Source organism: Roseitranquillus sediminis (genome assembly GCF_016918935.1).
GTDB classification, from domain to species: domain Bacteria; phylum Pseudomonadota; class Alphaproteobacteria; order Rhodobacterales; family Rhodobacteraceae; genus Roseitranquillus; species Roseitranquillus sediminis.
In genome coordinates, this window is sequence record NZ_JAFFOB010000025.1 from 82,330 (window position 1) to 195,070 (window position 112,741).

The window sequence follows — 112,741 nt, forward strand, 5'->3', positions numbered from 1 at the left end:
CTCTTCCCCAACCGCGCCCCTCAGCGCCGCCGGTGAAGGGGTGTTTACGGATGCCGGTCGGGGGCCGCAAGGCCTTTTTTGCGCCCTCGCCGCATTTTCCCGGCGGCGCCATGAAAGCCTTGAAAACAGCAGGTTGGCGGCAACTAAAGCCACGCCGAGGGCACGGGTCGAGCAAGAAACTTCGCCTTGCCGCACGTGTCAGGCGGCGCGGCTGCCGGGCTGCCTCAGGGTCATCCGGATGCAGACGCTCGACTCGTCGAGTCATCCGATTCCATCGCCCTCGCGTAAACCTGTTCGATGCATCCCGCATCTATCGACAAGGGAGAAGTTCATGATCCGCAAGACCGTGCTGACCATCACCGCTGCCACCTTCCTCACGGCGCCTGCCTTCGCGCAGGACCAGATGGACATCGTCGACACCGCGGCAGAGGCCGGCAGCTTCTCGACGCTCCTCGCCGCGGCAGAGGCCGCAGGTCTGGTCGAGACCCTGAAGGGCGAGGGGCCGTTCACCGTCTTCGCGCCGACGGACGAGGCATTCGCGGCCTTGCCAGAGGGCACGGTCGACAATCTCCTGATGGAGGAGAACCGCGACCAGCTCACCTCGATCCTCACCTACCACGTGGTACCGGGCGAGGTGATGTCGTCGGATCTGGAGGACGGGATGGAGGCCGAAACGGTCGAGGGCTCCACGGTCACCATCTCCACCTCGGGTGGCGTGATGGTCAACGACGCGACCGTGACGCAGGCAGACATCGATGCGTCGAACGGCGTGATCCATGTCATCGATTCGGTGCTGATGCCCGAGTGACATTATCCGAAACGAGGAAGGGCCCCCGCGGGGGCCCTTCCTTTCAGTGCAGAACCGCGTCCATCGGCGGCTGTCTGCTGGATGACGACACCCGGTTGCCCACGAGCAGGCCGTCGCTGCCCACACTTACGTTCACCTCGTCTCCCTCGGACACCTCGCCCGCCAGAAGCATCTCGGCCAACTGGTCCTGCAGTGCCCGCTGGATCACCCGCTTGAGCGGCCGCGCCCCGAACACCGGGTCGTAGCCCTCGTCGGCCAGCCACTTCCGCGCACCCTCGTCGAGGTTCAGGACGATGTTGCGCTGCGCCAGCCGCCGCTGCAGACGACCGATCTGGATCTCGACGATGCCGTCCATGTCGTCCCGGCTCAACCGGTCGAAGATGATCGTCTCGTCGAGCCGGTTCAGGAACTCCGGCCGGAAGTGCGCCCGCACCGCGTCCATCACGTCGCGCTTGGCCTGCGCCGCATCCGCGCCGTCCGGCAGCTGGCTCAGCGCCTGGCTCCCGAGGTTCGAGGTCAGGACGATCAGCGTCTGCTTGAAGTCGACGTGGTGACCTTGACCATCGGTCAGCATCCCGTCGTCGAGCACCTGCAGCAGCACGTTGAAGACGTCCGGGTGCGCCTTCTCGACCTCGTCGAAGAGCACGACCTGATAGGGCCGGCGCCGCACCGCCTCGGTCAGCACCCCGCCCTCGTCGTAGCCGACATAGCCCGGCGGGGCGCCGATCAGCCGGGCGACCGCGTGCTTCTCCATGAACTCGCTCATGTCGATCCGCACCATCGCGCTGTCGTCGTCGAAAAGGTACTCGGCCAGCGCCTTTGTCAGCTCCGTCTTGCCGACGCCCGTAGGCCCGAGGAACAGGAACGAGCCCAAAGGCCGGTTCTCGTCGTTGAGCCCCGCGCGCGCCCGCCGAACCGCGTTCGACACCGCCCGCACCGCCGTCCGCTGGCCGACGACGCGCTGCCCAAGCTCCTCCTCCATGCGGAGCAGCTTGTCGCGCTCGCCCTCCAGCATCTTCGCGGTCGGAATCCCGGTCCAGCGCTCGACCACCTCGGCGATCTGCTCGGGCCGCACCGCCTCCTCTACCAAAAGCGTATCTTCGCGCTGCTCCGCCGCCGCCAGCTCGCGCTCGAGCTGCGGAATGATGCCGTAGCTCAACTCACCCGCGCGGGCGAGGTTGCCCTCCCGCTTGGCCCGGTCGAGCTCGCCGCGCGCGGTGTCGAGTTCCTTGCGGAGCTGCTCCGCCGCGTTCAGCTTGTCGCGCTCCGCCTGCCACTTGGCGGTCATCTCGGCCGACCGCTCCTGCAGGTCGCCCAGCTCGCGCTCCAGCTTCTGCAGCCGGTCCTTCGAGGCGTCGTCATCCTCCTTCTTCAGCGCCTCCGCCTCGATCTGCTTCTGCAGGATCTCGCGGTCGAGTGCGTCCAACTCCTCGGGCTTGGAGTCGACCTCCATCCTGAGCCGCGACGCCGCCTCGTCCATCAGGTCGATCGCCTTGTCCGGCAGGAACCGGTCGGTGATGTAGCGGTGCGAGAGCTGCGCCGCCGCCACCAGCGCCGAGTCGCTGATCCGCACCCCGTGGTGCAGCTCGTACTTCTCCTTGATGCCGCGCAGGATGGAGATCGTGTCGACGACGGTCGGTTCCTCCACCATCACCGGCTGGAATCGCCGCGCCAGCGCTGCGTCCTTCTCGACATGCTTGCGGTACTCGTCGAGCGTCGTCGCGCCAATGCAATGCAACTCGCCCCGCGCCAGCGCAGGCTTCAGCAGGTTCGAGGCGTCCATCGCTCCGTCGGCCTTCCCGGCGCCGACCAGCGTGTGCATCTCGTCGATGAAGAGCACCACCTCGCCCGCGGCCGCGGTGATCTCGCTCAGCACCGCCTTCAGCCGCTCCTCGAACTCGCCGCGATACTTCGCGCCCGCGATCAGGCTGCCCATGTCGAGCGCCAGCAGCCGCTTGCCGCGCAGGCTCTCCGGCACGTCGCCATCGACGATCCTGAGCGCCAGCCCCTCGGCGATGGCCGTCTTGCCGACGCCCGGTTCGCCGATCAGCACCGGGTTGTTCTTGGTGCGCCGGCTCAGCACCTGCATGGTGCGGCGGATCTCGTCGTCGCGGCCGATGATAGGGTCGATCTTGCCCTGCTCCGCCGCCTCGGTCAGGTCGCGCGCGTACTTCTTCAGCGCGTCATAGCCTTCCTCCGCGCTCGCGGTGTCGGCCGTGCGCCCCTTGCGGACATCGTTGATCGCGCCGTTCAGCTTCTGCGCCGTGACCGCGCCCGCCTCCAGCGCCTCGCGTGCCTTGGAGCGCACGACCGCCAGCGCCGTCAGCACCCGCTCCACCGGGACGAAGCTGTCGCCGGCCTTGATCGCAAGTTTCTGCGCCTCGTCCAGCACCTTGGCCGTCTGCGTATCGAGGTAGAGCTGCCCCGCCCCGCCCGAGACCTTGGGCACCTTCGCGAGCGCCGCATCGACCGCCTCGAGCACGCGCTCGGGCGCGCCGCCGGCGCGGCGGATCAGGTTCGACGCCAGCCCCTGCTCGTCGTCCATCAGCGCCTTCAAAAGGTGCTCTGGCGAGACGCGCTGGTGATCCTCGCGCGTCGCGATCGTCTGGGCCGCCTGCAGGAATCCGCGCGACCGCTCCGTGAACTTCTCAAGGTCCATCATCCACTCCTCGTTTCGGCACCCCCGCTCACCGCCCGTTCGGCACGGTCTCAGGGGCCACGACTTTCATGTGGCGATAGTGCAACAGGCGTTCAAGCCGAAGCGCAATGAAAACGGGCGCAGCCGTCGCCGCGCCCGCTTCAACGCCATCTCGAAATTCAGTTCTCGATGATGACTTCCTCGTCGCGCCCCTCGGGACCCGACGGAGTCGGTTCGAACGGTTCCTGCACGCCGTCCGGGTCGACGACCACATCGTCCGGCTGGTCTTCCGCAGCCTCGGGGATCAGCTCTTCGACCGGCCCTTCCGTCTCCAGGACCTCGCCTTCCGCCGGGGCCACCGGCGGATCGACCGGGTCGCCAGGCAGCTCGCCTTCCTCAACGGGTGCCTCGTCGGCCGTCTGGCCTTCAGAGAATGACGTCGTGCCGGGCACCGGCTCGTCCTCGGCAACCACGGCGGCGGGCTCCTCTGTGACCGCCTCGACGTCCTCTTCCGTCAGCGGATTGCCCAGCCCGGTCATCAGGATGATCGTCAGGATGAGCAGCACGGCCACAGCCAGTACGAGGATCATCCAGAACACGCTCACGCCCCGGTCCGCGCGCCGCAGGCGAAGATCCATTCCGGCCATGGTCGTTCTCCTTCGTATTGTCTCTGGTTCAGGCAACCGACCTCAACCTATCACGGTTCCCCTCGCCGCTTGACCTCCGAAGCCGCGGCCGCCACTCCACATCACGAAAAATCGTGAGGAGAGGCCATGAGAAACGCCGATGACAGACTGATCGTGGCGCTCGACGTGCCGGATGCCGTCTCAGGCCTCGCCCTTGCGCAGAGCCTCGCGGAGACGGTCTCTTTCTACAAGATCGGTCTCGGGATGCTGACGGGGGGCGGACTCTCCCTCGCACGCGAGCTCAAGGACGAGCACGGCAAGCGCATCTTCCTCGACATGAAGCTCTTCGACATCGGCGCCACGGTCGAGGCGGCGGTGCGTGGCCTCGCCCGCTTCGAGCTCGACTTCCTCACCGTCCACGGGGACCCGCACGTGGTCCGCGCCGCGCGCGAGGGCGCCGGCGGCAGCGACCTCCAGATCCTGGCGGTCACGATGCTGACCTCGCTCGACCGCAGCGACCTCGACGCAGCGATGATCGTTCCGGGAGACGTCGCGGGCATCGTTGTCGAGCGCGCGGCACGTGCCTTCGAAGCCGGCGCGCATGGCGTCATCGCCTCGCCGCAGGAGGCCGCCGCCATCCGTGCCCTGCCCGAGGCGCGGGGCCGGCTCATCGTGACCCCCGGCGTGCGCCCGTCCGCCGCGCCGAGCCACGACCAGAAGCGCGTGGCCACGCCCGGCGCGGCGATCGAAGCCGGTGCCGACCACATCGTCGTCGGCCGCCCGATCCACGCCGCGCCCGACCCCGCCGCCGCGGCGCGCGCCATCCTTGCGGACCTCCCGCTCCGGGCCGGCTGATCCCGCATACTGCAGCTGGCGTATGTACGGGAGCCATACGCTTGTCATACGCCAAGCATACGCTCAGAATTGGCCATGCCCGCCCTCTGCCGCGACTGTCACACGAGCCTCGACGCCGGCACCCGCTGCCCGGCCTGCCGCTCCCCGCGTGTCCTGTCGCACCCCGAGCTCTTCGACCTGACGATCGCCCACATCGACTGCGACGCCTTCTACGCCAGCGTCGAAAAGCGCGACGATCCCGCCCTCCGTGACGTCCCGTTGATCGTCGGCGGCGGCCGCCGCGGTGTCGTCACCACCGCATGCTACATCGCCCGCATCCGCGGCGTCCGCTCCGCCATGCCCATGTTCAAGGCGCTCCGCCTCTGCCCCGACGCGGTGGTGGTCAAGCCGCGCTTCCCCGCCTACGTCACCGCCTCCCGCGCGATCCGCGCGATGATGGAAGAGCTTACGCCCGCGGTCGAGCCGCTCTCGCTCGACGAGGCGTTCCTCGACCTCGGCGGCACCGCGCGGCTGCATCGCGCTCCGCCCGCCGTCCTGCTCGCCCGGCTCGCGCTGCGGATCCAGCGCGAGCTCGGCCTGACCGCCTCCATCGGGCTCTCCCACAACAAGTTCCTCGCCAAGATCGCGTCCGACCTCGACAAGCCGCGCGGCTTCTCCGTCATCGGACGCGCCGAAACGCAGGCGTTCCTGCGCGACCGGCCCGTGGGCCTGATCTGGGGCGTCGGCCATGCCACGCAGGAGGCGCTCGCCCGCTCCGGCATCCGCACCATCGCGGATCTGCTGCGCTGGGATCGGCGCGATCTCGTTGCGCGCTTCGGCAGCTCGGGCGACCGCCTTTGGCGCCTCGCGCGGGGCGAGGACGCGCGGCGCGTCCATCCGAACGCGCCGGTGAAAAGCATCTCGAACGAGACGACCTTCGACGAGGACACCTCCGACCCCGATCTTCTCGACGGCCACCTCTGGCGCATGGCCGAGAAGGTTGCCGACCGGGCCAAGGCCAAGGCGCTCTCCGGCCGCGTCGTCACGCTGAAGCTCAAGAAGGCGAGCCATGCCGTGCTGACCCGGCGCCACGCTCTGCGCGAACCGACGCAGCTTGCGGACAGGATCTACCGCGAGGCGCGGGTGCTCCTCGACCAGAGCGGCGCAGCAGCGCCCTTCCGACTGCTGGGCGTGGGCCTCTCCGACCTTATGCATGAGGGTCGCGCCGACCTCTCCGCCGACTTCCTCGACCCGCGCGCCGCCGCCCGAGCCGAAGCCGAACGCGCGGCGGACGCAGTCCGCGCGCGCTTCGGACACGACGCGATCCTCAAGGGTCGCGCCCTCCGCTGAAGTTACTCCGCCGCGAGCGGCATCTCGCACCGGCCGATCCGCACCACGTCCTCTGCGATGCCCATCAGCAGACTACGGAAATCATCGTATCCCGCGTGTGGCTTGATCGTCGCCTCATCCATGTAGAGGCGGCGGTCGATCTCGATCTGCACCGCATGCTGGCCGCGCGACGGCCTGCCGTACTGCTGGGTCGTGTAGGCGCCCGCGAAAGGCGCATTCCGCGCCACGACCAGCCCGGCGCGGCGGAATGCTTCCTCGACAGCATCTACCACCTCGGGCGCCGCCGCCGCGCCGAAGCGATCGCCCAGGACGACGTCGGTGCGGCGATGGCGCCCGGCGCACACATTTTCGATCGCCTCGTGCGGCATCGAATGGCAGTCGACCAGTACCGCCTCGCCGAACTGCCGCAGGTTGGCCGTAACCAGATCCGCCAGTGCCGCGTGATACGGCCGCCAGTAGCGCTGGACACGGTCGCGCGCCTCGGCCAGCGGAATCTTCGCCTCGTAGATCTGCCGCCCGTTCGCCACCACTCGCGGGATCACGCCAAGGCCCGAACTGACCCGCGGATTGTGCGCAATGCGCCCGACACCCTCCACCACCGCCGGGTCGAGCTCGTCCGCCGCCCGGTTGAGGTCTACGTAGGCGCGCGGCGCCACGGCAGCGATGAGCGGAGCTCCGAGCTGCGTCACACCCTCGAAGAGATCGTCCATAAAGGCATCTTCCGACGAACGAATCGCGTGCCGGTCAAGCACGGAGCGCGCGAGGAACTCGTCGGGATAGTACGACCCCGAATGGGGAGAGGCGAAGATGACGCTTGTCGTGCGGACAACTGGCTCCTTCAGCGTAAATGCCGTCGACGTCATACTCATCCTCCCTGCCAAGACCGGATATAGCCGGATTTGCGGAAGGCGCCAAAGGCTCTTGCATGGCCATCCGACTCCTTTTATAGCCACGCAAATCGACGCGGGGCTTCCTCGCGTCGTGTTCGTTTTCGGCCGGTGACGGTCGGGCGGGCGCGTAGCTCAGCGGTAGAGCACTACGTTGACATCGTAGGGGTCACAGGTTCGATCCCTGTCGCGCCCACCATATTCTTCGCCGCTTGGTTCGGCACAAGGGCAAGGCGCATGCGCGCCGCGACAAGAGGAGAGGGCCGGTGAAAGTCAGGAACTCGCTCCGCTCGCTGAAGACGCGCCATCGCGATTGCCGCGTGGTGCGCCGCAAGGGTCGGATCTACGTCATCAACAAGACGCAGCGTCGGTTCAAGGCCCGCCAGGGCTGAACTCGAACGCAACGACGCAAGAGGGGCCGCGGATTGCTTCCGCGGCTCCTCTGCTTTTCGTCTACCTCTCGATCAGCTGCCGCACGCTGTCGGCCAGCAGCTGCACCACCGTCGGCTGCGTGAGGAACCCCGTCCCCGGCAGCTCGCGCGCATCCTGGTAGCGCCGGATCGCGCGCCGCGTCGATTCGTCGAACGCGCCGTCGACGGTGCCCGGGTTCAGGCCCAGCGCGTCGAGCCGCTGCTCGACCAGCCGCGCGGTCAGCGGGTTGAGGCCCAGCGCCCGCTCCGCCGCCAGCGCCGCCTCCCGCTCGGCCGAGCGTTCCCGCTCCACGTCCAGATCGCCGAGCGCGTCCCGCGCCGCGCGCACGAAGGCACCCTCGGGAAAGCGGTCGATGTAGCGCTCGAAGGCGTCCGCCGTGCCCGTGTTCGACGCCAGCCGCCACGCCGCCAGGTCCGCCGGTGTGGCCCTTCGGCGCTCCGTGCTCGCCAGCCGGTCGCGGGCGATGTCGGAGAAGGCGCCGTCCGGATACCGATCAAGATAGCGGCGATAGCCGTCCTCGGTCCCGCGGTCCCCCGTCTCGCGCCAGAACGCCCGATCGTCGCGCTCCTGCCGCACCCGGCGCTCCTCCGCCTGACGGTCCAGCTCGCGCGAGCGCGCCACTGCGTCGCGCCCCAGCTCGTTCACCTGCGCCGCATCCAGGTAGCCCGTCGCCTCCAAGCCGCCTGCCGACTGCCAGGCGCGGATCGCACCGCGCGTACCGGGGCCGAAGATCCCGTCGATACCGCGGGTGTCGAAGCCGAGCAGCACGAGGTCCCGCTGCACCTGCTGGCGCTCTTCCCGCGTCAGGCCCAGCGCCCGCTCTTCCAGTTCGGCCAGACGCCCCGGACTCGCCAAGAGCTCGTTGATCCTCAGCCGCGCCTCGACGGCGTTCATGCCGCGCGGATAGCGGTCGAGGAATCGCTCGTACCCCCGCACCGTATCCGTGCGTCGCGCCTCATCCCACGCCTCGGCCTCCAGCGCGATCGGGCTCGCAGCGCGCCCCGCCTCGACGAAGGCATAGCGGTCGGAGAGAAAGCCCGAGATCCGTGCGCCGTCGATCGCCTCCACACCGCGCTGCAGCGAGCGGCCGGGCTCCGCCAGCACGTCGCGCACCACACGCTCGGCCGCGCGCGGCGTCGCACGGATCAGCGTCACGCCCTGCGGCAGCGCCGGGTCGTCTACCCCAGCCTGCAGATATCGCCCGAAGTCACGCTGCATCGGTTCCGTCGCAAGGACGAGCACGCTCCGCCCCGGAGCCTCTCCCAATACAGCGAGCACGGTCGAAACGGGCAGCGCGCGCGATGGCAGGCGCGTCAGCGACGGCAGGTCCGTCTCGACCGGCAGCAGGTAGGTGTCCGTCGCCGACGACAGGAAGTGCCCCGAGAGGACGACGAGCAGCTTGTCGGCCTCCGACGCCTGCTGCACGAACTGCGCCAGCGCGGCCAGCGTCTCCTCATGCCCCGCGTCCCGCCGTGAGATCACTTCCACACCCTGCCGGCCGAGCCCCCGCGCCGCGTCGACGACATCGTCGCCCCGCCGCAGATCGTCTATCCGGTCGTAATTCTCGTTCCCCACCACGAAGGCCAGATCGGCCGCGCAGAGTGGTGTTGCACAGGCGGCGGCCAGCATGGCCAGCCGGAGTCGTCGGAACATCATGTCACCCTCGAAGCAGCGTCTCAGTCGTAGGTCCTGAGATCCTCTATGATCTTCCCATCCCGGGGCAGCGCCCCAAGCGGCACAACCTCGACGTAGGCCCGGAGCTTGGTGATATCCAATATCGTCTCGGCGTAACGCGCCGACTCGCCTGCACCCGCCTCGACGCGCACGGTCATCCGGTCGGCCTCGCCCTCGCGGTCGACGACGACGCGGGCGCGCTTCACCTCCTCATGGCGGCGCACGAACTCCGCGACCTGCTCGGGCCGTACGAACATGCCCTTGACCTTGGTGGTCTGGTCGGCGCGACCCATCCAGCCCTTGATGCGCATGTTCGTCCGGCCGCAGGGACTGGCGCCCGGCATGACCGCGCTGAGGTCGCCGGTGGCGAAGCGGATCAGCGGGTAATCGGGGTTCAGGGTCGTCACCACGACCTCGCCCACCTCGCCCTCCGGCACGAGGTCTTCGGTGCCGGGCGTCACGATCTCGACGATCACGCCCTCGTCCACGATCATGCCCTCCATCGCGTCGCTTTCGTAGGCGATGAGGCCGAGGTCCGCCGTCGCATAGCACTGGCGGCAGGCGACGCCACGCGCGGCGTAAGCTTCGCGCAGCGAGGGGAAGAGCGCGCCGCCGGAGACGGTCGCCCTGGTCACTGAAAGCTCCAGCCCCAGCTCGTCCGCCTTGTCGAGGATCACCTTCAGGTAATCGGGCGTGCCGGCATAGACCGTCGTGCCCACGTCATGCGCCGCCCGCGCCTGCAGCTCCGTCTGCCCCGTGCCCGCGGGCAGCACCGCCGCGCCGACGGCGCGGGCGCCGCTCTCGAACATCATGCCCGCCGGCGTCAGGTGATAGCCGAAGCAGTTCTGCACGATGTCGCCCCGCCCGACGCCGCTCGCATGGAGGAAGCGGCCGAGGCGCCACCAGTCCCGCGCGACCCCGCCCGGCTCGTAGATCGGGCCCGGCGACTGGAAGATGTGGGCGAAGTCCGCCGGCGCGCGCGCGGCATAGCCGCCAAGCGGCCGACGCTCCGACTGCGCCTGCGACAGATCCGACTTCCGCAGCACAGGCAACCCGGCCATTGCGTCGCAGTCCCTGACCTGCGCCACATCGACGTCGCGGAGGGATTCTGCGTACCCTTCCAGCGCCTTGGCGTTCGCTATCTGCTTCGGCAGGCTGATGGCCAACGCCGCGTCCCGCTCGTCCGCGGAGCGCGTCTCGAGCTCGTCGTAATGCTTCAAGACTTCTTCCTCTCGTCTGCCTCGGGTCAACTGAGCCAGCGCTTTCGGCGGCGGTAGGAGCGCACATCGCGGAACGACTTACGGCCGGTGTCGGACATGCCCAGGTAGAACTCCTTCACATCGGGGTTCTCGCGCAGCGCCGCCGCCTCGCCGTCCATCACGACGCGGCCCGACTCGAGGATATAGCCGTAGTGGGCGAAGCGGAGGGCGACGTTGGTGTTCTGCTCGGCCAGCAGGAAGCTGACGCCCTGCTCCTCGTTCAACGTTCTGACAATGCCGAATATTTCCTCGACGAGCTGCGGCGCGAGGCCCATCGAGGGTTCGTCGAGCAGGATCGTCTCGGGCCGGGACATCAGCGCGCGGCCGATCGCGCACATTTGCTGCTCGCCGCCGGAGGTGTAGCCTGCCTGGCTGTTCCGGCGCTCCTTAAGTCTCGGAAAATACACGTAAACCATCTCAAGGTCGGCGGCGACGGCGGCGCGGCCGTCGCGGCGGGTGTAGGCGCCGGTGAGGAGGTTCTCCTCGACCGTAAGGTGCTCGAAACAATGGCGTCCTTCCATTACCTGGATCACGCCGCGCGCCACGAGGTCCGAGGGCGCGAGGTCCTGCACCCGCTCGCCGCGATAGAGGATCGATCCCTTGGTGACCTCCCCCCGCTCGGACCGCAGGAGGTTGGAAATTGCCTTTAGAGTCGTGGTCTTGCCCGCTCCGTTGCCGCCGAGGAGCGCGGTGATGCCGGCCTTGGGGACGCTGAGCGAGACGCCCTTCAGGACGAGGATCACGTGGTTGTAGATCACCTCGATGTTGTTGACCTCGAGCAGCGTTTCGCGGGTCTGGGCGGCGTCGAGCATGGGGCGCTCCTCGGAGGCGTTCTTTCAACTTTGTACAAGTTTCTAGGGGCGGTCTTGCAAGTTCTTGCAAGATTTCCGGGTTTTCCGGGCCCGGATCGGCCCGCCGGACGGCCTTGAAGGGCCTCCGGCGAGGTCCGCGTCGCGTCAGCTTCCGGGGCAGCCCGGGGTGATGTTGTTCTCCTGCGCGTAGGACATGCTGTCCCCCTCGACGAGCGGGTCGATCACCTCGGCGTCGGCCTGAATAAAGTCGGTCAGCGGCTCCCATGTGCCCGCCTCGGCGTTCCACTGCTGGACGAGGCCGTAGCCCGACCCGCCGTGGTCCTGGCAGGAGACGGAGAATTCGGGGCCGATGCCCGGCGCGCCCCATTCCTCCATCGTGGCTTCCGTGACCTCGAGCGCTTCCATCCCGTCGCGCATCTGCGCGGCGGTGATGGCCGAGGTGCCGTGGATCTCCTGCGCCTTCTCGATGGCCTCGGCGGCGAGCATCGCGGCATACATCCCGCGGGTGTAGAGCACCGAACCGATGGAGGAGCCGCCGTCCCCGGCGCCGAGCCCGGCGTCGATGACGTGCTGCCGGATCTCGTCAAAGACCGGATACTCCTGCACCCGGTTCATGTTGAGCGACTTGTAGCCGTCGGCCGCGGCGCCGGCGGGCGTCACGTCGTGCTCGGCCCCCGCCCACCAGTTGCCGATGAAATTCTCCATCGGGAAACGGATGTTCGCGGCTTCCTGAATGGCGACCTGGTTCATCACCCCCCAGCCCCACATGATGACGTAGTCGGGCCGGTCGCGGCGGATCTGGAGCCACTGGCTCTTCTGCTCCTGGCCCGGATGGTCGACCGGGATCGTCGTCAGCTCGTAGCCGTGCTTCTCCGACAGTTCCTCCAACGTGCGGATCGGCTCCTTGCCGTAGGCGGAGTTGTGGTAGATCAGCGCGATCTTCTTGCCGGAGAGGTCGCCGGCGTTCTCCTCGAGGAGGTGGTTGATCGCGACCGAGGCCGCGTCCCAGTAGTTCGCGGGGTAATTGAAGACCCAGTTGAAGACCTCGCCGTTCGCGGCGGAGGTGCGGCCATAGCCCATCGTGTGGAGCGGGATCTGGTCGGCCTCAACCTTGGGGATCAACTGGTAGGTGATGCCGGTCGAGAGCGGCTGGTAGATCAGCGCGCCCTCGCCCTTGGTCGCCTCGTAGCACTCGACGCCGCGCTCGGTGTCGTAGGCGGTTTCGCACTCGATCAGCCGGATCGGCTCGCCGCCAATCCCGCCGTCACGTTCGTTAAGGAGCGTGAAGTAGTCCTGGTAGCCGTCCGAGAACGGAATGCCGCCCGCCGCGTAGGGGCCGGTGCGGTAGCTGAGGTCCGGAATGACGAGGTCCGCCATCGCGGTGCTGGCCGCGAGTGTCGCGGCGAGCGTTGTGAGGGTCAGCTTCATGTTGGTTCTCCCTAAGTTCTTTTTGTTGTTCAGGTACGGCGCGCCTCGGCGCGTCTTCGCATCAGTACGGAAAGGGCCATGACCGCAGCTTTTCCTTGGTGGTGCGCCAGAGCGCGGCGAGGCCGTGCGGTTCGGCGATGAGGAAGCCGATGATGAGCGCGCCGACGATGACGAGCTCGAGATGCGCAACCAGCGTCGTGGGCCAGCCCAGGCCATCGCGCAGCACGTTGGTCAGGAACACCGGCAGGAGCACCATGAAGCCGGCGCCGAGGAAGCTGCCGAGGATCGAGCCGAGGCCGCCGATGATGACCATGAAGAGCACGAGGAACGACTTGTCGATGCCGAACGCCGAGCCGACCTCGACCGCGCCGAGATAGACCGCGAAGAAGAGCGCCCCGGCGATGCCGATGAAGAAGGACGAGACCGCAAAGGCCGAAAGCTTGGCGCGCAGCGGGCTGACGCCGATGATCTCGGCCGCGATGTCCATGTCTCGGATCGCCATCCAGGTGCGCCCGACGCTGCCCCGCGTCAGGTTGCGCGCGATCCAGGCGCTGGCCACGACGAAGACAAGGCAGAAGAGGTAGGTCGCCCAGGCGTCGGTGGCGGCGCCGGTGATCGGCACGCCGAGGACGGTGCGCTCCGGCGCGCTGATCTGTCCGGACGCGGAGTAGTTGTAGAACCACGGCACGCGGTTGAAGAGCCAGACCAGGAAGAACTGCGCGGCGAGCGTGGCGACGGCGAGGTAGAAGCCCTTGATGCGGAGGCTCGGCAGGCCGAAGAGCACGCCGACGCCGGCGGTGATGGCCCCCGCGGCGATGACGTGGAGCGTGATGTTGATGTCCGGGAATGCCGTCATCAGCTTGTAGCAGGCATAGGCGCCGACCGCCATGAAGCCGCCGGTGCCGAGGCTGACCTGCCCGCAGTAGCCCGTCAGGATGTTCAGCCCCAGCGCGGCGATGGCGTAGATCAGGAAAGGCAGGAAGACCGCGTTGAGCCAGTAGTCGTTGATGACGAACGGGATCACGAGGAACGCGACCGCCAGCGCCGCCCAGTAGGCGCGGCGGTCCATGCGGATGGGAAAGGTCTGGCTGTCGGCGACGTAGCTCGTCTTGAAGTCGCCGGCCTCGCGGTAGATCACGTGCAGCCCTCCCTGCGGGCGACGCGGGAGAGCCGTGCTTCCTCCTCAAGCGGCGCGCTCGCCCCGGCGCCGGAGCGGCGCGAGGTCTCACGGATCATCGTCAGCGCACCCTCCCGCCATCTTTGCTCCTGAAACATCCCCGCCGGAGGCATCCGCCCTCTCCATCCCTCAAACACGCTCGATGATCCGCTCGCCGAAGAGGCCCTGGGGCCGGAACACCAGGACGATCAGGGCGAGGACGTAGGCAAACCAGTTCTCTGTCGCGCCGCCGACCAGCGGGCCGACGAAGAACTCGAAGAGCTTCTCGCCCATGCCGATGATGAGGCCGCCGACGATGGCGCCCGGGATCGAGGTGAAGCCGCCCAGCATCAGCACCGGCAGCGCCTTGAGCGCGATCAGGCTGAGCGAGAACTGCACGCCGGACTTCGCCCCCCACATGATCCCGGCGACCAGCGCGACGAAGCCCGCAATCGACCAGACCAGGATCCAGATGTAGTTCAGCGAGATCCCGACCGACAGCGCCGCCTGGTGGTCGTCGGCCACCGCCCGCAGCGCCCGGCCCTGCTTGGTGTACTGGCTGAAGACGACGAGCGCGGTGACGAGGAGCGCGGCCACCACGGTGGCGGCGATGTCGAGGTTGTCGATGAAGAAGCCGTAGCCGAAGGCGTCGAACGTGACGCGGTCGATGGTCTCGTTGATGCCCTGCGGGAGGCCGACGTCGAGCGTGCGGATCTCCGAGCCCCACATCAGGTCGCCCACGCCCTCGAGGAAGTAGGCGAGGCCGATCGTGGCCATGAAGAGGATGATCGGCTCCTGGTTGACCAGGTGGCGGAAGATGAAGCGCTGCACGAGGATCGCGAAGAGCACCATCACCAGCGCCGTCAGCACGATCGCGGCGAGCGCGGGCACCTGCCAGCCGAAGCCGTGGATGTCGGTCCCGAAGACGGTGTTCATCAGGTGCGCGAAGGGCACCTGCCCGTCCATGATGCCCACGAGCGTCAGCGCCGCGAAGAGCGCCATCACCCCCTGCGCGAAGTTGAAGATGCCAGACGCCTTGAAGATCAACACGAAGCCCAGCGCGACGAGGGCGTAGAGCACCCCCGCCATCAGGCCGTTCAGCGAGACTTCGATGGCGTAGAGAAGCTGGTCGGGCATCAGGCGGCCTCCCACGGCGCGACACGGTCGGGGGGCGCGGCGGCGCGGCACGCGCCGATCCGCGCCGAGGTGCCCCGGAGGGGCGGCGAGAAGCGGATCCCACCGTCAGTCATGAGCGACCCCCAGATAGGCATCGATCACCTCCGGGTTCGCGCGCACCTCGTCGGGGGTGCCGTCGCCGATCTTGCGGCCGTAATCCATCACCACCACCCGGTCGGAGAGGTCCATGACCACGCCCATGTCGTGCTCGATGAGCGCTATGGTGGTGCCGAACTCGTCGTTCACGTCGAGGATGAAGCGGCTCATGTCCTCCTTCTCCTCCACGTTCATGCCGGCCATCGGCTCGTCGAGGAGCAGCAGGTTCGGCTCGGCGGCGAGCGCGCGGGCGAGCTCCACCCGCTTCTTGAGGCCGTAGGGCAGCCGGCCGACCGGGGTCTTGCGGATGCGCTGGATCTCAAGGAAGTCGATGATCTTTTCGACTACTTCGCGGTTCGCCATCTCCTCGCGCTGGGCGCCGCCCCGCCAGACCGCCTGCCGGAAGAGGCCGGTCCTCATGTGCGTGAGCCGGCCGGTCATGATGTTGTCGAGGACGCTCATCCCGTCGAAGAGCGCGATGTTCTGGAACGTCCGGGCGATGCCCTGCCGGGCGACCTGGTAGGGCTTCATCGGCGGGCGCCGCTCGCCGCGGAACCAGACCTCGCCCTCCTGCGGGTTGTAGAAGCCCGAGATGACGTTCAGCATCGACGACTTGCCCGCGCCGTTCGGGCCGATGATCGCCCGGATCTCGCCCTCGCGGATGTCGAAGGAGATGTCCTTGATCGCCTCCACCCCGCCGAAGCGCAGGGTGATGTGACGCATGTCCATCAGCACGCCGCCGATCTGGCGTCCATCGGCGGTGCTCACCGGCTCCGTTGCCTCGGCGACACTCACTGCACGCCTCCGATCCGTGCGCCGAGCGTCGTCATGAGCCCGACCGCCGCGCCGTAGGCGGCGATGTGCGGCAGCCAGCGCACCACGCAGACGGTGCCGCCCTCCGACAGCGCCACGATGATCCACACGCCGAAGCCGCCGGAGATCCCCCCGACGATCGGCGGCCTGAGCCACGGCCACACGAAGGCGCCGGCGATCACAGCCAGCACGAGGCCGGCGAACGCGAGGAGGAGCGCAGCATTGCGGCCGGTCATGAGGCCTCGCCTCTGCGCGCGCTTGACGCAGCAGCGATAATGCTCTTGGATGATAGGTCCGGGGACGACGGAGCAATACTATGAACGTACACCAACCTCTGGTGGCGTTGGCGTCCTCTATGATCCAACGGGAAGTTGAGTTGGGAACATCGCCCAACGAGTGTTTCAACAGGCTTCAGCCGATCCTTGTCCCGGAAACTTCTAATTCCGCAGATATCAACCGTCTTAAGGTGCTGATTGCCAGACTGTACGTAGGTGCCGACCAAAGCTTTCATTCCGCCGCCATCCTCTCGGCGGAGCCGACCACCTCGGCATCTTGGATCTTCAGCGTGGCGCGGATGCGGCCCTTGCGGCCGTCCTCGTAGGTGACCTCGGTCTCGGTGTAGATCTCGGACTTGCCCGAGTAGAGCGCGTCGATCAGGTCGGCGTACTTCTCGGCGATGATGTTGCGGCGGACCTTGCGGGTGCGGGTGAGTTCGCCGTCGTCGGCGTCGAGCTCCTTGTGCAGGACGAGGAAGCGGTGGACCTGGCAGGCCGAGAGCATCGGGTCGTGCGCGAGGGAGGCGTTCACCTCGCCCACATGGTCGCGCATCATCGCGAGGACCTGCGGGTGCTGGCTCAGCTCCTGGTAGGAGCCGTAGGCGATGTTGTTGCGCTCCGCCCAGTTGCCGACGGCGGTGAGGTCGATGTTGAGCATGGCGATGCAATGGGTGCGGCCCGCGCCGATCACGACGGCCTCGAGGATGTTGGGGTAGAACTTGAGCTTGTTCTCCACGTACTTCGGCGCGAAGAGCGCGCCGGAGGCGAGCTTGCCCACGTCCTTGGCGCGGTCGATGATTCGGAGCTGCCCGGTCTCCTCGTCGAAGAAGCCGGCGTCGCCGGTCGCGACCCAGCCCTCGGGATCCTTGGTCGAGGCGGTGCTCTCGGCGTTCTTGTAGTACTCCACGAAGGTGCCGGGGGAGCGGTAGAAGACCTCGCCCGAGTCCGCGATGCGGATCTCGACGCCGGGGCTCGGGACGCCGACGGTGTCGGAGCGCACCTCGTCGTCGGGCTGCTGGGTGATGAAGACCGACGCCTCGGTCTGGCCGTAGAGCTGCTTCAGGTTGATGCCGAGGCCGCGGTAGAAGTCGAAGATCTCAGGCCCGATCGCCTCGCCCGCGGTATAGCCGACCCGGACGCGGGAGAAGCCGAGCGTGTTCTTGAGCGGGCCGTAGACCAGCGCCTCGCCCAGCCGGTAGAGCAGGCGGTCGCGCGCGGGCACCGGGCGGCGGTCGAGAAGTGCGGGGCCGGCGCGGCGGGCGACCGCCATGAAGCGGTGGAAGAGCCACCGCTTGAGGCGGCCGGCGTCCTCCATCCGGATCATCACGTTAGTGAGCTGGGTTTCGAAGACCCGCGGCGGGGCGAAGTAATAGGTCGGCCCGATCTCGCGCAGGTCGGTCATCATCGTGTCCGCGCTCTCGGGGCAGTTGACGCAGAAGCCGCACCAGTAGGCCTGCCCGACGGAAAAGATGAAGTCGCCGACCCAGGCCATGGGGAGATAGGCGAGGATCTCCTCGCGCTCCGTCAGGCGGTCGAACTCGGCGGAATTCCTCGAGGTCTCGATGATGTTGCGGTTCGAGAGCACCACGCCCTTGGGGCGGCCGGTGGTGCCCGAGGTGTAGAGCATGACGCAGGTGTCGTCGTAGCCGAGCGCGTTCGTGCGGGCGCGGAGTTCGGGCAGGAGAGCGCCCTGCGCCTCGCGCCCCCGCGCCTGCACGTCGGCATAGGAGGACATGCGGGAATGGTCGTATTTCCTCAGGCCGCGCGGGTCGAGGTAGACGATGTGCTCGAGCGTGTGCAGCCCCTCCTGCACCTCGAGCACCTTGTCGACCTGCTCCTGGTCGCCGGCGACGATGAAGCGCGCGGCGCAGTGCTCGAGGACGTAGGCGACCTCGTCGCCGACCGCGTCCTGGTAGAGCGGGACGGGGACGGCGCCGCAGCGCTGCGCGGCGACCATGGCCCAGTAGAGAGCGGGTCGGTTGCGGCCGATGATCGCGACGTGATCGCCCGGCGCGAGGCCGAGTGACAGGAGACCCAGGGCCAGCGCCTCGACCTCGGCCGCGGTGTCGGCCCAAGTCCAGCTCTGCCAGATCCCGTATTCCTTTTCGCGGTAAGCGGTGCGCCTCGCGAACGCCCTGGCGTTCCGCGCAAGCAATTCAGGGATCGACGTCGGCGCCGCAGGCGCCGGCTGGTCAGCGGTCACCCGATCCTCCCCCTGCGCCCGCTGCTTGTGCGCAAGACTCTCCGGTCTGCGGGCGTCCCGGGCACCATACCGCGCCGAGCACGTATGGCAACGTTGCCGCTACGGGAGGCGCCGCCCCAGTCCGAGAGGGGCGGCGGGAGGCGTCAGTCGTCCCACTCGGGCAGGGCCTCGACCTCTTCGCGGGTGATGTTGACCATGTAGTTGCCGTTGTCCCAGGTCAGCCGGTCAAGCGGGATTACCCTGTCGCTGTCGCCGATGCCGAGGAAACCGCCGGCCTCGACCACGATGGCGACCGGCGTGCCGCCAGCGTCGATGAGGACATTCTCGACCTCGCCAAGGTTCTCGCCGTCCTGCGTCACGACGTCGGCCTCGTCGAGCGCCGAGAGGCTCGAGACGTCGAAGATGTCCTGCGCCGAGGCGACGGCGGGAATGGCGAGGAGGACGGCGACCGTGTGGATGATGCGCATGGAGAAGCTCCTGTCGTTGGGACTACCTCTGCAACGTTGCGCGACGCGCGGCGTTCCGAGGCGCCGCAATCGGCGCGAGCGGACGTGTGGTCGTGATGCAACTGTTCCGTGCAAAATGCTCCAGCGAGGAACCCGAGATGCAGCGGAGGCAGGAATCCGCCTATCACTGGTGAGCTGCCAGACGGAGTAGACATTGATGAGCGCCATGTTCGCCCCCGACCTCGCCATGCCCGCCGAAGTGGCGGACGACATGTCGAGCTTGAGAAGCTTCCTCGCCGGACTGCCGCGGGCGACCCGGCAGGCTTGCGCCGTCGCCCTGGCGGCGCAGCTGGTCGAGGACGCCGCCTACTTCAACGCGGAGGACGACGCGCTGCCGCTGACATCGCGGCTGATGATGCTGTCGCACGACCTCAGCCGGATCGCCGGGCAGTTCCGCGAGGCGGCCTGACGGGCTACTGCGCAGCCAGCGTCGCGGCGGGTTCGACGCGGACGGCGCAGAACTTGAACTCCGGGATCTTTCCGTAGGGGTCGATCGCGGGGTTCGTCAGCAGGTTGCCCGCGGCCTCGACATAGGCGAAGGGCACGAAGACCATGCCTGGCGAGACGGCACGGTCGGCCCGCGCCATCAGCTCGATGCTGCCCCGGCGCGAGGTGAGGCGCACCTGACCTCCCGCCTCCACACCCATCTGCCGCAGGACCGAGGGGTGCAGCGCGCATGACGCCTGCGGCTCGAGCGCGTCGAGCGCGGCGGAGCGGCGGGTCATCGAGCCGGTGTGCCAGTGTTCGAGCTGCCGGCCGGTGGTCAGGACGAAGGGGTAGTCGGCGTCCGGCACCTCGTCGGGCGGGACCAGCGAGGCCGGCGCGAAGCGGGCCCGCCCGCCCTCGCGCGGGAAGCCGTCGCCGAAGACGATGGACTGGCCAGGGTCGTCCGGCGAGAGCGACGGATAGGTGACGGCGCCCTTCTCCAGCCGCTCCCACGTGATGTTCGCGAGCGAGGGCATCAGCGAGGCCATCTCGGCGAAGATCTCGCGCGGCTGGGTGTAGCGCCAGCCGAGGCCGAGGCGGTTGGCGAGGTCGGTGGTGATGCGCCAGTCCTCGCGCGCCTCGCCGGGGGGCGGCAGCGCCGGGCGGCCCATCTGCACCTGCCGGTTGGTGTTGGTGACGGTGCCGGTCTTCTCGAAGAAGGCCGACGCCGGCAGGATCACATCAGCGAACATCGCCGTCTCGGTCAGGAAGATGTCCTGGACGACGAGGTGGTCGAGCTTCGCCAGCGCCTCCCTCGCGTGGGAGACATCGGGGTCGGACATCGCCGGATTCTCGCCCTGGATGTACATCGCGGTGATGTCGCCTGCGTGGATTGCGTCGACGATCTCGGTGACGGTCAGCCCCTTCTGCGCCGACAACGCGGTGCCCCAGAGACGTTCCAGGTTGCCGCGGAAGGTGGCGTCCTCGACCGACTTGTAGTCCGGCAGGAACATCGGGATGAGCCCCGCGTCGGAGGCACCCTGGACGTTGTTCTGGCCGCGGAGCGGGTGCAGGCCGGTGCCGGGGCGGCCGACATGGCCGCACATGAGCGCGAGGCTGATCAGGCAGCGGGAGTTGTCGGTCCCGTGGACGTGCTGGCTGATGCCCATGCCCCAGAAGATCATGCCGGCGCGGGCGCGGGCGAAGGTGCGGGCGACGGTGCGGATCGTCTCGGCGTCGATACCGCAATGCTCGGCCATCTTCTCGGGCGGGAAGCCCTGCAGGTGGCGGACGATGTCGTCCCAGCCCTCGGTGAAGCCGGCGACGTATTGCTGGTCGGCGAGGCCTTCGGAGACGATCACGTGCATGATCGCGTTGAGCAGCGAAACGTCGGTGCCCGGCTTGAACTGCAGCATGTGGGTCGCATGGCGGCGCAGCGCCTGGCCGCGCGGGTCCATGACGATGAGCTCGCCGCCGCGCTTCGCGAACTGCTTGAAGAAGGTGGCGGCGACGGGGTGGTTCTCGACCGGATTGGCGCCGATGACGATGGCGCAGTCGGCGTTCTCGATCTCGTTGAACGTCGCGGTGACAGCGCCCGAGCCCACGTTCTCCATCAGCGCAGCGACCGACGAGGCGTGGCAGAGGCGAGTGCAGTGGTCGACGTTGTTGTGGCCGAAGCCCTGCCGGATGAGGCGCTGGAACAGGTAGGCCTCCTCGTTGGTGCACTTGGCGGAGCCGAAGCCGGCAACCTTGGTGCCCCCTGCCCGCCTCAGCCCCGCGGCGGCGGCGTCGAGCGCCTCGTCCCACGTCGCTTCGCGGAAGTGGGTGAGCGGGTTGCCGGGATCGACGACCATGGCCTTGGGCACGCCCGCGCGGCGGATCAGGGGCCGAGTCAGGCGGTGCGGGTGGTGGACGTAGTCGGTGCCGAACCGGCCCTTGACGCAGAGCCGCCCCTCGTTGGCCGGACCCTGCGCGCCGTCGACCTTGAGAATGCGGTCGCCCTTCAGCTTGACCGACACCTGGCAGCCGACGCCGCAGAACGGGCAGACGCTGAGCACCTCGCGGTCCCAGTCGGCGCCGTCGCCGCGCTGGTGCTCGTCGAGGACGCTCGCCTCCATCAGCGCGCCGGTGGGGCAGGCCTGCACGCACTCGCCGCAGGCGACGCAGGTCGAGTCGCCCATCGGGTCGGCCTGGTCGAAGACGGGCAGCATGCCCCATGAGCGGCCGGCCATGCCGATCACGTCGTTGACCTGCACCTCGCGACAGGCGCGGACGCAGAGGTTGCACTGGATGCAGGCGTCGAAGTTGACGCGCATCGCCGGGTGGCTGGCGTCGGGCTGCGGCGCGGCCTCGCGGGCGGGGAAGCGGCTCTCGCCGACGCCGGCCGCCACGGCGGTGCGGCGCATGTGGCTGGAGCGGTCGTGGGCGTGCGCAAGGTCCGGCTGGTCGGCCATCAGGAGCTCGAGCACCATCCGACGGGCGCGCTCGGCGCGGTCGGAGGCGACCCGGACCTCCATCCCCTCGGCCGGCTGGCGGATGCACGAGGCGGCGAGGCGTGGCTCACCCTCGATCTCCACCATGCAGGCGCGGCAGTTCCCGTCGGCGCGGTAACCGGGCCAGTCCTTGTGGCAGAGGTGCGGGATCACGGTGCCGTGGCGCTTCGCGACCTGCCAGATCGTCTCGCCCGGCACAGCCTCGACCTCGGTGCCATCGATTCGGAAGCGGGTCGCCATGCCTGCCGAGACTAGGGGCCCGTACGCCGCTTGGCGAGCATTTGTGCAAAGGGTGCCGTCAGGTGCGGACCCGATCGACTTGGTGTACATTGTGTTAACGGTTTGCGCCGCCGCCCGAGTCGACGAGGGTGTGGGCGCCGGATTTTGACGAGTTCCCGCGTGCGCGAAGGCAACCGATCCGCCGAGCGTGCGCCGCGAAGGGGAGGGTTGTGTTGAAGGGCAAGAGCGAGGCGGCACGCGCCGCGGAACCGGCCGAGGACCCGACGCTGCGACCGCTCGATGCGGACGAGCTTGCGCAGCGCCTGGCCGAAGCACGCGAGAAGCGGGCCGCAGTCCTGGCGGACAAGGAACAGAAGGCGCGGCCGAAGCCGCCGGGCAATCCGTCGCAGCCGATGCAGACCGCGTCCGACCTCGCGCGGCCCAGCCAGAACGCGAGGCGCGGCGCGGCAGCCGCTGGATCGACGCTCGGCAGGTTCCACGAGAGGATCGCGTCGAAGGGCAACCGGGCCGCTGCGCCGGCCGCGGCGCCGGAACCTGTGCAGGACGCGAAGCCCGAAGTCATCCCGTTCGAGGCGCGGCCGGTGCGGATGCCGCGCGCCGCCATTTCGGCTCCTGCTGCGGCGCCGGCGGCGCAGGCGCCCGTGCGCCGGTCGGCGCGGGTGACGCTGGCCTTCGTCGGCGGACTGGCGCTCGGGGCGGCGCTGGCCCTTCCGGGGCCGCTGCGGAGCCAGGTCGCGCAGCTGCTCGATGCAGCATGGGTCGAGGAGACGGCGTCGGAGTGGCTCGGGCTCGGCGCCGGGACTGCATCGGCCCCCGCGGCCGGGGAGGCGGCGGGCGATGGCGCCGGCGCTGGATCTCAGGAAGCGGCGGAAGGGCGGCGGCTCGCCGCGCTGCCGCCGGCCACGCCGAGCGACCAGCCCCCGCAGGCGGCCACGGGGATCCTGCCGCCGACGGCCGGTGCGTTCTCGGACGCGGCCCCGGCCCCGACAGGCACGGACGATGCCCCGGCGGCCGCGCGGCTTGCGCGGCCCACGCGCGACGGGGCTCTCCCGGACGGTGCCTTGGCGACGGTGACCCCGCTGGTGCGGCCGGGGACCGCGGACGCGCCGCGTTTCCCGGCCCCGCCTGCCGCAGAACTGGCGAACCTTTCCGTGCCGTCAGCCCATTCCGGCGGCACCACGGCGCGCGCGGCAGGTTCTGCGCCCGGTGCGCTGGCGCCGGACAGGGTTGCTGCGACGACCGCTGCGCCACTGCGTCCAGAAGGCGCGGACACGCCGCGCCCTCTGGCGCCGGCCGACGCGGGACAGCGACTGACTGCCCTGCCGACCCTCGTCGAGGAGCGGCCTGCAGTTTCGGCCGCGGCGGCCTTGGCCAACCCCGGCGCAGACTTCGCACCGGGCGTCGACCAGATGGCCCGTGCGGAGGCGCTGGCGCTGGCGCCGGCGGCGCCGCGGGCGACGGACTTCGGCGACGTGCGGCGGCCCGGCGCTGTGACGGAGGTCGAATTGGCGATGCGAGCGCAGGTGCCGCTGGCGGCGCTCCGGCCCGGCGCGCTGCCGGCCGCGCTGGCCGAGGGGCCGCGCCGGCCGCCTGGCGCGTCTCCTGTTCGGCTCGGTGTGGCGCCGGTGCAGGGCGCGGCGCTTGCGCCGCTGCCAGCCGCGCTTGCGCCGGCCCCAGCGCGTGCCGGCGACGCACCCAGCACGCCTCTGGCAGGCCGCGCGGACGTCCGCCCATGGGTAGGCGGCACGGACGTGGAGCCAGAGCCGCGACCGGATGATCTCGCCCCCGGTCGGCGACTCTACGTGCACGCGCCCAGCGGCGTTGCGGCAGCCATGGTCGCGGACGCGGCCGGCGGCCTGCTCGATGCCGGCTACCAGGTCGAGGATCCGATCGCCGTCGACTTTGCGATCAGCGAGAGCAATGTCCGCTACTTCCACGCCGGAGACGAAAGGGCCGCGGCCGACGTGGCGGAGCGGCTGGGGGCGCGGCTGCGCGACTTCACCGAGTATCGCCCGCAGCCCGACACCGGCACGATCGAGGTCTGGCTCCAGGGGCGGCCCGAGCCGAGCGCGCAGGTCGTCCGGCAACAGCCCTCGCAGGGCGTCCGGAACGCCCCGACGCGCACGGTCGTGAGGGATCAGGCCGGCGGGACGCAGCGCATCGTGGTGGAGGAGCGGCCGGACCGGAGAGGCCTGCTCGCGCTGCTCTTCGGTCGCGGCTCGGAGGCCGCGCCGCGCGCGGCGGGGAACACCCGATCCGGCTCGGACCGCGCCGTCTCGTCCTTCAGCAACAGATCGGACCGCCAGTCAGGCACCACGAGCAACTCGTCCGGCAGCCGTACAGACCAAGGCTCCACCGGGTCGATCGGGTCCGGCGGATCGTCGGGCAACGGCGGGACGTCCGGCAACGGCGGCTCGTCTGGCGGCGGCGGCTCGTCTGGCGGCGGCGGGTCGTCTGGCGGCGGCGGCTCGTCTGGCGGCGGCGGGTCTACCGCTGTTGGATCGTCCGGTGGCGGCGGGTCGTCCGGCTCGCTGGGCGAAACCGCACGCGACACTGTTTCATCCGCACGCGACGCCGTCGCCGACGCGGTGAGTGACCGCGGCGGGAGCAATCGAGGCAACGGGCGCGGCGCATCACAGCGCGACAGCCGGGGCAACTCCGGCAAGGCCAAGGACGACAAGGGGAAAGGCAAGGACAAGGACAAGGACGACGACGATAATGACGATGACGATGACGATGACGATGACGATGACGATTGAGTTTGACGAACGTCCCGCATTTTAAAGGTTAAGCCCGCTTTCATCCGGTCCGGCTAGGCAGTCGGCTCAGGTGAGTATCGAGGGTTGACGATGGCGGGCCAGAACGAAGCCGTTCCGGTCATCATCAAGCGGAAGAAGAAGGTTGCAGGCGGCGGACACCACGGCGGGGCGTGGAAGGTCGCCTATGCCGACTTCGTCACTGCGATGATGGCGTTCTTCATGCTGCTGTGGCTGCTCAACGCGACCACCGAAAAGCAGCGCAAGGGCATCGCGGACTATTTCAACCCGACGATCCCCATCTCGCGCATGTCGGGCGGCGGCGAGAGCGCCTTCGCCGGCGACAGTTTGCTGGCGGAGAAGGAGTTGGCCGCAAACGGCGCGACGCTGAAGGTCCCGCTCCCGAAGGGAAGCGGCGACGGCGGCGAGGCGAGCGCGGCCGATGCCTCCGACGAGACGCTTGGCGGCGACAAGGGCTTCCTGCCCGAGCTGCAGCAGCTCCTCTCCGGGGCGGGCGGCGAGAGCATGATCTCCGAGCAGCTCCTGCGCCACGTAGTGACGCGGGTGACGGACGAGGGTCTGATCGTTGAGCTGCACGACCTGCCGGGCGCGCCGCTCTTCGACGGCGACGCGCCGCGGCCGGTGCTGGAGCAACTCGTGACCGAGCTTGCGGCGGCCTTCAACCTCGTGCGGAACGAGATCGCGGTGGGTGGCCATGTCGCCGCGCGGCCGGTGGTCTCGCTGGGCGCGGACGCCTGGGCGCTGAGCGGCGACCGCGCCGACCGTGCGATGCGCCTGCTGACCGGCGCCGGGGTCGAGCCACGGCGCGTCCAGCGCGTCACCGGCTTTGCCGACCGCAAGCCCGCCCTGCAGAATCGCATGGCGCCGCGGAACAATCGGCTGGAGATCATCCTGCTTCGCGGGCGCACCTGAAAAGCGCGGACAATCTGACGCGTTAGGCGCCCGTTAAGCCGCCGCACTGTAGCGAGGCTCCCGACAAAGGGACCGATGCAGCAGAAAGGCGCACCCTAAATGACCATCTCGTCCTCGCTGAACGCCGGCGTCGCCGGGCTGGCCGCGAACGCAAGCCGGCTCGCGACCATCTCGGACAACATCGCCAACTCGGGCACGCACGGCTACAAGCGGGCCGAGGCGGACTTCCACTCGATGGTGATCTCGTCGGGGAACGGCACCTATTCCGCAGGCGGCGTGCGCGTCACGACGCAGCGGGTGATCGACCAGCCAGGCGCGCTGCTGTCCACCAACAACCCCACCGACCTCGCCGTGCGGGGCCGCGGTTTCCTGCCTGTGACGCCGGCGAGTGCGCTCAAGGTGCAAGGGGAGCAGCCGCCAATGCTGCTGACCACCACCGGCTCGTTCCGCACGGACAAGGACGGCATCCTGCAGACAGAGACCGGGATGGTCCTGCTGGGCTGGCCGGCCGAGCCCGACGGGACGATCAAGAGCTATCCGCGCGATACCGCGGACGGATTGCAGCCGGTCAAGATCAACACCAACCAGTTCGCGGGCGAGCCGACGACGAAGCTGTCGCTGGGCGTCAACCTGCCGGCCACATCGACCGAATACGGTTCCCTGGCCGACACCGAGGTGCTGTCGATCGAGTACTTCGACAATATGGGCACCTCGCAAAACCTTGCGGTGACCTACGTTCCCGAGCCGGCAACGAATCCCGGCGACCCTGCCTCGAACACCTGGCGCATGATCATCCGTGACTCGGCTTCGGGCAACAATATCGTCGGCGCTTACGAGCTGAGGTTCAACAATGACCGCGAGGCCGGTGGCACGCTGCAGTCGGTGAGCACGATTGCGGTCGATTCCAACGGCGAGCGGGACCCGCTGGGAATGACCTACGGCGGCGGCTGGGATTTGACCACCGGCGAGTTCCGCGTAAACGTCGCCAACGGCGCGCCGCCGAACGAGAACCCGATCGACATCACCATCGGCGGCGAGAAGTCGACGACCGGCATCACGCAGCTCTCCGACAGCTTCGCGCCGACCTCGATCCTCAAGGACGGCTCGCCGGTCGGCAACATGGTTTCGGTCGATGTCGACGCCAACGGCTTCGTCTACGCCAACTTCGACACCGGCATCACCCGCAAGATCTACCAGATCCCGCTCGTCGACCTGCCGAACCCGAACGGCCTGATCGCGCTCGACAACCAGACCTACACCACCTCGAACGTCAGCGGCTCGTTCTTCCTCTGGGACGCGGCCGACGGGCCCACGGGCGACATCGTGAGCTATGCGCTCGAGGAGTCGGCGACCGACGTGGCGGGTGAGCTCACGAACCTGATCCAGACGCAGCGCGCCTATTCGTCGAACGCCAAGGTCATCCAGACCGTCGACGAGATGCTGCAGGAGACCACCAACATCAAGCGGTGAGCCCTGAGGGGCCGGAGAAGACGAAGCCATGAGCATCTCACATTCGCTGTCGAATGCCCTCTCCGGCCTCACCGTCGCGTCGCGCGCGGCGGAAGTCGTGGCGAACAACGTCGCCAACGCGACGAACGAGAACTACGGCCGGCGCGAGGTCGAGCTGGCGTCCCAGGTGCTGGGCGGGCGCGGCGCGGGCGTCAAGTTCGTGGGCGTCAACCGGATCGTCGACCAGGCGCTCCTGAGCGACCGCCGCACGGCCGACGCCTCGCTCGGCGGCGCGTCCGTGCGCTCGGATTTTCATGCGGCGCTGGAGCGGCTGACGGGGACGCCGGATCAAGGCGACTCGCTCAGCGCGCGGATGGCGGCGCTGGAGTCGAGCCTGCTGGAGGCGGCGAGCCGGCCGGACAGCATGCCGCGGCTGCAGAGCTTGGCGGATGCCGCGACCGGCGTCGCGGGGCAGGTCAACCGGATCTCGGACGGCATCCAGGACATGCGGATGGACGCCGAGCGGCAGATCGCCTCGCAGGTCGAGACGCTCAACCGCTCGGTGGCGCAGGTCAAGGAGCTCAATGAGCGCATCCTGGCCGGCAAGCAGGGCAACCGCGACATCAGCGGCCTCATGGACCAGCAGCAGCAGGCGATCGACCAGATCGCCTCGATCGTGCCGCTGCGCCTGATGCCGCGCGACAACGGGACCGTCGCGCTCTACACCACGCAGGGCGCCAGGCTGCTGGACGGGCAGGCCGCGAAGATCGGCTTCGAGCCGAAGAGCGTCATCATGCCAGAGCATACGCTGGAGAACGGCCTGCTCAACGGGCTGACGATCGACGGGCGCGCGGTGCGGACCGGCGAGAACGGTGCACTGTCAGGTGGCAGCCTCGGCGCGCTCTTCGAGCTGCGCGACGGCCTCGCGGTCGACGCGCAGGAGCGGATCGACGCGCTGGCGCAGGATCTTGTGGGGCGCTTCACCACCGCCGACGACCCGCTGCCACCGGGCGAGATCCAGCTCTTCGGCGACACGCTGGTGCCAAGCGAGGAGCGGGGGATCGCCGGGCGGCTCACCGTCAACCCAAACGTATTGCCGTCCGAGGGCGGCCAGCTCTGGCGCCTGCGCGATGGCATGGAGGCTACGGCGCAGGGCGACGTGGGCGATGCGAGCCGCCTGCAGGAGATGCTGGACCGGCTGGCGCTGCGCACCTCGCCCGCCAACGGCGGCTTCATGCAGAACCAGACCGCGAGCGGACTGACCGGCGACTTCCTCTCCGGCATCGGCGTGGCGCGGCAGAGCGCGGAGAGCTCCACCGCCTTCGCCACCAGCCAGAACCAGACGCTGCGCTCGATGCAGATGGCCGATGGCGTCGACACAGATCAGGAGATGCAGAAGCTGATGCAGATCGAACAGGCCTACGCCGCCAACGCGCGCGTCATCAGCGTCGTCGACGAGATGATGCGCATGCTGATGGATCTCTGACATGGCGAACCTGAGTATCGGCGACCTCGCCCAGACGTTCCAGCTCAGGCGCGACAATGCGCGGCTGAAGAACGACCTGATGCGGGTCACGCAGGAACTGTCCACGGGTCGCAAGTCGGACCTCGGCAAGGCGACCGGCGGCGACTTCGGGCCGCTGGTCAGCATCGACCGGCAGATCGCGAGCCTCAAGGCCTACGACACCACGGCGAAGGAGGCGGGCCTCTTCGCGGATGCCGCGCAGCTCTCGCTCGAGCGGATCCAGACGATGGGTGCCGAGCTCGCGCCGCGGCTGATATCGGCAGAGCTCAGCGGTTACAGTGCGCTGCGCCAGACCATCGCGTCGGATGCCGTCGCGGCCTTCGAGACGACGGTCGAGGCGCTGAACGCACAGTCGGGCGGGCGCGGCCTCTTCGGCGGCACGGCCACCAACCAAGCGGCGCTGGCCGACCCGCAGGAGATGCTGGCCGAGATACGGGCCGCGGTAGACCTCGCCGCGCCGACCGACGCACAGGGCGTGGCGGACGCGGTAAAGGCGTGGTTCGCGCCCGGTGGCGGCTTCGACCTCTCCGGCAAGGGCTATACCGGCGGGACCGACCGCCTGTCCGGCTTTCGCGTGGCCGAGGGCACGGAGGTGCCAATGTCGATCAAGGCTGACGACCCCGAGATCCGCGAGCAGCTCGCTGGGCTCGCCATCGGCGCGATGCTCAAGAACGGACCGCTCGCCGGCGACTTCGAGAAGGAAGCGGAGCTGGCCAGGATTGCCGGGGCGGAGATCATGCGCGGCCAGACCGGCCTCTCCGCGACCCGCGCCGAGCTGGGCGCCGCGCAGGCGCGTATCGAAAGCGCCACCGCCCGCAATGGCGCCGAGCGCACGTCGCTGCAGATCGCGCGCAGCGGCATCACCGACGCCGATCCCTACGATTCGGCCACCGAGATGCAGAACCTCGAGGTGCAGCTCGAGACCCTCTACACAATAACCGCGCGGCTCTCGCGTCTCAACCTGACGGATTTCCTGCGATGAAGCGCTTCGTCCTCGCCCTCCTCGGGCTCATCATGACCGTCACCTCGGCGCAGGGCAGCGCGATCCGGATCAAGGACCTCGTGGAGTTCGACGGGGTGCGCGGCAACGACCTCGTGGGCTACGGCCTAGTGGTCGGCCTCAACGGTACCGGCGACGGGCTGCGCAACTCGCCCTTCACCGAGGAGATCATGGCCAACATCCTCGAGCGGCTGGGCGTCAACGTGACGGGCGAGCAGTTTCGGCCCAAGAACGTGGCGGCGGTCTTCGTCACAGCGACGCTGCCGCCGTTCAGTCGCGCGGGCAGCCGCATCGACGTGACCGTCTCGGCCATCGGCGACGCAAAGAGCCTCTTGGGCGGGACGCTCGTCATGACGCCGCTCAACGCCGCCGACGGCGAGATCTACGCGGTGGCGCAGGGCACGATCATCGCCGGCGGCGTGGTCGCCGAGGGCGAGGCGGCGAGCGTGACGCAGGGCGTGCCGACCGCGGGCGTGATTCCGGCGGGCGCCAACGTCGAGCGTGAGATCGACTTCGACTTCACCAGCCTCTCGACCATGCGCCTCGCACTGAGGAATGCAGACTTCACGACAGCCGAGCGGATCGAGCAGGCGATCAACGCCAGCTACGGCCGCAGCGTGGCGCAGATGGTGGACGCCGGTACCGTCGTCTTCGACATCAATGCCACCGGCGAGGTCTCTCCGGCACATGCGATCGGCACGATCGAAAACCTGCCCGTCGAACCCGAGCGCAAGGCGCGCGTGGTGGTGGACCAGCGCTCCGGCACCATCGTCATGGGCGAGGACGTGCGGATCGACCGGGTTGCGGTCAGCCAGGGCAACCTGACGCTCCGCATCGAGGAGGAGCCGATGGTAGTCCAGCCGAACCCCTTTGCCGAGGGCCAGACGGTCGTGGTGCCCCGCACCCGCGCCGCGATCGACGAGGAGCCGGGTCCGAGCCTGGCCGAGGTACCGGACGGCACGTCGCTTTCCGAGGTGGTGGCGGGGCTCAACGCCCTCGGCGTCAGTCCGCGCGACATGATCGACATCCTCAAGAGCATCAAGGCCGCCGGCGCTCTCCACGCGGAGTTCCTCGTCCGCTAGCGCCGTCAATCGCCTCCCCGCCCTCTGGCTGGGAGGCGATTCCCATTCCTCGTCGGTGGAACGGCCGCATCTCCTGCGGCTGCCGCGGCGAGCCTAGCGATCGCGGAACTGCGCCTCGCGCTTTTCGAGGAAGGCGCTCATGCCCTCGGTCTGGTCTTCCGTCGCGAAGAGGGCGTGGAACAGCCGCCGCTCAAACAGGAGCCCCTCGCGCAGGGGCACCTCGTAGGAACGGTTAACCGCCTCCTTGACGGCCATCACCGTCAGCGCCGACTTCTCCGCGATCTTGGCGGCGGCGGCGCGTGCCTCCTCCATCAGCTTCTTGGCGGGCACCACGCGGCTCACGAGACCCGCGCGCTCGGCCTCCTCGGCGTCCATGAATCGGCCGGTGAGATGCATCTCCATCGACTTGGACTTGCCAACGAAGCGCGTCAGGCGCTGGGTCCCGCCGATCCCGGCGACGATGCCGAGATTGATCTCGGGCTGGCCGAAGCGGGCGGTGTCGGCGGCGATGATGAAGTCGCACATCATCGCGAGCTCGCACCCGCCGCCCAGCGCATAGCCCGCGACGGCGGCGATGATCGGCTTTCGCACGCGCAGGATGGCCTCTGTCTCGGCACCGAAGAAGTCGCTCCCGAAGACGTCGACGAAGGTCTTCTCGGACATCTCGCGGATGTCGGCGCCGGCGGCGAACGCCTTCTCCGAGCCGGTCAGGATGATGCAGCGGACCTTGTCGTTGGCCTCGGCCTCGCCCAGCGCCTGGCCGAGCTCGGTCAGCAGGGCCTTGTTCAGTGCGTTGAGGGCGTCCGGCCGGTTCAGCCGGATCAACGCCACGTGGTCGTCGATCTCGACGACGATCGTCTTGTAGGCCATCGCACACTCCCCCGTCGGCGTCGCCAAGGCTTAGCAGTCCGGGAAGGTCGATCAAGTCATCTCTGGCATGTCGGACAGTGGAAGGTCGAGCGGCCGGACTGAACAATCCGCCGCACGGTGCCGCCGCAGCCGGGGCGCGGGCAGGACATCCCCTCGCGGTCGTAGACCCGGAACGCGTGCTGGAAATAGCCGAGCTCGCCGTCCGCGCGGCGGTAGTCGCGGAGCGACGAGCCGCCGGCCTCGATCGCCTCCTCGAGCGTCGCGCGGATCACCGGGACCAACGTCGCGATACGGGCGGCCGCGATGCGGCCCGCCTTGCGGCGGGGGGAGATGCCTACGCGCCAGAGCGCCTCGCAGACGTAGATGTTGCCGAGGCCCGCCACCACCCGCTGATCGAGGAGCGCGGCCTTGATGGGCGTGTTGCGCCCCCTGAGGCGGCCGACCAGGTAGTCCTCGTGGAACGCGTTCCCTAGCGGCTCCGGGCCGAGTTCGGCGAGGAGCCAGTGCGCGGCAAGGTCCTCCGTCTTCGCGAGGTCCATCGCCCCGAACCGGCGCGCGTCGTTGAAGGTGACCGTCGCGCCGTCCTCCATGCGGAAGACGACGTGGTCGTGCCGGTCGGGCGTCGGCCGCTCGTCGTGGAACGCAGCGGTGGGTGCGCCCGAGATGAGGAGCCGGCCCGACATGCCGAGGTGCATGATGAGCGTCTCGCCCGACGAGAGGTCCGCCAGCAGGTACTTCGACCGCCGCCCCAGCCGCAGCACCCGCTGGCCGGTGACGCGCGCGGCCATGTCCCGCGGCAGGGGCCAGCGCAGGTCCGGCCGGCGCGTCTCGGCCTCCACGATCAGCCGCCCCTCCATCACCGGAACGAGACCGCGACGGACTGTTTCGACCTCGGGCAATTCGGGCAAGACGCGCACCTCGTCAGCGAAAGGGGTCGGATTGTCACTCCGGAAGGGCGACCTATAAGGAGGGGGAGTTTCGCGAAGGGCAAGTCCATGGCCGATGACGACCGCACCACGACGCACTTCGGCTATGCCGAGGTGCCGGAGGAGGCGAAGGCCGGCCTCGTCCACGGCGTCTTTTCGCGGGTCGCCAGCCGCTATGACCTTATGAACGACCTGATGTCCGGTGGCGTCCATCGGCTGTGGAAGGACGCGATGATGGACTGGCTCGCGCCGCGGCCAGGCCAGCGACTGCTGGACGTGGCCGGCGGGACCGGGGACATCGCCTTCCGTTTCCTCAAGCGCGCGCCGTCCGCGAGCGCCGTGGTGCTCGACCTGACCGAGAGCATGTTGACCGAGGGGCGCCGCCGGGCCGAGGCGGCGCGACAGGCCGACCGCCTCAACTGGGCGGTAGGCGACGCGATGGCGCTGCCGTTCGGGGACGCGAGCTTCGACGTCTACACGATTTCATTCGGGATCCGGAACGTGACCCGGCCGCAGAAGGCGCTGGAGGAGGCGCTCCGCGTCTTGCGGCCCGGTGGGCGGCTGATGGTGCTGGAATTCAGCCAGATGCCGAGTGCGATGCTGCAGCGGGCCTACGACCTCTACTCGTTCAACGTCATACCGCGGATGGGTCAGGTCGTGGCGCAGGATCGCGAGAGCTATAAATACCTTGTGGAGTCGATCCGCCGCTTCCCTGACCAGGAGACCTTCGCCGGGATGATTCGCGAAGCCGGCTTCGACCAGGTCCGCTACCGCAACCTCTCGATGGGCGTCGCCGCGCTGCACTCCGGCTGGAAGCTCTGACGGATTGCGCGGACCGCACAACATCTGGCGCCTCGTGCGCACCGGCGCCACGTTGGAACGGACCGGCGCGATGGGAGTGGTCCTCGACGCCTTCCAGGCGCCGCCGCACATGCGGATGGTCGCGCGGATCCTCGGCTGGCCCTTCGCCTGGCTCGGGGACAAGGGTGACCCGGCGCTGCCGCCCGCGACGCGCGCGCTGACGGCGCTGGGTCCGGCCTACATCAAGTTCGGTCAGATCCTGTCGACCCGCCCCGACGTGGTGGGTGACGAGCTCGCGACGCAGCTGCGCGTCCTGCAGGACAAGCTCGATCCGTTCCCGCAGGACGTCGCGATGCGCGAGGTCGCGTCCGAGCTCGAACAGCCGGTCGACCGCCTCTTCTCCGAGTTCAGCCCTCCGGTCGCCGCAGCCTCGATCGCCCAGGTGCACAAGGCGAAACTGCGCGAGACCGGCGAGGAGGTGGCGGTCAAGGTGCTGCGACCGGGGATCGAGCGCGCCTTCCGCAAGGACATCGACGCCTTCTACCTTGCGGCGCGCATGGTCGAGCTGCTGTCGCCCTCGTCCCGCCGGCTTCACCCGATGGACGTCATCGCGCATTTCGAGGGCGTGGTGATGGGCGAGCTCGACCTGAGGCTCGAATCATCCGCCGCTGCGGAATTTGCCGCCAACACCAGGCGCGACGAGGGCTTCCGCGTGCCGCACGCGCACTGGTTCCTGTCGTCGCGCCGCGTGATGACCATCGAGTGGGCTGATGGCGTGCCGGCCGGCGACATAGCCGCCATTGACGCCGCGGGCCACGACCGCGCCGCACTGGGCGAGCGGGTGCTCAAATTGTTCCTGAGCCATGCCCTGCGCGACGGCTACTTCCACGCCGACATGCACCAGGGAAACCTCAAGATCGCGCCGACCGGCGACATCGTGGCGATGGATTTCGGCATCATGGGGCGGATCGACGAGTACACCCGCCGGGTCTACGCCGAGATCCTCTTCGGATTCATCCGCAAGGACTATCGCCGGGTCGCCGAGGTGCATTTCGAGGCGGGTTATGTCCCCGCGGACCGCAACATCGACGAGTTCGCCCGCGCGCTCCGGGCAGTGGGCGAGCCGATCTTCGGGATGGACGCGAGCCGGATTTCCATGGGCCGCCTGCTGACCTACCTCTTCGAGGTGACCGAACGGTTCGGCATGGAGACGCGGACCGAACTGATCCTGCTGCAGCGCACCATGGTGGTGGTCGAGGGCGTGGCGCGCTCGCTCAACCCGCACATCAACATCTGGCAGGTCGCCCAGCCGATCGTGGAGAGCTACATCCGGCAGTACATCGGTCCGCGCGCCATGGCACGGGACCTGACGAGGACGGCGCGGGTGCTCGCGCGGCTGGGTCCGCGCCTGCCGCAGCTCGCCGAGTCGGCGCTGATACACCATGTGTGGGAGCCGAAGCGCGAGCCGCGCCGCCGCGCATGGCCGAGGCTCGCGCAGATGGCGTTGGGCGGCGGTCTTGTCGCGGCGGGCGTCTGGATCGGCGCCCTCCTCTGAGGGCGCCGGAGCGAGCCAGTCAGGCCGGTTCGCGCAGAGCGGTCACGTCGGTCGGCGCGACCTTCACCCCGCCCTCGAGCACGAGGACCGTGGCGCCCTTCTCGTTCCGTGCCTCGATGACGCGGGAATAGGTCTCGAGCGCGTCCGTACGCAGTACGGTGCCCTTCGCGATGCTCTGGAGCGAGAAGGTGTAGGCGCCCTCTGGCAGCGGCTTGCCGTTCGCGCCGACGCCCGCCCACGAGAGCGGTCCAGCCGTGGGCGCAAGCTCCTGGCGCTGCACTTCCTGGCCGGATGCGTCGTGCACCACGAGCGCCATCCGGTCGGCGGCCGAGGCGGGCTGTGCATCGAGGCGGATCGGCGTTCCGTCAAACCAGACGGGCCCGGCGCTGCGTGCCTCCATCCCGACCCAGCCCGCCATCTGCGACATGCCCGCCACGGTCATCTGCGCCGCCATCTCCTTGAGCAGGTCGTTGGTCCGCACCTGCTGCTCGACGCTCGAGAAGGTCGCGAGCTGCACGGCGAACTCGGTCGAGTCGAGCGGGTTCATCGGGTCCTGGTTCTGCATCTGGACGGTCAGCATCTTGAGGAACGTCTCGAAATCCGAACTGAGAGCGGACTTCGCCTCCTTTTCCTTGCCCGTCGGGGCCGTAGCGGCCGGTGGCGTCGTCGCCGTGGTCTGTGTCACGTCCATGGTCGTGTCTCCTGTCAGAGGCGCAGGTCGAGGCCGGCGGTCGCATCACCGGCCTGGGGTTGCGGCGCGGCATCAGGCGCGGCCAGCGGCGCTGCCGTCTCTGTGCCGGGGTCTGGGACGGCCGATTCGCGCGCCTGCTGCTGCCGCTCGCTCGAGAAGCTGAAGCTCAGGTTCTCGAATCCCAGCGAACGTAGCTCCTGCGCCAGCTGGTCGATGTGGCGGCGCAGGAGATCGAGTGTTTCCGGTCTGTCCGCCGCCACCACCATGGTCATGGCGCCGTCTGAGGCCTCGAGCGTCATGCGGACGGTGCCGAGTTCCTCGGGCTTGAGCGTCAGCTCGACGGGCCCGTCACGCAGGAGCCGCGCCGCCTCGGCAAGCTGCTGCATGACCGGGCGGGGCGCCTCGGCGCGGGCGGCGGTGACATCGGAGCGCGCGGCCTCGAAGCCGGAGCGGCTCTCGACCGCCGCCAGCTCGGTCTGCGCGAGCGCTTCATCCTTGGGCAGCGCTTCCACCAGGTTGGCGTCGCTCAAAGCAACCGTCGGTTTGACAAGGTCGAAGTCCGCGCGGGTGCGCTCGACTTGCTTCGCCGGCTCGGCAGCGGACGATGATGCACGCGCTTCCTCGACCGTTTCCGGCGCATCTTCCGGCAGCGGCGAATCGGGTTGACCTTCCGCTGGCGTCGTCACGCTCGCCACGGCGGCGGATGCCTGGGATCGCAGGCTGCGATCACCGGTCTGCGCAACTGATGTCCGCGCGACCGGCTCGCCGGCAGTCCGCGTCGGCGGACGCACGACCTCGTCGCCCAGAGCGGGTGATGTAGCGTTCGGCGTTCCAGGCCGTGACTCGATCGGAGTCGCGACAGCTGCCGGCTGGCGCACGTCTCGCTGCGCGACAGGATCGACCGCCTCGTCGCGCGCCTGCTTGACGGATGCTGGCGACGGATGAGGCGTGGCCTCGGACCTCGCAGCGGAACGCGGGGCCGGCTTCGCGGCCTCATCCGGGCGCACCGGAACAGCTGTGGCCGCAGCAGCTGGCGTCTCCGAGGGCATCAGCTTCGCAGCGGGAACGGAGGTGGCTTGATCATTCGACGGGGCGGCACCAGCCGATTGTCTCTCCTGTAGAACGGATCCTGGCCTTTGCCCCTCCGTCGCAAGTTGTAGCGTCTCGCCTGCATCGGCGGAGGCGTGCCGGATCACTCCTCTGTCCACCGAATGCGGCGCAGATCCTGACGGCGGTAGTGCGGCGGCGCGCACGTCGATCCCGGCTGCGTTGGCAGCCTCGGGCAATGGCACGACCGTGGCATTGGGCGCGGCGGGCTCGGCAATAGCCATCTCCGGCGCGCAAATCGGCTGCTGTTCGGCGGGAGCCGCCTCGGCGGCGTCGAGCGTGAGGAGATCGCGGGCGAGCGATTCGCGACGAGCCTTCGCGAAGCTCTCAGCCCCCCCGCCTCGCGATGCGTCGCCAGGGCCGAAACGCGTATCGGTCGCTCCGAAGATGCTGGCGAACTGGTCCGATCCGGCCTGCGCGGAGCGGGCAGATGCCGCGCCCTGCTCGCGCGCTGCAGGACCGGACGGGACGATCGATGGAATCATCATTTGCGAAAGGCCTTCTGCCTGTGCTTCGGCCGCAGATGACAGACGGCGGTTACCGCTTCTTTACCGCTGGCTGAGAAATCTGCCGTCCATCCGAAGAATTGGAGGCGTCGATGATCACCCCAAGCCTGCCGCAGGCGCCCCTGCCGGGGCTGCGAACGGCGACTGTCGAGAAACAGCACGATGCCGATGCGGCGCTGCGCGAAACGGCGCAGAAGCTGGAGGCGAACTTTCTCGCCGAGATGCTCAAGGCCGCCGGCGTGGGCAAGCAGATCGAGGGCTGGGGCGGCGGCGTGGGCGAGGACCAGTTCGCCTCGTTCCTGCGTCAGGCCCAGGCGGACGAGATGGCCAGGACCGGGGGACTCGGGCTGGCGGAGAGCCTCTTCCAAGCACTTAAGGAGCGGACCGATGACTGAGGCTGATGTCGTGGAGCGGGTGGCCGCGCTGCTTGAGGAAGAGCGGGCGGCGGTACTGGCGGCGGATTTCGACGCGATGTCGGCGATCGCCGGTCGGAAGGAGCCGCTCTTCGTCGAGCTGCGCGAGGCGCATCCGACGGAGGCCTGCCTCGGCCGACTACGTCGAATGGCCGAAGAGAATGCCGGCCTGCTGGCGGCGTCGGCGCGCGGCATCCGCTCGGTCACGCGCCGGATCGCCGAGATTCGCTCCGCCAACGGACCGCTGCGCACTTACTCGCAGGACGGGCGCGCCCAGACCGCCGGCGTCACCTCCCGGTCGCTCGAGCGGCGGGCGTAATTTGCTTTCAATCTTCCGCATTTATACCCTGCGCCGCTTAAACCCTTCTTAGCCATTCGGCGCCAGAAACAGCCCTGCATCCGACGGGATGGCGCGGCGAGCCAAAAGATCGCCAGCAGACGTCAGAATGGCGACAACCCAGCTCCGAAAGGAGCGGCACGAAAACCCTGGCGCAAAAGCGCCTGCAAAAGGAAAATGAAATGTCCAGCATTCTGACGAACAACGGCGCCATGACGGCGCTGCAGACGCTCAAGTCCATCAACAAGAACACCGCCGACATCCAGAACCAGATCTCGACGGGCAAGGCGATCAGCTCCGCGAAGGACAACGCCGCGGTCTGGGCGATCTCGAAGGTCATGGAGGCCGACGTCACCGGCTTCAAGGCGATCTCGGACAGCCTCACGCTCGGCGAATCCACCGTCGCGGTTGCGAAGAACGCTTCCGAGACGGTCACGGACCTGCTGACGCAGATCAAGGGCAAGATCGTCGCCGCCCAGGAAGAGAACGTCGACCGGGGCAAGGTCCAGCAGGATATCTCTGCGCTTCGCGACCAGATTAAGACCGTCGTCAACTCGGCGCAGTTCAACGGCCTGAACATGGTCAAGGGCACCGACGACGTGAACATTTTGTCGTCGCTCGACCGTAGTGCCGACGGCACCGTCACGACGAGCGACATCACCGTCGCCCGGCAGGACCTGACAACTGGTGCCGGCGTCTGGGGAGGCGGCAACGACATCAGCGGCCGCATCACGATCGGCGGCGGAGCCACTCAGGCCGAGGCGGCCGGTAACTCGCTCGCGCTAACCCTGACCCATGCCAGCCTAGGCGGGTCGAACGATATCACGATCGGCGGGACCACAATCAGCTTCGCGCAGGGTGCCAACGCGACGGAAAGCACTTCCAATGCGATGGCGGCTATCAATGCCCTCGGACTGGAAGGCATCACCGCCAGCCTCACGACTGACGGAAGCGACGGTGGCCTGACGATTGCTTCGACGAAATCCTTTGAGGATGTCGCCGTGACTTCTGGCGCCGGTATTGCCGGCGATGGCACCATCGGGATGCGCGCCGAGAGCGTTAATCTGGATACCACCACTGGCGTCGAAGCCGGCGACGGCTATCGCATCAGTGTTGGCGGGACGGCTTTCCAGTATGTCGCGGGTAGCGGCGAGACTATGGAAGACGTTGCACGAGGCCTCAAGACGGCGATCGACGCTGGGGGCCTCACCGGTATTACCACCAGAGTGTCGCAGGACACGTCGACGGGCCAATGGAGCGTCAAAATTGACAATTCCGATCCTGCGGCGGCCTCGCTTTCTGTCGCCGGCATCACCGGCGGACAAGCGTCCGGGGGATTGTTCGGCCTCGACAACATTAATGTAACGAAAGACCCTGAAGCGGCGCTTGATAATATTGAGACGTTGATCCAAAACTCGATCGACGCCGCCGCCTCGTTCGGTTCGGTCCAGAACCGGATCGAGATCCAGAACGACTTCGTCGGCAAGCTGATGGACTCGATGAAGTCGGGCATCGGCGCCATGGTCGACGCGGACATGGAAGAAGCCTCGGCGCGTCTGCAGGCCCTGCAGGTGCAGCAGCAGCTGGGTGTCCAGTCGCTGTCGATGGCGAACCAGGCGCCGCAGTCGCTCCTGTCGCTCTTCCGGTAACGGACCCAGGCGGGGCGCCCGAAAGGCGCCCCGTTTCCGCTCGCGGAAAATCCGCGCACCTCCACGTCCCAAGTTCCAGGAAGGATACGACGTGAACGCCTATCACATGGCCCGAACGGCCTATGGCTCGGCCACGGAAGTCAGGACCGACCGTGGCGTCGAATACGACACCTTCGCCCGCGTGACCTCCGCACTTCGCAATGGAGCCGCCGCAGGCAAGCAGGGCTTCTCCGCCTTCGCCAAGGCGCTCGAAGACAACCGCAAGCTCTGGACCATCCTCGCCGTCGACGTGGCGGACAAGGGCAACAAGCTGCCCCAGTCGCTGCGCGCCCAGATCTTCTACCTCTCGGAATTCACGCTGACCCACACGCCCCGCGTCATCCGCGGCGAGGCGAGCGCCGACGTCCTTGTCGACATCAATACCTCGGTCATGCGCGGCCTGCGCGGCCAAGCCCAGGGAGAGGCGGCATGAGTGGCCTCGTCCTCAAGCTCGGGCCGAAGGAACGGGTGCTGATCAACGGCGCGGTGATCGAGAATGGCGACCGCCGCTCGCGGCTCTCCATCGTGACGCCGAACGCCAACATCCTGCGGCTGCGCGACGCGATCCACCCCGACGAGGTCAACACGCCGGTCCGGCGCGTCTGCTACATCGTCCAGCTCGTCCTGTCGGGCGACGCCGATCCCGTAGAGGCCAAGCACCAGCTGATGCGCGGCGTCGAGCAACTGAGCCAGGTCTTCACCGACCGCGACAGCCGTCTCCTGCTGACCGAGGCCACCGAGGCCATCCTCGCGAACCAGCACTACCAGGCGCTCAAGGCGCTGCGCAGCCTGCTGCCGCGCGAGGAGCGCATCTTCGCCGCGACGGCGTCGTGAGCTTCCAGCCCGTCCTTCCAGCCGGCGGAAGCGCCGGCTGGGCCTTTCTCAAGCGCACCCGCGAGTCGCAGCAGACCGCCTTTGACAACTCGGGCCGGATCGCGCGCGACACCGACTACTTCGAGAAGAACATTGCCAAGGTGAAGAAGCCGGAGGACCTGATGAAGGACTTCCGGCTGCTTTCCGTGGCACTGGGAGCCTTCGGGCTCGACAGCGACATCAATAGCAAGTTCTTCGTCCGCAAGGTGCTGTCCGAGGGCACGCTGGCCGAGGATGCACTGGCGAACAAGATGTCCGACAAGCGCTACAAGGCAATGGCGCAGGCGTTCGGCTTCGATCTAAATCCGCCGAAGACCCAGCTTTCCGATTTCGGCGCGAAGATCACGGCCGCCTACAAGGAGCGGCAGTTCGAGATCGCGGTGGGCGAGCAGGATCCGAACATGCGCCTCGCGCTGGGCCTCGGGCGCGAGCTCGACAACGTGCTCAAGAGCAAGTCGTCCAAGGACGCCACGTGGTTCACTGTGATGTCGACGCCACCGCTGCGCAAGGTGTTCGAGGGCGCATTCAATCTGCCCGCCTCGTTCGGCATGATCGACATCGACAAGCAGCTCGAGACCTTCAAGGCGAAGAGCCGGGCCGCCTTCGGCACCGATGACCTCGCGAAGCTGGCCGAGCCGGAGAAGCGCGAGGAGCTGACGCGCCTGTTTCTCGTCCGGGCGGATCTTCAGTCCATGACGGGCGGCATGAGCCGGGGGTCGGTCGCGCTGACGCTGCTCCAGTCCGCGCCGCGCGCCTCGATCTTCGGCTGACGTCAGCTCAGGCAGGCCTTGAGCGCCGCGAAGCTTTCCGCCACGCTCCGCACATCCCGCTTCGCAACGAGCGCGTCGAGCTTGGGCCACGCCTTGATAGCGGCGTCGAGCTCGGGATCGCTGCCGGCGGAATAGAGGCCGGCCTGGATCATCATCGAGGCGCGGTCGTAGGCGCCCATGCGCCGGCGGGCGAGGGCGATCAGGCGGTTCTCCTCCTCCGTCGCGGCGCCGGGCAGCGAGCGCGAGACCGACCGTAGCACGTCGACAGCGGGAAAACGGCCGCGCTCGGCAATGTCGCGGTCCAGCACCACGTGACCGTCGAGCACGCCACGCAGGATGTCGGCGACCGGCTCCTCCATGTCGGAGCCCGCGACGAGGACGCTCAGAACCGCGGTGATGTCGCCCTGCCCCTCAAGCCCCGGCCCCGCCCGCTCGCAGAGCCCGGTGATGAGCTGCGTGGTTGAGGGCGGGTAGCCTCGCAGCGAACCGCTCTCGCCGGCCGCCAGAGCGACCTCGCGATGGGCATCGGCGAACCGGGTGATCGAATCTGCCATGAAGAGTACGTGCCGCCCCTGGTCACGGAAGTGCTCGGCAATGGTCGCCGCGGTCCAGGCGCAGCGGCGGCGGATCAGCGGCGATCGATCCGAGGTCGCGGCCACGACGACCGAGCGCGCCATACCCTCCGGCCCCAGCACGTGCTCGACGAACTCGCGCACCTCGCGCCCGCGCTCGCCGACCATGGCGATAACCACCACATCCGCTTCGAGCCCGCGCGCGAGCTGCGCGAGCAGCGTCGACTTGCCCACGCCGGAGCCAGCGAAAAGCCCGATCCGCTGCCCCCGGACGATGGGAAGCAGCGTGTCGAAGACGGCCAGTCCGGTCGCCAGGCGCTTGCCGAGCGTTCGCCGCTCGGTCGGGTTGAGCGGCGCGCCGCGGAGGCTCCGCGGCTCCACCCCCGGCAGGATCGGGCGGTTGTCGATGGGCTGGCCGAATGGGTCGATCACGCGGCCGATCCAGCTGTCGTCGGGCGCGATCTCGCCCGCGCCGAGATGCACGACACGATCGCCTATCGAGAGACCGTCGGTGGCGCCTTCAGGCAGGACGGTGGTCTCGGCCGGACTCATGTTGAGGATCTCCCCCAGCACGAGGGCGCCGCGAATCGTGCGAATCTCCACCAGATCGCCCGTGGCTGCCACGTCCGAGAGACCGGTGACGCCGACCTGGCCGCCCGAGACGCGGCCGATCCGCCCGACGGCGCGCACGATGCGCTGCGCCGCGATGGTCGCCCTGAGCTGCTCCAGTCCTGAGGCCACGGCGTCCTCTGCCTTCGTGTTCCGACAACGCTTTCTAAAGGAATCGGTCTTAATCGTTCGTGCAACACCGATCGTGGGAGAAGCCCCGATGTTCGAGAACCTGGATATCATGCGGATGGCGCACGGGCTGGCCCGGCATGCGTCGGACCGCCAGGAAATCGTGGCGCGCAACGTGGCGAACGCCGACACGCCGGGTTTCCGCGCGCGCGACCTCGCCAGCTTCCAGCAGATCTATTCCGACAGCGACCAAGGCGCGGGGATGCGCACGACGCGCGAGGGGCACCTCGGCGCGGCCGATCTGGGCGTGCCTCCGGCGCACCTGATCGAGACGCCAGGCGAAGCCTCGCCCAACGGCAACACCGTTTCGATCGAGACCGAGATCTTCAAGTCCGCCGAGATCAAGAGCCAGCACGACCGCGCCACGACGATCTACAAGACGTCGCTCGACGTCCTGCGCACCAGCCTCGGCCGCGGCCGGTAAGGGAGGAATTCCTGATGGAGATGAGCGAATCCCTCAAGCTGTCGGTGAGCGGCATGAAGGCCCAGGCCGCCCGCCTGCGCCACGTGTCAGAGAACATCGCCAACGCCGACACGCCCGGCTACCAGCGCAAGACCGCCGCGTTTCAGGAGGTGGTCGATGGCGGCCGCCGCACGGGCGAGGTCGAGGCCGGGCCGGTGCGGCTCGACCGGCGCGAGCTGCCGCGGATCTACGACCCGTCGCATCCGATGGCCGACGAGACCGGCCACTACGAAGGGTCGAACGTGGACCTCGTCATCGAGATCGCCGACGCGCGCGAAGCGCAGCGTACCTATGAAGCCAACCTAAAGATGTTCGACCAGTCGCGGCAGATGTCGTCGAGCCTGCTCGAGCTCCTTCGCCGCTGAGAGAAATGACCATGGACGTCAGAACGTCGTTCGCCGCACTCCAGTATGCCCAGACCCGCCCCGCGACCCAGCCCAAGCCCGAGGGCGGCGACGGCTTCCAGAAGCTCGCCAGCGACTTTGCGAAGACGCTCGCCGAGGGCGAAAACGTCGCCAAGGACGCGATGACCGGAAAGGCCGACGCGCACTCGCTGGTGCAGGCGCTAGCGCAGACCGAGCTTGCCGTCGAGACGGCGGTGACGGTGCGCGACAAGGTCGTCGAGGCCTACCAGGAAATCCTGCGGATGCCGGTCTGATGAACGAGATTGTCTTCTACGACACGCTCCGGCAGGGGCTCTGGATCTCGGTCCTGATCTCGACGCCGATCCTGATGGTGGCGCTGGTGGCCGGCGTGACGGTTGGCCTCTTCCAGGCGTTGACCTCGGTCCAGGAGATGACGCTGACCTTTGTGCCTAAGCTCGCGGCGATCCTCGTCGTGTTCTGGGTGACGATGGGCTTCATGACCGAGACGCTGACCGGTTTCTGGACCGACCGGCTGATCCCGCTGATCGTGGGGATCTGAGCGATGGACAACGCCGGATACACGTCGCTGACGCGCCAGGCGGGCCTCCTGCGCGAGATGCAGACGGTCGCCAACAACATCGCGAACCTGTCGACGACCGGCTTTCGGCGCGAGGGCGTTGTGTTCTCTGAGTTCGTCAAGGACACCGGACCAGGCCAGCAGAGCCTCTCGATGGCCGCCGCGCACGCGCGCCACGTGGACCTGAGCCAGGGCACGCTCAACCGCACAAACGGCCAGTTCGACCTTGCCATCGAAGGCGACGGGTTCTTCCTGATCGAGGCGCCGGAGGGTCAGCAGTTGACCCGCGCCGGTGCCTTCATGCCCAACGAGATGGGGGATCTCGTCACTGCCGAGGGGCACCCCGTGCTCGACGCCGGCGGGGCGCCGATCTTCATACCGCCAGATGCCGCCAACGTTGCAGTCGCCTCAGATGGGACGATTTCGGCCGACGGGCAGCCGGTCGGGCAGATCGGGCTCTGGGCACCGAACGACATCAACGACCTGCATCACCAGTCCGGCACGCGCTTCACCGCAGAGGGCGGTGTCGAGCCGATGATCGAGGGCGGCCGCATCCTGCAGGGATACGTCGAAGGCTCGAACGTCGATCCGGTCTCGGAGATCGCCCGCATGATCGAGGTCAGCCGCGCCTACGAGATGGGGCAGGGCTTCATGGACAAGGAAGACGAGCGCATCCGCTCGGTCATCCGCACGCTCGGCCGCTGACAAGGAGAAACCTGAATGCGCGCCCTACAGATCGCCGCCGCTGGCATGAGCGCCCAGCAGACGCGGGTCGAGGTCATCTCGAACAACCTCGCGAACATGAACACGACGGGTTTCAACCCGCGCCGCGCCGAGTTCGCGGACCTGCACTACCAGCAGGTCACGCGCCCCGGCACGATCAACTCGTCGGACGGCGCCGTGCTGCCGACGGGCGTGCAGCTCGGCCTCGGCGTCCGGCCGTCATCGGTCACGGTGATGCTGGAGCAGGGCGCGCTGGCGGCGACCGGCGGCGACCTCGACATCGCGATCGAGGGGTCGGGCTACCTGGAGGTCGCGCTGCCTGACGGCGGCTCGGCCTACACCCGCGACGGATCGCTCAAGCGTTCCCCCGACGGTCTCGTCGTGACGTCCGAGGGCTTCGCTGTGGTCCCCGACATCGTGCTGCCCGAGGATGCGCGCGACATCTCGATCAACGCGCAGGGCGAGGTCTACGCCTATTTCCTCGGTGTGCCCGAGCCCGAACTCATGGGCCAGATCACGCTCGCCCGCTTCGTCAACGAACAGGGGCTCGAGGCGATCGGCTCGAACATGTTCGTCGAGTCCGAGGGCTCCGGCCCGCCGCTCGTCGGCGTCCCGGGCGAGGACGGTCTCGGCACGCTGAGGCAGGGCTACCTCGAGGACAGCTCCGTCGACGCCGTGCGCGAGGTCACCGAGCTGATCGAGGCGCAGCGGGGCTACGAGCTGAACTCCAAGGTCATCTCCGCCGCCGACCAGATGCTCGGCGCGACGACGCAGGTGCGCTGATGAAACATTTGGCTCTCGCATTTGCGCTCGCCCTGCCGGCGCCGGCACACGCCGAGACCGTCGTGGCGGCGCACACGATCCGCAGCCAGTCGATCCTGACGGCGCAGGACGTCACCACCATCCCCGACGACACGCCCGGCGCACTAACGCACGTGGACGACGCCGTCGGTATGGAGGCCCGCGTGAACCTCTATGCCGGCCGGCCGATCCGCTACGGCGACATCGGGCCGGCGGCCATCGTCGACCGCAACCAGATCGTGACGCTGGTCTACGACCAGGGCGGCCTCAGCATAGCGACCGAGGGCCGCTCGCTTGGACGCGGCGGCGTCGGCGACCGGATCCGCGTCATGAACCTCTCCTCCCGCGCGACCGTCAACGGGACGATCGCCTCCGACGGCACCGTCCGCGTGACGAACGGCCCCCTCGACCTTGCAAGCCGATAAGGACTTCCAGATGCGCTACGCAGCTTTCGCCCTCGCGGCGACCCTCGCCCTGTCGGCCTGCAGCACGACCCCCGTAGGTCGCGCTCCGGCCTTCACGCCAGTCGACGACACGCTCGAGCATCGGGCGATGGCCACGCCGACGTTCCCCGAGGACCTGGCGCCGCGCGGCGGCACGACCGAAGCCTCGCTCTGGTCGGGCGGCCGCAGCTCGCTCCTCGGCGACCGGCGCGCCGGCCAGCGCGGCGACATCCTGACTGTCGTCATCGAGATCGACGAGAAGGCCGAGATGCGCAACACTTCCGCCCGCTCGCGCTCGGGCTCAGAGAACATGGGGATCAACTCGCTCTTCGGCCTGCCCGGCCAGCTTCCCGCGGGTGTCGAGCTCGACCCCGGCGTCGGCTTCGACTCAAGCTCCGAGTCAGAGGGTACGGGCTCGGTCCGACGCAACGAGAAGCTCGAGCTGCGCGTCGCCGCCACGGTGGTCGACGTGCTGAACAACGGGGTGCTCAAGATCCAGGGCAGCCAGGAGGTGCGAGTCAACTTCGAGATCCGCGAGCTGCTCGTGACCGGCTACGTTCGGCCCGCCGACATCACCCGGCAGAACGAGATCACCTACGACAAGATCGCCTCGGCCCGAATCAGCTACGGCGGGCGCGGCCAGATCACCGACATGCAGCAGCCGCGCTACGGTCAGCAGATCGTGGACAAGGTCCTGCCGTTCTGAGGAACCTGACGTGAAGAAGCTCCTCCCCGTCATCCTCGCCCTCGTCGGCCTCTCGGCCGGCGTCGGCGGCGGATTTGTCATGCGGCCCGAGGCCGAGGCGGCAGCCCCGGTGCACGGGGATGCCGTCGACGGCGAGGAGCATGGCGCTCAAGAGGTCGGCGCGGCAAGGGAGCACGCGCCAGCCGTGGACGCACACAGCACGGGCGGCGAGGCGCATGCGGCTTCGCCCTATGACTACGTAAAGCTCAACAACCAGTTCGTCGTGCCGATCCTGCGCGACACCCGCGTCACGTCGCTCGTCGTCCTGTCCATCGATCTCGAGGTCGAGAGCGGGCAGAGCGAAACCGTCTACCGCTACGAACCCAAGCTGCGGGATTCGTTCCTGACCGTGCTCTTCGATCACGCGAACGCCGGCGGCTTCGACGGCGCCTTTACCTCGAGCGGCGCGATGACAATCCTGCGCAACGCGCTGAACGAGAGCGGCCACAAGGTGCTGGGCGATATCATCCACGACGTGCTCATCACGAACATCGTGCGCCAGGACGTCTGAGCCGCACGGGCCAAGGCTCGGTCCGCGCGTCGTGCTTCCGCGTCTTTCGCTCGATCACGACGTCCCACCTGCACCCGCCTGAAGGCAGCTCGCTGCCCTCGCCGAACCCAGAGGGGCGCGACCTACGTCTCGGCCCGCCGCCGCGCGCGCTTCAGCGCCTCCGCCTTCAGCTTCTCCGCCACTGCATCAAGCGCCTGCCCCCGGCCAAAGGCCAGCCGCGCGCCGTCCCTCAGCGCCTCCGCCTCCGCCTCGAGCCGTGCGCGCTCGGCCTGGAGCCGGCGCAGATGCTCGCCGGTCCAGCGGTCCCAGTGCAGGTCGGCCGAACCGAGCTGCGCCGGATCGGGTGCGGTCAGCCCCCGCATCTCGTCGGCGCGCATCACGCGCTCCCCGCGGAGCCTGTCCACCTGCTGCTGCACGGCGGTCGCGGCCGCCGCATTGCCGCGCAGCTTGGCCAGCTCCGCCTCGTAGAGCGTCTCGGCCACCGCCCTTAGCCGCGCGAGGTCCTGCCGCTTCACCGCCGCCGCGCCTTCTTGCGCATCGCCTCGGCGAAGCGGATCGCGGCGGCGACGGCGCGGTAGTGCTCCGGCCGGATCTCCTCGCCGATCTCCACCGTCGCGTGCAGCGCCCGCGCCGTGGGCGGATCGCTGTGGATGGCGATTGCATGCTCGGCCGCGACCTCGCGAATGCGACGGGCGATCTCGTCCACGCCCTTGGCGACGCAGGTGGGGGCGGTTCCCTTGGCGCGGCTCCACTTCAGCGCCACGGCGTAGTGTGTCGGGTTGACGATCACCACATCCGCCTGCGGCACGTCGGCCAGCATCTGGTTCATCGCGATCTCGTAGCCGCGCTGGCGCCGCTGCTGCTTCATGTGCGGGTCGCCCTCGGACTCCTTGTGCTCGTCCGTCATCTCCTTGCGCGACATGCGGTTCTTGCGCAGGTGCTCGGCCCGCTGCCACAGGAAGTCGATGGCGCCGATGGCCAGAGATACCGCGAGGACGATGAAGAGGAAGCCGATTGACATGCGCAGCAGGTCGGCGGTGGCCATCGCCGGGCTTAGCGCCATCGACGCCATGATCTCGGGCAGCCGCGCCGCCAGATAGAAGCCGAGCACGACGCCGAAGATCATCAGCTTCACGAAGCTCTTGGCGAATTCGAAGAGGCCGGAGCGGCCGAACTTGTTCTTCGCCTGGGCGAGCGGCGAGATCCGGTTGAGCTTTGGCTGCAGCTTGTCCGGCGTGACCGTGAAGCTGCGCGTGGCGACGATGGCCACCACGGCGAGTGCCGCCGGCACCAGGAAGAACGGGACCAGCGGCATGACGACCGCGCCCATGAGGCCGCCGACGAACGGGCCGCCACCGCCGCCCGCGAAGATGTCGGCGGCGATCATGTCGGGCCGGTCGATCAGTGTCGCCAGCGCTTCACCCGCCGCGATCAGCGCCCCGCCACCCAACCCCGCCGACGCGATCAGCATCCCGGCGTAGGAGGCGGCGGTGGTCAGGTCCGCCGACCGCGGGACCTCGCCCTTCTTGCGCGCGTCGTCGAGCTTCTTCTGGGACGGCTCGTACTGCTTGTCTTCGTCTTCCTCCTCGGCCATCAGCGACCCCCGGCCGGGTCGGCGATGAAGTCGAGGAAGCTCTGCTGCCAGAGGCCCAGCATCAGCGGCGCCGCCAGCAGGAGGAGGGCGAGGCCTCCGAGCGTGATGGCGGGGGCGCCGACGAACGAGACCATGAGCTGCGGCATCGCCCGGTTGATGACGCCGAGCGCAAGATTATAGACAAAGGACGCGATGGTGAACGGCGCGGCCAACGAGAACGCCATCGCGAAGGCCGCCGCGATCCGCTCGATACCCCACTCGCCGATCAGCGCGGCGCCGGGAAAGATGCCGGCGGGCAGGATGTCGTAGCTGTGGATGATGAACTCGGCGAGCCGAACGTGCAGGTCCGCCAGCACCGCCAGCGTCAGCCCGCCGATGGTAAGCAGCTGACCGATCGCCGGCTGCGGATCGATTCCGGCGTCGCCCAGGATCTGCGACAGCGAGGTCGCCTGCGCCGCGATTGTGCCCGCGATCTGCAACGCCATCACGAAGAGCCGCAGCATCAGGCCGATGGTAAGGCCGGCGATCGCCTCGGTCGCGATCAGCCGGACCATGCCTGCCTCTCCGGTGGCGAGCGGCGCCACCATCGGTCCCACGGCGGGCGCGACGATGGCGGTGAAGGCGAGCGCGAGGACGAGGCGGATGCGCGCCGGCACCAGCCGCTCGCCGAACGCCGGCAAGAGAAACATCGCCGCGCCGACGCGGAGGAAGACGATGCCCGCCACCCACAGGGTCTCCTGGCCCGTCGCCATCAGCTCGGCCATGAGCTCGGTCACGCGGCGACGAGGCCCACCAGCGAGGGACGCGCGTCGGTCCCCAGCTCCTCGAACGACAGGACCGGGTTGCCGATCCCCTTGGCTGACAGCACCGTACGGACGAACCGGCGCCGGTGGACGGAGGTCACCACCGCCGGATAGATGCCCGCCTCTCCCGCGCGCGAGAGACGGTCGGAGACGTTGCCCGCGAGCCGGTTGAACTGCTCGGGCGGCAGCGCCACGTCGCGGCCCGGCCCGTCGAGCTGGTAGGTCTGGAACGTCTCCTCCCACTCGGGCGCGAGCTGCACCAGCGGCACGGTCCCGTCCGGCCGCCTGAGCTCCGCCACGATCTGAAAGCCGAGCCGCTGCCGGACATGCTCCACGATGCCCTCGGCCGAGGCGGCGCCGGGGCGGGCCTCGGCAATGGCTTCGATGATGAGCGGCAGGTTGCGGATAGAGACCCGCTCCTCGAGCAGCAGGCGCAGCACGGCGAGCAGCAGATCGACCGGCACCTTCTCCGGCACCAGCTCGTCGACCATCCGCCGGTTGGCCGCCGAGCGGTCACTGTCGGAGAGGTTGACGAGCTCGTCGAGCAGGCGACGCAGCGCCTTGAGCGTCAGGAGCCGCGGGAAGTTGCGTTTGAGCACCTCGAGCAGGTGGGTCGCCAGCACCTCCGTCGGCGTGACCACCGTCACGCCGGAGGTCGCCGCGTCGTCCTGCATCTCGACATCGACCCAACGTGCGGGCGCGCCGTATACCGGCTCGCGCACATCCTCCCCGGCAGGCAGCAGATTGTCCGCCCCGCCCGCCAGCGCCAGCACCTTGTCGCCCCTCAGCCGGTCGCGCGCCTGCTCGACGCCCTGAATCCGCACGACATAGGTGCCGGGCGGCAGCGAGGCGTCGTCGGTCAGGCGGATCTCCGGCAGGATCAGGCCGAAAGCGGTCGCGACATGGCTGCGCATGTTGTTGATGCGCGCGTCGAGGCCGGTGGCGGGATCGAGGACCATCTGCACGAGGTCTGGCGCGAACTGGACGTGGATGTCGTCGAGGTCGAGGAGGTCGCCCATCGACGGCTGGCGCGGCGCGGCGTCGCCGGCGGCGGGCGCCTGCGCCTCGCGCTCGGCCTTCCGCAGGTTGTCGCGGTGCACGAAGAACGCCGCCGCGCCCAAGGCGATCGCCCCGGCCATGAAGGGGACGAAGGGCAGGCCGGGGACCAGCGCGAAGAGCGCCATCAGCGCCGCGACCGTGCCCAGCGCCGACGAATGCCGCCCGAGCTGCGAGAAGATGGCGAGGTCGGTCGAGCCCGTGGCTCCGCCGCGCGCCAGCAGCAGCGCGGAGGCGACCGAGATGATGACGGCCGGGATCTGCCCCACGAGACCGTCGCCGACCGTCAGGATCGCGTAGGTCTCGAACGCGCGTCCGATCGGCATGTCGTGGAGCACCAGCCCGACCATCAGCCCGACCACGAGGTTCAGCAGCGTGATGAGCAGCCCCGCCACCGCGTCGCCCTTGACGAACTTGGATGCGCCGTCGAGCGAGCCGAAGAAGGTGGTTTCCGCCTGCTCCTTCTCGCGCCGCGCCTTTGCCTCCTGGTGGTCGATCGCGCCCGCCGACATGTCGGCGTCGATGGCGAGCTGCTTGCCCGGCATCGCGTCGAGGGCGAAGCGCGCACCGACCTCGGCCATCCGCGCGGCGCCCTTGGTGATGACCATGAAGTTGACGATCAGCAGCACGCCGAACACCACGAGGCCGATCAGCACACTGCCGCCCATCACGAACATGGCGAAGCCCTGGATCACGTCGCCCGCCGCGTCGGTGCCGGTGTGCCCGTTGCCGATGATCAGCTTGGTCGACGAGACGTTGAGGCTCAGCCGCAGCATCAGCGACGCCAGCAGGATCGTCGGGAATGCCGAGAAGTCGAGCGGCCGCTCGATGAAGAGCGTCACCGTGAAGATCAGGATCGCCAGCGCGAACGAGGCGGCGAGGCCGACGTCCAGCAGGAATGCTGGCACCGGCAGGATCATCATCACGATGACCGTCATCAGAGCCAGCGCCAGCAGGATGGTCGGACGGAAGATGAGCGAGGCGTCGAGCTTCATCGGGCCGTCTCCAGAGTTGCGCTCATCTGAGCGCGCCCACGCCGGTGCTCGAGAGGAACGGCTGCCGCGCCCCGGCCGAGCCGAGCGGCACCAGCGAGTTCATCGACCGGGTGCCGGACGAGGACATCAGCAGCGGGAAGTTGTTCTCCCGCACCAGCGGCTCGGCCGAGGCGTAGCGTTCGCCCATAGCGGGCGGCGCGATGTCGCCGTTTGCGAGGCGCGAGCGGAACGAGTCGAAGCGTTCGCGATAGCGCGAGGCGTATTGCGGGGTGCGCGAGTGATAGGCGCCAGCGGCAAGGCTCCAGTCGCCGAGTTCCTGGTAAAGGTCGGTGAGAAAGCGCGCGGCATAGCGGGCGTTCGCGACCGGCTCGAACATCTCGGCGATGGAAGCGAAGTTTTCGCCGTGCCAGCGGTAGTTGATCTGAAAGCAGCCGACGTCGAAGCTCGTCGTGCCGCCCGCCGCCTCGCCCTCGGCGAACGCAAGCGCCTCAGCGTGCGTGTCGAACCAGAAGCCCTTGCCTTCGGAATTGACGGTCCACGGCCAGGTGCGCGTCGCGCCATCCGAAGCACGGCCAGTCTCGGTCAGCGAGATCGCAAGCAGGACGTCGAGCGGCACCCCGCTCTCGGCCGAAGCCTGCGTCGCTGCGTCTCGACAGACGGCATCCGGTGCGACGGGTGCCGCCGAGGCTGTTGGAGCCACGACAGCCATGAGGAGGATCGCTGCCGCGCCGTCGGCAAGCCGAAGGAGTGTGCGCAGCCAACGGGCGGACGCTCGATACTTCATAATCGTCGCAATTCTTGCTGATCGATCTCGCGCTCGGTCTAGCGCGCCATGTCTTTACGACCGGTTAGCGCGTCTCGGTCGCCTCGCCGTCCTCGGGCGCCCCGAGGAGTCGCTCGCGCAGTGCCGCGCTGCGCTCCAGGAGGCTGGCGCTGCGGGCTAGAAGCGCGTCCGTCGTCGGCATCTCCGCCTTCGACACGGGCGCGTCGGTCAAGGTCGCAACTGGCGTCGGCTCGGCGGGCGCCGGCGCAGGTTTCGCCTCGGCCAGCCGGTCCGCCTGCTCGTGCAGGCCCAGACTGCGGAGGCGGTCCGCCACGGCCGCGCGGGCGGTGAGCGCGTCCGGCGTCTCGGCCAGCCGCTCGCCCGCCCGCATCGCGAGCATCAGGAAGGCCGTGTCGTCGAGCGTCTTGGCCGCCACCTCGTACGTCTCGGCCCGCAGCCGCTCCGCCCTCGTCCCGAGGATGGCGCCGGACGCGAGCGCCGCGTCGATGCTCTCCAGCGCCGCGTCGATCTCGCCGCGAGCGAGGCGCGCCCGGATCTCGATCGGCGCGATCAGGGTCGCGGCCTCGCCGCCGCGATGCTCGTAGAGCAGCGAGTCCATCGTCTCCATCAGCGCGTCCTCCACCTCGCCACCGTTCTCCAGCCGGCGCTCGACCAGCAGCGCCACCGCCTCGGGGCTGAGGCCGGCCGTCTCCTCGACAATCTCCGCCAGCTCGCGATCGGCGCGCTCTTCGAGACCCGCCTCGAGATCGAGCCTGGCTTCGAGCAGCCGCGTCTCAGGCCGCGACTCCTCGGCCACGCGCGCGATCGCGTTGCGAATCGCGTGAGCCGTGTCGACGTCGCCGCCTTCAAGGAAGCGCTCGGCAAGGGTGGGGCCGAGGTGCTCCCGAAGCGTGGGCGGCAGGGCCGAGAAGGCGAGGCTGACCGCCTCGGCGTCCACGTCCTCGGACAATTTCGGTGCGGCGAGCGCCGCCCAGAGCGCGGCTGGCGTCGAGCAGCTGGCCTGCTCGACCAGGCGGCCCGGACGGCGCGTGTGGCCGTTGTCGACGATGTCGGCCATCGCGTGCAGGATGTCTGCATCCGGCGCGCCCCCGAAGCCGCTGATGACGCCATTGGCCTCTGCGCCGAACGTCATCGCGATGTAGCCGCGCGCGAGCGCTGTCACGGCCTCCGCGTCGGGTGCATCGAACTCGCCGACGACGCGCGAGCGGAGTGCGGCGATGCCGCCCGCCTCGGGATCAGGCGTCCAGTCCGACACGTCGAAGAGATCGGCGGCGAGGCAGGCATCCGGCTTGCGGGTGCCGAGCTTGGCGCCGACCAGCCCCAGGTCGCGGTCGATGCTGGTCGTGATCGTCATGTGACCATCCGACTTCGGCAACTCGAGGTCCGCAACGGGCTCCGGTTTCGCGGGCGCGGGTTCGGGCTCGTTCTCCGGCTCGGGTCGTTCGAGCCGCTCCAGCGCCTCGACGTCGGCCTCGACGAGGCCTTGCGCCGCCGCGCGCGCGATCTGCCCGATCAGCGCCTGTGCCGTCTCGTGCGCCAGTTCCGAAGCGGGCTCGGGCATTGCCGGGGCCGCCCCGCGCGGCGCGAACATCAGCTCGGCCGTCGGCAGCAGGTCGGTGGTTGATTCGGGCATGATGGCCGGCAGGAGGGCCGGGATTGCGTCCGACCCCACATCGAGAGGCTCAGCTGCGCCCTTCACGAGCGAGTTGGATTCGGCGTCCGCGACGTCGACGACGAGCGTGCGGGCATTCAGCGACTCCACCGTCACGCCGCAATCGCAGGCAAGGTCCAGCCGCAGCCGGCCCGGCTCCGAGGTATCGATGTCGGCGATGCGGTCGCGAGGGATGTAGTAGAAGACCTCGGGCGCCTCGAAACCCCACTCCGTGCCGAAGCCGATCTCGAGCGACCCCTCGCCCTCGACGACCTCCGGCTCGACCGCCTCGGGAAGGTAGAGCACGAGCCGCGAAAAGTCCTCGTGCTCGCCCGACTTGATCCTGACGGTCTGGGCCGCGGCCGCGCCGCCGGCGACGACGAGCGCGAGGGACAGAAGGACGGCACGACGCATCAGGCGGCCTCACTCTTGACGGTTTTCAGCGCTTCCTCAAGGTCGCCATAACTCGGACGCACGTGGCCCGGCGTGTTCTGGCGTCCGACCTCGATGCAGATCTGGGTCGCGTGCTCATAGAGATTGGCGACCAGCACCTCGCGGATCAGCTGGTAGAAATGCGCGTCCTCCTCGACGACCGCCTTCACCTTTGCGGCGAAAGGGCCGACGAAGCCGTAGGCGAGGAACACGCCGAGGAACGTGCCCACCAGCGCGCCACCGATCATCTTGCCCAGGATCTCGGGCGGCTGGTCGATCGAGGCCATCGTCTTGATGACGCCGAGCACCGCCGCGACGATCCCGAGCGCCGGCAGGCCGTCGGCCATGCTCTGCAGCGCATGGGCCGAATGCAGCGCGTGGTGCAGGTTCGCCTCCATCCGCTTCTCAAGCACCTCCTCTACCTGATGCGGATCGTCGTAGTTCATCGAGGCCGAGCGCATCGTGTCGCAGATCATCTCGACCGCTTCGCGGTCCTTGACGATCTTCGGATAGCGCTCGAAGATGGCCGAGGTCTCGGGCGCCTCGATGTGCTCCTCGAGCCCCACCGGGTTCTGCCGTGCCAGCCGGATCAGCTCGAAGAGGAGGCAGAGCAGGTCGCGATAGTCTTCGGGCTTCCATTTCGGGCCCTTGAAGACCTTGGCGATGTCCTTGCCGGTGTGCTTGATCGTCGACATGTCGTTCGACAGAACGAAGGCGCCCACGGCGGCGCCGCCGATCATCATCATCTCGAAGGGAAGCGACTTCATGATGATGCCCATCTTGCCGCCGGCCAGGATGTAGCCGCCGAACACCATCGCGAAGATGATGACGATGCCGATGATGCCGATCATTGATCCGTCTCCGACCTGCCGGCGCGCCGCTGCGCGGTCCGGCTACGCAATTGTGGAAGTCACTGTTTCGGGGCGTTGGCGTTGCGACCGGCCATCACGACGCTGATCGTGTAGGCGGTCTCCGGCATGAGTCCCGTCATCACCTCTGCGGCGGCGGCGGGGTTCATCCGGCCGAGGAAGCCTGCGGCAAATTCCGGCGCCATCCGCTCGAAGAGCGCGGCGGCATCCTTGGGCTTCATCGTCTCGTAGACCGTCGTCAGGCGCGCCAGGTCATCCTCGGCCGCGGTCTGCGCCTGCGCCAGAGTCGCGCTCAGCTGTTCCTCCGCCTCGACGAGTTCTGCGAGCGTCGCCTCCATCTCGGCCTCAGCCTCGGCCAGTTCGGCCAGCCGGGCCTCGACCCGCGCATCGTCCTCGGCAATCCGCGCCTCGCGCTCGCCGAGCGCCTCAAGCACGAGCTTCACGTCCTCGTCTGTCTTGCAGATGGCGCCTTCCGGAACGGCGGCTTCCGCGGCGCCGATCGCGGAAAACTCGCGTGCGATCGCCTCTCCCGAGCCGGTGCCGAGCCGTACGACGCCAGACCCGGCGAGGAGCAGCGCGATGAGCGTCAGCGCACCGCGGTTGGCGCGAGGCCGGGCGCTCTTTCTCGTCTTCGCGAGCCGGCTCATGCGGCGGTCTCCCGGATGCGGCGGGTGCTGAAGATGCTCGGCGCGGGCTCTTCCCGGACGGGCTCCGGCTTAGGCTCGGCGTCTGCCATGGGCTCCGCGCGGGCGGTGGGCGCCTCCGGCAGGTCGTGGAGCGAGGCGAGCATGAGCTCCAGCCGCCGGGCCGCATCCTCGGCACGCTCGGTCAGCTCGGTCAGCCGCTGGGCGGACTGCGAGGCGCTGGCCTGCGCTTTCTGCAGGGTCTTCGTCATGTCGTCGACCTGCATCGACAGCACCGCCACCGCCCCTCCCACGCCTTTTTCAAGGTCCGAGAAGCGCCTGAGTCGCCGCGACAGGACCAAGCAGTAGAAGGCCGCGCCCAGCGCGCCTGCGATCATCAGGATGTCGGCGATCAGCGTCATGCCCGTCCCCTAGTTCAGCACGAATTCCATGATGAGCAGGTCGCGCGCGCGCCCCTCACCGGTGACGATCTGGATCCGGCGCAGCATCTGCGCCCGGAGGCGCACGAGGGACGCCGGATCCTCCAACTCATCCACCGAAACCGCGCGGAGGTAGCCGTTCAGCACGTCCGTCACGCGCGGCAGCATCTTCGCCACCTCTTCCTGGTGCCCGCTCTCGACCTCGAGCTGCGCCTGGAAGCGCAGGTGCCTGTTGTTCGCGCCGCGGCCGAGCGAAATCACGAGCGGGTCGAGCGGCACGAAGGTCACGTCCGGCAGCGCAGAGACCGCTGGCTTCGCCTCGGCCTCTGCCTCGGCGTGACCGAGAATCATGCCCGACTGCACGGCGTAGAATCCGCCGCCGCCCAAGGCCAGCGCCAGCACGGCGCCCAGCATCAGCGGCTTCTTCGAGCCCTTCGGCGGCGCTTCCGCAGCATCCATTTCGGTGGCGGCCATCTCACCCTCGTCCTTCGTTACGAAGGCGCTGATAGACCGTACTTGGCTAACGGGTTGTTAAGCGCGACCTGCGATCCACCGCTGCAGCGCGGGGGCAGAAGCCCGCTCCAGGAATATCCGTTGGAGATCGTCTTGCAGCAAATCCTTTCAGTCTGGAACGGGCTCGATACGCGCCGCCGCGTCATCATCATCGGCGCAACGCTCGCCATGTTCGCAGCCGTCATCGGCCTCTCGCGGATGGCATCGCGGCCGACGATGGACCTGCTCTATTCCGGTCTCGAGAGCTCGGCGGCGGGCGAGGTCGTTGCGGCGCTCGACCAGCGCGGCGTGAGCTACGAGATCCGCGGCAGCTCGATCTTCGTCGACGCAGGCCAGCGCGACCAGCTCCGCATGACACTGGCGGGCGAGGGTCTGCCATCGAATGGCGGTCAGGGCTACGAGCTTCTCGACACGCTCTCGGGCTTTGGCACCACGAGCCAGATGTTCGACGCCGCCTACTGGCGCGCGAAGGAAGGCGAACTCGCCCGCACCATCGTCTCCAGTCCGCAGATCAAGTCGGCGCGCGTCCACATCGCCACCGCAGGCACCGGCGCGTTCCGCCGCCAGGTCGCACCCACGGCCTCCGTGACGGTCACCCCAGCGGATGGCTCGCTCTCGGTGGCGCATGCCAAGGCGCTTCGATACCTGGTGGCGTCCGCGATCTCCGGAATGGATCCCGAGGGCGTGTCGGTCATCGACTCGCGCAGCGGCACCGTCATCGGCGGCGACGAGAGCGACAGCGCCAGCGGCGCCGACGACCGCGCCGCCGAGCTGAAGCGCAACGTCGAGCGCATGCTCGAGGCGCGCGTCGGCTACGGCAATGCCATCGTCGAGGTCAGCGTCGAGACCGTCACCGACCGCGAGCAGATCACCGAGCGCCGCTTCGATCCGGAGGGCCGCGTCGCGATCAGCCAGGAGACCGAGGAGCGGACCAATTCCAGCTCGGACTCGCGCGGCGGCGAGGTAACGGTGGCCAGCAACCTGCCGGACGGCGACGCGGCTGCGGGCGACGGCCGCTCCTCCTCCTCCAACAGCGAGACGCGCGAGCGCACGAACTTCGAGGTCAGCGAGACCATGCGCGAGGTGCTGCGCACGCCGGGGGCCGTGAAGAAGATCAGCGTCGCGGTTTTGATCGACGGCATCCGCACTGTGGACGCGAACGGCGAGAGCGTTTGGGAAGCGCGTCCGGCCGAGGAGATGGAGGCGCTGCGCGAGCTCGTCGCGTCCGCCGTCGGCTTCGACGAGGCGCGCGGCGACACGCTGACGCTGAAGTCGATGGAGTTCCTGCCGCCGGCGGAGCTGGGCACCGCCGCGTCGAACTCGCTCTACGAGCGGCTCGCGCTCGACACGATGAGCCTGATCCAGATGGCGGTGCTCGCGCTGGTGGCGCTGGCGCTCGGCCTCTTCGTGGTCCGCCCGATCCTCGCCAACCGCTCCGCCGCGACGCCGAGCAAGGGGGCGCTGCCCGCTCCAGCCGGGGCCGGCGATGACGGCCTGCCCGAGCTCCCCGCGCTGGACGGCGAGGTCGACGGCGACTTCTTCCCCCCGGCGATGAACTTGATGACCGACTTCGACCTTGATGGCAGCGGCGCGTCCGCCTCGGGCAAGTCCGAGGCCGTGACCCGCCTGCGCAAGCTCATCGAGGAGCGTCAGGAAGAGACGGTGGGCGTGCTGCGGAGCTGGATGGAAGACAGCGGAGGACGCGCCTGATGGGACAGCTCTTCACGCTCGAAGATTTCAGCGTCGCGCCGTCCGAGAAAGCGCCCGCCCCCGAGCCTGCGCTTTCGGAGGCCGAACTCGACGCCATCCGCCACGCCGCCTACGAGAACGGCTTCCGCGACGGCGCCGCCGACGCTCTGGCTTCGGTTGAGGCGGACGAGACCCGGTTGCGCGCCGACATCGCCGCGGCGGTCCAGAGCCTCGGCTTCACCTATCAGGAAGCCGTCGCCCACGTGATGGGCGGGGTCGCGCCGGTTCTGCGCGCGTTGGTCGAACAGGTCCTCCCCGCGATGCTGGCCGAGACGGTCGGGCACGCGATCCTCGAGGAACTGCTACCGCTGGCCGAGCAGGCCGCGGACATCCCCGTTCGGGTGCTGGTCTCGAAGGCAGACGCGAACTGCCTGCGCCACGTGCTGGGCGAGAACAGCCCCCTGCCCCTCGCCATCGTCGAGGACGCCTCGCTCACTGCCGGCCAGGCGCACCTGCGCCTGGCCGGAACCGAGCGCCAGATCGACGTGGCGGCGGTGCTGCAACGCATCTCGACGGCCCTCTCGGCCGTCACCGAGCTCAACGAAAGGACACTCGCGAATGGCTGACGACATGACGATGGAACGCGGCGGGCAGAACCCGTTCAACCGCGTACCGATCGAGATCACCATCTCCGTCGGCAAGGCGCGCCCGCTGGTGCGCGACCTCCTCCGGCTCAAGCCGGACGCGGTGCTCCCGCTCGACAAGCGGGTCGAGGACCCGGTCGAGCTCTACGTTGGCGACCGCCTCATCGCCCGCGGCGAACTGCAGGAGATGGAGGGCGACAATGCCGGCCAGCTGGCAGTCCGGCTGACCGAGGTCGCCGACCTCAAGAACGGTCTCTGAAAGAAGGTTCACGGACATGCAGAACGCTGTCCCCGCCGCCGTGCGAAGCGCGGCGCACCGAGCCGAGCTGCCAGCCGGAGCGTCGAATGCGCGCCGGCGTCGCCTCGCCACCCCCGTCACCCTGACGCTCAGCCTGCGCAAGGTGATCCTCACGAGCTGGCTCCGTCCGTCCGCCGCCGCGCTCGTCGCGCTCGTCGCCATGTGCCTCGCCGGTCCGGCCGCGGCGCAGGAGCTGACGCTTTCGCTCGGCGACGAGGGCTCGCTCGCCGCGCGGTCGATCCAGCTCATCCTGCTGATCACGGTGCTGAGCCTCGTGCCCGGCCTCGCGGTCATGGTGACCTGCTTTCCGTTCATCGTGACGGTGCTGTCGATCCTGCGCCAGGGCATCGGCCTCCAGCAGTCGCCGCCCAACATGCTGATCGTCAGCCTCGCGCTCTTCCTGACCTACTTCGTGATGGAGCCGGTCTTCACCGAGGCGTGGGAAACCGGCATCGACCCGCTGGTGCAGGGCCTCATCGAGCCGCGCGAGGCCTTCAACCTCGCCATCGACCCGTTCCGCGGCTTCATGCTGAACCGGGTGGAGGCCGAAACCTTCGACTCGCTTGCCTCGCTGCGCCCCGAGGCCGCCACGCTCGACGAGACGGCGCCGCTGTCGGTGCTGGTGCCATCTTTCCTGCTCTCCGAGATCGAGCGGGCGTTCCAGATCGGCTTCCTGATCTTCCTGCCGTTCCTCATCATCGACCTCGTCGTGGCGGCGATCCTGATGTCGATGGGCATGATGATGGTGCCGCCGGCGATCGTCTCGCTGCCATTCAAGCTCGCTTTCTTCGTCGTGGCGGACGGCTGGACGCTGATCTCCGGCGCGCTGGTCCGCTCCTACTTCTGACGCCTCAGCGCTCGAGGCCGAGGCGCTTGTGCCAAGCCTCGAGGCTCTCCTCCGGGTACTCCTCGAACGGCTGGTCCTGCGGCATTACGCAGGGCTCGACCCACGTGGCCTTGCTGCCCAGCATCAGGTGCGTCCGCTCCGGTGGCACCGGCAGGTCGGTGTCGATGGCCGAGGCGTGGGGGTGGACCAGCTCCGGCCAGCGCGGATCCCACAGCCAGAGCGCCGAGCCGCAGAGGCCGCAGAACTTGCGCTCACCCTCGCTCTGCGTCTCCTCGCCCGTCGCGTCGTCGTGCATCCGCGCGCGGTAGGTCCGGACATGCGCCTCACCCTCGATGCGCAGCGTGTCGGTCGATGCGCCGAGGTTGATCGCGAACCCGCCGCCGCCCGCCGTCTTGCGACAGATCGAACAGTAGCAGAGCGCGAATGGGTAGGGATGCCGCGACTCCACCGAGAATCGCACCGCGCCGCAGTGGCATGAGCCGTCCAGATGCATTCCACGCCCCCTTTTCCGCGACTGACACGAGCCTCCGCGCTCGCGCGCGAGCGTCAAGACACGCGGGCCCCTAAGGGCTGCAGGCAGACGTCGATCTTTCGATGCTCAGGCCGGTTGACAGGAACGCGAGTCGCCCGTAAGAGCGCCACTTCAGATTTCAGGAACGACCCGAACGGGAACCGACACGCATGGCCAATTCGCCCCAATCGAAGAAGCGCGCTCGCCAGAACGAGCGTCGCGCCGCCGTCAACAAGTCCCGCCGCTCGCGCATCCGGACCTTCATCCGCAAGGTCGAGGAGGCGATCGCCTCGGGTGACGGCGAAGCGGCAAGCCAAGCGCTCCGCCAGGCGCAGCCGGAACTGATGCGCGGCGTGACCAAGGGCGTCTATCACAAGAACACGGCGTCGCGGAAGATGTCGCGCCTCTCGGCCCGGGTGAAGGCCATCGGCTGACCCATTCCACGTCGCAATTTGCCTTGAAGGGCGTGCCTTTGGCGCGCCCTTTTTGCGTTCCGCAAAGGACTTGCGAGGCCTCGGCAGATTCGCACGCGGCGGCTCGTGTCAACATCAAAGGTCGGTTGCGCGGCTCTCGATCGGAGCGCTAGCTTGAGTGTGCGATTCACGCCGACCTGGGGGGACATGACAGCGACCTGACGCTTGGCGCGTGACGACTGCCTTCGGCACAACGTCATGCGGCTGCCTGAGTACCAAAGCATCGAGTCGTGGTGACCGAGCCCGGATGGTTGAGGGGCCTGTTCGGGATCATCGGTTCGACAGCGCCGACTGCAGGCCGGGGGGCCTGTTCCGCCGCTGTCGCAGTGTCCAAAAATGATGCGGCGTCGTGCCGTGGGTCCAGCGACTGCTTGTCGGCTGGCCCGAGGCAACGATGCAACCGTCTGCGATGTGGCAGGCGGGCGGTCCGACCGTCGGAATGGACGGTTCCGGTCCTCGCCCGTCCTGTGCCTCGTGCCACCGGGACGAACCAGATCGCCAGATGACCGAGCGGGGCTGCGAATGGCCCCGCCGTACAATGACAAGAGCGGGCGAAGTCATGACGAACGAGAGTTGGGGATGCATACGTGAGAACCTCATCGAGCGGGTGGGCCGCAACAACTACGTGAACTGGATCGAGCCGCTGGAATTCGCGCGGCTCGAGGACGGGGTGGCGACCTTTCACGTGCCGACCGTCTTCATGGGTGACTGGGTGTCGCGCAACTTCGGCGACCACATCCTGGCCCACCTGAACTCCGCCGGCGAACCGGTCTCCCGCATCGCGTTCAGCGTACCTGCGAACGGGCGTCCGCCCATGCGGGCGCCGGCGCGGAGCCCGGCCCCTCAGACCCCGACGCAACCCGCGGCCGAGCTGGCGGGCGCATCGCTCGACCAGCGCTACACCTTCGACACCTTTGTGGTGGGCAAGCCGAACGAGCTCGCGCACGCCGCCGCACGCCGCGTCGCCGAGGGCGAGACGGTCACCTTCAACCCGCTCTTCCTTTACGGCGGCGTCGGCCTCGGCAAGACGCACCTGATGCACGCAATTGCCTGGGAGCTGCAGGCGCGGCAGCCGGAGCTGCGCGTGGTCTACCTCTCGGCCGAGCAGTTCATGTACCGCTTCGTGCAGGCCCTGCGCGACAAGCAGATGATGGACTTCAAGCAGCTCTTCCGCTCGGTCGACGTGCTGATGGTCGACGACGTGCAGTTCATCGCCGGCAAGGATTCGACGCAGGAAGAGTTCTTCCACACCTTCAATGCCCTCGTGGACCAGAACAAGCAGATCGTCCTCTCGGCCGACCGCGCCCCCGTCGAGATCGAGGGGCTGGAGAACCGCATTGTCAGCCGCCTCCAGTCGGGCCTCGTCGTCGACCTGCACCCCACGAACTACGAGCTGCGCCTCGGCATCCTGCAGCAGAAGGTCGAGCAGTACAGCGACCAGTTCCGCGACATCGAGCTCGCCGATGGGGTGCTGGAGTTCCTGGCGCACCGGATCTCGACCAACGTCCGCGTGCTCGAGGGTGCGCTGATGCGGCTCTTTGCCTTCGGCAGCCTCGTTGGGCGCGAGATCACTCTGGAGCAGACGCAGGATTGCCTTGCCGACATCCTGCGCCACACCGACCGCAAGATCACCGTCGAGGAAATTCAGCGGAAAGTGAGCGATCACTACAACATCCGCCTCAGCGACCTGATCGGACCGAAGCGGGTGCGCACCTACGCCCGGCCGCGGCAGATCGCGATGTATCTCGCCAAGCAGCTGACCACGCGTTCACTGCCCGAGATCGGCCGACGCTTCGGGGGCCGCGATCACACCACCGTGATTCACGGCGTGCGGCGGATTGAGGATCTCAAGTCGAAGGACAGCCAGATCGCCGAGGATCTGGAGCTTCTGCGCCGGTCGCTCGAAGCCTGAGCCGGCATACGCTGCGGCGAGCCTGCCGCGGCGGAGAACCGCTCACTTCACCTTCTGTTGCCCGCAAGCAACGAAATGTGGCTTGCGGGAAACTTCGCTGACCTTTCGGATTGAGTTGGAGCTCCAGCGCTCCACTTCGCGGTTGAGCGCACGGCAGAAGCCGACGCCCGAGAAAGTTCAGAGGGGATCTCATGAATACAGCATGCAAGCTCGTGACGGCCTTCGGCGCCGTCGCCTTCGGCGCAACTTCCGCGTTCGCGCAAACGCGCGTGATCGGCGTCGAGGATCTCGACGAGCGTATCGAGGATATCGAGGAGCAGACCGAGGAGGAGTTCGAGGACGCGCAGGACGACGCAAGATTCGGCTTCGGCCGCTTCGACCAAGGCCTGACCGGCAGCCTGTCGGGGTCGGGCGTCGTCACCAGCGGCAACACCGACACGGCCGACTTCGCCATTGGCGGGCGCCTGCGCTACGGCGCCGGGCTCACGAACTACAGCCTCGGCGTGGCAGCCTTTTATGGTGAAGAGGACCACGACCGCAGCGAGAACAACGTCTTCGTCACCGCCGACGTCAATCGCTCGATCACCGAGCAGTTCTACCTCTTCGCACTCGGCCGCTACGAGTATGATGAGTTCGGCCCGTTCGAACACGACGCTTTCCTCGGCGTTGGTCCCGGTGTGCGCCTCTACAACACCGAGCAATTTGCCTGGCGCGTCCAGGCCGGTCCCGGCGTCCGTTATACCAAGGACCAGGACGGAGAGGACGAAACCGATTTCGCGGTGATCGCGTCTTCGCGGCTGTTCTACTCGATCAGCGAGACCGCCTTCTTCACCAACGACACCGATATCCTGCATTCGGACGTAGGCACTCAGATCATCAACGATGCGGGCGTGAACTTCCGCCTCACCGACACGCTCTCGACCCGCGTTGCATATCGGACCGACTGGAACAGCGACCCGATCGACGGCTTCGATGAGACCGACAACAAGCTGACGGTGTCGGTCGTCTACGCGTTCAACTGACGACAAAGCTTCGTCGCTCGAATGGCGGGCGCCGGCTCAGAGCCGGCGCCCGGACTCCCGCTCCACATTGACGAACCTGCACCGCGAAGCGCCCTTGCAATGGCCGGTCGGTCAACTAGGCTCGGCGCTCCGGGGACGACGGAGCAGGACATGAAAATCAGCATCGAACGCGGCACGCTGTTGAAAGCCGTGGGCCAGGCGCAATCGGTGGTGGAGCGCCGCAACACGATCCCGATCCTCGCCAACGTCCTGATCGAGGCCGAGGGTGATCGCGTCAGCTTTCGTGCCACCGACCTCGACATCGAGGTGGTCGACCGGGTCAACGCGCAGGTACACCGCGCCGGGTCGACCACCGTCAGCGCCGTCACCCTGCACGAAATCGTCCGCAAGCTGCCCGACGGCGCACTGGTCAACCTGAGCGACGATGGCGCCGCGGGCCGCCTCATGGTCGAGGCAGGACGGGCGCAATTTCAGCTGACGACCCTGCCGCGCGAGGACTTCCCGGTCATGGCGTCCTCCGAGTACGCCTCGAACTTCACAGCACCGGCGCCCGTCCTGCGGCGCCTCTTCGACAAGTCCCGCTTCGCGATCTCGACCGAGGAAACGCGCTACTACCTCAACGGCGTCTACATGCATGTGGCCGACGGAGAGGACGGTCGGGTGCTGCGCTGCGTCGCGACCGACGGCCACCGCCTCGCCCGCATAGACGCGCCCCTGCCCGAGGGCGCCGACGACATGCCCGGCGTCATCGTGCCGCGCAAGACGGTGGGCGAGCTGCGCAAGCTACTTGACGACGACGAGGCGCAGATAGCCGTTTCCGTGAGCGAGACCAAGGTGCGCTTCGCGACACCCGAGATCACGCTGACATCCAAGGTCATCGACGGCACCTTCCCCGACTATTCGCGCGTCATCCCCAACGGCAACTCGCGGCGCATGGAGGTCGACGCGTCGGAGTTCGCAAAGGCGGTCGACCGGGTCGCCACCGTCTCGTCCGAGCGCTCGCGCGCCGTTAAGATGCAAATCGACGATGACCGGCTCGTGCTTAGCGTCAACGCCCCCGACAGCGGCAACGCCGAGGAGGAGCTGGGCGTCGCCTACCACGACGAGCGGCTCGAGATCGGCTTCAACGCCAAGTACCTGCTCGAGATCGCGAGCCAAGTCGACCGCGAGAACGCCGTCTTCCTGTTCAACTCCGCCGGCGATCCGACGCTGATGCGCGAGGGGAACGACGGTTCGGCGGTCTACGTCGTCATGCCGATGCGCGTCTGAGGGCGGGGCCACCGACGCCGCGCGAGCCGATGCCGGGCCAGCGCCTCACCGCCCTCACCCTCTCTCACTTCCGCTCCTACGTCCGGGCGCGGCTGGCGCCTGCGGCCGGCCCGGCCGCGCTGATCGGTCCGAACGGAGCAGGCAAGACGAACCTGCTCGAGGCGATCTCGCTCCTGTCTCCCGGCCGCGGCCTCAGGCGCGCGGCGATCGGCGCCTTCGCGCGGCGGCCCGAGGAGATGGGCTGGAAGATCGGGGCAGCCATCGAAGCCGCCGGCGAGACGCACGAAGTCGAGACGTGGGCGGAGCGCGACGCCTCCCGCCAGGTGCGGATCGACGGCAAGGCCGCGCCGCAATCCGCGCTCGGCCGCATTGTCCGCGTGCTCTGGCTCGTGCCCTCCATGGACCGGCTCTGGATCGAGGGGGCCGAGGGACGGCGCCGCTTCCTGGACCGCACCACGATGAGCTTCCTGCCCGAACATGCCGACGCGGTGCTGGCCTATGAGCGTGCGATGCGCGAGCGCAACCGCCTTCTCCGCGACGGACCCGATGATGGCCGCTGGAGCGCCGCGCTCGAGCGGCGAATGGCCGAAGCCGGCGCGGCGCTGTCGGCAAATCGCCGCACTGCCCTCACCCGCCTCGCCGCCGCACAGGCCGAGGGGCGGTCGGCGTTCCCGAAGGCGGAGCTTGCGCTCGACGACGACGCTCCGGAGACGGCCGAGGCGCTGGCGGCGGCGCTGGCCGCCAGCCGCGCCCGCGACGCGGCGGCGGGCCGCGCGCTAGTCGGTCCTCACCGCGCCGACCTCGCCGCATTCTACGGCGCGCGCGACGTGCCGGCGCGGGACTGCTCCACGGGCGAGCAGAAGGCGCTGCTCGTGTCGCTCATCCTCGCCAACGCCCGCGCCCTCGCCGAGGAGATCGGCGCCGCCCCGATCCTGCTCCTCGACGAAGTCGCGGCGCATCTCGACGCCAACCGCCGCGCCACCCTCTACGACGAGATCATGGCGCTCGGTGCGCAGGTCTGGATGACCGGCACCGAGCGCACGCTCTTCGAGCCGCTCGGCGACCGCGCGCAGGTCCTGGAGGTAACCGAGGAGAACGGCGTCAGCCGGATCCTCGGCGACTGAGGTCAGTCGCCGTTCACGATCGTCAGGAACGTCGACCCGAACCGGTCCAGCCGCTGCGCGTCCATGCCGGGCACCCGCGCCAGCGCATCCTCGTTCGCCGGCTGCGCCTCGGCGATGCGGCGCAGGACTGACGTGCTGCACGACAGCGGACGCGCGGTACCGTCCGCGCCGCGCGCCAGGTCCAGTTGCGCCGACTGCAGGCGATCGAAGATCGTGCCCGCCTCGCGCCCCGCCAGCCGCCGGCGCTGCGGATGCTGCGCCTCCGGCTCGGCGCCCGTCACCACGGCGACGAAGGCTGCGCCGTAGCGCTCGAGCTTGACCGAGCCGACGCCCGAGATCCCAGCCATCGCGTCGAGGTCCCGCGGCCGGCGCTCGGCGATCTCGATCAGCGTCCGGTCGGGAAAGATCACGTAGGCCGGCACGCCCTGCGCCTGGGCCAGCGCCCGCCGCTTCGCCTTCAGCGCGGAGAGGAGCGGCGCGTCGTCCTCCGACACAAGTGCGCGGACGGTCGGCGACGGCCGGCGCCGCACCGCCTCGCGCCGGAGTTCAACCGCCACCTCGCCCCGCAGCACCGGCCGCGCCGCCTCGGTCATCCGGAACGCGCCGTGCCGCTCCGGGTCGGGGCGGATCAGGTCGCGCGCTTGCATCTGCCGGAAGACCGCCTGCCACTGCCGCCGGTCGAGCTCGCGCCCGACGCCGAAGGTTGGGAGACCGTCGTGCCGCCGCGCCGTCACCTTGTCTGTCGCGTTGCCCGTCAGGATGTCGATCAGGTGACCTGCGCCAAACCGCTCGTCGGTGCGCAAAATCGCCGACAGCGCCTTGCGCACCGCATCCGTCCCGTCGAAGAGCTCCGGCGGCGCGTCGCAGAGATCGCAGTTGCCGCACGGCTCAGCGCTCTCGCCGAAATAGGCCAGCAGGTCGACCCGGCGGCAGCGCAGCGCCTCGGCGAGCCCCAAGAGCGCGTTCAGCCGTCCGTGGTCTGCCGCCTTGCGCTCGCCCGGCGCGGCGCTCTCGTCGATCTGGCTCCGGCGCAGGCGGATGTCGTCGGGGCCATATAGCGTCAGCGTCTCGGCCGGCGCCCCGTCCCGTCCGGCCCGGCCGATCTCCTGATAGTAGGCCTCTATCGACTTCGGCAGATCGGCGTGCGCCACCCACCGGATGTCGGGCTTGTCGATGCCCATGCCGAATGCGACCGTCGCGACAACGATCAGCCCGTCCTCGGTCTGGAACGCGCGTTCGACCTCGCGCCGCTCCTCGGCCTCCAGTCCGCCGTTGTAGGCGCGCGCCGCATGCCCCGCCTCGCGCAGCGCGCGCGCCAGCGTCTCGGTCTTGGCGCGGGTGCCGCAATAGACGATGCCGGACTGGCCGCGGCGCGCGGCGGCGAAGTCGAGGATCTGCCGCCGCGGCGTGTCCTTCGGCGCGAAGGCGAGGTGGATATTCGGCCGGTCGAACCCGCGCAGGAAAATCCGCGGCGCCTCGCCGCCGAAGAGCCGCGCGACGATCTCGTCCCGCGTCTCGGCGTCCGCCGTGGCCGTGAAGGCGGCCAGCGGAATCCGGAGTGCCTGCCGCAGCGCGCCGATTCGCAGGTAGTCGGGACGGAAGTCGTGGCCCCACTGGCTCACGCAGTGCGCCTCGTCCACCGCGATGAGTCCGACGTTCGCGCGCCGCAGGAGCGGAACCGTGCCCGAGGAGGCGAGCCGCTCAGGCGCCATGTAGAGGAGCTTCAGCCGCCCCTCGCGCAGCGAGGCGAAGACCTCCTCCGTCTCCGCCTCCGTGTTCCCCGAGGTGAGGGCCCCCGCCTCGACTCCCGCTTCCCGCAGCGCGCGCACCTGGTCCCGCATCAGCGCGATGAGCGGCGAGACGACGAGCGTCACGCCGTCGCGGCAGAGCGCGGGAAGCTGATAGCAAAGCGACTTGCCGCCGCCGGTGGGCATGATCGCCAGCACGTCGCGCCCGGCGCAGACCGCCTGCACGATCTCCTCCTGCCCCCGTCGGAACGCGTCGAAACCGAAGACGGAGGCGAGAAGGCGCTGCGGGTCTGTCATCTCTCGGGAGGGCTGTCGCGGATGCGGCCGGACCCTGCCACGGCGCGCCGGGACGGGCAAGGCGACCTTAGCGTTCGAGATGCATCTTGAGCCGCTGGAGCGCGTGTTCCCACTGCCGCCCGATCTCGTCGAGACAGTCGCGCATCTCGCCGATCCGTTCGGGGCGAAGCTCGAAGCGCGTCTCGCGGCCGGCGCGCCGGCTGGTCACCACACCCGCCGCCTCAAGCACGCGCAGGTGCTTGGTGACGGCCTGGCGCGTCATCGTCAGGCCTTGGGAAAGGTCGCCGAGCGTGCGGTCCTGTCCATCGGCCAGCGCCTGAACCAGCGTCAGCCGCGTCGGATCGCCCAGCGCGGCGAAGACGGGCGCGGCGGCTTCAGGCCGCCGGAGCGGGTGCGACATGCTGCGCGAGGTTCTTCATCTGCCATTCCCACCCGCCCTCGTTGCGGCGACGGGCGTCGGCCCGGGCCTCAGGCGGCAGCGCGTCGAAACCGGACTCGGTCACGGTGACGCGGGTCCCCGTCGGCACCGGCTCAAGCGTGAAGGCGACCCTGGTCTCGGCATCCCCCAGCGGGCGCTGTTTCTCATCCGCGTGCGGCCAGGTGAAGACGAAGCGCCGTTCCGGGACGATCTCCTGAACTGTGACGTGCCAGGCGACGTCCGCATGTTCCGGGATCGTCATTCGCGCCTCGACCCTTCGACCAACTTCGAAGGGGCCGTCGAACCGGGCTCGGAACCAGGTCCCGAACGCGCCGCTGTCGATGAGCGCGGCCCAGACGCGGGCGGGTGGCGCGGAGATATCGATGCTCCTCACGATGTCTTCGGTCATGGCAACCCTCCTGTTGCCAATCAGAATACCACGCGCCGCACCGTCTCGCAACCTTTCGGTTGCGGATCAGTAGAACGCGGCCGCGTTGTTGATGAGGATGATCCTGAGCGCATAGATCCCGATCAGCGCGACCAGCGGCGCGAGATCCAGACCCCCCGTCGCCGGCAGGATGCGCCGGATCGGGTCATAGATCGGCTGCAGCAGCCGCTCCAGTCCGTACCAGATCTGGCTCACGACCGGCTGGCGCAGGTTCAGCACCTGAAAGTTGATGAGCCAGCTCATCACGATGTGCACGATCATGATGAACCAGGCGATGTCGAGGATCAGCAACAGGATCTGAAGCAGGGAGGTCATCGGCGGCTCGCGTTCGGGTCGGCGCCTTACCTATGCGGCGGGTGGGCCGCTGACAAGGCGATGCGGCGGGCAAGCTTGACGGCGCCAGGGCGGTGCGGCAGGTGGCGCCGATGTATCCGCTGCTGCGCCTCGCCAAGGAATTCTGGGTCCACCGGAACGCGCCCGACCTCGGGCTCTTCGAGACGCACGTCTCCTGCCACCGGTGCTGGCCGCACGACGTCGATATCTGGATGGAGCTCAACAACGGGCGCACGCTGACGCTCTACGACTTCGGGCGCCTGGTCCTCTTCCGCCGCATCGGCATCGCTCCCATCATGCGCGCGCATGGGTGGACCGGCACGGTCGCCGGCGTCAGCGTCCGCTACCGCAGGCGGGTGCGGATGTTCGACCGGATCGAGATGCGCACGCGCCTGGTCGGCTGGGACGCGCGCTTCGTCTACATCGAGCAGGGGATGTGGCGGGACGACACCTGCACCAGCCACGTCCTGGTGCGCACCGCGATCACCGACCGAGCCGGCATGGTGCCTACCGACGAAGTCGCACGCGCCGCCGGCGCGCCCCACCAGTCGCCACCGCTACCCGCCTGGATCGCCGCCTGGTGCCAGGCGGAGGCCAGCCGCCCCTGGCCACCCGTTCTCTGACGCCAGGCGTCGGTCCGCCTCTCCACGCGCGCGTCGGCGCCGCGCGGCGCGGGCGCCGCGCCACCACCGGCGCAACGCAGACGCGCCGCCCTGCTTGATCCGCGACCAACCCGTGCGATAGTCCGCTCCGGCGGGGGCGGAGGGGCGCATGCGGCGGCGGATCTGGGGCTGGATGATGTTCGACTGGGCCAGCCAGCCCTATGCGACACTGCTCCTGACGTTCATCTTCGCCCCCTACTTCGCGACGGTGGTCGGCGACCCGGTGCGGGCGCAGACGCTGTGGGGGGCGATGCTGGGCGTCGTCGGCATCTGCATCGCGCTGCTGGCCCCGGTTCTGGGCGCGGTGGCCGATTCCTCGGGCCGGCGAACGCCGTGGATCGTGACGTTCTCGGTCATCTACACGGTCGCGGCCTTCGCGCTGTGGTGGGCGGTCCCGGCATCGGAGAACGTCATCTGGATCCTCGTCGTCTTCGGCGCCGGCCTGTGGGGGATGGAGTTCGCCACGGTCTTCACCAACGCGATGCTGCCCGACCTCGGCGCGCGCGAGGAGATCGGGCGCATCAGTGGCACGGGGATGGCCTGGGGCTATGCCGGCGGCGTCCTGTCGTTGATCTTCGTGCTGCTGCTCCTGGCCGAGAACGACGGAGGCACGACCCTTCTCGGCGGGCCGCCGATCCTCGGCCTCGATCCCGCCGAACGCGAGGGGACGCGCGCCGTCGGGCCGTTTACCGCGCTCTGGTACCTGGTCTTCATGATCCCGTTCTTCCTGTGGGTGCGCGAGGCGCCCGGGCGGCGGGTCCGTCCGCGGGTGCTGCAGGGCCTCGCCGACCTGGGACGGACCCTGCGTCGGCTGCCGTCGAATCCCAGCCTCGGCGCCTATCTCGCCTCGTCGATGTTCTACCGCGACGCGCTCACCGGCATGTACACCTTCGGCGGCATCTACGCGACCGGAGTGCTGGGCTGGTCGGTGATCGACACCGGCATCTTCGGCATCCTCGCGGCGACCTCGGCGGGCGTTTTCTGCTGGATCGGCGGCCGGGCCGACAGCACCTTCGGGCCGAAGCCGGTCATCATCGCCGGCATCGTCGTGCTGATCGTGACCGGCATCGTGGCGATCGCGACCTCGCGCGGCAGCGTCTTCGGTATCGCCGTGCCGGCAGAATCTGCGCTGCCGGACATCACGTTCTACTTCGTCGGAATGGCGATCGGCGCCGCCGGCGGCATCGTTCAGGCGGCGAGCCGGACGATGCTGGTGCGGCAGGCGGACGTGACGCGGATGACCGAGGCGTTCGGCCTCTACGCGCTGGCCGGCAAGGCGACGTCGTTCCTGGCGCCCGCTAGCATAGCGATCGTCACGGATGCAACAGGCAGCCAGAGAGCGGGCATCGCGCCGCTGATACTTCTCTTCCTGATCGGTCTCGTTCTGCTACTCTGGGTCAAACCGGACGGAAAACGAGCAGTCACATGGTCCGCCGCGCCCTCGCCCAACTCGCCCTGATCTCGCTTGCCCTGCTGACGGCGCTGCCGGCCGCGGCCCAGACCCCGGCCAAGGAACTCTTTGGCCGGCAACAGGCGGGTTCACCGCACCGGCCGCACCCGCTCGGCAGCTATTCCCGGGGCTGCCTCGCCGGTGCGGTCCCGCTGGCCGAGACGGGACCCACCTGGCAGGCGATGCGCCTCAGCCGCAACCGCAACTGGGCCTTTCCCGAAACGCTGACGTTCATCGACCGCCTGTCGCGCTTCGCGGCGCGCCTGCCGGGGTGGAACGGCCTCTACATCGGCGATATGTCGCAGCCGCGCGGCGGCCCCATGCTGACCGGACACGCCAGCCATCAGACCGGCCTTGATATCGACATCTGGCTTCGCCCCGCGACTAACCTGCGCCTGACGCCGCGCGAGCGAGAGGAGGTCTCGTCGATCTCGTTGCAGCGATCCAGGGGGGCGTTCGTCAACGACAGCTGGACGCCGGCGCATCACGAACTGCTGAAGGCGGCTGCGAGCGATCCGGCCGTGGCGCGGATCTTCATCTTCCCCGGCGCCAAGGTCCAGATGTGTCGCGACGCCCGCGGCGACCGCGCTTGGCTGCGCAAGATCCGTCCCTGGTGGGGTCATGATACCCACTTCCACGTGCGTCTCGCCTGCCCGCGCGGGATGAGCGGCTGCGTCGATCAGGACCCGCCGCCGCCGGGCGACGGCTGCGACGACGCAGTGGCCTGGGCCAACAATATCCTGAACCCGCCGCCGCCCGACCCGAATGCACCGCCGCCGCGCCCCCGGCGAGACCTGACGCTCGCCGACCTGCCGCAGGAATGCGCCTCCGTTCTCTCGCGCTGATCGCGGCGCTCCTCCTCGCTGCCTGCGGCCGCGTGCCGGCGCAGACCGGACCGGCAGTGTTCGTCGGCAGCTACGACCTGACCATCGCGCAGGAGTGGTTCGGCGGCTTCTCGGGCTTCGACACGCCCGACGGGCGGACCTTCGCGATGATCTCCGACCGTGGCTTCCTCGTCACCGGCAGCCTTCTTCGGCTGGGCGAGCGGATCATCGGCATCGGCGACCGCGTGATCCGCACGTTCGAACCGCCGGAAGGCGGCTGGCCGATGATCGGCGGCGAAAAGATCGCCGTCGACACAGAGGGGCTGGTGCTCGACGGCGGCGACCTCTTCGTCTCGTTCGAGGTGATCCACGAGGTCTGGCGCTATTCCCTCACCGGCGGCACGCCGGTGCGCCTGCCAAGCCATCCGGACTTCGCCGCCCTCCGCTACAACGGCTCATTCGAGGCGCTGGCGATGGACGGAAACGGCGACCTCGTCGTTCTGCCCGAGCGGCCGGAGCGCTGGGGACGGGGCTTCCACCTCTGGCGCTGGGACGGAAGCGCGTGGCGCCGCGACGGACGCCTGCCGGACCGCGACCGTTACCGCGCCGTCGGCGCCGACTTCGGCCCCGACGGGCGTCTCTACCTGCTGGAGCGGCGGCTCGGCCTCTGGGGCTTCGCTTCGCGCATCCGCAGCTTCGCCTACGAGGACGGCGGCTGGACAGACGAAGGGCTGGTGCTCGAGAGCGAAGCCGGCCGCCACGGCAACCTCGAGGGCCTCGCCGTCTGGCGCGATGCGGGAGGCCGGCTGCGGCTGACGATGACCACCGACAACAACTTCAAGTGGTTCCAGCGCAACGAGCTGGTGGAGTACGCGGTGCCGGAGTGACTTGATGCGGCGCGCGGCCGGCGGTATAGGCCCCGCGTCCCTGCGCGGGACCAAGTCTCCGCCACCTTGCCAAAACGGACGCCTCACATGCCCCGCCTCCTCCCCGGCATCATCGCCATGGCCGCCATCGTCGTGGCGTCCAACATCCTGGTGCAGTTCCTGTTCGGCCAGTGGCTGACCTGGGGCGCGTTCACCTATCCGCTGGCATTCCTCGTCACCGACGTGATGAACCGGGTCTATGGCCCGGCGACGGCGCGGCGCGTGGTCTATGCCGGCTTTCTCACCGGGCTCGCGTGCTCCTTCGTGGGCACGCAGATCGAGGGCGCTTTCGGCCCGCTCGTGACCTGGCGCATCGCGATCGCTTCCGGAACGGCGTTTCTCACCGCTCAACTCATTGATGTTGCTGCATTCGACAGGCTGCGTGGCGGTCGCTGGTGGCGGGCGCCGCTGGTCTCGACGCTGATCGGATCGGCGCTCGACACGGCGATCTTCTTCACTCTCGCCTTCGCCGGATCGCTCGCGTTCCTCGAGCCAGGCAACGACGTGGCGTGGGCGAACGAGGCGGTGCCGCTTCTCGGGCAGGGGCCGCTCATGCCGCTCTGGATCTCGCTCGCGGTGGCGGACTGGAGCGTCAAGCTTCTGCTCGCCTTGCTGGCGCTTGTCCCGTTTCGCGTCATCGTGAGACAGCTTCAGGTAAGGCCGGTCTGATTTTCTTTGACAGATGGCCCGGTCGCACCCACCTTCAGCCTGTCGGAAACATTCAGAAAGGAGGTGGTCCAGTGTCGAGAGTGATATTGGAGAGCGTGGTTGGGACAGTCGGGAGGATTGTCGCCTGAGGGCAGCCCCTCGAGCGAACCACTCCTGATTGGGCCGCGGTCGTACCGACCCTAACTGGCCCATCTCCATCAGAACTCGGAGGGCCGCCTGCCAGGGCGGCCCTTTCCGTTTTTTGCAAATTCGTTGAAGATTTCGCGGCCGGTCTTACAAGTTCGTGCAAGTCTTTCATGACCCCCGAGGTGCCCCTTGCTGCGCGTCACCGACCGCATCGCGATCGAGGACTGGGAACTCGTCGAGCACTTCGTCCGCTCGGGCGGCCCCGGCGGGCAGAACGTCAACAAGGTCTCCACCGCGGTCGAGCTGCGGTTCGAGGCGGAGCGGTCGCCGAACCTGCCGGACCCCGTCAAGCGCCGCCTGCGCCGCCTCGCCGGGCGCCGCTGGACCTCGGACGGTGCGATCGTCCTGCAGGTGTCCGACACCCGCAGCCAGTCGCGCAACCGCGAGCTGGCGCGCGAGCGGCTGGCCGAGTTGATCCGCCGCGCCACCGAGACACCGAAGCGCCGCGTGCCGACGCGGCCCACGCTCGCCTCCAAACGCCGACGGCTGGAGGCGAAGAAGCAGCGGGGCGAGGTCAAGTCGCTAAGGGGGCGCGTGGAGGACTGAGGCGTCCCCGTCGCCCGCGGCAGCAGGAGGATTTTCCCGCCGAGATTCACGTGTATCCTGCCGGCAGAGCCGAGGCCACGGCTCGCTCGCTGGAGGGCATGGAACATGGCCTGGAGGAGATATACGATGAACAGAACGGCTTTCGCCATCGCCGGCGCGATGACCTGCCTCGCTGTCGCGAGTGCGGCGCTGGCGCAGCAGCAGTCCGGCGCAGTCGGCTCCGGGCCGCCCGAGGACGTGTCGCTCGAAGTCACCGTAGGCCCCGAGGGTCCGAGTCTGTCGCAAAGCGAGTTCCGGCTCGCACATGGCGGGTACTATCGCTTCAACCTGGTCTGCCCCACCGACGTGGAGAACGAGGCCGGCATCAGCTTTCACGCCCCGGAGCTGATGGAGAACGTGCACATCCGGATCGTCAGCGTCGCCGATCCGGACAGCGACGACGAGATCAACTTCCACATGCAGGGGCTGAACTTCAGGTCGATCGACTGCGAGGGGCTGGGGGCATCGGCCCGGTTCAGCTTTCACCCGATGCGGGCTGGAACCTACCCCTTCACGGTGACGGACTCGGCCGAACCGCCGAACGAGGCTTCGGGCGAGGTTATCGTGGAGTGACCTCGGCCTGAGGTCCGGGCCGGCCGCCGCGCAAGCGGCCGGCCCGGCGTCGCTACTGCGGCTCCTGCCGGGCGAGCCAGTCGCGCAGGAACGCAATTTCCTGTTGCTGCGTCTCGATGATCTGCGCCGCGAGTTCCCTGAGCTCCGGGTCCTGACCGTATTCCAGCACGATCTCGGCCATCGCCACCGCGCCCTCGTGGTGCGGGATCATGCCGCGGGCGAAGTCGATGTCGGGATCGCCGGAAAGGCCGGCGGACATGTCGGCGTGCATGCGCTCGTTCGCCGCGCGGAGCGCCGCGCTCGCGGTATCGTCAGCCGCCGCGGGCGACGGCGCGTGATCCTCGTGCCGTGCCGGATCGCCGTGATCCATTCCGGTTCCCGCCAGACCCCGGTCCTGTGCCTGGGCGGCGGCGGCGAAAGCCGCAACGGCGATGGTGATGGTGCCTGTCCTGAACATGTAGAATTTCTCCTTCACGGGTTCGTCGGCCCCAATGTACGCCGTCCGTCTCCGCCAGTCAGGGGCAAGGCGGTCGTCCACATCAGAAATGGCCGGCGCGTTCGTCTGGCGCTGGTCCGCATCGGTCTGGTCTCCTCGTCGTTCCAGTCGCCGCTCTGGACGGTGTCCCATCGGGTCATGTCGGGACCGGCCCGGGCGCCGGCACGAGGCGCAGCTCCGCGATCCAGGTCGCAGGCGGCCGGTCGCGGCAGCGGCAGTGCTGCGGCTTATCCGGCGTCAAGGGGTCGACGTGACGGCCCGAACGTTTAGGTTAGAACCTGTTCAGAAAAGACGGAGCAGATGCATGCAAAGCCTTCGCGAGGCTTGGTTGCATATTTGGGACCAGATGAACCCGAGCGAGCCAGGCCCTCATTACCTCGCCACCTTCTTTGCCACCGCGATGGTGCTCTTCATCGTCGCGGTCCTCATCGGTCAGCTCTAGGAGCGGGCCTCAGACCAGGACCTCGAGCGGCGGCTGCGCGCCGACGCCGAAGACATCGCGGTAACGCTCGACCTCGGCGGCCGGACCGGTCGCCTTCAGCGGATTGTCGGAAAGCTTGACCGTGGGGCGGCCCTCGGCAGCGACGGCCTTGCAGACGAGGCTGAAGGGCGCCAGCGCATCCTGCGCGACGAGGCCTCGGAAGTCGTTGGTAAGCAGCGTGCCCCAGCCGAACGAGACGCGGGTGCGGCCCGAGAACCGCTGGTGCAGCTCGACGATGCGCTCCACGTCGAGGCCGTCGGAGAAGATCACGAGCTTGTCGCGCGGGTCCTCGCCGCGGCTCTCCCACCAGCGGATCGCGGTTTCGCCGCCGACGACAGGGTCGCCCGAGTCGATGCGGATGCCGGTCCATCCGGCAAGCCAGTCGGGGGCGTTGTCGAGGAACTGCACCGTGCCGAAGGTGTCGGGCAGGATGACGCGGAGGTTGCCGTCATGCTCTTCCTGCCAGTCGGCGAGGACGCGGTAGGGGGCGGCGCGGAGCTCGGCCTCGTCATCGGCGAGGGCGGCATAGACCATCGGCAGCTCGTGCGCGTTGGTGCCGATCGCCTCGAGGTCGCGGCGCATGGCGATGAGGCAGTTGGAGGTGCCGGCGAAGTGCGGCCCGAGCCCCTCGATCATCGCCTGCACGCACCAGTCCTGCCAGAGGAACGAGTGCCGTCGGCGGGTGCCGAAGTCCGCAATGCGAAGCCCCTCGATCCCGCGCAGGCGCTCGACCTTCTCCCAGAGCTTGGTCATGGCGCGGGCGTAGAGGACCTGCAGCTCGAAGCGGCCCATGTCGTGCACCACGGCGCGCGAGCGCAGCTCCATCAGGACGGCGAGCGCCGGGATCTCCCACAGCATGACCTCGGGCCAAGCGCCCTCGAAGCTGAGCTCGTACTGCCCGTCGCGCACCTCAAGGTGGTAGGGCGGCAGCTGCACGTGCTCGAGCCAGTCCATGAACTCGGGCCGGAACATCTGGCGCTTGCCGTAGAAGGTGTTGCCGCGCATCCAGGTGCTCTCGCCGCGGGCGAGGCGGAGCGAGCGGATGTGGTCGAGCTGCTCGCGCAGCTCGCCCTCGTCGATCAGCTCGGCGAGGCGGATGCGGCTGGTGCGATTGATGAGGCGGAAGGTGACGTTGACGTCGGGCCGGTTGCGGAACACCGACTGGCACATCAGGAGCTTGTAGAAGTCGGTATCGATGAGCGAGCGGACGATCGGGTCGATCTTCCACTTGTGGCTCCAGACCCGTTCGGCGATGTCGACCACGGCGCGCCCCCGTCCCCTGCGGCGGAACAGGTGATACGACATTGGCGGCCCGGGGCAAAGGCTTGCCGCGAATCGGCCAGCGCCGACGCTACTCCGCGGCGACGGGCCTCGGCCTGGCGCGGTCCTCGCCGAGGATGGCGCGCAGCTCGGCCAGCAGCTCCGCGCGCCTGACGGGCTTCGTGAGGAAGGCCGTCATGCCGGCCTCGAAGCAGCGGCGCCGGTCTTCGTCGAATGCGTTGGCGGTCAGACCGACGATCGGGCACGGCGGCCCGACCTCCTGCCGCCGGATGGTACGGGTGGCCTCGAGCCCGTCCATCACCGGCATGGAGACGTCCATGAGGATCACGTCGAGCCTCTGCTCCGCGACCGCCTCGACCGCCTGCTTCCCGTCCTCGGCAAGGATGAGCTCGGCGCCGGTGTCGGCGAGGTAACGCGTGATGAGGAACATGTTGGTGCGATTGTCTTCCACGACGAGGATGCGGGTTCCGGCGAGGGCGCGGTCAGCATGAGCGGCGGGCACAGGCGCCGCGAGCTCGGGCGACGACTGGGCAGCAACCTGCATCGGCAGCCGCAGCGTGAAGGTGGAGCCGCGGCCCGGCGTGGAGCTGACGCCGATCTCGCCCCCCATCGCCTCCGCCAACTTGCGGGAGATCGACAGTCCGAGCCCGGTGCCCCCGAAGCGGCGCGCGACGTGCGCGTCGGCTTGGGTGAACGTCTCGAAAATAGCCTGCAGCCGTTCCGGCGCGATGCCGATCCCGGTGTCCTGGACCTCGAATGCGACGGTGCCGTCAGCCTGCGCGTCGAGGCGGAGCGTCACGCCGCCGGTCTCGGTAAACTTCAGCGCGTTGCCGATCAGGTTCAGCAGGATCTGGCGCAGCCGTCCGGCATCGCCGCGCACCAGGCGCGGCAACGCGCCGGTGGTGGCGTCCACGAGGGTCAGTCCCTTGGCCGCGGCGACCGGCGCCATGACGCCCAGCGTCGAGCGCACCAGCTGGGGCAGGTCGAACGGCTCCTCCAGGATGTCGGCATGGCCCGCCTCCAGCCGCGTCGCCTCGAGGACGTCGTTGACGATCATGAGCAGTGCCTCTCCCGACTCGAGGATCATCTCGACGTAGGGCGCCTCCGGCGCGTCCCGCAGGCGCGTGCGCAGCAGGTCGGCGGTGCCGATGATGCCGTTCAGCGGCGTACGGATCTCGTGGCTCATGGTGGCGAGGAAGGTGGATTTGGCCTCGGCCGCCGCCTCGGCCGCCGCCTTTGCGGCCGCGAGCTCGCGCTCGCGCCGCTTGGCGTCCGTGATCTCGCGGGTGACGTTGACGTGCCCCAGGAGTGCGCCGTCGGCGTCGTTGAGCGTCGTGATGCTGCTCTCGACCCAGGTCGGCTCGACGCCGTCGCGTGCCAGCATGAGCTCGGCGCGGATCGACTGGCCTTTGCGGATTGCCGCCGCGAGGCGTTGACGTGCGTCGGGATCGTTCTCGGGGTCGGTGAAGATGGTACGCACCGGGCAGCCGATCAGCGCCTCCGGCGGGCGTCCGGCCAGCTCGGCGGCGGCCCGGTTCACCCACTCGACCCGACCGTCAGCGTCGCAGATGAGGATTGCGTCGCGGGCGACCCGCGCGACCACGGCCAGGCGCTGCGCCGCGCCCTCGCGCTCCTGCAGCTGTTCGTGCGCCCAGTGCAGCCGGGCCGACTCGCGCCGCAGCATCCGGGCGCCCCGATCCAGCATGCGGCTGTTGCGGGCGACGTCGCCGAGAAGCGAGGCAGCAACCAAGACGAAGAAGCCGAAGGCCACCGCGTCGTAGATCAGGCTCGTCGACAAGCCGTCGGTCCCGACCTCCCACGCGAAGAGGCCGACGAGCGTCGCCGCCCAGAGCGCGAGCTTGATGGCGATCAGCCGGCGCGCGGCGTGCAGCATGAGGCCGGTGTCGAGAACGATGGCGGCGATCGCGACGAGCGTCATCACGCGGGCCTCGTCGCCCTGGACCACCCAGAGGATCGAGATCGCGAGCGAGGTCACGACCGCGTCCATCCACGCCAGCGCCAGCACCATTCGCCGCACGCGCGGGAGGTTTGCACCGGCCAGTCCGGTGCGCGAGAGGCGACGGGCATACCAGGTGTCCGCCGCGTCGGACGCGCCGAGGAGCAGGGCGAGCAGACAGCCCGAGAACCAGTCGAAGAAGATGCCGTGCAGTATCGCCCCGACGACGATGAGTATGACCCGTTCCCGCGACCTCCGCATCCGCTCGCGCAGGTACAGCCCGATGCCGCGCTCCCCGGCGGTCGGGTGCTCCGTCAGGAGATCGGTGTCATGCGCTGAAGCTGACGTCACGGCGGCCTCGTTGCTCGGCAAGCGCCATCTGCGCCCGCAAGACTTGGGAATCGGTTAAGCTACGCCAGTGTAACGCCCGCGCGGCGCATGTCCGCTCGTGCAGTCCTCAGGGAGCCTGCGAGATCGATCCCTCGGCAGGCGTCCTCGACAACGGTGGTGCGAAAGCCGAGCCGGGCGGCGTCGAGCGCCGAGAAGGCGACGCAGAAGTCGGTGGCCAGCCCGGCGAGGACGAGCGTGTCGACACCACGGGCGCGGAGGTAGCCCTCGAGCCCCGTCGGCGTCCGGTGGTCGTTCTCGAAGAAGGCGGAGTAGCTGTCGACATCGCGGCGAAAGCCCTTGCGCACGATGGTCTGCGCCCGGTCGACGCGCAGGTCGGGGTGGAATTCGGCGCCGTGGGAGCCGATCGCGCAATGATCGGGCCAGAGGACTTGGCTGCCGTAGGGCATCTCGATGCTCTCGAAAGGCGCGCGGCCCTGATGTTGCGAGGCGAAGGAGTGATGCTCGGCCGGGTGCCAGTCCTGCGTGAGCACGCGCACCGCGAATTCGTCCAGCATCGCGTTGATCGGGCGGATCACCGCGTCGCCGTCGGTCACGGCGAGGGCGCCGCCAGGGCAGAAGTCGTTCTGCACGTCGATGACGATGAGCGCTTCGTTCTCGGACCGCATGGGATATCTCCGCTCCGTCACGGGCGCGACCGCCCTGCCCCCGTTCTTGCGGTCGCTGCGGAGCCGGTCAAGGCGCAGGCTTCAGCCAAGCGGCAGTCCGGCGTCGTCCTTGAGCGTCCTCAGCACGATCTCGGAGCGCACCTGCGCCACCTGCGGGTGCGGCAGGAGCCGGGTGTGGATCAGGTCGGCGAAGGCCTCGAGGCTGCGGACATGCACGTCGAGGATGTAGTCGGCGTCGCCCGAGACCGAGTGCGCGGCGCGGATCTGGTCGTGCTCGGCGAGGAAGCGGGCGAAGGCCGCCTCCTGCTCCTGCCCGTGGGTGCGCAGGTTCACGCGGATGATCGCGCGGAGGCCGAAGCCCAGCGCCGCGGGGTCGAGCCGGGCGCGGTAGCCCGCGATGACGCCGGACGCCTCGAGCGCAGCGCGCCGGCGCGAGCATTGAGAGGCGGAGAGGCCGACCGCCTCAGCCAAGGCGGCGTTGGTCATGCTGCCGTCGGTCTGGAGCGCACGCAGGAGGGCGAGGTCGAACCTGTCCATGCGCGGAGCGTGCGACAAAGGGCGCGCGGGCGCAAGAAGCGCGCGGCGGCGGCCTGGAGCCCGGCCGCTTTGCAACCTCCTTGCGCAGCGAGGGTTCTATGATGCGAGCGACAGATTCCGGGAGGAGGACCGACATGGGACCGTTTCCGCACGACGCTCCGAAAGCCACCATCAGCGACGCCAACCCCGCCGGCACCGACGGGTTCGAGTTCGTCGAGTTCGCGCACCCCGAGCCGGAGGTGCTGGACAGCCTGTTCCGCCGGATGGGCTACGAGCCGGTCGCGAAGCACCGCTCGAAGGAGATCACGCTCTACCGGCAGGGCGACATCAACTACCTGCTGAACGCCGAGCCCGGCAGCCATGCGGCCGGCTTCGTGGCCGAGCACGGCCCCTGCGCCCCGGCGATGGCGTGGCGGGTGGTGGACGCCAAGCACGCGCTGAAGCGCGCGGTGTCGCTCGGCGCGACGGAATACACCGGGCCGGGCAAGTCGCTTGACGTGCCGGCGGTGGTGGGGATCGGCGGTTCGCTGCTCTACTTCGTCGACACCTATGGCGAGGGCGGGAGCTGCTACGAGAGCGCGTTCGAGTGGCTGGGCGAGCGCGACCCGCGGCCGGAAGGTGTAGGCTTTTACTACCTAGACCACCTGACCCACAACGTGGTCCGCGGCAACATGGACACCTGGTACAGGTTCTACGCCGAGACGTTCAATTTCCGCGAGATCAAGTTCTTCGACATCAAGGGCAGGCAGACCGGCCTGACCAGCCGCGCCCTGACCTCGCCCGACGGTAAGATCCGCATCCCGATCAATGAGAGCGCGGACGAGAACAGCCAGATCGAGGAGTATCTCAAGGAGTACAAGGGCGAGGGCATCCAGCACATCGCCGTTGGCACCGAGGACATCTACGCCGCGACCGACGCGATCAGCGCGAAGGGGCTGGAGTTCATGCCGGGGCCGCCGGACACCTACTACGAGATGAGCCACAGGCGCGTGCAGGGGCATGACGAGCCGGTGGAGCGGATGAAGAGGCACGGCATCTTGATCGACGGCGAGGGCGTGGTCGGCGGCGGCGAGACGCGGATCCTGCTGCAGATCTTCTCGAAGACGGTGATCGGCCCGATCTTCTTCGAGTTCATCCAGCGCAAGGGCGACGACGGCTTCGGCGAAGGCAACTTCCGCGCGCTGTTCGAATCGATCGAGGAGGACCAGATCCGCCGCGGCGTGCTCAAGGCGGACGAGCCGGCGGCGTGACGCAGGCGTGACCTGGACCGACTATTCCAGCGCGCCGGAGGTCGGCACGCCCATCTGCGCCCGCGCGGCGGTGCGCGGCGCGCTGGCGGTTGCGGTCGAGACGGCTAGTGGCGCTTTCCCGCTCCTGCTGGTCGAGACCGCCGCCGGAGTTCGTGCCTATGTCAACGCCTGCCCCCACCAGTACCTGCCGCTCGACCACCGCGGGCCGCAGGTGCTGAGCATCGACGGACGGCGGCTGACCTGCAGCAACCACGAAGCGCAGTTCGATGCGGAAAGCGGCGAGGGCGTGGCGGGTCACGGCCTCGGCTGCCACCTCGATGCGGTGCCGGTGCACGAGGCGGACGGGATGCTGCGGATCGGCGCTGGGCCACAGGCTTGATCCATGTCAGGGGCAGGACGCGCCGCGACGGCTAGCGTCCCGGTGACAGGTTGCGACAGGAGAGCGATGTCCATGTCCCACACGCCCCACGAGCTCGCCGAGGAGTTTCCCGGCAAGGCCGACGCGATCCACCGCCTGCGCGAGGAGGACGGCCACTTTCGCAAGCTCTGCGACGAGTATCACGAGGTGAACCGCGCCGTGCACCGCGCCGAAACGAATGCGGAGCCGACGGACCAGTTCCATGAGGAGGAGCTGCGGAAGCGCCGCCTGAACCTCAAGGACCAGATCGGGAAGCGGATCGAGTGACACGGTTGGCGACGATCGCGTCGACGCGCTAGGATTTGCGGTATGCGGATCGTCGTGCTTATGACCAATTGTCCCGACGCCGCCTCGGCTCGGCGGATCGCCGAGGCGCTGATCGCCGAGCGGCTCGTCGCCTGCGCCAACCTCCAGCCGGAGATCGAGAGCGCGTACCACTGGAAGGGCGAGGTGGCGCGCGAGCCCGAGCGGCCGCTGCTGCTCAAGACGCGTGCCGCGCTCTGGGAGCGTGCCGCCGCCCGCATCCGCGAGCTACATCCCTACGAAACGCCGGCGGTCCTCGGCACCGTGCCGGACTTCGTGACCGAGGACTACGCGGCGTGGGTGGAGGCCGAAACGCTCGAACCCTGAGCCGATTATCGCCCGGTCAACAAAGCGACTCGACTTGTTCCTGCTTTGTGCTTGCGCCGTGCGGCGCCTGCGGCTATCTGCCCGGCCATCGGGCCAGGACGGCCGGATCCCAGAGTTTCGAACGCGTGCGGTGCTGAGGGTGCACGTGGGGTGGCAGGGGGTTCCGGTGGGGTCCGGAACCCCCTGTTCGTTTCAGCGCCCGAGCCCGCCCAGTTCGCGCACTATGCGCCACTCGTCCTCCGTCACCGGCTGCACCGAGAGGCGGGTGTTGTTGACCAGCACCATGTCGGCGAGGCGGGAGTCGGTCTTGCACATCTCGAGCGTGACGGGCGTGGGCACCGGCTCGACCGCGCGGATGTCGACGCACTCCCAGCGCGGATCGTCAGTCTTGCTGTCGGGATGGGCCTCGGCGATGACCTCGACCACGCCGACGACGGCCTTCTCGCTCTGCGAGTGGTAGAAGAAGCCGAGGTCGCCCACCGACATCTCGCGCATCATGTTGCGCGCCTGGTAATTGCGGACGCCGTCCCATTCCTCGCCTGCGTCGCCGCGCGCGACCTGGTCGTCCCAGCTCCAGGTCGACGGCTCGGACTTGAACAGCCAGTAGCGCATCCCTCGTCTCCTTACCCCTTGGCACCCTTGCGGCCGGAACCCACGAGAGCCGGCGCGGCCGTGTCGAGCGGCCAGCGCGGGCGGGCGCCCAGCGTCATGTCGTCGGCGTGGCCGGCGGCGAAGAGCTCGACGCCCGCCCAGGCGATCATCGCCGCATTGTCGGTGCAGAGCGCGAGCGGCGGCGCCACGTAGCGCAGGCCGGCCTCGTGCGCCGCCCGCTGCAGTCCGGCGCGCAGCGTGGCGTTGGCCGCCACGCCCCCCGCGACCGCGAAGGCGGTGACGTCCGAAATGGCCATCGCGCGGCGTGCCTTCTCCACCAGCACCTCCGTCACCGCGGCCTGGAAGCCGGCGCAGAGGTCGGCGCGGTCCTGCCACGTGAGGCCGCTCTCGCGCCCGACGCACTCGTCCCGCGCCCGCAGCAGCGCGGTCTTGAGCCCGGAGAACGACAGGTCGCATCCGGGCCGGTCGAGGAGCGGCCGCGGGAAGGCGAAGCGCGCCGCGTCGCCGCCCAGCGCCTCGGCCTCCACCGCCGGGCCGCCGGGCTGGCCGAGGCCGAGCAGGCGCGCGGTCTTGTCGAAGGCTTCGCCCGGCGCGTCGTCGATGGTGCCGCCGAGCCGCGCGAAGCGGTTGGCTGCCTCGACGCGCAGGAACTGGCAGTGGCCGCCGGAGGCGAGCAGCATGAGGTAAGGATAAGCCAGCGCGTCCGTCAGTCGCGGCGTCAGCGCGTGCCCCGCCAGGTGGTTGACGCCGACGAGCGGCAGGCCCGCGCCCGCCGCGATGCCCTTGGCGCACATCACTCCGGCCAGCACTCCACCGATCAGTCCCGGACCCGCGGTGACCGCCACGGCGGCGAGGTCGCGGAGCCCCAGCCCGGCCTCAGCCAGCGCGCGCTCGACGGCGGCGTCGAGCTTCTCGGCATGGGCGCGGGCGGCGAGCTCGGGAACAACCCCGCCGAATCCCTCGTGCAGGTCGGTCTGCCCCACCACGACGGAGGAGAGGATGGTGCGGTCGCTCAGCACCACGGCGGCGGCGGTGTCGTCGCAGCTGCTCTCGATCCCGAGGATCGCGAAGGGTGCCTCTGGAGGGGTCATGCGTCCCGGCCGTTGCCGCCAATCCGGCCGGCAGGTAACACCCGGCCCGTGGCGGGACAATCCCGAGGGAGGGCGGATGGCGCCGACGCTCTTGCTGACGCGGCCGCGGGAGGCCTCCCTGCGGTTCCTGAAGGACTTGTCGGCGCGGCGCGGCGCCGCGCCGGCCGCCGTGCTGTCGCCGGTACTGGAGATTCGCCTGCTGCGCCCCCGGCTCGTGCGGCGATATGCGACGCTGATCCTGACCTCGCGGAACGGCCTGGCAGGCGGCGCATTCGGCGCGCGTCGGGCCTTCTGCGTCGGAGACGGGACGGCCGAGATGGCGGGGCGGGCCGGACTGGAGGCGTTATCGGCCGACGGCGACGTCGAGGCGCTGATCCGGCTGATCCGCGAAACGGCGGCGGACGGGCCGCTGCTCCACCTCAGGGGCGCGCACGCCGCGGGCGATCTCGTGGCGCGGCTGCGTGCGGCGGGGCTCGATGCGGACGAGGCGGTGGCCTACGACCAGGCGGCGCTGCCACTGACGCGGGCAGCCACCGATCTGCTGGCAGGCAGCGAGCCGGTGCTGCTGCCCCTCTTTTCGCCACGGTCGGCGGCGCTGGTGGCGGCGCAGGCCGAGATCCGGGCGCCACTGCACCTCGTGGCGATGAGCGCGAACGTAGCGGAAGCCTGGGGCCGTCCGGCGGAACAGGTCACCGTGGCCCCGCGTCCCACGGCCGAGGACATGCTCGCAGCAGTGGCCGCCGGGCTCGCCGGTTGAGCCACCCGCGCCTTGTTGAGCGGGAGGGGGCGGGCTAAGCTTTGGCAGGACGCCCGAAACGCGGGTTGCATTGGGGAAGGCGCGACGGTGGCGACATCACGGCGGCAGGACAGGACGAAGCGGCAGCCGGGCAAGACGGACGAAGGTGCCACTCATCCCGGCACCGTGACCGACGGCACCGCCCCGGACGGGACGCCGAAGGCGGGCTCCATCGGCGAACCGGGCAGTGCTGACGTTCGCGACGAAGCCACCTCGCCCGATGCGGCGACGGAGGCTGCTGGGCCTGCCGCGCCCCCTTCCGGCGCGCTGAAGCCCGCGGACGCCGCGGCGGAGCCTGCGGCCGGCGAACCGGACGCCGCGGATCGGCCGGAGCGGGATTGGCCGGCGGACGAGGCTTCCGTGGCCGACGCCATGGCGGATGCGCCCGGAACGCCCGAGGACGAGACGCTGGCGGCGGAGGAGGCTCGCGCGGCGGAGGAGGGAAGCAGTGCGCCGCCGGCCGGGACTTTGGCCGGACCGCCGCTGCCGGGCGCCGCGCATGGCGGCACCGAGGAGCGGTCGGGGCACGAGGGCGTCGCCACGTCGGCCGCGGCAGGTGCTCCCCGTCACCGGGCGGAGGAGCCTGCGCGGCGGTCCGGCGGCGGCGGTCTGCTGATGGGGTTCCTCGGTGTCCTGGTGGGCGCGCTCGTGGTCTGGTTCGTCCTGCAGGAGATGCCGCGCGACGCCGACCCGGAGATCGCGACGGCCATCGAGGGGCAGTCGACGCGCCTGCAGGAGCAGGAGCAGCGGCTCGCCGGGCTGGAAGGCGACCTCACGTCGCTGAACGAGGCGCTGAGTTCGGGCGACACGACCGAGGCGCTGGAGGCATTGCGGACGGACGCGGAGGGACGCTTCGGCGGTCTGACCGAGACGCTGGAGACGATGGCCGGGCGGCTCGACGCGATCGAGACCCAGCTGGCGGAGACGGACGAGCGGCTGGCGGCGCTGGAGGCGCGGCCGGTGGTGGATCCCGACGCGGCGGCCGAGCTTCTGCAGTCCGAGATCGAGGATCTGCGCCAGCAGGTGGCCGAGGCGACTGCGGCGGCGCAGGGCCAGGTCGACCAGGCGACGCAGGGCGCGCAGTCCGAGGTCGAGGCGATGCGCCAGGAGCTGCAGCAGGCGGCCGAGGCAGCGCGGGCCGAGCTCGCCGCCGCCGAGCAGCGCGCGGCAGCGCTCGAGGAGGAGGCGCTGGCCACCGCCCGCATCGCCGAGGCGCGGGCGGCGCTGCGCCAGGTGCAGGCGGCGCTCGACGCCGGCACGCCCTATGTCGAACCGCTCGAAACGCTGCGCGCGGCGACGGACCTTGCGATGCCGGGCGAGCTGATCGACCCGGCCGATACCGGCGTCCCGACGCTGGCCGAGCTGAGGCAGACCTATCCTGACGCGGCGCGTTCGGCTCTGGCGGCGACCTCTGTTGCCACGACGCAGGGCGATCCGGGGGAGCGATTCCTGTCGTTCCTGCGAACCCAGACGCAGGCCCGCTCGCTCGCCCCGCGCGAGGGCGACGACCCCGACGCGATCCTGTCGCGGGCGGAAGCGGCACTGGAGGCGGGCGAGCTGCAGACGGCGCTCGACGAGCTCGCGGCGCTGCCCGAGGACGGCCTTGCGGCGATGCAGGAATGGCTGTCGACCGCGCGGTTGCGCGCGCAGGCCATTGGTGCGGCGCAGTCGGTCGAACAGACCCTGAATTGAGGTTGCCGCGATGATCTTTTCCCTTGTGCGCGTGCTGTTCTTCGTCGCGCTCGTCGTCCTTCTCACGCTGAGCGCTCTCTGGCTGATGCAGGCCGACGGCGGCGTCGTCGTCGCGGTCGCCGACGTCGAGTTCACCCTCGGCCCGCTTCAGGCGGTGATCGCCGCGCTGCTCTTCGTCCTGGTGGTCTGGCTGGTCTTCAAGCTGCTGTCGCTGCTGGTCGCGACGGTGCGGTTCCTCAACGGCGACGAGACGGCGATCACGCGGTACTTCTCGCGCCGGTCGGAGCGGAAGGGCTTCGAGGCGCTGGCGGACGGGATGCTGGCGCTGGCGGCCGGCGAGGGGCGCGTGGCGATGTCGAAGGCGTCGCGGGCCGAGCGATACCTGCACCGGCCGGAGCTGACGAACCTGATCACCGCGCAGGCGGCCGAGATGACCGGCGACCGCGCCCGCGCCGAGCAGGTCTACCGCGACCTCGTGACCGACGACCGGACGCGCTTCGTCGGGATCCGCGGGCTGATGCGCCAGCGGCTGGAGGCGGGCGACACCGACACCGCCCTCAAGCTCGCCGAGAAGGCCTTCGCGCTGAAGCCGAAGCACGAGGAGACGCAGGACCTCCTGCTGCGGCTGCAGGCCGAGCATTCCGACTGGGCCGGGGCGCGCAGGACGCTGGGGGCCAAGCTGCGCTACGGCGCGCTGCCGCGCGACGTGCATCGCCGACGCGACGCGGTGCTGGCGCTGGGCGAGGCGCGCGAGGTCGTTGACGAGGGCAAGACGATCGAGGCCCGCGAGGCTGCAATCGAGGCGAACCGCCTGTCGCCCGACCTAGTGCCCGCCGCGGTCATGGCCGCGCGCGCCTACATCGAGCAGGGCAAACCGCGCTACGCCGCACGGGTAATCCGCAAGGCGTGGAACGCGCAGCCGCATCCGGACCTGGCGGCGGCCTATGCCGAGATCCACCCGGAGGAGACGCCGGCGGAGCGCATCAGGCGCTTTCAGAACCTGACGCGCCTGCATCCCGACCACCCGGAGACGCGGATGCTGCTGTCGGAGCTGCACATCGCGAACGAGGACTTTCCCGCCGCCCGCCGCGCGCTGGGCGACCTCGCCGTCAACGATCCGACGGCGCGGGCGCTGACCAACATGGCGGCAATCGAGCGCGGCGAGGGCGCCGAGGACCGCGTGGTTCGCGCCTGGCTCGCCCGCGCGCTGACCGCGCGGCGCGGTCCGCAATGGGTCTGCGACAAGTGCCACGGCGTGCATGGCGAGTGGGCGCCGGTCTGCGACATGTGCGGCGGCTTCGACACGCTGTCCTGGCGCGAGGCACCGGCGGGCAAGGTCGCGCTGCCGGCGGGCGTCGAGATGATGCCGCTGCTTGTCGACCCGCGCGCCGACACGGCCGAGTCGCCTGCCGCGGAAGCAGCCGGCACGCCAGAAACCGAGGTGCCGCCTGCCGAGGTGGTCGAGGACGAGCCTCGCGTAACGGACGCGGCGGAACGCAAAGATTAGGGCTACCGCTCCAAATCATGGCCTGCTATCAGGCGCCCGGCGCCGCAGTAGCTCAGCTGGTAGAGCACGTCATTCGTAATGATGGGGTCGGGGGTTCGAGTCCCTTCTGCGGCACCACCCATCGATCCGTACCGACCCTGCCTTCGTCGTTCCGCCGCATCGGCGGCGCGGCCTGACGCCGCCCCATCGACACGCCTTCGGCCTTCTGCAAGGCTGCTTGCGGTGATCGGCCCGATGGAGCTGCGACGTTGACGAGTTGGCGTGTCACCAGGCCAGGCATCTTCGCGCCTTGCCTGCTGCTCCTTCTGCTTCCGGCCTGTGACGGGCCGCAGTCGGCCCTCGCCCCGGCGGGTCGCGAGGCCGAGCTGCTGGCGGATCTCTTCTGGATCATGCTGGCGGGTGCGGTCGTGCTCTGGCTCGCGATCAACGGCCTGATGTTCTACGTCACGCGGATCAACGTCGGTCACATGCCGCGCAGGCTTGCCGAGGGGATCATCATTGGCGGCGGCATCGTGTTCCCGGTCATCGTGCTGGCCGCGCTGCTGGGCTATGGGCTGACGCTGATGCCGCTGACGCGCGTGCCGGGCGACGGTCTCAGGATCCGTGTCACGGGCGAGCAGTGGTGGTGGCGGGTCGAGTACTGGCCCGAGGGCGCCGAGGCGCCGGTCGTCGCCGCGAACGAGGTGCGGTTGCCGAGCGGGCGGCGCACCGACATCGAGCTTGCGGCGCACGAGGTGATCCATTCCTTCTGGATCCCGGCGCTCGGCGGCAAGACCGACATGTTTCCCGGCCGCGACACGCTGATGACGCTGGAGCCGCTGACGCCCGGCGTCTATCGCGGCCAGTGTGCAGAGTTCTGCGGCGAAAGCCACGCGCTGATGGCGTTCCAGGCGGTTGTCCTGCCCGAGGAGGAGTTCGCCGACTGGCTCGAGGCCGAAGCGGCCCCGGCGCGGCCTCCGTCCGGTCCGCTGGAGGCGGCGGGACAGGAGGTGTTCCTGGCGCAGGGCTGTGGCGCCTGCCACACCGTGAGGGGCACGCCGGCGACAGGCGCGGTCGGGCCCGACCTGACCCATGTCGGCAGCCGGCTGACGATCGGCGCAGGCACCCTGCCCCCCACGGCCGAGGCGCTGGCCAATTGGATCGCGCACCCCGGCACGATCAAGCCGGGGGTGGAGATGCCGAGCTATGACGAGCTTGCGCCGGACGACCTCGCCGCGCTGGCGGCCTGGCTGGAGGGGCTGGAATGAGCGCGATCTCGGGCGATCCGAACGACATCCGCCGCATGAGCGGCCGCGAGATCGCGGACGCGCGCGCGCCGGAGGGGCCTTACCCGCCGACCGACGAGATGCTGGCCGAGCCCATGGACCCGGAGGTCAGCCGGGCGCAGGCCGAGCGGCTGCGGGCGGCGTGGAAGACGCCGCAGGGCTGGCGCTACTGGTCGGCCGTCAACAACTCCGAAGTCGGCCTATGGTACGTGCTGACGGCGTTCTTCTTCATGCTCTGCGCCGGCCTCCTGGCGCTCGCGATGCGGGTGCAGCTGGCGGTGCCGGACAACGACGTGCTGTCGGCGGATCGGTTCAACCAGTTTTTCACGATGCACGGCACGGCGATGATGTTCCTCTTCGCCGTGCCGCTCTTCGAAGCGATTTCGATCCTGATCCTGCCGGCCTTCATGGGCGCGCGGGACATGCCGTTCCCGCGGCTCTCGGCCTACGGCTTCTGGTGCTTCCTGATCGGCAGCGTCTTCGTGATGGGCTCGCTGCTGTTCAATGCGGCGCCGAAGGCGGGCTGGTTCATGTATCCGCCGCTGGCGACGCAGGATCTGGGCATCGGCTCGGACATCTGGCTGCTCGGGCTCAGCTTCATCGAGGTGGCGTCGATCGCGGCGGCGGTCGAGCTGATCGTCGGCACGCTGAAATGCCGGCCGCCGGGGATGCGGGTCAACCTGATGCCGCTCTATGCCTGGTACGTGCTGGTGGTCGGCGGAATGATCGTCTTCGCCTTTCCGCCGCTGATCGCGGGCGACCTCCTCTTCGAGCTCGAGCGGTCGTTCGACTGGCCGTTCTTCGACCCCGAGCGCGGCGGCGACCCGCTGCTCTGGCAGCACCTCTTCTGGATCTTCGGGCATCCGGAGGTCTACATCATCTTCCTGCCCTCGATCGCCATCGCGGCGATGATCGTGCCCACGGCGGCGCAGCGGCCGATCGTCGGCTATTCCTGGATCGTGCTGAGCGCGGTCGGGACCGGCTTTCTGTCATTCGGCCTCTGGGTGCATCACATGTTCACCACGGGGCTGCCGGCGCTCAGCCTCGGCTTCTTCTCGGCGGCGTCCGAGGCGGTGGTGATCCCGACCGGCATCCAGATCTTCGCCTTCGTGGCGACGCTGATGGTGGGCCGGGTGACGATGAGCCTGCCGATGCTCTGGATCGCGGGGGCGCTGGCGATCTTCACGGCCGGCGGGCTGACAGGCGTGATGGTGGCGATTGCGTCGTTCGACTTTCAGGTGCACGACACGTACTTCATCGTCGCGCACCTGCACTACACGCTCTTCGGCGGGATGGTGCTGCCGGTGATCGGGGGCGTCTACTACTTCTATCCGTTCATCCGGAAGAAGCAGATGTCCGAGAGGATGGGCCGCTGGGCGTTCTGGCTGATCTTCACGGGCTTCAACATCACCTTCCTGCCGATGCACCTGACGGGGCTGCTGGGCATGCCGCGGCGGGTCTTCACCTACCCGACCGGGCTCGGCTGGGACTGGCTCAACATGGTCTCGTCCGTGGGCGCCTTCGTCATCGCCGCGGGCTTCGCGGTTTTCACGTGGGATCTCCTGCGCCCCAAGGGCCACCAGCCGCCGCCGCCGAGGAACCCGTGGCGGGCGGGCACGCTGGAGTGGAGCCACAACATCCCCGAGGAGGCGTGGGGCTCGCGCTCCATCCCCTATGTCGACAGCCGCTATCCGCTCTGGCAGCAGGAGAAGATCGTCGAGCGGATGGATGCGGGGCGCTACTATCTCGGCGACGCCGAGGAGGGGTTGCGCGAAACGCTGGTGACGTCGGTCATCGACGCGCGGCCGGTATATGTGGCCCGCGTTACCGGCCCGGCCTGGATCACCCACCTCGCCGCCGGCTTCACGGGGGCGGCGTTCATCATCCCGACGTTCCACATCTACTGGCCGGCGGTCGTTGCAGGAGCGTTCGCCGTGGCCTGCATTATCTACTGGCTCTGGACCTCCACCGCGCGCATCCCCGAGACCGAGAAGAAGGACGTCGGCCTCGGCCTGACGCTCGCCACCTACGTGGCGGGACCGAAGGCGGTCGGCTGGTGGGGCATGTGGATCACGATGCTGGCGGACTCGACGGCCTTCGCCGGTCTCGTCTTCGGCGTCTTCTACTACTGGACGTCGAACACCGCCTTCCCGCCGCCGGGCGCCGACTTCGCCGAGCCGTGGCTGATGGCAGGCGGCGCCGTCGCGATGGTTGCCTCATGGGCGGCAGTGCTGGGTGCGCGGGAGATCAACCGGCGGGGACGGACGGACATCGCGCGGATGGCGCTGGTCGCCGCGCCGGTGCTGGCGGGGCTCGGCGTCGCAGGGATGGTCGCGGCGTTGTGGCTGCCGGACCTCGACCCGACAAGCCACGTCTATCCGGCGATGATGTGGGTCCTGGTGGTCTGGACCGTGGCGCACACGATCGCGGGCGTGGTGATGCAGTGCTACTGCCTTGCCGGGACGATCTTCGGCAAGATCGATCCGGCGCACGATGCCGACCTCTGGAACACCTGCCTCTTCTGGCACTTCCTCTGCCTGACGGCCATCATCACCGCGCTGGTGACGGGCCTTCTGCCGAGGGTGCTCTGAAATGGTCCACCAGAAGGGCAAAGACTGGCAGGACGGCGTCAAGAGCGACGAGGCCGAATTTGCGGAGGAGGCCGACAGCCTCTGGCGCATCACGCTCGGCCCCCTGATCTGGGCGCTGCACTTCGTCGCCAGCTACGGCACCACCGCCGCCTGGTGCGCCAAGGTGGCGACCGCATTCGAGCCGGTGCCGGGCCTGCGCATCGGCCTCGCCGTGCTGACCGTCGCGGCGCTGGCGGGGATCGTATGGGTCGGCTGGCGCGCCTGGCGGCAGTGGGACTTCACCGAAGACTGGGACTACGTGAACAAGGAGGGCGAGAACGAAGACCGGCACGAGTTCCTCGGCCACGCGGCCTTCCTGCTGGCGATCGTGTCCTTCGTCGGCGTCGTCTATGTGGCGATGCCGGTCCTGCTGATCGAGTCGTGCCGGTGAGCAAACGGGAGGCACCGTCGCGGGCGAGGACGGTGGTCCTGACGCTGGCGGCGCTGGGGCTGGTCGTGGCGGTCTCGGTTGTCGGGCTCGGGCTCTACAACGTTTCGGCCCGCGCGGGGCATCTGCCGGGGGTCTCGTGGGTGCTGCACACGACGTTTCGCAACTCGGTCGACCTGCGGGCCCCGCCGCAGTCGGAGGCGCCCGATCTGACCGACCCGGACCTGATCGCGCTCGGCGCCGGGCACTTCGACGTCGCGTGCCGGATGTGCCACGCCGCGCCGGGCGAGACGCGCGCGGCGACCGTGCGGACCATGGTGCCCGAGCCGCCGCACATCACCGAGGCGGTGGAATCGTGGAACGCGGGCGAGCTCTTCTGGATCGTCCGGGAGGGCGTCAAGATGAGCGGGATGCCCGCGTGGCCTGCTCCGTCGCGCGAAGACGAGGTCTGGGCGGTGGTCGCCTTCCTGACGAGCGTCGGCGACATGTCAGGCGAGAGCTATGACGCGCTGACGGCGCAACCGGAGACGGAGCGCGCGGCGGTCGCGTTCTGCGCCACCTGCCACGGGAGCGACGGCATGTCCGGCAACGCGCAGATCCCCCGTCTCGATATCCAGAACCCGGGCTACCTGCTGACGGCGTTGCAGGCGTTCCGGAACGGGATGCGGGCCAGCGGGATCATGCAGCAGGCGGCGAGCCTGGTGCCGGAGGCGACGCTGGCCGAGCTGGCGGACCACTACGGCGCGCAGCCTACGGGCGAGGCGTCGGCGGAGGTCGACCCCGCGTTGTCCGAAGCGGGGGAGGCCTTGGCCGAGGCGCGGACGGGCGACACGGAAGTACCTGCCTGCCGCGCCTGCCACGGGCCTTGGCCCGAGCGCTTGAGCCCGGATTTCCCTGCGCTCGCCGGTCAGCACGAGCACTACCTGCGAAAGCAGCTCTCCCTCTGGAAGGAAGGTCGGCGCGGGGGCGGGCCGCGCTCGGACCTGATGCACCAGGCAGCGGCGGACCTGACGGAGGACGAGATCGCGGCGCTGGCGGCCTACTACGCCTCGCTGCCGCCGGCGCGGCTGGGCGCGACGGAGGCAGCGGCGCGCTGAGGCGCCGTCAGGCGAGCCCGATGCGCTGCCGGATGTTGGGGTCGCGCAGGCTGATCTCCTCGCCCACGAAGTCGCCGGCCTCGGGGCCGCACATCCAGAGGAGCGCCCGCGCCGGCCACTCGGGCGGGATGTGGTCGGTCCATTCGAGCTGGCTGACGGGATTGATGCCCGACGCCTTGATCTCGCGCTGCATCTGCGTGGCGACAGTCCCCGGCGAGAGGCCCATGGCGCGGATGCCGGCCTCGCGCCCTTCCTTGTCGGCGCAGCGGGTGAGCATCGCGGCACCGGCCTTCGAGGCGCAATAGGCGCTCCAAGCTTCGACGGGCCCGTGTGCCGCCCCGGAGGAGACGGTGAGGATGGTGCCCCCGCCCTGCCGGATCATCGCCGGCATCGCAGCGCGCATCCCGTGGAACACGCCCTTGAGGTTGACGTCGATCGCCTGGCTCCAGGCCTGCGGATCGGCGTGGGCGAGGTGCGAGATCGGCTCGATGACGCCAGCGTTGTTGATGACGACATCGAGCGAGCCGAAGTTGCCGAGCGTGGCGTCGACGGCGGCCTCCACCTCCCAGTAGCGGCTGACGTCGCAGGGGATGGCGAGTGCCCGGTCGGGGCCGATGTCGCCGGCGATGCGCGCGATCTCGTCGTTGCGACGCGCGAGCAGCGCGACGCTGGCACCCGCCTCGCCGAAGGCGCGCGCCGCCGCCTCGCCGATGCCGCTGCTGGCGCCCGTGATCAGCACCGTCTTGCCCGTCATGTCGATCATGGCGACCTCCCTTTCGCCCGGACGTAACGCGACCGTGGCCGCCGGTCCAGTGACCCTCTCTTGACCCGACGCGCGTTGCAGCAGAATTGGGAAACGTCCGATCAGGAGAGGTCCGAGCCATGTTCAGGAACATCGCCGCCGGCGCCGCGCTCGCGTCGCTCGCCGCCGCCGCAGCCGAGGCCGACGTGACGCCGCGCCAGGTCTGGGAGGACTGGATCGCTGCGGCCGAGGCCGACGCGGCAAGTTACGGTACGGGAAGCGTCGAGGAGGACGGTGGGCGCCTCGTCGTCACGGACCTCGCGATGACGTTGCTGACCGAGAAGGGCGGCTATGCCCTGACGGTGGACGAGGTGGTCTTCGCCCAGAACGGCGACGGCACCGTCTCGGTCACCATGTCGCCCGGCTACGTCGTCACGCTCACGGGAGAGACCGAGGACGGCACCGCGACCGAGGCCCGCCTCAGGATCGACCACCCGGAGCTCGAGATGATCGTCTCGGGCGACGAGGCGGAGCGCCGGCACGCATACGCGGCGCCGGAGCTGACGATCACGCTCCTGGAGGCGACCGAAGGCGGTGAGCCTGTCGATCTCGCGGGCGCCCTGACGCTCAGCGACGTCGCCGGCACCTATGATGTGAACGACGGAGCCGCCCCGCGCGACAGCAGTCTGATTGCGGCGCGGGCGGAGGCGCGGATGTCCGGAGACGACCCCGAGGGCGACGGAACGTTCGAGCTGGATCTCGTGATCGACGACGTGAGGGCGGACAACCTGACCGCCTTCTTCGAAGGGGAGATGACCGAGGAGAGCCTAGCCCTTCAGGACGGAGCGGCGCGGAGCGGAATGCTGCGATTCGGCCCCCTCAGCTACACCCTCGCGACCGAGGGCGGCGAGGCCGGCGCGGCGACGATCGCCGGCACCTCGCGCAGCGGCGAGCTGACCGCCTCCCTTTCCGAGGAGGGGCTGCGCTACGGCGCCGTCAACCGGGACTCGGCACTGACGCTGTCGGGCGACCGGATCCCGTTTCCACAGCTGCGGATGAGCATGGCCGAGACCGCCGCGACGCTGGCGATGCCGGTGCTGCCGAGCGACGAGGCGCAGCGGTTCGACGCGGAGGTCCGGCTGCTCGACCTCAAGCTCGACGAGAGCCTCTGGAGCATGATCGATCCGGCCGGGATCCTGCCGCGCGATCCCGCGACGCTGGTGGTGGACGTCACGGGCGAGGCGGTGCTGGACCGCAACCTGCTGCAGGCGAGCGAGTCGGTCCCCGAGATCGAGGCGCTCGACATCGAGGAGCTGCGCCTGTCGCTGGCGGGCGCGGAGCTCGTCGGCAAGGGGGCGATGGAGTTCCGTGACGGATCGACGGCCGCGATGCCGCAACCGGTCGGCACCCTTGACCTGCGCCTGACCGGCGGGCTGGCGCTGATCGAGCGGCTGGTGCAGATGGGCCTGATCCCCCAGGAACAGGCGATGGGCGCGCGCATGATGATCTCGATGTTTTCTCGCCCGGGCCCCGGCCAGGACGAGCTCCTGTCTACCATCCGCTTTACCGAGGACGGGCAGGTCCTGGTCAACGACCAGCGCATCCAGTGAGCGGTGGAGGGATAGCCCGGCGCGACCTCGCGCCGCTGGCCGAGGCAATGCTGGACGCGGCGCGGCGTCACGGGGCCGAGGCAGCGGACGCGCTCGCGATCGAGGCGACGTCACTCGCCATCGACGTGCGGTCCGGGGCGCTGGAGCAGGCGGAGCGGTCGGAAGGGGTGGAGATCGGCCTCCGCGTCCTGGTCGATCACCGGCAGGCCTGCGTGGCAAGCTCGGACGTGCGACCCGAGACGCTGGAGCGCATGGCGGAGCGTGCCGTCGCCATGGCGCGGGCGGCGCCTGCGGACCCGACCGTCGGCCTGGCCGATCCGTCGCAGCTGGCGGCGGACAGGGATGCCTCGGCGCTGGAGCTCGCGGATCCGGCAGGTGAGCCGTCGCCCGCCGAGCTGGAGGCGGCGGCGCGCGAGGCGGAGGCCGCCGCGCTGGCCGTCGGCGGCGTGAGCCAGGTGCAGTCGGCCTCGGGCAGCTGGTCGCACCGGCGCGTCCATCTCGCGGCGACGAACGGCTTTTCCGGCGGCTACGCCCGCACCGGAGCGACCCTGAGCTGCGTCGCCATCACCGGCAGCGGCCCCGGGATGGAGCGCGACTATTGCGTCGAGAGCCGAGTGTTCCGCGATGAGCTGCCGTCGCCCGGCGAGATCGGCCGAACCGCCGGCGAACGCGCGGTCGCGCGGGCGGCGTCCCGCAAGCCGCCAACCGGCGCCTATCCGGTCGTCTACGATGAGCGCGTTGCGGCGAGCCTGCTGGGCCACCTCGTCCAGGCCGTCAACGGCGTGATGGTGGTCCGCGGGTCGACCTGGCTGCAGGACGCGGTGGGCGCTCAGGTGCTGCCGCGGGGAGTGTCGCTGATCGAAGACCCGCGCCGGCCCCGCATCGGCGGCTCGCGCCCCTTCGACGCCGAGGGTCTGCCGACGCGGCGGCGCGCGATCGTCGATGACGGCGTGCTGACCGGCTGGGTGCTGGACCTAGCCTCGGCGCGGAAGCTTGGCCTCGAGAGCACCGCGAGCGCGTCGCGCGGCCCGTCGGGACCACCGTCGCCGACCGTCACGAACATAGAGCTGACGCAGGGACCGGAGAGCCGCGACGACCTCCTGGCGCGCATGGGAACCGGCCTGCTCGTGACCTCGCTCATCGGTTCGTCCGTCAATCCGACCACGGGCGACTATTCGCGCGGGGCCAGCGGGTTCTGGGTGGAGAACGGGCGCATCGCCTACCCGGTCAACGAGTGCACGATCGCGGGCAACCTGCGCGACATGCTCCGCACCTTGAGGCCCGCCAATGACGGGCGGCCGCACCTGTCGCGGGTCGTGCCCTCGCTGCTCGTCGAAGGGATGACGATTGCCGGACAGTGAGGACCTCGACCTCCTGACGGCCGCCGCGCATTCGGCCGCCGAGATCGCGCTGCGGCACTGGCGGACCGGGCCGAAGGTCTGGGACAAGGGCAGCGGCCTCGGCCCCGTCAGCGAGGCCGACCTCGAGGTCGACCGGCACCTGCGACAGGCCCTGCTTGCTGAGCGGCCCGGCTACGGCTGGCTCAGCGAGGAGGGCGAGGCGGACCCCGATCGCCTGTCGGCAGAGAGGGTCTTCATCATCGATCCGATCGACGGAACCCGGAACTACCTTGAGGGCGAGGACAGCTGGGCGATCTCGCTCGCGGTTGCTGGCGCGGGACGGGTGGAGGCAGGTGTCGTGCTGATGCCCGCGCGCGACAGGCTCTACGCTGCAGTCCGCGGTGGCGGCGCCACGCGCGACGGCGCCGGCATCCGGGCGAGCCGGCGCACCGAGATCGGCGACGCGAACGTCCTCGCGCCCCGCACCGCGCTCACCGCAGACGCCTGGCGGGGTGCGCCAGTGCCGCAGGTGCGGCGGCATTTCCGCCCCTCGCTCGCCTACCGGCTCTGCCTCGTCGCGGAGGGGCGGTTTGACGCGATGATGACCTTCCGCGATTGCTGGGAGTGGGACATCGCCGCAGGTGCGCTCATCGCCGAGGAGGCCGGCGCCACGGCCAGCGACCGGACCGGCGCTCCGCTGCGCTTCAACACCGAGTTCGCCCGGACGCCGGGCGCGGTCGTCGCCCCGGCCGCGCTGCACCGCGACCTGATCCTGCCGCCTCAGGCGCGCTGATCGGGAAAGGAGCGCGAGACCGGATCGACCAGAAAGGCGCAGAAGGCACCGGCGAGGAACCCGCCGAGATGCGTCTCCCACGCCAGGAACCCGCCCATCGCGTAGTAGAGCACCACGTTCAGCAGGATGAGCGTCAGGATCGGCCGCAGGACCGGCAGCAGCGGCGCGCCGGAGCCAAACCGGTCGATGTAGTCCCACGCGATCCAGGCGCCGACGAGACCGAATAGCGCGCCCGACGCCCCGACCATGGGCTGATACGAGGTGGACAGCGCGGCGAAGCCCAACGCGCCCCCGAACGCCGAAACCGCGTATAGCAGCAGGAAGCGCATCTGCCCGACGCGGGAGATTACCAGCTGGCCGACGCTGTAGAGCGTCAGCATGTTGACCGCGAGGTGGACGAGCCCGCCATGCAGGAAGGCGTAGGTGACGAACATCAGGTACGGCTGCGCGGCATAGTTCGGCTCCCAGTCCGATAGGAGGCCGATCCAGAAGCCGCCGTTCTGGTAGGCCAGCGCACGCAGCCGGCGCATGTCGATCAGCCCGAGGTCCGCGGCCCAGAGCGCCGCCTCCACGGCGGCGCAGACGGCGACGAGGCACATGATCGCCGCCGGCCACTTGGACACGATGCGCGGCCGCGACGTGGGCAGGCTGCGGGACGGGCGGCGCCGGAACTCGGTCATGCGCGGACCTTGCGCAGCCCGCCGCGGCGGCGCAAGCCACGTCTTGCGCCGCGGAGGGCGCATGTGCGCGAGGTCAGCGACGGAACGTGAAGCTGCGGCCGATCGTGACGAAGACGGAGTTGGAGAAGGCGTCCTCGTCATCCTCGATGTTGACGCGGCCGCGGTATCCGAAGGTCATGTCCCAGTCGGGCGTGATCGAGCGGCTGAGCGAGGCTGTCAGCGCCGCCTCGGTCAGGTCCTGCTGATCGTCCGCTGTCGTCTCCTCGATCTGCGCGACGTCGAGCGAGAGCGAGACCGAACTCAGCGGCGTGATCTCCTTGCTGTAGGTCATGTCGACCGCGGTCAGCAGCTCCTCCTCGTCGAGCGTGTCCACCGTCACGCCTCGCCGAACGGCCGCACGGAAGGCGCCGTCCCTGAGATCGCGCGTGTAGGTGAGGGCGAAGGTCGTCTGCGCCTCCCCGTCCTCGCCACGGGTCAGGCCCATCTGGGCGCGCAGGCTCGCGTCCCTGAGCTCAAGCGAGCGGCCGAAGCTGAGGTCTGTCCGAAACTCGCCGTCGCTGAGGCGGCGGTCGATGCCGCCGAACCAGGTCCCGTCCGGCACAGTCTTGATGAAGGAGAAGTCGGCGGTAAGGCCGGTCGTCTCGGAGGAGGCGTCGCCACCCGCGTCCTCGACCTCCTGTGTGCTGCGCGAGGCGCCGACACTCGTGTCAAACTCAAACGTCTCGGAAAGCGCGCGCGAGTAGCCGAGGGAGAGGCGATACTCTTCCTCGCGCTCGTCGGTCGTGCCCGTGTATTCGGCCTGCCGGGTCGAGAGGCTCACGCGTCCCGACGAGATCTCCGAAAAGCGCAGCGTGCTCGTCACGCTGGCGCTGTAGATCTCGCTGTCCTGCAGACTGGGGTCGTCGTTGTCGGTGTAGCTGCGCGCGCGGTAGTCCAAGCTGTAGGCCATCCCTAGAGGCCGTTCGAGTCCGGTCTCCAGGGCGGCGCCGAACCCGTACTCGGTAAGGTAGCCGTCAGACTGCGAGAAACCGGCCTCGTCGATGATCGTGTCTTCGTCTTCGTCGAGGAAGAACGGCTCGAGGAACTCGATCTGTCGGCGGCGATAGTTGGCATTCAGCGAGACCGCCGCGTTGCGGACCGCCCGGCCGTAGGTCAACCGGAATGTCGGCTCCGTCAGCGAACCGTCCGAGCCATCGCTCTGCGGCATGCGCAAGTCCGTTCCGAAGCGCAGCGCGATGTTCTGCAACCGCGTCTCGGACAGCAGTGCGATCCCGAGGCTGTGGATCGACTGGAACGTCAGATCCTGCTCGTCGGGCTCGAGCCGCGGGTTGGTGTCGAGCTCGAAGCGCGACTGATAGTTGAGCTCCAGCCGCGGCCCTGCGGCGGGCGCGACGCCGGCTGGCACCTGCCCGAGACCCTGACCCGCAAGCGCGAACGAGCCGAAGACGGTCAGGAACGTGACCGCCCCGACCTTGGGAGCTGGCACGAGCACGCCGGCTACTCGAAGAGGCCGCGTTCCGGCGCCACGACGACGTCGCCCGACCGCAGGACGAGCTGGCCGCTCATCCGGCCTCCGCGTTCGATGGCGTCGTAGTTGAAGCGATAGATCGTCTCCCGCCCGGTCCGGGCGTCCATGCGCCGGAGCTGGATGCGCTTCGTCGCCGCAAACCGGCTGAAGCCGCCCGACGCGGCAAGGAACTGCAGCAGGGTCGTGCCCGGCTCGATGTCGAAGCGACCGGGATTGGCGAATTCGCCGATGGCGTAGACGTCGATGGTGGGCGCTGCCGCCTCCGGTCCGGCGATCTCGGGTGCCTGCGGCGCGAGCCGCGAGACGGAGACGAAGACGGTGGGCTCGGTGGCGAAGTTGGGCGCGAGCGCGGACGAGAGTGCGTCCCTGAACTGGTCGAGGCTCCGCCCTGCCGCACCGAGCGTTCCCGCCAGCGGGAAGGCGATCTGTCCGTCGGGGAGAACCAGCGTGCTGCGATTGAGGCTCGGATCCTCGAGAACCTCGATCTGGAGCACATCGCCGCTCTGGATCTGGTAGGAGCCCTGCGCAAGAGCTCCGCCCGCGAAGAATACGACCGAGAGAGCCGCAAGAAGATACCTGATCATGACGTCGACCTGCCGTTTGTTTCGACGCACGCTACGACGGGATCCGCCGGAACCTTAAGAGGAATGGCCGTCTTCGATCTCGTCGCAGGCCTTTTCTTGCACGGCTGTTACGGTGCAGCCACACCTACTGCGCCGCCGCGTCCTCCGCCTGAATCTCCTCAAGCCTCGCACGCGCGTCGGCGACGTGCGGCGCGCCCTCGACCGCAAGCTCGATCGAGCGTTCGAGCGCCGCGGCGGCCTCATCGAAACGCTCGAGCGCCGCGTAGGTCAGGCCTAGATGGTATTGGACTGCCGGGTCCTCGCTGAGCGCCTCCGCGGCCGGCTCGAGATGATCAAGCGCGAGCGGATAGTCCTGTCGGAGGTAGGCGAGCCACCCGAACGTGTCCTGGAACGCGGGCACATCGCTGTCCCGCAGCCGGCGCGCCACCGTCCAGGCCCGGTTGATGCTCTCGGGATCGTCGCGCAGGGTCGAGAGCAGACTGGCATAGTTGTTCGCGATGATCGGCGCCGAGCTGTTCTCCTCGTAGAGCTGAGCGTAAATCTGCAGCGCGGCCTCGTCGTCGCCCTGCGCCTGCAGCTCGCTCGCCTGAATCCAGAGCAGGTCGGGATCGGACGGATTGGCCGCGAGCGCCCGCTCCAGCGTCGCCCGCGCGTCGTCCTCGCGACCTGCGCGCGACTGGAGCACATAGAGCGCGCGCCAGACGGCGACCGATTCTGGATTCTCCTCGACGAGGTCGACGTAGCTCTTTTCGGCCGTCCCGGCGTCGCCGCTCAGCTCGGCAAGCGACGCGCGCACGAAGCGGAACCAGCGATTGTCCGGCTCTTCTTCGAGCAGTGCCTCGACGTAGGCAGTCGCGGCATCGATGTTGCCGTTCTCGATGTGCGACTGGACGATCCCCATGCGCGCACCTAGTCCGCCACGGCCCTCGTCGATGAGCTGCTGCAGAAAATTGACGACTTCCGTTGACTGTCCGCGGCCTGTCAGGATCTGCGCCTGCAGCGAGTCGGCGAAGGCGGACGCCTCCGCGATGTCCAGCGATTGCAGCGTGCGGACCACCTGTTCCGCACGGCTCCAATCTCCCTGCCGGATGTGGGTGGCACCGAGGAGGCGAAGCATCGCAGGGTGGTTCGGGTTCAACCTCAGACTGTTGATCAGGGTCCGTTCCGCGACGCTGACATTGCCCTCGCCCAGAAGGAATTCGGCATAGCGGATGCTTTCCGCCGGCGCCCTATTCGACGCTTCGACGGCAAGTGACAGCATCTCGCCCATCAACTGGCGGTTACCGGCCCGCTCATGAGCCTGCGCCATCAGCGTCATCAGCTCGGGGTCGCGCGGGCTCTGGTCCAGGGCGCGGCGCAGGGTGAGTATGGCCTGCTCGATCTCATCGGCTTCGATCAGCCAGGTGGACTGCATCTTGATTGCCGCGACGTGACTCGGGTCGGAGGCGAGAACGTCCTCGACCAGCGCACGAGCGCCGACTTGGTTGCCCGTCTGCGCCAGCATCGTGGCCAGCGCGATCTTGACGTCGCGCAGTCGATCGGTCTCGGTCTCCGCCTCGTCCACCAGCGCCTGCAGTTCGGCGATGGCGCTTTCGCGCTCGCCCTGCTCAAACCGGAGACCAGCCCGCAGGGCGCGCAGCACCTCCGCTTCGCCCTCGCCGGCGGCTATCATGCGATCAACCTCGGCAAGCGCGACATCGATGCCGCGGAACCGCGAGAGGAACTCGATCAGCGCGAGGTCCATACCAGCAATCACGCCGGCCTCAACCTGCTCGCGCAGATACAATTCCGCTGCGTCCAGGTTGTTCTGCGACAAGTACCAGCGGATGAGGGTCTGCGGGATCGACTGGTCGTCGGGGAAACGCACCGCCATGTCGCGCAGCTGCTGGGCCACACCGTCCAGATCGCCAAGCTCCTGCAGAACGCCGAGCCGCATTGCGTAGAGCGAGCGCTGATCCGGCGCGATCTCCAGGCCCTCGTCGATCTCTGCCAGCGCCGTCTCCCAGGCGCCGGTGCGGGTCGCCTGATCCGCCACCAGTTCCTGCAGCAGATGCTCCTCGGGGAAGTCGCCTTGAAGTTGCGCCGCCTCTGCGGCGATCTCGGCCTGCGTTTCGGTATCCTCAGCTTCGACAGCCTGCCTGTAGCGGAGATAGAGATCAACGAGCTGCGCCGTCGCGTCGTCCGGCTGTGCCTGGACGAGAACGGCCCCGTGCCGCTCGACCTCCTGCCACTCACCACGATCGAGCGCGAGCCGGGTCAGGCGGCGAAGCGCCTCGATGTCGTCCGGGTACTGCTCCACGAGGCGCAGGTAGTGGCTATAGCCGGACTGCAGCCTGCCGCGCCCCAACTCCGCTTCGGCGAACAGGCGGCGCGCCTCCCTGTGGGTGCCATCGAGCTGGAAGACGTTGCGGAACTCGACAAGTGCGCGGTCCACGTCGCCGGCTTCGAGCAGCTCGACCCCCTGCTGGAAATGTGCCTCGGCACGCTCTTCGGCCGAATCGCAGGCCGAGAGCGCCAGAACCAGAGCAGCGGGGAGGGCCAGAGACCTGAACTTTGACATCGAATACAACCCCTTCCAAGCAGGCATCCGCCACGTCGCGACGTCGACCTCACTAATGGATCGCGCCGATTCAATGAAGAGGCATCTGCGCCGACGGCGGCGCAGATGCCTCACTCGCACGTGATGTGAACTGTCAGTAGCCGGTGCAGCTCGTGACGGTGCGTATCGTCCTGAAGAGGATAGCGACGTCCTGTAGAAGCGAGATCGAGCGGTCGTACTCGGCGTCATACGCCGCGCGCTCGGTAAAGGTGCATTCGTTGCGGTCGGAGGTCTGCCAGAGGCCGGTGATGCCGGGACGCAGGGCATAGTAAGAGGTGCCGGCGTAGATCGAGCGCTGGTTCACCATCATGGGACGGGGTCCCACCAGCGACATCTCCCCGCGCACCACATTCCAGAGCTGCGGCAGTTCATCGAGCGACGACCGGCGAAGGAAGCGCCCGAGGCGCGTCACGCGCGGATCATCCTTGAGCTTCTGTGACACTTCCCACTCGGCCTTCGCCCTGGGATTGGCGTCGAGGTACTCCATCAGCCGTTCCTCGGCGTCGGGCACCATCGTGCGCAGCTTCCACATGCTGAAGATGCGGCCATCTCGCCCGACGCGCTTCTGTCTGTAGAAGGGATTGCTCCCGTCCATCCCGACGAGAAGGGCGAGAAACAGCACCACCGGCACGGTCACGATGGCTGTCACAAGCACCAGTGTCGTCTCGATGAACTGCTTGCCGTAGTTTCTGTAGATGCCACCGCGCCGGTCTAGGACAATGGATGCTGGCTGGCTGTTCTTCTGAAGACTGCTGATATCGTCGGAAAAATGAATAGACATTCGACTCGCTCCGTACCGCCTACCACACGCACTCGTTCCAGACTGGCCTAATGCACAAACGCCAGTCTCGTTCCCTAGCGATGATCAAGTTACAGAAGTTGCCTCGACCTGACCATGTTTTCTTAAGGAACTGGTTACCATTTGCCGCTTGCGCGTGCAGCACCGCTGCCAAGAGCTTGAATAGTTGGCAACTTCTGGCTGAGCGCGGGGACGCCGCGCCGCATTACGGCGCACGTTGGACACGTAATCCGCGATGTTGCACGGGACGGGCGCACCCACAGGTTGAAGTCACCGGTGCGGTGGCGCCTGCACGCGACCTTCCGCCCGCTCGATTCGCAGGCGACGCCTCGCTTGCATTCACCGGAATTTAGCTTGATCCGTGAAAACACCTTGCCAACTGCCCTACCGGTGGGAATAGAGCGGCGTCCTGCGACGTGCCGAGCCGGAGCATCCTGCATCGCGTGCCGATGCAGCCAAGGAGTGACATGAGCGTGTGGTCCGATCCAGACCTGTATACCGAGTTCTTCGGGCTGAGTGAGCGACCGTTCACGCTGCTTCCCGATCCTGATTTCCTATACTGGTCGGACCAGCACAAGAGGGCATTTGCGGTTCTCGAGTACGGGATCCTCACGCGCGCCCCGATCACGCTCATCACCGGCGAAGTCGGCGCCGGCAAGACGACTCTTCTGCAGACCCTGCTGCGGAGCATAGATGACGATGTCACTGTCGGGCTGATCTCGAACGCCCAAGGCGGTCGGGGCGAGCTCATCTCCTGGGTTCTCTCGGCGCTGGACGTCGAGGTGCCGCCCGGCATGGACTACGTCGCGATGTTCCGTCTGCTGCAGGAGTTCCTGATCTCCGAATATGCGGACGGACGGCGCGTCATCCTGATCTTCGACGAGGCGCAGAACCTGTCGATGGAGGGGTTGGAAGAGCTGCGGATGCTCACCAACATCAATTCGAACAAGGACGAGCTGCTGCAGCTCGTCCTCGTGGGGCAGCCGGAGCTGCGGCAGATGGTCATGCGGCCCGAGCTGCGCCAGTTCGCCCAGCGGGTGGCGGCAAACTTCCACCTCCCGAAGATGGACGAGGACACGGTCCGGGCCTACGTGACACACCGGCTGCGCGTCGCGGGCGGCAGCGGCGGCGAGTTTGACGACGACGCGTGCGAGCTGATCGCCGAGGCGACGGGCGGCGTTCCCAGACTTGTCAATCAACTTGCGGACATCGCGATGGTATATGCGTGGACGCAGGAAACCCCGACCGTTACCCGCGACACGGTCGACCTGGTGCTGGCCGAGGGCCTCTTTCTCGGCGATACACACGAGCAACCCGAGCCTGACAGATGAACCTAGACCTCAAATACTACGCCTCCGTATTCCTGAGGCGGATCTACGTCCTGGTGATCATCGCGTTCGGCGTGACCGCCACGGCCACCTATGTGGCGCTCGAGCTGCCGCCGAAATACCGCGCCCAGGCTCGGCTCCTCGTCGAGTCGGCGCAGATTCCGACGGACTTGGCGGCCTCGACGGTAACGACGGGAACGGCCGAGCAGCTCCAGATCATCCAGCAGCGCCTGATGACTCGCGAGAACCTGCTGCAGATTGCCCGGTCGCACGGCGTCTTCGCTCGAAAGCCGCAGATGTCGGCCGACGACATCGTCTCGAGCATGCGCGCGCAGACCGACATGCGGCAGTCCGGAGGCGGCCGCGGTGGCGGCGCCACCTTCATGACGATCGGCTTCTCGTCGAGCGACTCCGACACCGCCGCACAGGTGGTCAACGAGTACGTGACGCGCATCCTCGAGGAAAACCGCGGCATCCGCACCGCGCTGGCGGAGCAGACGCTGGATTTCTTCCAGCAGGAGGTCAATCGGCTCGGCGTCGAGCTCGACCAGCAGTCGGACCGCATCATCGAGTTCAAGCGCCGCAACTCCAATGCCTTGCCGAGCTCTGGCAGCTACCTGCAGTCGCGTCAGACGTCATTGCAGGAGCGTTCCACGCAGATCGTCCGCGAACTGGGCGAACTGGAGGACCAGCGCGAACGGCTGGTCACCGTCTACGAAAGCGGCGGCAGCGTCACGAGTCAGCAGCAGCTCTCACCTGAGGAGCAGCGTCTGCAGAACCTGCGCAAGGAACTCGACTCGGCGCTGGTCGTCTACTCGCCGCAGAACCCCCGCATCCGGATGCTCGAGGCGCAGATCGCGCAGATGGAGGAGCGGGTCGCCGCCAGTGCGCCGGCCGCGTCAGTGAACGACGCAGAGACCGAGACGCAGGATCCCCGCAAGATGATGCTCGACATGCAGCTGGCGGAGGTCGACGCGCGCGAGGAGTACCTGCAGAACCAGCAGGCCTTCATCGAGAGCGAGCTTGCAGGCATCGCCGAGTCTCTGGAGCAGCTGCCTCAGGTCACCATCGCGATAGACGGCCTCGAGCGCGACTACGCGAACATCCAGAGCCAGTACAATCAGGCGGTGAGCCGGCTCTCGCTCGCCGCCACGGGCGAGCGCATCGAGCTTCTATCCAAGGGCCAGAGGATTGCGGTCATCGAGCAGGCGACGGTGCCGAACACGCCTACCAGCCCGAACCGCCCCCTGATTGCCGGCGGGGGCGCGCTGGCGGGCGTTGCGCTCGGCGCCGCGGCAATCGTGCTGCTCGAGCTTCTCAACCAGTCGATCCGCCGGCCTGTCGACCTCGAAAGAAAGCTCGGGATCACGCCGATCGCCACGCTGCCCTACATTCGCACGCGGCGCGAGTTGATCTGGAAGCGCCTCGTCATCCTCCTGCTGATCGCGCTCGTGGTCGTCGGCGGTCCGGCGGCGCTCTACGCGGTGCACACATACTACATGCCGCTCGACCTCCTGATCGAGCGCATCATGAACAAGGTTTTGCCCTGGGCCTGAGCGCCTCGGGACGGGAGAGTGGGAATGGAGCGACTTCAAGCAGCATTGGAAAAGGCACGGACTGCCCGCGGCGAGGACACGCGCCCTGTGCAGGCGAAGGCCAAGCGCGCGACGAGCCGAGGAGCGGTGCACGAGGCGTGGGAGGCCATCGAGCCGATCACGCTCGACCCCCGGCGGATGCGCCGGAACCGGATCGTCGCGCTCTCCGGCGGCCGCGAGGCGTCGCCCGTGGACCTGCTGCGGACCAAGATGCTGCAGCAGATGCGACAGAACAACTGGCGCCGCGTCGCCGTCACCTCGCCTGGCGCGGGCTGCGGCAAGACGACCGTTTGCCTCAACCTGGCGGCGAGCCTCTCGCGACAGCCCGAGATGAAGACGGTCCTCGTCGACCTCGACATGCGCCGCCTGGCGTTGGCCGATATCCTCGGCATTCGGGGCCGCGGCAGCTTCTGGGACGTGGTCGAGGGCCGCGTCAGCTTTGCCGAGCAGGCCGTTCGCATCGGCCAGAACGTCCTCATCTCCGTCAACACGCAGAAGGCGACGAACCCGTCGGAGATACTCAGCAACTCGGCCACGGCGCGTCTCATCGACGAGATTGAGGCCATTTACCGGCCGGACATCCTGATCTTCGACATGCCCCCAATGCTGATGACGGACGACAGCCTCGCCTTCCTCGACAAGGTGGATTGCGGGCTTCTTGTTGCGGCGGCAGAGAAGACGTCCGTGTCGCAGGTCGACGTCTGCGAGCGGGATCTGGCGGCGCAGACGAATTTTCTCGGCGTGACGCTCAATCAGTGTCGCTACTCGAGCGGGACGGGCTACGATTACAGCTACCATTGATGCCGGGCCGGACGGCCCGCAGTTGAGGAGCTGAAATGCGTATCCTGTTGACCACCGCTCTCGTTTCCTCCGCCCTCGCCCTTGCGGCCTGCGGCAACACCGCCACCGAACGGGCAGCGACCGGCGGCGTTGCCGGCGCCGTAGTGGGTGGCCCGATCGGTGCCGTGGCCGGCGGCACCGTCGGAGCAGCCACCACGCGCTGATTCCCTGCCGCGCGGTTGCGCTGGCGGGAAGCGAACGCTACGGCTCCGCCTCATGCCGCTGGACCCCGTCGACCTGACCGCCCGCCTGATCCGCTGCCCGTCCGTAACTCCCGAGGACAATGGCGCGATCGACCTTGTCGCCCGCACGCTTGCCGCCGCGGGATTAGAATGCCATCGGGCCGACCGCGACGGCATCGCCAACCTCTTCGCCCGCTGGGGCCCGCGGGGCCATCCGCGCACCTTCGGTTTCAACGGCCACACGGACGTCGTGCCTCCCGGCGACTCCGCGACCTGGACCCACGACCCCTTTTCGGGGATGGTCGCCGACGGAGTGCTCTGGGGTCGCGGCGCGGCGGACATGAAATCCGGTGTCGCCGCCTTCGTTGCGGCCGTCTGCGACCTGGTGCGCGAAGCACCACCCGACGGCGCCATCCTCGTGACCGTCACCGGCGACGAGGAGGGCGACGGCAAAGACGGCACTGCGGCCATCCTCGACTGGATGGCGGCGCATGGCGAGGGGATGTCCGCCTGCCTCGTCGGCGAACCTACCTGCCCCGAGCGCATGGGCGAGATGATCAAGATCGGCCGCCGCGGCTCTCTCACCGCCCGCTTCACGGCGACCGGACTGCAGGGCCACTCCGCCTATCCGCACCGCGCGCGCAATCCGGTACCCGCGCTCTGCCGCCTGATGGACCGACTTGCGACCGCCACGCTCGACGGCGGGTCAGAGCATTTCGATCCGTCCACCCTCGCCGTTACCACGATCGACACCGGCAACACGGCGTCGAATGTGATCCCCGCGACCTGCCGCGCCACGGTCAACATCCGCTTCAACAATGCCCAAAGCGGCGAAGCGCTGGCCAACTGGCTGCGCCAGCAGGCGGACCGGGTCGCATCCGAGACGGGCGTCGCCATCGACGTCGCCGTCCGCGTCTCGGGCGAGAGCTTCCTCACCCCCCCTGGCCCGCTCTCTGACCTCGTAGCTCAGGCGGTCGAGGCCGAGACCGGCGTGCGGCCCCTGCTCTCCACCACCGGCGGCACGTCCGATGCCCGCTTCATCAAGGACCACTGCCCCGTGGTCGAGTTCGGCCTCGTCGGCGCAACCATGCACCAGACCGACGAGCGGGTCGAGACGGCCCACATCCATCAGCTGAAGGCGGTCTACCGCCGCATCCTCGAAGGCTGGTTCGCGCAGGGCTGACGCGGTCCGGATGCGCGGCTCAGGAAGCCGCTGGCGGAATCCCTGCTCGAGGTTTCGACGCTGCGACAAAAACTTCTGACGCCCGGTTCAGGGAGAAATCCAGTGAGGAGGCGACTACGGAGAAGGAAAACTCGCCGCGCCTGAGGGCTGATCGGCGCCGCGTCGAAGGCGTACCGATGAGTCCCGGGGCGAGCAAAAGACGACGATCTGCGGGTCGTGTTCCAGTTCTAGATCCGAGCATGACGTTCCTTCTCATGGAAGCCTGGATGCTTCGATGACGCACAAGGCTCCGCACGACGCGGGGCTTCAGGACACCAACAGAGGTCTGTTTCGCGGCCATACGCTACATGGTGACAGTCACGCCGCGAGAGCGTCGACGGCCGGCCTCGCGACGAATGCCTTCCGTAGTCGGCCCGAGTTCGTCGAATGTGCTGCTGGTCGAGCTCCGTCGTGGGATGCGCCTGTCCGCAGTCAGCCATGGCGGCGCGGCGATGTTGGCGGTCGAAGGTGAGGCGGACCTTGGCTCAAACGGCGGGCTTGCGTCGTTGTGCGCGGAAAGCAGCACCAGGCAATCGCGCGCTCTTTGCCTCATCCCCGCCCCTTACGGCACCCTTGCGGAAACGTCTCGTCTGCTCCCCGACGTCCGTGCCGGATCAGAGCATGCGCCCCTCCCCAACGGAAGCGGAGTACCGTCGCGCCGCATCCGGTGCCCAGCGACGGCAAGCTTCCTGGCGACCGCGATCCTGGCCTTCTTCAGGCGGCCCCTTTTTGGAGCGAGCGCAGCTCTTAGCTCTCCGCCGACCTGACATGGACGCTCTTGAACCGCCTGATCGGATCAGGAGGCAGGCGAACGAGCCTCGTTCCGGTTGTACCCGTTTCGGTTCTTGGCGACCATTGCCGCCTTGGCATGGCACCCCTCGATACTGACGGCGCAAAAACCCGCCGCCGTAAGCCCGTTGTGGATGCATAGGCTCCGAAATCAGGCCAGCGCCCGTCGGCATCTACAAGGCTTCTCGGATCCGTGTCGGATTATCGGGCCTAGCTGGCGGATTCTGTCGCGCCCGCGCGTATACCAGCCTCGGTGGCCTCACGCCGGCACCGGACCGAGAACAGAACCAGTCTATCAGCGAGGACGAAGCGGGGCAGGGTCACCCGCCGCCCGCGTGACGCCACCCGCGGCGCGTGCTACCTCGTCGCGCATGAGCCGCATCCCGTCCAAGGACGAGGTCCTCGCCTGGATCTCCGAGCACCCCACCCAGACCGCCAAGCGCGACATCGCCAAGGCGTTCGGCATCAAAGGATCCGATCGCATCGACCTCAAGCGGCTCCTGCGCGAGCTCGAGGACGAGGGCGCGCTGCAGAAGCGGCGCAGGACCTACCGCGATCCGGAGAAGCTACCGCCGGTGAGCGTCCTGCAGGTTCTGGAGCCCGGTCGCGACGGCGACCTCTTTGCCAAACCGCTCGAATGGCACGGTGACGGCCCCGACCCCAGCGTGCTCATCATCCCGCGCGACAGCGACCCCGCCCTCGGTCCCGGCGACAGGATCCTCGCGCGCCTCACCGAGGTGGGGGAGGCCGACCACCGCTACGAGGCGCGACTGATCCGCAAGATCGGCACCAATCCGCGCCGCATCCTCGGGATCTTCAGGAAGGGTGCCGAAGGGGGCAATATCCTGCCGATCGACAAGGGCGCCGACCGCGAGTGGCGCGTCGGC

Annotated in this window: 113 protein-coding genes and 2 tRNA genes (1 of these 115 cut by a window edge); 67 read left to right on the forward strand and 48 right to left on the reverse strand. The window is 68.8% G+C overall.

The genetic code is table 11. The features are described 5' to 3' along the window. Positions 1–331 precede the first annotated feature (331 nt). Positions 332–808: a fasciclin domain-containing protein gene (locus JM664_RS16575; RefSeq protein ID WP_227421042.1), complete on the forward strand. Its 477-nt coding sequence runs from the start codon at positions 332–334 to the stop codon at positions 806–808. Between the two features lie 43 nt (positions 809–851). Here JM664_RS16575 and clpB read toward each other — a convergent pair whose 3' ends face one another. Then, the gene (clpB, locus tag JM664_RS16580; RefSeq protein WP_227421043.1) at positions 852–3,467 is read right to left on the reverse strand and encodes an ATP-dependent chaperone ClpB; all 2,616 of its coding nucleotides are present in this window, start codon (positions 3,465–3,467) and stop codon (positions 852–854) included. Between the two features lie 158 nt (positions 3,468–3,625). Next, positions 3,626–4,093, reverse strand: coding sequence for a hypothetical protein (locus JM664_RS16585; protein WP_227421044.1), 468 nt, complete (start codon positions 4,091–4,093; stop codon positions 3,626–3,628). A gap of 126 nt (positions 4,094–4,219) precedes the next feature. Between JM664_RS16585 and pyrF the strand changes: the two genes are divergently transcribed. After that, positions 4,220–4,927, forward strand: a complete 708-nt coding sequence (pyrF, locus tag JM664_RS16590; RefSeq protein ID WP_227421045.1) for an orotidine-5'-phosphate decarboxylase — start codon at positions 4,220–4,222, stop codon at positions 4,925–4,927. A gap of 75 nt (positions 4,928–5,002) precedes the next feature. After that, entirely contained in the window at positions 5,003–6,256 is a 1,254-nt protein-coding gene (locus JM664_RS16595) for a DNA polymerase IV (RefSeq protein ID WP_227421046.1), read from the forward strand. Between the two features lie 2 nt (positions 6,257–6,258). On the opposite strand, the gene JM664_RS16600 is transcribed toward JM664_RS16595, so the two are convergent. Further along, the gene (locus JM664_RS16600) at positions 6,259–7,119 is read right to left on the reverse strand and encodes an N-formylglutamate amidohydrolase (RefSeq protein ID WP_227421048.1); all 861 of its coding nucleotides are present in this window, start codon (positions 7,117–7,119) and stop codon (positions 6,259–6,261) included. Between the two features lie 148 nt (positions 7,120–7,267). Between JM664_RS16600 and JM664_RS16605 the strand changes: the two genes are divergently transcribed. Both JM664_RS16605 and ykgO read left to right on the forward strand, forming a co-directional pair. After that, positions 7,268–7,342 (forward strand) — tRNA-Val (locus JM664_RS16605). A 67-nt stretch (positions 7,343–7,409) separates the two neighbouring features. Further along, entirely contained in the window at positions 7,410–7,535 is a 126-nt protein-coding gene (ykgO, locus tag JM664_RS16610; protein ID WP_227421049.1) for a type B 50S ribosomal protein L36, read from the forward strand. A 61-nt stretch (positions 7,536–7,596) separates the two neighbouring features. Here ykgO and JM664_RS16615 read toward each other — a convergent pair whose 3' ends face one another. The 11 genes from JM664_RS16615 to JM664_RS16665 form a co-directional block, all read right to left on the reverse strand. Continuing rightward, positions 7,597–9,228, reverse strand: a complete 1,632-nt coding sequence (locus JM664_RS16615) for a peptidoglycan-binding protein (RefSeq protein WP_227421050.1) — start codon at positions 9,226–9,228, stop codon at positions 7,597–7,599. Positions 9,229–9,251: 23 nt separating this feature from the next. Then, a complete protein-coding gene (locus tag JM664_RS16620; RefSeq protein ID WP_227421051.1) occupies positions 9,252–10,469 on the reverse strand; it encodes a phenylacetate--CoA ligase family protein in 1,218 nt (405 codons plus the stop codon). A gap of 26 nt (positions 10,470–10,495) precedes the next feature. Further along, positions 10,496–11,320 (reverse strand): ABC transporter ATP-binding protein, encoded by an 825-nt coding sequence (locus tag JM664_RS16625; RefSeq protein WP_227421052.1) that lies wholly within the window; start codon positions 11,318–11,320, stop codon positions 10,496–10,498. A 144-nt stretch (positions 11,321–11,464) separates the two neighbouring features. Further along, complete coding sequence (locus tag JM664_RS16630; protein WP_227421053.1) at positions 11,465–12,748, reverse strand: ABC transporter substrate-binding protein; 1,284 nt, start codon at positions 12,746–12,748, stop codon at positions 11,465–11,467. 61 nt (positions 12,749–12,809) lie between these two features. Then, on the reverse strand, positions 12,810–13,886 hold the full coding sequence (locus tag JM664_RS16635; RefSeq protein ID WP_227421054.1) for a branched-chain amino acid ABC transporter permease: 1,077 nt from the start codon (positions 13,884–13,886) through the stop codon (positions 12,810–12,812). Beyond that, positions 13,883–14,023, reverse strand: coding sequence for a hypothetical protein (locus JM664_RS16640; RefSeq protein ID WP_227421055.1), 141 nt, complete (start codon positions 14,021–14,023; stop codon positions 13,883–13,885). The genes JM664_RS16635 and JM664_RS16640 overlap by 4 nt, the downstream gene beginning before the upstream one ends. Before the next feature lie 31 nt (positions 14,024–14,054). Further along, positions 14,055–15,041, reverse strand: coding sequence for a branched-chain amino acid ABC transporter permease (locus JM664_RS16645; protein WP_227421056.1), 987 nt, complete (start codon positions 15,039–15,041; stop codon positions 14,055–14,057). A gap of 105 nt (positions 15,042–15,146) precedes the next feature. After that, complete coding sequence (locus JM664_RS16650) at positions 15,147–15,905, reverse strand: ABC transporter ATP-binding protein (protein WP_227421264.1); 759 nt, start codon at positions 15,903–15,905, stop codon at positions 15,147–15,149. A 62-nt stretch (positions 15,906–15,967) separates the two neighbouring features. Further along, on the reverse strand, positions 15,968–16,225 hold the full coding sequence (locus tag JM664_RS16655; protein WP_227421057.1) for a hypothetical protein: 258 nt from the start codon (positions 16,223–16,225) through the stop codon (positions 15,968–15,970). Positions 16,226–16,496: 271 nt separating this feature from the next. Further along, complete coding sequence (locus tag JM664_RS16660) at positions 16,497–18,467, reverse strand: AMP-binding protein (RefSeq protein ID WP_227421058.1); 1,971 nt, start codon at positions 18,465–18,467, stop codon at positions 16,497–16,499. A gap of 143 nt (positions 18,468–18,610) precedes the next feature. Continuing rightward, positions 18,611–18,934, reverse strand: a complete 324-nt coding sequence (locus JM664_RS16665) for a PRC-barrel domain-containing protein (RefSeq protein WP_227421059.1) — start codon at positions 18,932–18,934, stop codon at positions 18,611–18,613. A 196-nt stretch (positions 18,935–19,130) separates the two neighbouring features. On the opposite strand from JM664_RS16665, the gene JM664_RS16670 reads away from it, so the two are divergent. Then, entirely contained in the window at positions 19,131–19,382 is a 252-nt protein-coding gene (locus JM664_RS16670; RefSeq protein WP_227421060.1) for a hypothetical protein, read from the forward strand. 4 nt (positions 19,383–19,386) lie between these two features. On the opposite strand, the gene fdhF is transcribed toward JM664_RS16670, so the two are convergent. Continuing rightward, positions 19,387–22,131 carry a formate dehydrogenase subunit alpha gene (gene fdhF, locus JM664_RS16675; protein ID WP_227421061.1) on the reverse strand — a complete coding sequence of 915 codons (2,745 nt, stop codon included), beginning with the start codon at positions 22,129–22,131 and terminating at the stop codon, positions 19,387–19,389. Positions 22,132–22,343: 212 nt separating this feature from the next. Here fdhF and JM664_RS16680 point away from each other — a divergent pair, with 212 nt between their 5' ends. From JM664_RS16680 to JM664_RS16705, 6 genes are all read left to right on the forward strand, one after another. Next, positions 22,344–24,890 (forward strand): hypothetical protein, encoded by a 2,547-nt coding sequence (locus tag JM664_RS16680; RefSeq protein ID WP_227421062.1) that lies wholly within the window; start codon positions 22,344–22,346, stop codon positions 24,888–24,890. Between the two features lie 90 nt (positions 24,891–24,980). Continuing rightward, positions 24,981–25,820 carry a flagellar motor protein MotB gene (locus JM664_RS16685; protein ID WP_227421063.1) on the forward strand — a complete coding sequence of 280 codons (840 nt, stop codon included), beginning with the start codon at positions 24,981–24,983 and terminating at the stop codon, positions 25,818–25,820. 99 nt (positions 25,821–25,919) lie between these two features. Further along, positions 25,920–27,290 carry a flagellar hook protein FlgE gene (locus JM664_RS16690; RefSeq protein WP_227421064.1) on the forward strand — a complete coding sequence of 457 codons (1,371 nt, stop codon included), beginning with the start codon at positions 25,920–25,922 and terminating at the stop codon, positions 27,288–27,290. A gap of 28 nt (positions 27,291–27,318) precedes the next feature. Then, positions 27,319–28,755: a flagellar hook-associated protein FlgK gene (gene flgK / locus JM664_RS16695; protein ID WP_227421065.1), complete on the forward strand. Its 1,437-nt coding sequence runs from the start codon at positions 27,319–27,321 to the stop codon at positions 28,753–28,755. 1 nt (position 28,756) lies between these two features. Next, positions 28,757–29,776, forward strand: a complete 1,020-nt coding sequence (locus JM664_RS16700) for a flagellin (RefSeq protein WP_227421066.1) — start codon at positions 28,757–28,759, stop codon at positions 29,774–29,776. Then, positions 29,773–30,876 (forward strand): flagellar basal body P-ring protein FlgI, encoded by a 1,104-nt coding sequence (locus tag JM664_RS16705; protein ID WP_227421067.1) that lies wholly within the window; start codon positions 29,773–29,775, stop codon positions 30,874–30,876. The genes JM664_RS16700 and JM664_RS16705 overlap by 4 nt, the downstream gene beginning before the upstream one ends. Before the next feature lie 93 nt (positions 30,877–30,969). Here JM664_RS16705 and JM664_RS16710 read toward each other — a convergent pair whose 3' ends face one another. After that, positions 30,970–31,746, reverse strand: a complete 777-nt coding sequence (locus JM664_RS16710; RefSeq protein ID WP_227421068.1) for an enoyl-CoA hydratase — start codon at positions 31,744–31,746, stop codon at positions 30,970–30,972. A 56-nt stretch (positions 31,747–31,802) separates the two neighbouring features. Continuing rightward, positions 31,803–32,654: a bifunctional DNA-formamidopyrimidine glycosylase/DNA-(apurinic or apyrimidinic site) lyase gene (gene mutM / locus JM664_RS16715; protein ID WP_227421069.1), complete on the reverse strand. Its 852-nt coding sequence runs from the start codon at positions 32,652–32,654 to the stop codon at positions 31,803–31,805. 87 nt (positions 32,655–32,741) lie between these two features. Between mutM and ubiE the strand changes: the two genes are divergently transcribed. Next, positions 32,742–33,494: a bifunctional demethylmenaquinone methyltransferase/2-methoxy-6-polyprenyl-1,4-benzoquinol methylase UbiE gene (gene ubiE / locus JM664_RS16720; protein ID WP_227421070.1), complete on the forward strand. Its 753-nt coding sequence runs from the start codon at positions 32,742–32,744 to the stop codon at positions 33,492–33,494. A 4-nt stretch (positions 33,495–33,498) separates the two neighbouring features. Then, a complete protein-coding gene (gene ubiB, locus JM664_RS16725; RefSeq protein ID WP_227421071.1) occupies positions 33,499–35,028 on the forward strand; it encodes a 2-polyprenylphenol 6-hydroxylase in 1,530 nt (509 codons plus the stop codon). A 19-nt stretch (positions 35,029–35,047) separates the two neighbouring features. On the opposite strand, the gene JM664_RS16730 is transcribed toward ubiB, so the two are convergent. Next, positions 35,048–35,719, reverse strand: a complete 672-nt coding sequence (locus JM664_RS16730) for a flagellar hook capping FlgD N-terminal domain-containing protein (RefSeq protein WP_227421072.1) — start codon at positions 35,717–35,719, stop codon at positions 35,048–35,050. A gap of 14 nt (positions 35,720–35,733) precedes the next feature. Continuing rightward, positions 35,734–37,314, reverse strand: coding sequence for a flagellar hook-length control protein FliK (locus tag JM664_RS16735; protein ID WP_227421073.1), 1,581 nt, complete (start codon positions 37,312–37,314; stop codon positions 35,734–35,736). 110 nt (positions 37,315–37,424) lie between these two features. On the opposite strand from JM664_RS16735, the gene JM664_RS16740 reads away from it, so the two are divergent. The 6 genes from JM664_RS16740 to JM664_RS16770 all read left to right on the forward strand — a co-directional run bounded on the left by JM664_RS16740 (position 37,425) and on the right by JM664_RS16770 (position 41,413). Next, positions 37,425–37,727, forward strand: a complete 303-nt coding sequence (locus JM664_RS16740) for a rod-binding protein (RefSeq protein WP_227421074.1) — start codon at positions 37,425–37,427, stop codon at positions 37,725–37,727. Continuing rightward, on the forward strand, positions 37,720–38,064 hold the full coding sequence (locus tag JM664_RS16745; protein WP_227421075.1) for a flagellar protein FlgN: 345 nt from the start codon (positions 37,720–37,722) through the stop codon (positions 38,062–38,064). Before JM664_RS16740 ends, JM664_RS16745 begins: the two co-directional genes overlap by 8 nt. Before the next feature lie 200 nt (positions 38,065–38,264). After that, complete coding sequence (locus JM664_RS18915; protein ID WP_319637553.1) at positions 38,265–39,731, forward strand: flagellin N-terminal helical domain-containing protein; 1,467 nt, start codon at positions 38,265–38,267, stop codon at positions 39,729–39,731. A 91-nt stretch (positions 39,732–39,822) separates the two neighbouring features. Then, a complete protein-coding gene (gene flaF / locus JM664_RS16760; protein WP_227421076.1) occupies positions 39,823–40,203 on the forward strand; it encodes a flagellar biosynthesis regulator FlaF in 381 nt (126 codons plus the stop codon). Beyond that, positions 40,200–40,604, forward strand: a complete 405-nt coding sequence (flbT, locus tag JM664_RS16765; RefSeq protein ID WP_227421077.1) for a flagellar biosynthesis repressor FlbT — start codon at positions 40,200–40,202, stop codon at positions 40,602–40,604. Before flaF ends, flbT begins: the two co-directional genes overlap by 4 nt. Beyond that, positions 40,601–41,413: a DUF1217 domain-containing protein gene (locus tag JM664_RS16770; protein ID WP_227421078.1), complete on the forward strand. Its 813-nt coding sequence runs from the start codon at positions 40,601–40,603 to the stop codon at positions 41,411–41,413. The genes flbT and JM664_RS16770 overlap by 4 nt, the downstream gene beginning before the upstream one ends. Before the next feature lie 2 nt (positions 41,414–41,415). Here the strand turns inward: JM664_RS16770 and JM664_RS16775 are convergent, their stop codons facing one another. After that, the gene (locus tag JM664_RS16775) at positions 41,416–42,726 is read right to left on the reverse strand and encodes a FliI/YscN family ATPase (protein WP_227421079.1); all 1,311 of its coding nucleotides are present in this window, start codon (positions 42,724–42,726) and stop codon (positions 41,416–41,418) included. Positions 42,727–42,814: 88 nt separating this feature from the next. Here JM664_RS16775 and JM664_RS16780 point away from each other — a divergent pair, with 88 nt between their 5' ends. From JM664_RS16780 to JM664_RS16820, 9 genes are read left to right on the forward strand one after another with little or no spacing between them, the layout of a single operon-like run. Further along, a complete protein-coding gene (locus JM664_RS16780; protein ID WP_227421080.1) occupies positions 42,815–43,207 on the forward strand; it encodes a FlgB family protein in 393 nt (130 codons plus the stop codon). Between the two features lie 14 nt (positions 43,208–43,221). After that, positions 43,222–43,611, forward strand: a complete 390-nt coding sequence (gene flgC, locus JM664_RS16785) for a flagellar basal body rod protein FlgC (RefSeq protein WP_406675826.1) — start codon at positions 43,222–43,224, stop codon at positions 43,609–43,611. Between the two features lie 11 nt (positions 43,612–43,622). Further along, complete coding sequence (gene fliE, locus JM664_RS16790) at positions 43,623–43,904, forward strand: flagellar hook-basal body complex protein FliE (RefSeq protein ID WP_227421081.1); 282 nt, start codon at positions 43,623–43,625, stop codon at positions 43,902–43,904. Then, positions 43,901–44,170, forward strand: coding sequence for a flagellar biosynthetic protein FliQ (locus tag JM664_RS16795; protein ID WP_227421267.1), 270 nt, complete (start codon positions 43,901–43,903; stop codon positions 44,168–44,170). The genes fliE and JM664_RS16795 overlap by 4 nt, the downstream gene beginning before the upstream one ends. A gap of 3 nt (positions 44,171–44,173) precedes the next feature. Further along, a complete protein-coding gene (locus JM664_RS16800) occupies positions 44,174–44,893 on the forward strand; it encodes a flagellar hook-basal body complex protein (RefSeq protein ID WP_227421082.1) in 720 nt (239 codons plus the stop codon). 15 nt (positions 44,894–44,908) lie between these two features. After that, the gene (flgG, locus tag JM664_RS16805) at positions 44,909–45,694 is read left to right on the forward strand and encodes a flagellar basal-body rod protein FlgG (protein ID WP_227421083.1); all 786 of its coding nucleotides are present in this window, start codon (positions 44,909–44,911) and stop codon (positions 45,692–45,694) included. Continuing rightward, positions 45,694–46,137, forward strand: coding sequence for a flagellar basal body P-ring formation chaperone FlgA (flgA, locus tag JM664_RS16810; RefSeq protein ID WP_227421084.1), 444 nt, complete (start codon positions 45,694–45,696; stop codon positions 46,135–46,137). Before flgG ends, flgA begins: the two co-directional genes overlap by 1 nt. 10 nt (positions 46,138–46,147) lie before the next feature. Further along, a complete protein-coding gene (flgH, locus tag JM664_RS16815; protein WP_227421085.1) occupies positions 46,148–46,861 on the forward strand; it encodes a flagellar basal body L-ring protein FlgH in 714 nt (237 codons plus the stop codon). Positions 46,862–46,871: 10 nt separating this feature from the next. After that, complete coding sequence (locus JM664_RS16820; protein ID WP_227421086.1) at positions 46,872–47,411, forward strand: flagellar basal body-associated FliL family protein; 540 nt, start codon at positions 46,872–46,874, stop codon at positions 47,409–47,411. Between the two features lie 122 nt (positions 47,412–47,533). Here the strand turns inward: JM664_RS16820 and JM664_RS16825 are convergent, their stop codons facing one another. From JM664_RS16825 to JM664_RS16870, 10 genes are all read right to left on the reverse strand, one after another. Then, on the reverse strand, positions 47,534–47,926 hold the full coding sequence (locus JM664_RS16825) for a hypothetical protein (RefSeq protein ID WP_227421087.1): 393 nt from the start codon (positions 47,924–47,926) through the stop codon (positions 47,534–47,536). Continuing rightward, positions 47,923–49,005 carry a flagellar type III secretion system protein FlhB gene (gene flhB, locus JM664_RS16830; protein WP_227421088.1) on the reverse strand — a complete coding sequence of 361 codons (1,083 nt, stop codon included), beginning with the start codon at positions 49,003–49,005 and terminating at the stop codon, positions 47,923–47,925. The genes JM664_RS16825 and flhB overlap by 4 nt, the downstream gene beginning before the upstream one ends. Continuing rightward, positions 49,005–49,781, reverse strand: a complete 777-nt coding sequence (locus JM664_RS16835) for a flagellar biosynthetic protein FliR (RefSeq protein ID WP_227421089.1) — start codon at positions 49,779–49,781, stop codon at positions 49,005–49,007. Before JM664_RS16835 ends, flhB begins: the two co-directional genes overlap by 1 nt. Continuing rightward, entirely contained in the window at positions 49,778–51,859 is a 2,082-nt protein-coding gene (flhA, locus tag JM664_RS16840) for a flagellar biosynthesis protein FlhA (protein WP_227421090.1), read from the reverse strand. The genes JM664_RS16835 and flhA overlap by 4 nt, the downstream gene beginning before the upstream one ends. A 22-nt stretch (positions 51,860–51,881) precedes the next feature. Next, a complete protein-coding gene (locus tag JM664_RS16845; protein WP_227421091.1) occupies positions 51,882–52,568 on the reverse strand; it encodes a transglycosylase SLT domain-containing protein in 687 nt (228 codons plus the stop codon). 139 nt (positions 52,569–52,707) lie between these two features. Then, positions 52,708–54,708, reverse strand: a complete 2,001-nt coding sequence (locus JM664_RS16850; protein WP_227421092.1) for a hypothetical protein — start codon at positions 54,706–54,708, stop codon at positions 52,708–52,710. Then, complete coding sequence (gene motA, locus JM664_RS16855; protein ID WP_227421093.1) at positions 54,708–55,577, reverse strand: flagellar motor stator protein MotA; 870 nt, start codon at positions 55,575–55,577, stop codon at positions 54,708–54,710. Before motA ends, JM664_RS16850 begins: the two co-directional genes overlap by 1 nt. A 59-nt stretch (positions 55,578–55,636) precedes the next feature. Continuing rightward, a complete protein-coding gene (locus JM664_RS16860) occupies positions 55,637–56,242 on the reverse strand; it encodes a MotE family protein (protein ID WP_227421094.1) in 606 nt (201 codons plus the stop codon). Next, positions 56,239–56,640, reverse strand: a complete 402-nt coding sequence (locus JM664_RS16865) for a hypothetical protein (RefSeq protein ID WP_227421095.1) — start codon at positions 56,638–56,640, stop codon at positions 56,239–56,241. Before JM664_RS16865 ends, JM664_RS16860 begins: the two co-directional genes overlap by 4 nt. Positions 56,641–56,649: 9 nt before the next feature. After that, complete coding sequence (locus JM664_RS16870; RefSeq protein ID WP_227421096.1) at positions 56,650–57,132, reverse strand: flagellar basal body-associated FliL family protein; 483 nt, start codon at positions 57,130–57,132, stop codon at positions 56,650–56,652. Positions 57,133–57,264: 132 nt separating this feature from the next. Between JM664_RS16870 and fliF the strand changes: the two genes are divergently transcribed. From fliF to fliP, 4 genes are all read left to right on the forward strand, one after another. Beyond that, the gene (gene fliF, locus JM664_RS16875) at positions 57,265–58,881 is read left to right on the forward strand and encodes a flagellar basal-body MS-ring/collar protein FliF (protein ID WP_227421268.1); all 1,617 of its coding nucleotides are present in this window, start codon (positions 57,265–57,267) and stop codon (positions 58,879–58,881) included. Then, positions 58,881–59,486 (forward strand): FliH/SctL family protein, encoded by a 606-nt coding sequence (locus JM664_RS16880; RefSeq protein WP_227421097.1) that lies wholly within the window; start codon positions 58,881–58,883, stop codon positions 59,484–59,486. Before fliF ends, JM664_RS16880 begins: the two co-directional genes overlap by 1 nt. A 10-nt stretch (positions 59,487–59,496) precedes the next feature. Continuing rightward, positions 59,497–59,763 carry a FliM/FliN family flagellar motor switch protein gene (locus JM664_RS16885; protein ID WP_227421269.1) on the forward strand — a complete coding sequence of 89 codons (267 nt, stop codon included), beginning with the start codon at positions 59,497–59,499 and terminating at the stop codon, positions 59,761–59,763. Positions 59,764–59,962: 199 nt separating this feature from the next. After that, positions 59,963–60,649: a flagellar type III secretion system pore protein FliP gene (gene fliP / locus JM664_RS16890; RefSeq protein WP_227421270.1), complete on the forward strand. Its 687-nt coding sequence runs from the start codon at positions 59,963–59,965 to the stop codon at positions 60,647–60,649. 4 nt (positions 60,650–60,653) lie between these two features. On the opposite strand, the gene JM664_RS16895 is transcribed toward fliP, so the two are convergent. Beyond that, the gene (locus JM664_RS16895) at positions 60,654–61,142 is read right to left on the reverse strand and encodes a GFA family protein (RefSeq protein WP_227421098.1); all 489 of its coding nucleotides are present in this window, start codon (positions 61,140–61,142) and stop codon (positions 60,654–60,656) included. 188 nt (positions 61,143–61,330) lie between these two features. Between JM664_RS16895 and rpsT the strand changes: the two genes are divergently transcribed. The 5 genes from rpsT (at position 61,331) to recF (ending at position 66,960) form a co-directional block, all read left to right on the forward strand. Further along, positions 61,331–61,594, forward strand: a complete 264-nt coding sequence (gene rpsT / locus JM664_RS16900) for a 30S ribosomal protein S20 (protein WP_227421099.1) — start codon at positions 61,331–61,333, stop codon at positions 61,592–61,594. A 598-nt stretch (positions 61,595–62,192) separates the two neighbouring features. Further along, positions 62,193–63,545, forward strand: a complete 1,353-nt coding sequence (gene dnaA / locus JM664_RS16905) for a chromosomal replication initiator protein DnaA (protein WP_227421100.1) — start codon at positions 62,193–62,195, stop codon at positions 63,543–63,545. A 191-nt stretch (positions 63,546–63,736) separates the two neighbouring features. Continuing rightward, positions 63,737–64,567 carry a DUF481 domain-containing protein gene (locus JM664_RS16910; protein ID WP_227421101.1) on the forward strand — a complete coding sequence of 277 codons (831 nt, stop codon included), beginning with the start codon at positions 63,737–63,739 and terminating at the stop codon, positions 64,565–64,567. Positions 64,568–64,717: 150 nt separating this feature from the next. Beyond that, the gene (gene dnaN, locus JM664_RS16915; RefSeq protein WP_227421102.1) at positions 64,718–65,836 is read left to right on the forward strand and encodes a DNA polymerase III subunit beta; all 1,119 of its coding nucleotides are present in this window, start codon (positions 64,718–64,720) and stop codon (positions 65,834–65,836) included. Positions 65,837–65,865: 29 nt separating this feature from the next. Then, positions 65,866–66,960: a DNA replication/repair protein RecF gene (gene recF, locus JM664_RS16920; protein ID WP_227421103.1), complete on the forward strand. Its 1,095-nt coding sequence runs from the start codon at positions 65,866–65,868 to the stop codon at positions 66,958–66,960. Between the two features lie 2 nt (positions 66,961–66,962). On the opposite strand, the gene recQ is transcribed toward recF, so the two are convergent. From recQ to JM664_RS16940, 4 genes are all read right to left on the reverse strand, one after another. Continuing rightward, on the reverse strand, positions 66,963–69,005 hold the full coding sequence (recQ, locus tag JM664_RS16925; RefSeq protein WP_227421104.1) for a DNA helicase RecQ: 2,043 nt from the start codon (positions 69,003–69,005) through the stop codon (positions 66,963–66,965). A gap of 67 nt (positions 69,006–69,072) precedes the next feature. Next, positions 69,073–69,405, reverse strand: coding sequence for an ArsR/SmtB family transcription factor (locus tag JM664_RS16930; protein ID WP_227421105.1), 333 nt, complete (start codon positions 69,403–69,405; stop codon positions 69,073–69,075). Beyond that, entirely contained in the window at positions 69,380–69,832 is a 453-nt protein-coding gene (locus JM664_RS16935; RefSeq protein WP_227421106.1) for an SRPBCC family protein, read from the reverse strand. Before JM664_RS16935 ends, JM664_RS16930 begins: the two co-directional genes overlap by 26 nt. Before the next feature lie 66 nt (positions 69,833–69,898). Beyond that, positions 69,899–70,186, reverse strand: a complete 288-nt coding sequence (locus JM664_RS16940; RefSeq protein WP_227421107.1) for a YggT family protein — start codon at positions 70,184–70,186, stop codon at positions 69,899–69,901. Between the two features lie 110 nt (positions 70,187–70,296). On the opposite strand from JM664_RS16940, the gene JM664_RS16945 reads away from it, so the two are divergent. The 7 genes from JM664_RS16945 to JM664_RS16975 all read left to right on the forward strand — a co-directional run bounded on the left by JM664_RS16945 (position 70,297) and on the right by JM664_RS16975 (position 76,079). Continuing rightward, the gene (locus tag JM664_RS16945; protein WP_227421108.1) at positions 70,297–70,827 is read left to right on the forward strand and encodes an acyl-CoA thioesterase; all 531 of its coding nucleotides are present in this window, start codon (positions 70,297–70,299) and stop codon (positions 70,825–70,827) included. Positions 70,828–70,975: 148 nt separating this feature from the next. After that, on the forward strand, positions 70,976–72,325 hold the full coding sequence (locus JM664_RS16950; RefSeq protein ID WP_227421109.1) for an MFS transporter: 1,350 nt from the start codon (positions 70,976–70,978) through the stop codon (positions 72,323–72,325). Beyond that, on the forward strand, positions 72,292–73,161 hold the full coding sequence (mepA, locus tag JM664_RS16955) for a penicillin-insensitive murein endopeptidase (protein ID WP_227421110.1): 870 nt from the start codon (positions 72,292–72,294) through the stop codon (positions 73,159–73,161). The genes JM664_RS16950 and mepA overlap by 34 nt, the downstream gene beginning before the upstream one ends. Beyond that, positions 73,137–74,027 (forward strand): esterase-like activity of phytase family protein, encoded by an 891-nt coding sequence (locus JM664_RS16960; protein WP_227421111.1) that lies wholly within the window; start codon positions 73,137–73,139, stop codon positions 74,025–74,027. The genes mepA and JM664_RS16960 overlap by 25 nt, the downstream gene beginning before the upstream one ends. Positions 74,028–74,114: 87 nt before the next feature. Then, the gene (locus tag JM664_RS16965) at positions 74,115–74,735 is read left to right on the forward strand and encodes a queuosine precursor transporter (RefSeq protein ID WP_227421112.1); all 621 of its coding nucleotides are present in this window, start codon (positions 74,115–74,117) and stop codon (positions 74,733–74,735) included. Between the two features lie 315 nt (positions 74,736–75,050). After that, on the forward strand, positions 75,051–75,467 hold the full coding sequence (gene arfB / locus JM664_RS16970) for an alternative ribosome rescue aminoacyl-tRNA hydrolase ArfB (RefSeq protein ID WP_227421113.1): 417 nt from the start codon (positions 75,051–75,053) through the stop codon (positions 75,465–75,467). A 126-nt stretch (positions 75,468–75,593) separates the two neighbouring features. Continuing rightward, positions 75,594–76,079, forward strand: coding sequence for a hypothetical protein (locus JM664_RS16975; RefSeq protein ID WP_227421114.1), 486 nt, complete (start codon positions 75,594–75,596; stop codon positions 76,077–76,079). Positions 76,080–76,131: 52 nt separating this feature from the next. Here the strand turns inward: JM664_RS16975 and copM are convergent, their stop codons facing one another. Then, complete coding sequence (gene copM, locus JM664_RS16980) at positions 76,132–76,536, reverse strand: CopM family metallochaperone (protein ID WP_227421115.1); 405 nt, start codon at positions 76,534–76,536, stop codon at positions 76,132–76,134. Between the two features lie 343 nt (positions 76,537–76,879). Here copM and JM664_RS16985 point away from each other — a divergent pair, with 343 nt between their 5' ends. Continuing rightward, a complete protein-coding gene (locus JM664_RS16985) occupies positions 76,880–77,017 on the forward strand; it encodes a hypothetical protein (protein ID WP_227421116.1) in 138 nt (45 codons plus the stop codon). Positions 77,018–77,026: 9 nt separating this feature from the next. Here the strand turns inward: JM664_RS16985 and pncB are convergent, their stop codons facing one another. From pncB to JM664_RS17005, 4 genes are all read right to left on the reverse strand, one after another. Beyond that, entirely contained in the window at positions 77,027–78,319 is a 1,293-nt protein-coding gene (gene pncB / locus JM664_RS16990) for a nicotinate phosphoribosyltransferase (protein ID WP_227421271.1), read from the reverse strand. Between the two features lie 88 nt (positions 78,320–78,407). Next, the gene (locus tag JM664_RS16995; protein WP_227421117.1) at positions 78,408–80,645 is read right to left on the reverse strand and encodes a hybrid sensor histidine kinase/response regulator; all 2,238 of its coding nucleotides are present in this window, start codon (positions 80,643–80,645) and stop codon (positions 78,408–78,410) included. 59 nt (positions 80,646–80,704) lie between these two features. After that, positions 80,705–81,310: a bifunctional nicotinamidase/pyrazinamidase gene (gene pncA / locus JM664_RS17000; protein ID WP_227421118.1), complete on the reverse strand. Its 606-nt coding sequence runs from the start codon at positions 81,308–81,310 to the stop codon at positions 80,705–80,707. 81 nt (positions 81,311–81,391) lie between these two features. After that, on the reverse strand, positions 81,392–81,847 hold the full coding sequence (locus tag JM664_RS17005) for an Lrp/AsnC family transcriptional regulator (protein ID WP_227421119.1): 456 nt from the start codon (positions 81,845–81,847) through the stop codon (positions 81,392–81,394). Positions 81,848–81,981: 134 nt separating this feature from the next. Here JM664_RS17005 and hppD point away from each other — a divergent pair, with 134 nt between their 5' ends. The 4 genes from hppD (at position 81,982) to cutA (ending at position 84,145) form a co-directional block, all read left to right on the forward strand. After that, complete coding sequence (hppD, locus tag JM664_RS17010; RefSeq protein WP_227421120.1) at positions 81,982–83,097, forward strand: 4-hydroxyphenylpyruvate dioxygenase; 1,116 nt, start codon at positions 81,982–81,984, stop codon at positions 83,095–83,097. A gap of 7 nt (positions 83,098–83,104) precedes the next feature. Further along, on the forward strand, positions 83,105–83,476 hold the full coding sequence (locus JM664_RS17015; protein WP_227421121.1) for a Rieske (2Fe-2S) protein: 372 nt from the start codon (positions 83,105–83,107) through the stop codon (positions 83,474–83,476). A gap of 72 nt (positions 83,477–83,548) precedes the next feature. Beyond that, a complete protein-coding gene (locus JM664_RS17020) occupies positions 83,549–83,782 on the forward strand; it encodes a YdcH family protein (RefSeq protein WP_227421122.1) in 234 nt (77 codons plus the stop codon). A gap of 42 nt (positions 83,783–83,824) precedes the next feature. Further along, a complete protein-coding gene (gene cutA, locus JM664_RS17025; protein WP_227421123.1) occupies positions 83,825–84,145 on the forward strand; it encodes a divalent-cation tolerance protein CutA in 321 nt (106 codons plus the stop codon). A gap of 192 nt (positions 84,146–84,337) precedes the next feature. Here cutA and JM664_RS17030 read toward each other — a convergent pair whose 3' ends face one another. After that, entirely contained in the window at positions 84,338–84,757 is a 420-nt protein-coding gene (locus JM664_RS17030; protein ID WP_227421124.1) for an EVE domain-containing protein, read from the reverse strand. A gap of 11 nt (positions 84,758–84,768) precedes the next feature. Further along, a complete protein-coding gene (tsaD, locus tag JM664_RS17035; protein ID WP_227421125.1) occupies positions 84,769–85,848 on the reverse strand; it encodes a tRNA (adenosine(37)-N6)-threonylcarbamoyltransferase complex transferase subunit TsaD in 1,080 nt (359 codons plus the stop codon). A gap of 76 nt (positions 85,849–85,924) precedes the next feature. Here tsaD and JM664_RS17040 point away from each other — a divergent pair, with 76 nt between their 5' ends. The 8 genes from JM664_RS17040 to JM664_RS17075 all read left to right on the forward strand — a co-directional run bounded on the left by JM664_RS17040 (position 85,925) and on the right by JM664_RS17075 (position 95,223). Then, on the forward strand, positions 85,925–86,605 hold the full coding sequence (locus JM664_RS17040; protein WP_227421126.1) for a uroporphyrinogen-III synthase: 681 nt from the start codon (positions 85,925–85,927) through the stop codon (positions 86,603–86,605). 87 nt (positions 86,606–86,692) lie between these two features. Continuing rightward, positions 86,693–88,336: a COG4223 family protein gene (locus tag JM664_RS17045; protein WP_227421127.1), complete on the forward strand. Its 1,644-nt coding sequence runs from the start codon at positions 86,693–86,695 to the stop codon at positions 88,334–88,336. A 10-nt stretch (positions 88,337–88,346) separates the two neighbouring features. After that, the gene (locus tag JM664_RS17050; RefSeq protein ID WP_227421128.1) at positions 88,347–89,843 is read left to right on the forward strand and encodes a heme biosynthesis protein HemY; all 1,497 of its coding nucleotides are present in this window, start codon (positions 88,347–88,349) and stop codon (positions 89,841–89,843) included. 41 nt (positions 89,844–89,884) lie between these two features. After that, positions 89,885–89,960: transfer RNA gene (locus JM664_RS17055), tRNA-Thr, on the forward strand. Between the two features lie 131 nt (positions 89,961–90,091). After that, entirely contained in the window at positions 90,092–91,090 is a 999-nt protein-coding gene (locus JM664_RS17060) for a cytochrome c oxidase subunit II (protein WP_227421129.1), read from the forward strand. Positions 91,091–91,125: 35 nt separating this feature from the next. Continuing rightward, the gene (ctaD, locus tag JM664_RS17065) at positions 91,126–93,699 is read left to right on the forward strand and encodes a cytochrome c oxidase subunit I (RefSeq protein WP_227421272.1); all 2,574 of its coding nucleotides are present in this window, start codon (positions 91,126–91,128) and stop codon (positions 93,697–93,699) included. Between the two features lies 1 nt (position 93,700). Continuing rightward, entirely contained in the window at positions 93,701–94,129 is a 429-nt protein-coding gene (locus tag JM664_RS17070; RefSeq protein WP_227421130.1) for a hypothetical protein, read from the forward strand. Further along, complete coding sequence (locus JM664_RS17075; protein WP_406675827.1) at positions 94,126–95,223, forward strand: c-type cytochrome; 1,098 nt, start codon at positions 94,126–94,128, stop codon at positions 95,221–95,223. The genes JM664_RS17070 and JM664_RS17075 overlap by 4 nt, the downstream gene beginning before the upstream one ends. 7 nt (positions 95,224–95,230) lie before the next feature. Here the strand turns inward: JM664_RS17075 and JM664_RS17080 are convergent, their stop codons facing one another. Next, complete coding sequence (locus tag JM664_RS17080; RefSeq protein WP_406675833.1) at positions 95,231–95,983, reverse strand: SDR family oxidoreductase; 753 nt, start codon at positions 95,981–95,983, stop codon at positions 95,231–95,233. Positions 95,984–96,105: 122 nt separating this feature from the next. On the opposite strand from JM664_RS17080, the gene JM664_RS17085 reads away from it, so the two are divergent. The 3 genes from JM664_RS17085 to JM664_RS17095 are packed head-to-tail and all read left to right on the forward strand — an operon-like array spanning position 96,106 to position 99,708. Then, positions 96,106–97,575, forward strand: coding sequence for a DUF2125 domain-containing protein (locus JM664_RS17085; protein WP_227421132.1), 1,470 nt, complete (start codon positions 96,106–96,108; stop codon positions 97,573–97,575). Positions 97,576–97,622: 47 nt separating this feature from the next. Continuing rightward, positions 97,623–98,936 (forward strand): TldD/PmbA family protein, encoded by a 1,314-nt coding sequence (locus JM664_RS17090; protein WP_227421274.1) that lies wholly within the window; start codon positions 97,623–97,625, stop codon positions 98,934–98,936. After that, complete coding sequence (locus JM664_RS17095) at positions 98,923–99,708, forward strand: 3'(2'),5'-bisphosphate nucleotidase CysQ (protein WP_227421133.1); 786 nt, start codon at positions 98,923–98,925, stop codon at positions 99,706–99,708. The genes JM664_RS17090 and JM664_RS17095 overlap by 14 nt, the downstream gene beginning before the upstream one ends. Here the strand turns inward: JM664_RS17095 and JM664_RS17100 are convergent. The 5 genes from JM664_RS17100 to JM664_RS17120 all read right to left on the reverse strand — a co-directional run bounded on the left by JM664_RS17100 (position 99,696) and on the right by JM664_RS17120 (position 105,880). Further along, positions 99,696–100,388 carry a rhomboid family intramembrane serine protease gene (locus tag JM664_RS17100; protein WP_227421134.1) on the reverse strand — a complete coding sequence of 231 codons (693 nt, stop codon included), beginning with the start codon at positions 100,386–100,388 and terminating at the stop codon, positions 99,696–99,698. The genes JM664_RS17095 and JM664_RS17100 overlap by 13 nt on opposite strands. A gap of 73 nt (positions 100,389–100,461) precedes the next feature. Beyond that, positions 100,462–101,874 (reverse strand): hypothetical protein, encoded by a 1,413-nt coding sequence (locus JM664_RS17105; RefSeq protein ID WP_227421135.1) that lies wholly within the window; start codon positions 101,872–101,874, stop codon positions 100,462–100,464. An 11-nt stretch (positions 101,875–101,885) separates the two neighbouring features. Then, positions 101,886–102,500: a polysaccharide biosynthesis/export family protein gene (locus JM664_RS17110; RefSeq protein WP_227421136.1), complete on the reverse strand. Its 615-nt coding sequence runs from the start codon at positions 102,498–102,500 to the stop codon at positions 101,886–101,888. Positions 102,501–102,624: 124 nt separating this feature from the next. Then, positions 102,625–105,060, reverse strand: a complete 2,436-nt coding sequence (locus tag JM664_RS17115; RefSeq protein ID WP_227421137.1) for a tetratricopeptide repeat protein — start codon at positions 105,058–105,060, stop codon at positions 102,625–102,627. A gap of 133 nt (positions 105,061–105,193) precedes the next feature. Further along, positions 105,194–105,880, reverse strand: coding sequence for a sugar transferase (locus JM664_RS17120; protein ID WP_227421138.1), 687 nt, complete (start codon positions 105,878–105,880; stop codon positions 105,194–105,196). Between the two features lie 485 nt (positions 105,881–106,365). On the opposite strand from JM664_RS17120, the gene JM664_RS17125 reads away from it, so the two are divergent. The 6 genes from JM664_RS17125 to rnr form a co-directional block, all read left to right on the forward strand. After that, positions 106,366–107,229, forward strand: coding sequence for an ExeA family protein (locus JM664_RS17125; RefSeq protein ID WP_227421139.1), 864 nt, complete (start codon positions 106,366–106,368; stop codon positions 107,227–107,229). Beyond that, positions 107,226–108,782 carry a GumC family protein gene (locus JM664_RS17130; RefSeq protein ID WP_227421140.1) on the forward strand — a complete coding sequence of 519 codons (1,557 nt, stop codon included), beginning with the start codon at positions 107,226–107,228 and terminating at the stop codon, positions 108,780–108,782. Before JM664_RS17125 ends, JM664_RS17130 begins: the two co-directional genes overlap by 4 nt. Positions 108,783–108,806: 24 nt before the next feature. Further along, complete coding sequence (locus tag JM664_RS17135) at positions 108,807–109,622, forward strand: CpsD/CapB family tyrosine-protein kinase (RefSeq protein ID WP_227421141.1); 816 nt, start codon at positions 108,807–108,809, stop codon at positions 109,620–109,622. 35 nt (positions 109,623–109,657) lie between these two features. Then, positions 109,658–109,825, forward strand: coding sequence for a hypothetical protein (locus tag JM664_RS17140; protein WP_227421142.1), 168 nt, complete (start codon positions 109,658–109,660; stop codon positions 109,823–109,825). Between the two features lie 52 nt (positions 109,826–109,877). Beyond that, positions 109,878–111,026, forward strand: a complete 1,149-nt coding sequence (gene dapE / locus JM664_RS17145; RefSeq protein ID WP_227421143.1) for a succinyl-diaminopimelate desuccinylase — start codon at positions 109,878–109,880, stop codon at positions 111,024–111,026. A gap of 1,199 nt (positions 111,027–112,225) precedes the next feature. Next, on the forward strand, positions 112,226–112,741 hold the 5' end (the start) of the coding sequence (gene rnr, locus JM664_RS17150) for a ribonuclease R (RefSeq protein WP_227421144.1). It continues 1,737 nt past the right edge of the window; 516 of the gene's 2,253 nt are visible here — the first part of the coding sequence; its start codon is at positions 112,226–112,228; the stop codon falls past the right edge of the window.

Bases quoted from the DNA above. Each gene is read 5' to 3' on its own strand.
- JM664_RS16575 (WP_227421042.1), top strand. From the start codon at position 332: ATGATCCGCAAGACCGTGCTGACCATCACCGCTGCCACCTTCCTCACG.
- clpB (WP_227421043.1), bottom strand. From the start codon at position 3,467: ATGGACCTTGAGAAGTTCACGGAGCGGTCGCGCGGATTCCTGCAGGCG.
- JM664_RS16585 (WP_227421044.1), bottom strand. From the start codon at position 4,093: ATGGCCGGAATGGATCTTCGCCTGCGGCGCGCGGACCGGGGCGTGAGC.
- pyrF (WP_227421045.1), top strand. From the start codon at position 4,220: ATGAGAAACGCCGATGACAGACTGATCGTGGCGCTCGACGTGCCGGAT.
- JM664_RS16595 (WP_227421046.1), top strand. From the start codon at position 5,003: ATGCCCGCCCTCTGCCGCGACTGTCACACGAGCCTCGACGCCGGCACC.
- JM664_RS16600 (WP_227421048.1), bottom strand. From the start codon at position 7,119: ATGACGTCGACGGCATTTACGCTGAAGGAGCCAGTTGTCCGCACGACA.
- JM664_RS16615 (WP_227421050.1), bottom strand. From the start codon at position 9,228: ATGTTCCGACGACTCCGGCTGGCCATGCTGGCCGCCGCCTGTGCAACA.
- JM664_RS16625 (WP_227421052.1), bottom strand. From the start codon at position 11,320: ATGCTCGACGCCGCCCAGACCCGCGAAACGCTGCTCGAGGTCAACAAC.
- JM664_RS16630 (WP_227421053.1), bottom strand. From the start codon at position 12,748: ATGAAGCTGACCCTCACAACGCTCGCCGCGACACTCGCGGCCAGCACC.
- JM664_RS16640 (WP_227421055.1), bottom strand. From the start codon at position 14,023: ATGTTTCAGGAGCAAAGATGGCGGGAGGGTGCGCTGACGATGATCCGT.
- JM664_RS16645 (WP_227421056.1), bottom strand. From the start codon at position 15,041: ATGCCCGACCAGCTTCTCTACGCCATCGAAGTCTCGCTGAACGGCCTG.
- JM664_RS16650 (WP_227421264.1), bottom strand. From the start codon at position 15,905: ATGGACATGCGTCACATCACCCTGCGCTTCGGCGGGGTGGAGGCGATC.
- JM664_RS16655 (WP_227421057.1), bottom strand. From the start codon at position 16,225: ATGACCGGCCGCAATGCTGCGCTCCTCCTCGCGTTCGCCGGCCTCGTG.
- JM664_RS16665 (WP_227421059.1), bottom strand. From the start codon at position 18,934: ATGCGCATCATCCACACGGTCGCCGTCCTCCTCGCCATTCCCGCCGTC.
- JM664_RS16670 (WP_227421060.1), top strand. From the start codon at position 19,131: ATGAGCGCCATGTTCGCCCCCGACCTCGCCATGCCCGCCGAAGTGGCG.
- fdhF (WP_227421061.1), bottom strand. From the start codon at position 22,131: ATGGCGACCCGCTTCCGAATCGATGGCACCGAGGTCGAGGCTGTGCCG.
- JM664_RS16685 (WP_227421063.1), top strand. From the start codon at position 24,981: ATGGCGGGCCAGAACGAAGCCGTTCCGGTCATCATCAAGCGGAAGAAG.
- JM664_RS16690 (WP_227421064.1), top strand. From the start codon at position 25,920: ATGACCATCTCGTCCTCGCTGAACGCCGGCGTCGCCGGGCTGGCCGCG.
- flgK (WP_227421065.1), top strand. From the start codon at position 27,319: ATGAGCATCTCACATTCGCTGTCGAATGCCCTCTCCGGCCTCACCGTC.
- JM664_RS16700 (WP_227421066.1), top strand. From the start codon at position 28,757: ATGGCGAACCTGAGTATCGGCGACCTCGCCCAGACGTTCCAGCTCAGG.
- JM664_RS16705 (WP_227421067.1), top strand. From the start codon at position 29,773: ATGAAGCGCTTCGTCCTCGCCCTCCTCGGGCTCATCATGACCGTCACC.
- JM664_RS16710 (WP_227421068.1), bottom strand. From the start codon at position 31,746: ATGGCCTACAAGACGATCGTCGTCGAGATCGACGACCACGTGGCGTTG.
- ubiE (WP_227421070.1), top strand. From the start codon at position 32,742: ATGGCCGATGACGACCGCACCACGACGCACTTCGGCTATGCCGAGGTG.
- JM664_RS16730 (WP_227421072.1), bottom strand. From the start codon at position 35,719: ATGGACGTGACACAGACCACGGCGACGACGCCACCGGCCGCTACGGCC.
- JM664_RS16735 (WP_227421073.1), bottom strand. From the start codon at position 37,314: ATGATGATTCCATCGATCGTCCCGTCCGGTCCTGCAGCGCGCGAGCAG.
- JM664_RS16740 (WP_227421074.1), top strand. From the start codon at position 37,425: ATGATCACCCCAAGCCTGCCGCAGGCGCCCCTGCCGGGGCTGCGAACG.
- JM664_RS16745 (WP_227421075.1), top strand. From the start codon at position 37,720: ATGACTGAGGCTGATGTCGTGGAGCGGGTGGCCGCGCTGCTTGAGGAA.
- JM664_RS18915 (WP_319637553.1), top strand. From the start codon at position 38,265: ATGTCCAGCATTCTGACGAACAACGGCGCCATGACGGCGCTGCAGACG.
- flbT (WP_227421077.1), top strand. From the start codon at position 40,200: ATGAGTGGCCTCGTCCTCAAGCTCGGGCCGAAGGAACGGGTGCTGATC.
- JM664_RS16780 (WP_227421080.1), top strand. From the start codon at position 42,815: ATGTTCGAGAACCTGGATATCATGCGGATGGCGCACGGGCTGGCCCGG.
- flgC (WP_406675826.1), top strand. From the start codon at position 43,222: ATGGAGATGAGCGAATCCCTCAAGCTGTCGGTGAGCGGCATGAAGGCC.
- fliE (WP_227421081.1), top strand. From the start codon at position 43,623: ATGGACGTCAGAACGTCGTTCGCCGCACTCCAGTATGCCCAGACCCGC.
- JM664_RS16800 (WP_227421082.1), top strand. From the start codon at position 44,174: ATGGACAACGCCGGATACACGTCGCTGACGCGCCAGGCGGGCCTCCTG.
- flgG (WP_227421083.1), top strand. From the start codon at position 44,909: ATGCGCGCCCTACAGATCGCCGCCGCTGGCATGAGCGCCCAGCAGACG.
- flgA (WP_227421084.1), top strand. From the start codon at position 45,694: ATGAAACATTTGGCTCTCGCATTTGCGCTCGCCCTGCCGGCGCCGGCA.
- flgH (WP_227421085.1), top strand. From the start codon at position 46,148: ATGCGCTACGCAGCTTTCGCCCTCGCGGCGACCCTCGCCCTGTCGGCC.
- flhB (WP_227421088.1), bottom strand. From the start codon at position 49,005: ATGGCCGAGGAGGAAGACGAAGACAAGCAGTACGAGCCGTCCCAGAAG.
- flhA (WP_227421090.1), bottom strand. From the start codon at position 51,859: ATGAAGCTCGACGCCTCGCTCATCTTCCGTCCGACCATCCTGCTGGCG.
- JM664_RS16845 (WP_227421091.1), bottom strand. From the start codon at position 52,568: ATGGCTGTCGTGGCTCCAACAGCCTCGGCGGCACCCGTCGCACCGGAT.
- JM664_RS16850 (WP_227421092.1), bottom strand. From the start codon at position 54,708: ATGCGTCGTGCCGTCCTTCTGTCCCTCGCGCTCGTCGTCGCCGGCGGC.
- motA (WP_227421093.1), bottom strand. From the start codon at position 55,577: ATGATCGGCATCATCGGCATCGTCATCATCTTCGCGATGGTGTTCGGC.
- JM664_RS16860 (WP_227421094.1), bottom strand. From the start codon at position 56,242: ATGAGCCGGCTCGCGAAGACGAGAAAGAGCGCCCGGCCTCGCGCCAAC.
- JM664_RS16865 (WP_227421095.1), bottom strand. From the start codon at position 56,640: ATGACGCTGATCGCCGACATCCTGATGATCGCAGGCGCGCTGGGCGCG.
- JM664_RS16870 (WP_227421096.1), bottom strand. From the start codon at position 57,132: ATGGCCGCCACCGAAATGGATGCTGCGGAAGCGCCGCCGAAGGGCTCG.
- JM664_RS16880 (WP_227421097.1), top strand. From the start codon at position 58,881: ATGGGACAGCTCTTCACGCTCGAAGATTTCAGCGTCGCGCCGTCCGAG.
- JM664_RS16885 (WP_227421269.1), top strand. From the start codon at position 59,497: ATGGAACGCGGCGGGCAGAACCCGTTCAACCGCGTACCGATCGAGATC.
- fliP (WP_227421270.1), top strand. From the start codon at position 59,963: ATGTGCCTCGCCGGTCCGGCCGCGGCGCAGGAGCTGACGCTTTCGCTC.
- JM664_RS16895 (WP_227421098.1), bottom strand. From the start codon at position 61,142: ATGCATCTGGACGGCTCATGCCACTGCGGCGCGGTGCGATTCTCGGTG.
- rpsT (WP_227421099.1), top strand. From the start codon at position 61,331: ATGGCCAATTCGCCCCAATCGAAGAAGCGCGCTCGCCAGAACGAGCGT.
- dnaA (WP_227421100.1), top strand. From the start codon at position 62,193: ATGACGAACGAGAGTTGGGGATGCATACGTGAGAACCTCATCGAGCGG.
- JM664_RS16910 (WP_227421101.1), top strand. From the start codon at position 63,737: ATGAATACAGCATGCAAGCTCGTGACGGCCTTCGGCGCCGTCGCCTTC.
- dnaN (WP_227421102.1), top strand. From the start codon at position 64,718: ATGAAAATCAGCATCGAACGCGGCACGCTGTTGAAAGCCGTGGGCCAG.
- recF (WP_227421103.1), top strand. From the start codon at position 65,866: ATGCCGGGCCAGCGCCTCACCGCCCTCACCCTCTCTCACTTCCGCTCC.
- recQ (WP_227421104.1), bottom strand. From the start codon at position 69,005: ATGACAGACCCGCAGCGCCTTCTCGCCTCCGTCTTCGGTTTCGACGCG.
- JM664_RS16930 (WP_227421105.1), bottom strand. From the start codon at position 69,405: ATGTCGCACCCGCTCCGGCGGCCTGAAGCCGCCGCGCCCGTCTTCGCC.
- JM664_RS16935 (WP_227421106.1), bottom strand. From the start codon at position 69,832: ATGACCGAAGACATCGTGAGGAGCATCGATATCTCCGCGCCACCCGCC.
- JM664_RS16940 (WP_227421107.1), bottom strand. From the start codon at position 70,186: ATGACCTCCCTGCTTCAGATCCTGTTGCTGATCCTCGACATCGCCTGG.
- JM664_RS16945 (WP_227421108.1), top strand. From the start codon at position 70,297: ATGTATCCGCTGCTGCGCCTCGCCAAGGAATTCTGGGTCCACCGGAAC.
- JM664_RS16950 (WP_227421109.1), top strand. From the start codon at position 70,976: ATGCGGCGGCGGATCTGGGGCTGGATGATGTTCGACTGGGCCAGCCAG.
- mepA (WP_227421110.1), top strand. From the start codon at position 72,292: ATGGTCCGCCGCGCCCTCGCCCAACTCGCCCTGATCTCGCTTGCCCTG.
- JM664_RS16960 (WP_227421111.1), top strand. From the start codon at position 73,137: ATGCGCCTCCGTTCTCTCGCGCTGATCGCGGCGCTCCTCCTCGCTGCC.
- JM664_RS16965 (WP_227421112.1), top strand. From the start codon at position 74,115: ATGCCCCGCCTCCTCCCCGGCATCATCGCCATGGCCGCCATCGTCGTG.
- JM664_RS16975 (WP_227421114.1), top strand. From the start codon at position 75,594: ATGAACAGAACGGCTTTCGCCATCGCCGGCGCGATGACCTGCCTCGCT.
- copM (WP_227421115.1), bottom strand. From the start codon at position 76,536: ATGTTCAGGACAGGCACCATCACCATCGCCGTTGCGGCTTTCGCCGCC.
- JM664_RS16985 (WP_227421116.1), top strand. From the start codon at position 76,880: ATGCAAAGCCTTCGCGAGGCTTGGTTGCATATTTGGGACCAGATGAAC.
- pncA (WP_227421118.1), bottom strand. From the start codon at position 81,310: ATGCGGTCCGAGAACGAAGCGCTCATCGTCATCGACGTGCAGAACGAC.
- JM664_RS17005 (WP_227421119.1), bottom strand. From the start codon at position 81,847: ATGGACAGGTTCGACCTCGCCCTCCTGCGTGCGCTCCAGACCGACGGC.
- hppD (WP_227421120.1), top strand. From the start codon at position 81,982: ATGGGACCGTTTCCGCACGACGCTCCGAAAGCCACCATCAGCGACGCC.
- JM664_RS17020 (WP_227421122.1), top strand. From the start codon at position 83,549: ATGTCCCACACGCCCCACGAGCTCGCCGAGGAGTTTCCCGGCAAGGCC.
- cutA (WP_227421123.1), top strand. From the start codon at position 83,825: ATGCGGATCGTCGTGCTTATGACCAATTGTCCCGACGCCGCCTCGGCT.
- JM664_RS17030 (WP_227421124.1), bottom strand. From the start codon at position 84,757: ATGCGCTACTGGCTGTTCAAGTCCGAGCCGTCGACCTGGAGCTGGGAC.
- tsaD (WP_227421125.1), bottom strand. From the start codon at position 85,848: ATGACCCCTCCAGAGGCACCCTTCGCGATCCTCGGGATCGAGAGCAGC.
- JM664_RS17040 (WP_227421126.1), top strand. From the start codon at position 85,925: ATGGCGCCGACGCTCTTGCTGACGCGGCCGCGGGAGGCCTCCCTGCGG.
- JM664_RS17050 (WP_227421128.1), top strand. From the start codon at position 88,347: ATGATCTTTTCCCTTGTGCGCGTGCTGTTCTTCGTCGCGCTCGTCGTC.
- ctaD (WP_227421272.1), top strand. From the start codon at position 91,126: ATGAGCGGCCGCGAGATCGCGGACGCGCGCGCGCCGGAGGGGCCTTAC.
- JM664_RS17070 (WP_227421130.1), top strand. From the start codon at position 93,701: ATGGTCCACCAGAAGGGCAAAGACTGGCAGGACGGCGTCAAGAGCGAC.
- JM664_RS17085 (WP_227421132.1), top strand. From the start codon at position 96,106: ATGTTCAGGAACATCGCCGCCGGCGCCGCGCTCGCGTCGCTCGCCGCC.
- JM664_RS17090 (WP_227421274.1), top strand. From the start codon at position 97,623: ATGCTGGACGCGGCGCGGCGTCACGGGGCCGAGGCAGCGGACGCGCTC.
- JM664_RS17100 (WP_227421134.1), bottom strand. From the start codon at position 100,388: ATGACCGAGTTCCGGCGCCGCCCGTCCCGCAGCCTGCCCACGTCGCGG.
- JM664_RS17110 (WP_227421136.1), bottom strand. From the start codon at position 102,500: ATGATCAGGTATCTTCTTGCGGCTCTCTCGGTCGTATTCTTCGCGGGC.
- JM664_RS17115 (WP_227421137.1), bottom strand. From the start codon at position 105,060: ATGTCAAAGTTCAGGTCTCTGGCCCTCCCCGCTGCTCTGGTTCTGGCG.
- JM664_RS17120 (WP_227421138.1), bottom strand. From the start codon at position 105,880: ATGTCTATTCATTTTTCCGACGATATCAGCAGTCTTCAGAAGAACAGC.
- JM664_RS17125 (WP_227421139.1), top strand. From the start codon at position 106,366: ATGAGCGTGTGGTCCGATCCAGACCTGTATACCGAGTTCTTCGGGCTG.
- JM664_RS17130 (WP_227421140.1), top strand. From the start codon at position 107,226: ATGAACCTAGACCTCAAATACTACGCCTCCGTATTCCTGAGGCGGATC.
- JM664_RS17135 (WP_227421141.1), top strand. From the start codon at position 108,807: ATGGAGCGACTTCAAGCAGCATTGGAAAAGGCACGGACTGCCCGCGGC.
- JM664_RS17140 (WP_227421142.1), top strand. From the start codon at position 109,658: ATGCGTATCCTGTTGACCACCGCTCTCGTTTCCTCCGCCCTCGCCCTT.
- dapE (WP_227421143.1), top strand. From the start codon at position 109,878: ATGCCGCTGGACCCCGTCGACCTGACCGCCCGCCTGATCCGCTGCCCG.